The organism is Erwinia rhapontici (assembly GCF_012271765.1).
GTDB lineage: Bacteria > Pseudomonadota > Gammaproteobacteria > Enterobacterales > Enterobacteriaceae > Erwinia > Erwinia rhapontici.
The window spans coordinates 172,808-285,516 of record NZ_VRKO01000018.1 but is presented as its reverse complement, the minus strand read 5'-3'; the positions used below and the strand labels follow the sequence as shown (position 1 = coordinate 285,516).

General features: G+C 56.5%; 110 protein-coding genes, 2 pseudogenes and 1 riboswitch (1 of these 113 cut by a window edge). Of the genes and pseudogenes, 51 read left to right on the top strand and 61 right to left on the bottom strand.

Features of this window, described 5'->3' with window-relative positions; translation table 11 throughout:
- Positions 1–27: 27 nt before the first annotated feature.
- The 3 genes from FVB43_RS24220 to FVB43_RS24210 are packed head-to-tail and all read right to left on the bottom strand — an operon-like array spanning position 28 to position 1,304.
- Complete coding sequence (locus FVB43_RS24220; protein WP_159336634.1) at positions 28–636, bottom strand: flavin reductase family protein; 609 nt, start codon at positions 634–636, stop codon at positions 28–30.
- 22 nt (positions 637–658) lie between these two features.
- A complete protein-coding gene (locus FVB43_RS24215; RefSeq protein WP_159336633.1) occupies positions 659–898 on the bottom strand; it encodes a hypothetical protein in 240 nt (79 codons plus the stop codon).
- Between the two features lie 22 nt (positions 899–920).
- Positions 921–1,304 carry a nuclear transport factor 2 family protein gene (locus FVB43_RS24210; RefSeq protein WP_167864918.1) on the bottom strand — a complete coding sequence of 128 codons (384 nt, stop codon included), beginning with the start codon at positions 1,302–1,304 and terminating at the stop codon, positions 921–923.
- Between the two features lie 204 nt (positions 1,305–1,508).
- On the opposite strand from FVB43_RS24210, the gene FVB43_RS24205 reads away from it, so the two are divergent.
- The 4 genes from FVB43_RS24205 to FVB43_RS24190 are packed head-to-tail and all read left to right on the top strand — an operon-like array spanning position 1,509 to position 4,745.
- Complete coding sequence (locus FVB43_RS24205) at positions 1,509–2,171, top strand: TetR/AcrR family transcriptional regulator (protein ID WP_197931321.1); 663 nt, start codon at positions 1,509–1,511, stop codon at positions 2,169–2,171.
- 36 nt (positions 2,172–2,207) lie between these two features.
- Positions 2,208–2,789 carry a TetR/AcrR family transcriptional regulator gene (locus tag FVB43_RS24200; protein ID WP_166653696.1) on the top strand — a complete coding sequence of 194 codons (582 nt, stop codon included), beginning with the start codon at positions 2,208–2,210 and terminating at the stop codon, positions 2,787–2,789.
- A gap of 54 nt (positions 2,790–2,843) precedes the next feature.
- Positions 2,844–3,947, top strand: a complete 1,104-nt coding sequence (locus FVB43_RS24195; RefSeq protein ID WP_159336630.1) for an alkene reductase — start codon at positions 2,844–2,846, stop codon at positions 3,945–3,947.
- A 54-nt stretch (positions 3,948–4,001) separates the two neighbouring features.
- The gene (locus tag FVB43_RS24190; RefSeq protein WP_159336629.1) at positions 4,002–4,745 is read left to right on the top strand and encodes an SDR family oxidoreductase; all 744 of its coding nucleotides are present in this window, start codon (positions 4,002–4,004) and stop codon (positions 4,743–4,745) included.
- Positions 4,746–4,899: 154 nt separating this feature from the next.
- Here FVB43_RS24190 and FVB43_RS24185 read toward each other — a convergent pair whose 3' ends face one another.
- Complete coding sequence (locus tag FVB43_RS24185) at positions 4,900–5,487, bottom strand: TetR/AcrR family transcriptional regulator (RefSeq protein ID WP_167864917.1); 588 nt, start codon at positions 5,485–5,487, stop codon at positions 4,900–4,902.
- 135 nt (positions 5,488–5,622) lie between these two features.
- Here FVB43_RS24185 and FVB43_RS24180 point away from each other — a divergent pair, with 135 nt between their 5' ends.
- Positions 5,623–6,819: an MFS transporter gene (locus tag FVB43_RS24180; protein WP_167864916.1), complete on the top strand. Its 1,197-nt coding sequence runs from the start codon at positions 5,623–5,625 to the stop codon at positions 6,817–6,819.
- A 28-nt stretch (positions 6,820–6,847) separates the two neighbouring features.
- A complete protein-coding gene (locus tag FVB43_RS24175) occupies positions 6,848–8,029 on the top strand; it encodes an MFS transporter (RefSeq protein WP_159336726.1) in 1,182 nt (393 codons plus the stop codon).
- A 25-nt stretch (positions 8,030–8,054) separates the two neighbouring features.
- On the opposite strand, the gene FVB43_RS24170 is transcribed toward FVB43_RS24175, so the two are convergent.
- The gene (locus FVB43_RS24170; protein ID WP_167864915.1) at positions 8,055–8,885 is read right to left on the bottom strand and encodes an MBL fold metallo-hydrolase; all 831 of its coding nucleotides are present in this window, start codon (positions 8,883–8,885) and stop codon (positions 8,055–8,057) included.
- 161 nt (positions 8,886–9,046) lie between these two features.
- On the opposite strand from FVB43_RS24170, the gene FVB43_RS24165 reads away from it, so the two are divergent.
- Positions 9,047–9,958 carry a LysR substrate-binding domain-containing protein gene (locus tag FVB43_RS24165; RefSeq protein WP_167864914.1) on the top strand — a complete coding sequence of 304 codons (912 nt, stop codon included), beginning with the start codon at positions 9,047–9,049 and terminating at the stop codon, positions 9,956–9,958.
- 44 nt (positions 9,959–10,002) lie between these two features.
- Here FVB43_RS24165 and FVB43_RS24160 read toward each other — a convergent pair.
- Positions 10,003–10,215: pseudogene (locus FVB43_RS24160) on the bottom strand (putative quinol monooxygenase); the annotation flags it as partial.
- Between the two features lie 574 nt (positions 10,216–10,789).
- On the opposite strand from FVB43_RS24160, the gene FVB43_RS24155 reads away from it, so the two are divergent.
- Complete coding sequence (locus FVB43_RS24155) at positions 10,790–10,969, top strand: hypothetical protein (protein ID WP_159336625.1); 180 nt, start codon at positions 10,790–10,792, stop codon at positions 10,967–10,969.
- Here FVB43_RS24155 and FVB43_RS24150 read toward each other — a convergent pair.
- Genes FVB43_RS24150 through FVB43_RS24130 form a run of 5 tightly spaced genes read right to left on the bottom strand, consistent with a single transcriptional unit; the run spans position 10,966 to position 16,780 of the window.
- Entirely contained in the window at positions 10,966–11,754 is a 789-nt protein-coding gene (locus FVB43_RS24150; protein WP_167864912.1) for an ABC transporter ATP-binding protein, read from the bottom strand. The two genes, FVB43_RS24155 and FVB43_RS24150, sit on opposite strands and share 4 nt — an antisense overlap.
- 12 nt (positions 11,755–11,766) lie before the next feature.
- Entirely contained in the window at positions 11,767–12,798 is a 1,032-nt protein-coding gene (locus FVB43_RS24145) for a FecCD family ABC transporter permease (protein ID WP_166653695.1), read from the bottom strand.
- Entirely contained in the window at positions 12,791–13,780 is a 990-nt protein-coding gene (locus tag FVB43_RS24140; protein WP_167864911.1) for a FecCD family ABC transporter permease, read from the bottom strand. The genes FVB43_RS24145 and FVB43_RS24140 overlap by 8 nt, the downstream gene beginning before the upstream one ends.
- A complete protein-coding gene (locus FVB43_RS24135) occupies positions 13,777–14,694 on the bottom strand; it encodes an ABC transporter substrate-binding protein (RefSeq protein ID WP_242462179.1) in 918 nt (305 codons plus the stop codon). The genes FVB43_RS24140 and FVB43_RS24135 overlap by 4 nt, the downstream gene beginning before the upstream one ends.
- Positions 14,684–16,780 (bottom strand): TonB-dependent receptor, encoded by a 2,097-nt coding sequence (locus FVB43_RS24130; RefSeq protein ID WP_192933168.1) that lies wholly within the window; start codon positions 16,778–16,780, stop codon positions 14,684–14,686. Before FVB43_RS24130 ends, FVB43_RS24135 begins: the two co-directional genes overlap by 11 nt.
- 457 nt (positions 16,781–17,237) lie before the next feature.
- Between FVB43_RS24130 and FVB43_RS24125 the strand changes: the two genes are divergently transcribed.
- The 5 genes from FVB43_RS24125 (at position 17,238) to FVB43_RS24105 (ending at position 21,582) form a co-directional block, all read left to right on the top strand.
- Entirely contained in the window at positions 17,238–17,633 is a 396-nt protein-coding gene (locus tag FVB43_RS24125; protein ID WP_197931322.1) for a (R)-mandelonitrile lyase, read from the top strand.
- A 125-nt stretch (positions 17,634–17,758) separates the two neighbouring features.
- The gene (locus FVB43_RS24120; RefSeq protein ID WP_167864910.1) at positions 17,759–18,688 is read left to right on the top strand and encodes a LysR family transcriptional regulator; all 930 of its coding nucleotides are present in this window, start codon (positions 17,759–17,761) and stop codon (positions 18,686–18,688) included.
- Positions 18,689–18,891: 203 nt separating this feature from the next.
- Positions 18,892–19,962 (top strand): Gfo/Idh/MocA family protein, encoded by a 1,071-nt coding sequence (locus FVB43_RS24115; RefSeq protein ID WP_133842008.1) that lies wholly within the window; start codon positions 18,892–18,894, stop codon positions 19,960–19,962.
- The gene (locus tag FVB43_RS24110; RefSeq protein WP_167864909.1) at positions 19,962–20,804 is read left to right on the top strand and encodes a sugar phosphate isomerase/epimerase family protein; all 843 of its coding nucleotides are present in this window, start codon (positions 19,962–19,964) and stop codon (positions 20,802–20,804) included. Before FVB43_RS24115 ends, FVB43_RS24110 begins: the two co-directional genes overlap by 1 nt.
- Positions 20,797–21,582, top strand: coding sequence for an alpha/beta fold hydrolase (locus FVB43_RS24105; RefSeq protein WP_167864908.1), 786 nt, complete (start codon positions 20,797–20,799; stop codon positions 21,580–21,582). Before FVB43_RS24110 ends, FVB43_RS24105 begins: the two co-directional genes overlap by 8 nt.
- A gap of 8 nt (positions 21,583–21,590) precedes the next feature.
- On the opposite strand, the gene FVB43_RS24100 is transcribed toward FVB43_RS24105, so the two are convergent.
- Entirely contained in the window at positions 21,591–23,315 is a 1,725-nt protein-coding gene (locus FVB43_RS24100) for an SgrR family transcriptional regulator (RefSeq protein WP_159336617.1), read from the bottom strand.
- Between the two features lie 169 nt (positions 23,316–23,484).
- On the opposite strand from FVB43_RS24100, the gene FVB43_RS24095 reads away from it, so the two are divergent.
- The 4 genes and pseudogenes from FVB43_RS24095 to FVB43_RS24965 all read left to right on the top strand — a co-directional run bounded on the left by FVB43_RS24095 (position 23,485) and on the right by FVB43_RS24965 (position 26,878).
- Entirely contained in the window at positions 23,485–24,189 is a 705-nt protein-coding gene (locus tag FVB43_RS24095; protein ID WP_197931320.1) for a ribulose-phosphate 3-epimerase, read from the top strand.
- 52 nt (positions 24,190–24,241) lie between these two features.
- Positions 24,242–26,176 carry a PTS fructose transporter subunit IIABC gene (locus tag FVB43_RS24090; RefSeq protein WP_167864907.1) on the top strand — a complete coding sequence of 645 codons (1,935 nt, stop codon included), beginning with the start codon at positions 24,242–24,244 and terminating at the stop codon, positions 26,174–26,176.
- Between the two features lie 176 nt (positions 26,177–26,352).
- A pseudogene (locus FVB43_RS24970) lies at positions 26,353–26,499 on the top strand (helix-turn-helix domain-containing protein); the annotation flags it as partial.
- 49 nt (positions 26,500–26,548) lie between these two features.
- Entirely contained in the window at positions 26,549–26,878 is a 330-nt protein-coding gene (locus tag FVB43_RS24965) for a LysR substrate-binding domain-containing protein (protein WP_479691062.1), read from the top strand.
- Here FVB43_RS24965 and yghX read toward each other — a convergent pair.
- From yghX to FVB43_RS24060, 5 genes are all read right to left on the bottom strand, one after another.
- On the bottom strand, positions 26,859–27,746 hold the full coding sequence (yghX, locus tag FVB43_RS24080; RefSeq protein ID WP_133842001.1) for a YghX family hydrolase: 888 nt from the start codon (positions 27,744–27,746) through the stop codon (positions 26,859–26,861). The genes FVB43_RS24965 and yghX overlap by 20 nt on opposite strands.
- Before the next feature lie 77 nt (positions 27,747–27,823).
- Positions 27,824–28,768 (bottom strand): aliphatic sulfonate ABC transporter substrate-binding protein, encoded by a 945-nt coding sequence (locus tag FVB43_RS24075; protein WP_133842000.1) that lies wholly within the window; start codon positions 28,766–28,768, stop codon positions 27,824–27,826.
- Positions 28,765–29,637 carry an ABC transporter substrate-binding protein gene (locus FVB43_RS24070; protein ID WP_167864906.1) on the bottom strand — a complete coding sequence of 291 codons (873 nt, stop codon included), beginning with the start codon at positions 29,635–29,637 and terminating at the stop codon, positions 28,765–28,767. The genes FVB43_RS24075 and FVB43_RS24070 overlap by 4 nt, the downstream gene beginning before the upstream one ends.
- Positions 29,634–30,782 (bottom strand): LLM class flavin-dependent oxidoreductase, encoded by a 1,149-nt coding sequence (locus tag FVB43_RS24065; protein WP_159336612.1) that lies wholly within the window; start codon positions 30,780–30,782, stop codon positions 29,634–29,636. Before FVB43_RS24065 ends, FVB43_RS24070 begins: the two co-directional genes overlap by 4 nt.
- A gap of 166 nt (positions 30,783–30,948) precedes the next feature.
- Entirely contained in the window at positions 30,949–31,611 is a 663-nt protein-coding gene (locus FVB43_RS24060) for a DUF3313 domain-containing protein (protein ID WP_133841997.1), read from the bottom strand.
- A 110-nt stretch (positions 31,612–31,721) separates the two neighbouring features.
- Here FVB43_RS24060 and FVB43_RS24055 point away from each other — a divergent pair, with 110 nt between their 5' ends.
- Both FVB43_RS24055 and FVB43_RS24050 read left to right on the top strand, forming a co-directional pair.
- Entirely contained in the window at positions 31,722–32,336 is a 615-nt protein-coding gene (locus FVB43_RS24055) for a TetR/AcrR family transcriptional regulator (protein ID WP_133841996.1), read from the top strand.
- Between the two features lie 30 nt (positions 32,337–32,366).
- Complete coding sequence (locus tag FVB43_RS24050) at positions 32,367–32,654, top strand: Rdx family protein (RefSeq protein WP_133841995.1); 288 nt, start codon at positions 32,367–32,369, stop codon at positions 32,652–32,654.
- Between the two features lie 97 nt (positions 32,655–32,751).
- On the opposite strand, the gene FVB43_RS24045 is transcribed toward FVB43_RS24050, so the two are convergent.
- Together FVB43_RS24045 and FVB43_RS24040 are read right to left on the bottom strand one after the other, a co-directional pair.
- Entirely contained in the window at positions 32,752–35,133 is a 2,382-nt protein-coding gene (locus FVB43_RS24045) for a TonB-dependent receptor domain-containing protein (protein ID WP_167864905.1), read from the bottom strand.
- Positions 35,134–35,904: 771 nt separating this feature from the next.
- Positions 35,905–36,813 carry a gluconeogenesis factor YvcK family protein gene (locus tag FVB43_RS24040; protein ID WP_133841178.1) on the bottom strand — a complete coding sequence of 303 codons (909 nt, stop codon included), beginning with the start codon at positions 36,811–36,813 and terminating at the stop codon, positions 35,905–35,907.
- 165 nt (positions 36,814–36,978) lie between these two features.
- Positions 36,979–37,114: riboswitch (molybdenum cofactor riboswitch) on the top strand.
- Between FVB43_RS24040 and moaA the strand changes: the two genes are divergently transcribed.
- The 6 genes from moaA to FVB43_RS24010 all read left to right on the top strand — a co-directional run bounded on the left by moaA (position 37,105) and on the right by FVB43_RS24010 (position 40,949).
- Positions 37,105–38,091, top strand: a complete 987-nt coding sequence (gene moaA / locus FVB43_RS24035) for a GTP 3',8-cyclase MoaA (protein ID WP_133841177.1) — start codon at positions 37,105–37,107, stop codon at positions 38,089–38,091. It overlaps the preceding riboswitch by 10 nt.
- Positions 38,092–38,127: 36 nt before the next feature.
- A complete protein-coding gene (gene moaB, locus FVB43_RS24030; RefSeq protein WP_167864904.1) occupies positions 38,128–38,643 on the top strand; it encodes a molybdenum cofactor biosynthesis protein B in 516 nt (171 codons plus the stop codon).
- Positions 38,644–39,129: a cyclic pyranopterin monophosphate synthase MoaC gene (gene moaC / locus FVB43_RS24025; RefSeq protein WP_133841175.1), complete on the top strand. Its 486-nt coding sequence runs from the start codon at positions 38,644–38,646 to the stop codon at positions 39,127–39,129. It abuts the gene before it with no gap.
- Entirely contained in the window at positions 39,122–39,367 is a 246-nt protein-coding gene (gene moaD / locus FVB43_RS24020; protein WP_133841174.1) for a molybdopterin synthase sulfur carrier subunit, read from the top strand. The genes moaC and moaD overlap by 8 nt, the downstream gene beginning before the upstream one ends.
- Before the next feature lies 1 nt (position 39,368).
- Positions 39,369–39,821, top strand: a complete 453-nt coding sequence (gene moaE / locus FVB43_RS24015; protein ID WP_159338070.1) for a molybdopterin synthase catalytic subunit MoaE — start codon at positions 39,369–39,371, stop codon at positions 39,819–39,821.
- A 36-nt stretch (positions 39,822–39,857) separates the two neighbouring features.
- Positions 39,858–40,949 (top strand): DUF1615 domain-containing protein, encoded by a 1,092-nt coding sequence (locus FVB43_RS24010; protein WP_133841172.1) that lies wholly within the window; start codon positions 39,858–39,860, stop codon positions 40,947–40,949.
- A gap of 33 nt (positions 40,950–40,982) precedes the next feature.
- Here the strand turns inward: FVB43_RS24010 and FVB43_RS24005 are convergent, their stop codons facing one another.
- Positions 40,983–42,929 (bottom strand): methyl-accepting chemotaxis protein, encoded by a 1,947-nt coding sequence (locus tag FVB43_RS24005; RefSeq protein WP_133841171.1) that lies wholly within the window; start codon positions 42,927–42,929, stop codon positions 40,983–40,985.
- 247 nt (positions 42,930–43,176) lie between these two features.
- On the opposite strand from FVB43_RS24005, the gene FVB43_RS24000 reads away from it, so the two are divergent.
- Positions 43,177–43,887: a Bax inhibitor-1/YccA family protein gene (locus FVB43_RS24000; protein ID WP_167864903.1), complete on the top strand. Its 711-nt coding sequence runs from the start codon at positions 43,177–43,179 to the stop codon at positions 43,885–43,887.
- Positions 43,888–44,111: 224 nt separating this feature from the next.
- On the opposite strand, the gene FVB43_RS23995 is transcribed toward FVB43_RS24000, so the two are convergent.
- Genes FVB43_RS23995 through FVB43_RS23985 form a run of 3 tightly spaced genes read right to left on the bottom strand, consistent with a single transcriptional unit; the run spans position 44,112 to position 47,067 of the window.
- Positions 44,112–45,065, bottom strand: coding sequence for a lysylphosphatidylglycerol synthase domain-containing protein (locus FVB43_RS23995; RefSeq protein ID WP_133841169.1), 954 nt, complete (start codon positions 45,063–45,065; stop codon positions 44,112–44,114).
- Entirely contained in the window at positions 45,065–46,309 is a 1,245-nt protein-coding gene (clsB, locus tag FVB43_RS23990; protein WP_133841168.1) for a cardiolipin synthase ClsB, read from the bottom strand. The genes FVB43_RS23995 and clsB overlap by 1 nt, the downstream gene beginning before the upstream one ends.
- Positions 46,306–47,067, bottom strand: a complete 762-nt coding sequence (locus FVB43_RS23985; RefSeq protein ID WP_133841167.1) for an endonuclease/exonuclease/phosphatase family protein — start codon at positions 47,065–47,067, stop codon at positions 46,306–46,308. The genes clsB and FVB43_RS23985 overlap by 4 nt, the downstream gene beginning before the upstream one ends.
- Before the next feature lie 183 nt (positions 47,068–47,250).
- Between FVB43_RS23985 and FVB43_RS23980 the strand changes: the two genes are divergently transcribed.
- The 4 genes from FVB43_RS23980 (at position 47,251) to FVB43_RS23965 (ending at position 51,841) form a co-directional block, all read left to right on the top strand.
- Positions 47,251–47,640: a YbhQ family protein gene (locus tag FVB43_RS23980; protein ID WP_133841166.1), complete on the top strand. Its 390-nt coding sequence runs from the start codon at positions 47,251–47,253 to the stop codon at positions 47,638–47,640.
- A 402-nt stretch (positions 47,641–48,042) separates the two neighbouring features.
- A complete protein-coding gene (gene rhlE / locus FVB43_RS23975; RefSeq protein ID WP_133841165.1) occupies positions 48,043–49,488 on the top strand; it encodes an ATP-dependent RNA helicase RhlE in 1,446 nt (481 codons plus the stop codon).
- Positions 49,489–49,544: 56 nt separating this feature from the next.
- Positions 49,545–50,483, top strand: a complete 939-nt coding sequence (dusC, locus tag FVB43_RS23970) for a tRNA dihydrouridine(16) synthase DusC (RefSeq protein WP_133841164.1) — start codon at positions 49,545–49,547, stop codon at positions 50,481–50,483.
- A gap of 158 nt (positions 50,484–50,641) precedes the next feature.
- Positions 50,642–51,841: an MFS transporter gene (locus FVB43_RS23965; RefSeq protein WP_133841163.1), complete on the top strand. Its 1,200-nt coding sequence runs from the start codon at positions 50,642–50,644 to the stop codon at positions 51,839–51,841.
- Here the strand turns inward: FVB43_RS23965 and ppk2 are convergent.
- Entirely contained in the window at positions 51,838–52,755 is a 918-nt protein-coding gene (ppk2, locus tag FVB43_RS23960; protein WP_133841162.1) for a polyphosphate kinase 2, read from the bottom strand. The two genes, FVB43_RS23965 and ppk2, sit on opposite strands and share 4 nt — an antisense overlap.
- A gap of 203 nt (positions 52,756–52,958) precedes the next feature.
- Here ppk2 and FVB43_RS23955 point away from each other — a divergent pair, with 203 nt between their 5' ends.
- The gene (locus tag FVB43_RS23955; protein WP_133841161.1) at positions 52,959–53,987 is read left to right on the top strand and encodes a transporter; all 1,029 of its coding nucleotides are present in this window, start codon (positions 52,959–52,961) and stop codon (positions 53,985–53,987) included.
- An 85-nt stretch (positions 53,988–54,072) separates the two neighbouring features.
- Here FVB43_RS23955 and FVB43_RS23950 read toward each other — a convergent pair whose 3' ends face one another.
- The 7 genes from FVB43_RS23950 to FVB43_RS23920 form a co-directional block, all read right to left on the bottom strand.
- The gene (locus FVB43_RS23950) at positions 54,073–55,230 is read right to left on the bottom strand and encodes a L,D-transpeptidase family protein (RefSeq protein ID WP_159338074.1); all 1,158 of its coding nucleotides are present in this window, start codon (positions 55,228–55,230) and stop codon (positions 54,073–54,075) included.
- Positions 55,231–55,432: 202 nt separating this feature from the next.
- Positions 55,433–57,247 (bottom strand): glycoside hydrolase family 15 protein, encoded by a 1,815-nt coding sequence (locus FVB43_RS23945; protein ID WP_133841159.1) that lies wholly within the window; start codon positions 57,245–57,247, stop codon positions 55,433–55,435.
- 237 nt (positions 57,248–57,484) lie between these two features.
- Positions 57,485–58,252 carry a FadR/GntR family transcriptional regulator gene (locus tag FVB43_RS23940; protein ID WP_133841158.1) on the bottom strand — a complete coding sequence of 256 codons (768 nt, stop codon included), beginning with the start codon at positions 58,250–58,252 and terminating at the stop codon, positions 57,485–57,487.
- A gap of 13 nt (positions 58,253–58,265) precedes the next feature.
- Positions 58,266–59,081 (bottom strand): ATP-binding cassette domain-containing protein, encoded by an 816-nt coding sequence (locus tag FVB43_RS23935; protein WP_167864902.1) that lies wholly within the window; start codon positions 59,079–59,081, stop codon positions 58,266–58,268.
- Positions 59,078–60,850, bottom strand: coding sequence for a dipeptide/oligopeptide/nickel ABC transporter permease/ATP-binding protein (locus FVB43_RS23930; RefSeq protein WP_167864901.1), 1,773 nt, complete (start codon positions 60,848–60,850; stop codon positions 59,078–59,080). Before FVB43_RS23930 ends, FVB43_RS23935 begins: the two co-directional genes overlap by 4 nt.
- Positions 60,847–61,794 (bottom strand): ABC transporter permease, encoded by a 948-nt coding sequence (locus tag FVB43_RS23925; protein ID WP_167864900.1) that lies wholly within the window; start codon positions 61,792–61,794, stop codon positions 60,847–60,849. The genes FVB43_RS23930 and FVB43_RS23925 overlap by 4 nt, the downstream gene beginning before the upstream one ends.
- A 15-nt stretch (positions 61,795–61,809) precedes the next feature.
- Entirely contained in the window at positions 61,810–63,381 is a 1,572-nt protein-coding gene (locus tag FVB43_RS23920; RefSeq protein WP_167864899.1) for an ABC transporter substrate-binding protein, read from the bottom strand.
- Between the two features lie 148 nt (positions 63,382–63,529).
- Between FVB43_RS23920 and FVB43_RS23915 the strand changes: the two genes are divergently transcribed.
- A complete protein-coding gene (locus FVB43_RS23915; RefSeq protein WP_159338080.1) occupies positions 63,530–64,174 on the top strand; it encodes a DUF1028 domain-containing protein in 645 nt (214 codons plus the stop codon).
- Between the two features lie 165 nt (positions 64,175–64,339).
- Here FVB43_RS23915 and FVB43_RS23910 read toward each other — a convergent pair whose 3' ends face one another.
- Entirely contained in the window at positions 64,340–64,906 is a 567-nt protein-coding gene (locus tag FVB43_RS23910) for a DedA family protein (protein ID WP_133841152.1), read from the bottom strand.
- 223 nt (positions 64,907–65,129) lie between these two features.
- On the opposite strand from FVB43_RS23910, the gene FVB43_RS23905 reads away from it, so the two are divergent.
- Together FVB43_RS23905 and pbpG are read left to right on the top strand one after the other, a co-directional pair.
- Positions 65,130–65,717: a Yip1 family protein gene (locus tag FVB43_RS23905; RefSeq protein WP_133841151.1), complete on the top strand. Its 588-nt coding sequence runs from the start codon at positions 65,130–65,132 to the stop codon at positions 65,715–65,717.
- 166 nt (positions 65,718–65,883) lie between these two features.
- Positions 65,884–66,837, top strand: a complete 954-nt coding sequence (gene pbpG / locus FVB43_RS23900; RefSeq protein WP_133841150.1) for a D-alanyl-D-alanine endopeptidase — start codon at positions 65,884–65,886, stop codon at positions 66,835–66,837.
- 40 nt (positions 66,838–66,877) lie between these two features.
- On the opposite strand, the gene FVB43_RS23895 is transcribed toward pbpG, so the two are convergent.
- Positions 66,878–67,393, bottom strand: a complete 516-nt coding sequence (locus FVB43_RS23895) for a GNAT family N-acetyltransferase (RefSeq protein ID WP_159338081.1) — start codon at positions 67,391–67,393, stop codon at positions 66,878–66,880.
- Between the two features lie 187 nt (positions 67,394–67,580).
- Here FVB43_RS23895 and FVB43_RS23890 point away from each other — a divergent pair, with 187 nt between their 5' ends.
- On the top strand, positions 67,581–70,010 hold the full coding sequence (locus FVB43_RS23890; protein WP_167864898.1) for a DUF3772 domain-containing protein: 2,430 nt from the start codon (positions 67,581–67,583) through the stop codon (positions 70,008–70,010).
- A 117-nt stretch (positions 70,011–70,127) separates the two neighbouring features.
- On the opposite strand, the gene dld is transcribed toward FVB43_RS23890, so the two are convergent.
- Entirely contained in the window at positions 70,128–71,870 is a 1,743-nt protein-coding gene (gene dld, locus FVB43_RS23885; RefSeq protein WP_167864897.1) for a D-lactate dehydrogenase, read from the bottom strand.
- Between the two features lie 190 nt (positions 71,871–72,060).
- On the opposite strand from dld, the gene bglX reads away from it, so the two are divergent.
- The 5 genes from bglX to idi all read left to right on the top strand — a co-directional run bounded on the left by bglX (position 72,061) and on the right by idi (position 77,653).
- Complete coding sequence (gene bglX, locus FVB43_RS23880; protein WP_133841146.1) at positions 72,061–74,358, top strand: beta-glucosidase BglX; 2,298 nt, start codon at positions 72,061–72,063, stop codon at positions 74,356–74,358.
- A gap of 78 nt (positions 74,359–74,436) precedes the next feature.
- Positions 74,437–75,303 carry an oxygenase MpaB family protein gene (locus FVB43_RS23875; RefSeq protein WP_159338084.1) on the top strand — a complete coding sequence of 289 codons (867 nt, stop codon included), beginning with the start codon at positions 74,437–74,439 and terminating at the stop codon, positions 75,301–75,303.
- Positions 75,304–75,331: 28 nt separating this feature from the next.
- The gene (locus tag FVB43_RS23870) at positions 75,332–75,742 is read left to right on the top strand and encodes a lysozyme inhibitor LprI family protein (protein ID WP_133841144.1); all 411 of its coding nucleotides are present in this window, start codon (positions 75,332–75,334) and stop codon (positions 75,740–75,742) included.
- Positions 75,743–75,859: 117 nt separating this feature from the next.
- Positions 75,860–76,969: a suppressor of fused domain protein gene (locus FVB43_RS23865; RefSeq protein WP_133841143.1), complete on the top strand. Its 1,110-nt coding sequence runs from the start codon at positions 75,860–75,862 to the stop codon at positions 76,967–76,969.
- 132 nt (positions 76,970–77,101) lie between these two features.
- Positions 77,102–77,653, top strand: coding sequence for an isopentenyl-diphosphate Delta-isomerase (idi, locus tag FVB43_RS23860; RefSeq protein ID WP_167864896.1), 552 nt, complete (start codon positions 77,102–77,104; stop codon positions 77,651–77,653).
- Here the strand turns inward: idi and FVB43_RS23855 are convergent.
- From FVB43_RS23855 to FVB43_RS23795, 13 genes are all read right to left on the bottom strand, one after another.
- Positions 77,638–78,198: an RES family NAD+ phosphorylase gene (locus FVB43_RS23855; protein ID WP_166653673.1), complete on the bottom strand. Its 561-nt coding sequence runs from the start codon at positions 78,196–78,198 to the stop codon at positions 77,638–77,640. The genes idi and FVB43_RS23855 overlap by 16 nt on opposite strands.
- Before the next feature lie 91 nt (positions 78,199–78,289).
- On the bottom strand, positions 78,290–79,021 hold the full coding sequence (locus FVB43_RS24700) for a DUF2384 domain-containing protein (RefSeq protein WP_242462178.1): 732 nt from the start codon (positions 79,019–79,021) through the stop codon (positions 78,290–78,292).
- A gap of 131 nt (positions 79,022–79,152) precedes the next feature.
- Complete coding sequence (locus FVB43_RS23845) at positions 79,153–80,631, bottom strand: MFS transporter (protein ID WP_133841140.1); 1,479 nt, start codon at positions 80,629–80,631, stop codon at positions 79,153–79,155.
- Between the two features lie 132 nt (positions 80,632–80,763).
- Positions 80,764–80,868 (bottom strand): protein YohO, encoded by a 105-nt coding sequence (locus FVB43_RS23840; RefSeq protein WP_133841139.1) that lies wholly within the window; start codon positions 80,866–80,868, stop codon positions 80,764–80,766.
- A gap of 74 nt (positions 80,869–80,942) precedes the next feature.
- On the bottom strand, positions 80,943–81,476 hold the full coding sequence (locus tag FVB43_RS23835; RefSeq protein WP_167864895.1) for a DUF3833 domain-containing protein: 534 nt from the start codon (positions 81,474–81,476) through the stop codon (positions 80,943–80,945).
- A 2-nt stretch (positions 81,477–81,478) separates the two neighbouring features.
- Positions 81,479–81,988, bottom strand: coding sequence for a hypothetical protein (locus tag FVB43_RS23830; protein ID WP_133841137.1), 510 nt, complete (start codon positions 81,986–81,988; stop codon positions 81,479–81,481).
- A complete protein-coding gene (locus FVB43_RS23825) occupies positions 81,985–82,467 on the bottom strand; it encodes a DUF2878 domain-containing protein (protein ID WP_167864894.1) in 483 nt (160 codons plus the stop codon). The genes FVB43_RS23830 and FVB43_RS23825 overlap by 4 nt, the downstream gene beginning before the upstream one ends.
- Positions 82,464–83,693 carry an SAM-dependent methyltransferase gene (locus tag FVB43_RS23820; protein WP_167864893.1) on the bottom strand — a complete coding sequence of 410 codons (1,230 nt, stop codon included), beginning with the start codon at positions 83,691–83,693 and terminating at the stop codon, positions 82,464–82,466. Before FVB43_RS23820 ends, FVB43_RS23825 begins: the two co-directional genes overlap by 4 nt.
- Positions 83,694–83,696: 3 nt before the next feature.
- The gene (locus FVB43_RS23815) at positions 83,697–84,413 is read right to left on the bottom strand and encodes a DUF1365 domain-containing protein (protein ID WP_167864892.1); all 717 of its coding nucleotides are present in this window, start codon (positions 84,411–84,413) and stop codon (positions 83,697–83,699) included.
- The gene (locus FVB43_RS23810; protein WP_167864891.1) at positions 84,410–85,675 is read right to left on the bottom strand and encodes an NAD(P)/FAD-dependent oxidoreductase; all 1,266 of its coding nucleotides are present in this window, start codon (positions 85,673–85,675) and stop codon (positions 84,410–84,412) included. Before FVB43_RS23810 ends, FVB43_RS23815 begins: the two co-directional genes overlap by 4 nt.
- A 3-nt stretch (positions 85,676–85,678) precedes the next feature.
- Positions 85,679–86,395, bottom strand: coding sequence for an SDR family NAD(P)-dependent oxidoreductase (locus FVB43_RS23805; protein ID WP_133841132.1), 717 nt, complete (start codon positions 86,393–86,395; stop codon positions 85,679–85,681).
- Entirely contained in the window at positions 86,392–86,823 is a 432-nt protein-coding gene (locus FVB43_RS23800; RefSeq protein ID WP_133841131.1) for a nuclear transport factor 2 family protein, read from the bottom strand. Before FVB43_RS23800 ends, FVB43_RS23805 begins: the two co-directional genes overlap by 4 nt.
- Before the next feature lie 10 nt (positions 86,824–86,833).
- The gene (locus tag FVB43_RS23795; protein WP_159338090.1) at positions 86,834–87,565 is read right to left on the bottom strand and encodes a MerR family transcriptional regulator; all 732 of its coding nucleotides are present in this window, start codon (positions 87,563–87,565) and stop codon (positions 86,834–86,836) included.
- Positions 87,566–87,716: 151 nt separating this feature from the next.
- Between FVB43_RS23795 and FVB43_RS23790 the strand changes: the two genes are divergently transcribed.
- On the top strand, positions 87,717–88,280 hold the full coding sequence (locus tag FVB43_RS23790; protein WP_133841129.1) for a helix-turn-helix domain-containing protein: 564 nt from the start codon (positions 87,717–87,719) through the stop codon (positions 88,278–88,280).
- Positions 88,277–88,807, top strand: coding sequence for a GNAT family N-acetyltransferase (locus FVB43_RS23785; RefSeq protein WP_133841128.1), 531 nt, complete (start codon positions 88,277–88,279; stop codon positions 88,805–88,807). Before FVB43_RS23790 ends, FVB43_RS23785 begins: the two co-directional genes overlap by 4 nt.
- A gap of 45 nt (positions 88,808–88,852) precedes the next feature.
- On the opposite strand, the gene FVB43_RS23780 is transcribed toward FVB43_RS23785, so the two are convergent.
- Positions 88,853–89,938, bottom strand: a complete 1,086-nt coding sequence (locus FVB43_RS23780; protein ID WP_159338091.1) for an iron-containing alcohol dehydrogenase family protein — start codon at positions 89,936–89,938, stop codon at positions 88,853–88,855.
- A 132-nt stretch (positions 89,939–90,070) separates the two neighbouring features.
- Between FVB43_RS23780 and FVB43_RS23775 the strand changes: the two genes are divergently transcribed.
- The 3 genes from FVB43_RS23775 to ybiB all read left to right on the top strand — a co-directional run bounded on the left by FVB43_RS23775 (position 90,071) and on the right by ybiB (position 94,194).
- Positions 90,071–90,964, top strand: a complete 894-nt coding sequence (locus tag FVB43_RS23775) for a LysR family transcriptional regulator (protein WP_192933208.1) — start codon at positions 90,071–90,073, stop codon at positions 90,962–90,964.
- Between the two features lie 68 nt (positions 90,965–91,032).
- Complete coding sequence (gene dinG, locus FVB43_RS23770; RefSeq protein WP_133841125.1) at positions 91,033–93,195, top strand: ATP-dependent DNA helicase DinG; 2,163 nt, start codon at positions 91,033–91,035, stop codon at positions 93,193–93,195.
- A 27-nt stretch (positions 93,196–93,222) separates the two neighbouring features.
- The gene (ybiB, locus tag FVB43_RS23765; RefSeq protein ID WP_167864931.1) at positions 93,223–94,194 is read left to right on the top strand and encodes a DNA-binding protein YbiB; all 972 of its coding nucleotides are present in this window, start codon (positions 93,223–93,225) and stop codon (positions 94,192–94,194) included.
- Positions 94,195–94,433: 239 nt separating this feature from the next.
- On the opposite strand, the gene FVB43_RS23760 is transcribed toward ybiB, so the two are convergent.
- The 3 genes from FVB43_RS23760 to hutH form a co-directional block, all read right to left on the bottom strand.
- Positions 94,434–95,588 (bottom strand): M20 aminoacylase family protein, encoded by a 1,155-nt coding sequence (locus tag FVB43_RS23760; protein WP_167864890.1) that lies wholly within the window; start codon positions 95,586–95,588, stop codon positions 94,434–94,436.
- Between the two features lie 123 nt (positions 95,589–95,711).
- A complete protein-coding gene (gene hutU / locus FVB43_RS23755; RefSeq protein WP_133841123.1) occupies positions 95,712–97,397 on the bottom strand; it encodes a urocanate hydratase in 1,686 nt (561 codons plus the stop codon).
- 24 nt (positions 97,398–97,421) lie between these two features.
- Positions 97,422–98,966, bottom strand: a complete 1,545-nt coding sequence (gene hutH / locus FVB43_RS23750) for a histidine ammonia-lyase (protein ID WP_133841122.1) — start codon at positions 98,964–98,966, stop codon at positions 97,422–97,424.
- A 300-nt stretch (positions 98,967–99,266) separates the two neighbouring features.
- Between hutH and hutC the strand changes: the two genes are divergently transcribed.
- Positions 99,267–100,013 carry a histidine utilization repressor gene (hutC, locus tag FVB43_RS23745; protein ID WP_167864889.1) on the top strand — a complete coding sequence of 249 codons (747 nt, stop codon included), beginning with the start codon at positions 99,267–99,269 and terminating at the stop codon, positions 100,011–100,013.
- Here hutC and FVB43_RS23740 read toward each other — a convergent pair.
- Positions 99,989–100,546, bottom strand: a complete 558-nt coding sequence (locus tag FVB43_RS23740; protein WP_133841120.1) for a HutD/Ves family protein — start codon at positions 100,544–100,546, stop codon at positions 99,989–99,991. The genes hutC and FVB43_RS23740 overlap by 25 nt on opposite strands.
- Positions 100,543–101,898, bottom strand: a complete 1,356-nt coding sequence (locus tag FVB43_RS23735) for a formimidoylglutamate deiminase (RefSeq protein WP_167864888.1) — start codon at positions 101,896–101,898, stop codon at positions 100,543–100,545. Before FVB43_RS23735 ends, FVB43_RS23740 begins: the two co-directional genes overlap by 4 nt.
- A gap of 81 nt (positions 101,899–101,979) precedes the next feature.
- Between FVB43_RS23735 and hutI the strand changes: the two genes are divergently transcribed.
- Both hutI and hutG read left to right on the top strand, forming a co-directional pair.
- The gene (hutI, locus tag FVB43_RS23730) at positions 101,980–103,197 is read left to right on the top strand and encodes an imidazolonepropionase (RefSeq protein ID WP_167864887.1); all 1,218 of its coding nucleotides are present in this window, start codon (positions 101,980–101,982) and stop codon (positions 103,195–103,197) included.
- Entirely contained in the window at positions 103,194–103,985 is a 792-nt protein-coding gene (gene hutG / locus FVB43_RS23725; RefSeq protein WP_167864886.1) for an N-formylglutamate deformylase, read from the top strand. The genes hutI and hutG overlap by 4 nt, the downstream gene beginning before the upstream one ends.
- Before the next feature lie 79 nt (positions 103,986–104,064).
- Here the strand turns inward: hutG and FVB43_RS23720 are convergent, their stop codons facing one another.
- Both FVB43_RS23720 and FVB43_RS23715 read right to left on the bottom strand, forming a co-directional pair.
- Complete coding sequence (locus FVB43_RS23720; RefSeq protein ID WP_133841116.1) at positions 104,065–104,586, bottom strand: 5' nucleotidase, NT5C type; 522 nt, start codon at positions 104,584–104,586, stop codon at positions 104,065–104,067.
- Positions 104,587–104,734: 148 nt separating this feature from the next.
- Positions 104,735–105,361, bottom strand: a complete 627-nt coding sequence (locus FVB43_RS23715) for a flavin reductase family protein (RefSeq protein WP_159338096.1) — start codon at positions 105,359–105,361, stop codon at positions 104,735–104,737.
- A 153-nt stretch (positions 105,362–105,514) separates the two neighbouring features.
- Here FVB43_RS23715 and FVB43_RS23710 point away from each other — a divergent pair, with 153 nt between their 5' ends.
- Positions 105,515–106,051, top strand: coding sequence for a hypothetical protein (locus FVB43_RS23710; protein ID WP_133841114.1), 537 nt, complete (start codon positions 105,515–105,517; stop codon positions 106,049–106,051).
- Positions 106,052–106,196: 145 nt separating this feature from the next.
- Positions 106,197–107,126 carry a 23S rRNA (adenine(1618)-N(6))-methyltransferase RlmF gene (gene rlmF / locus FVB43_RS23705; RefSeq protein WP_167864885.1) on the top strand — a complete coding sequence of 310 codons (930 nt, stop codon included), beginning with the start codon at positions 106,197–106,199 and terminating at the stop codon, positions 107,124–107,126.
- 193 nt (positions 107,127–107,319) lie between these two features.
- Here the strand turns inward: rlmF and glnQ are convergent, their stop codons facing one another.
- The 5 genes from glnQ to rhtA all read right to left on the bottom strand — a co-directional run bounded on the left by glnQ (position 107,320) and on the right by rhtA (position 111,653).
- Positions 107,320–108,042: a glutamine ABC transporter ATP-binding protein GlnQ gene (glnQ, locus tag FVB43_RS23700; RefSeq protein ID WP_133841112.1), complete on the bottom strand. Its 723-nt coding sequence runs from the start codon at positions 108,040–108,042 to the stop codon at positions 107,320–107,322.
- The gene (glnP, locus tag FVB43_RS23695) at positions 108,039–108,698 is read right to left on the bottom strand and encodes a glutamine ABC transporter permease GlnP (RefSeq protein WP_062746608.1); all 660 of its coding nucleotides are present in this window, start codon (positions 108,696–108,698) and stop codon (positions 108,039–108,041) included. Before glnP ends, glnQ begins: the two co-directional genes overlap by 4 nt.
- A gap of 92 nt (positions 108,699–108,790) precedes the next feature.
- Positions 108,791–109,537 carry a glutamine ABC transporter substrate-binding protein GlnH gene (gene glnH / locus FVB43_RS23690; protein ID WP_133842094.1) on the bottom strand — a complete coding sequence of 249 codons (747 nt, stop codon included), beginning with the start codon at positions 109,535–109,537 and terminating at the stop codon, positions 108,791–108,793.
- A gap of 350 nt (positions 109,538–109,887) precedes the next feature.
- On the bottom strand, positions 109,888–110,391 hold the full coding sequence (gene dps / locus FVB43_RS23685; protein ID WP_133842093.1) for a DNA starvation/stationary phase protection protein Dps: 504 nt from the start codon (positions 110,389–110,391) through the stop codon (positions 109,888–109,890).
- 368 nt (positions 110,392–110,759) lie between these two features.
- Entirely contained in the window at positions 110,760–111,653 is an 894-nt protein-coding gene (rhtA, locus tag FVB43_RS23680; protein ID WP_167864884.1) for a threonine/homoserine exporter RhtA, read from the bottom strand.
- A gap of 375 nt (positions 111,654–112,028) precedes the next feature.
- Between rhtA and ompX the strand changes: the two genes are divergently transcribed.
- On the top strand, positions 112,029–112,538 hold the full coding sequence (gene ompX / locus FVB43_RS23675; RefSeq protein ID WP_133841110.1) for an outer membrane protein OmpX: 510 nt from the start codon (positions 112,029–112,031) through the stop codon (positions 112,536–112,538).
- An 80-nt stretch (positions 112,539–112,618) separates the two neighbouring features.
- Here ompX and FVB43_RS23670 read toward each other — a convergent pair whose 3' ends face one another.
- On the bottom strand, positions 112,619–112,709 hold the final stretch of the coding sequence (locus FVB43_RS23670; protein WP_159338098.1) for a phosphoethanolamine transferase. It continues 1,490 nt past the right edge of the window; 91 of the gene's 1,581 nt are visible here — the last part of the coding sequence; its start codon lies beyond the right edge, outside the window — the gene reads right to left on this strand; the stop codon is at positions 112,619–112,621.

The following is a 112,709-nucleotide window of genomic DNA, read 5'->3' as shown; positions in this document are numbered from 1 at the left end:
AAGTTGTGACGGACATCACTTGCATTTTCAGCCCTGCGGAGCACCCGGCGTGTCTGAAGGGACATCCGACACCTCAAGCACCTCGCCGGTGGTGTAGAAATGTCCGCCGGCAATATAGTGCAGGCTTCGCCAGTCTGAAGACGCGTGTTCAAACTGCCAGTGTCCGTCCCTGAAAATGCGCGTGTCAGCCCACGCTGCCTTGATCTCGCCAATAAACAAATCATAGGCCTGCTGGTTATGCTCTTCGGGGATAAGCTCGCAGTAAAGCCAGGCGGCACATCCAGAAACCAGTGGTGCATCTACGTCAGGAAGGTGAAAAAGCGTCGCGCCTGAACGGGCCAGTTTGTCCTTATCGCTGAAGAAGGATTGTGAGCCCAGATGATGTACCAGCGGAGCCTGTGATGCGATCGGTACCTGAATCATAAAGTGCCCGCTCTGCTCAATCAGCGCGCGGGTGAAGGTCGCCTTATCAAGGACAACGGTCAATCGCGCTGGCCCATAATCCAGCGCACAAACCCATGACGCAGCCATGACGTTTTCCGTTCCGTCATGCTGCGCCGAAACCAGCGTTGTCGGGCCATGATTAATCAGACGATATGCCTTTGCCAGTTCAACAGGCTGGATGTAATCGTTCATTTTCAGACGGTCTCCTCAGTATTCACTGTTGCTGTAGATAATCGGACAGGCTGTTATGCCCTGACATGATGAGATGCATAACGACGTCTTCCATCTTTTGCGTTTCACCGCGCGAGCGGGCTTCAAAACTGGCCTGCCACACAATGACAGTTTCCTCTTTTCCCGTCAGCAGAATCAGGCTCACCGTACGCAAGGCTGAGCTGGCCAGCTCCAGCTCCAGCACATGGCTACCGACGAGTCCGGTAGTGCTTGCAGGCTGCATCAGTGAGCTGACCAAATGGATATCAGGATGCGACGTGGGTATGGTAAATCTTGCTGACCACGGTCCAGCTGCCGTTCACCTTCAGAAGATTGAAAAAGTCGGTGAAGCGGAAGCCTGAAATGTCATCGGTATCAATGCGTGCGCTGGCTGCGGTTCCGACGATATCCACGCGAACGATAGCGGCCTTCGCCTCAGGAGAGGGACGGAAATCGCGGTCAATAACGTCGAACAACCCCTGGATGGGGCCGCCGGTGAGGTTACCGTCGCCGTCAGTGCCAAAAATGGTGGCCTGTTCACTAAAAGCGGGCTTCATGATCTCGCTCTTAGCCTGTTTACCGCCTTCGTTGTACTGATTAAGTACAGCCACAATGGCGTTGTAATCCTGCACGTAAGTTATTTCGCTCATTTTCTTTCTCCGTAGTGATAAACCGGGTATCCGTTCAGATACCCGTCTTTTGCCTGATGCATCGCTGCAGCAGATAAAGGAGCACCAGACCCAGCACGGTGACGTTCACGTGCTGGCCCTATTTTTGTAGTGCTCACTAAGTAATGTTATTATTGTATAGTGATCACTATGTAAAGTGTCAAGCGATAGATTGAGAACCCAGAAATGAAAATGTCAGGTGTAAACACAGCCAGCGGAAAGCCCAAGGGCAGACCGAGAAGTTTTGATCGTGATAAAGCCCTGCTCCGCGCACTGGATATCTTCTGGCGAAAAGGATTTGAGCCAGCATCAGTCGCCGAGTTATGTGAAGCGATGGAGATCAATCCGCCCAGCCTCTACTCCGCCTTCGGTAACAAAGCGAAACTGTTTATGGAAGCCGTGAGCTATTACGAAAAGGTTTACTGGAAAGCGGCCTGGGAACGGCTGGAAGAGGTAGAGAATATTCACCAGGCCATTGATAATTTCTTCAGTGAATCGGCCGATATACTGCTCTCACCCTCCGCGCCGTGCGGTTGCATGGTGGTGCTTGCGGCCATCAATGTTTCGCAGGAGTCCGCCGATGTTGTTAAGGCGGTCAGCGTGCTCAGGCAGGAAGGCAAAGATCTATTCAACAGGCGACTCACCAGGGCCGTACGGGAAAAGCAGCTACCGGCAGACACTAATACCGCCGCGCTGGCGACCGTTCTCAACACCTTGCTGGAAGGGATGTCGATTGAAGCTAAAGACGGTGCGACGCTACGGAGCCTCAAAACAACCGGACAGTATGCTACCGGGCTGCTCTGCCAGCGAACAAATGATGATCGCACAAAATGTTACACACAAAACTAGACGACTGGTCAGTTTTTAATTTACAGTAACCGGACTATGAAAAAACACGCGACTAACGTGCGTCAGCACATCATCGATGTGGCCAGAACGCTGATCACTCACAAAGGCTACAGCGCCGTCGGCCTGGCTGAGATTGTTAAAGCCGCCGGGATCCCCAAAGGATCGTTTTATTACTACTTCCAGTCCAAGGAAGAGTTTGCTCAGGCGTTGTTAGAGCACTATTTCAGCAACTACCTTATTCAGGTGGATGAACAACTGCGCGGTGCCGAACCCGCCCGCGAGCGGCTGCTGCGTTATTTTTCCTTCTGGAAAACGACACAGGGTGCCGACCTGCCGGAAAGTAAGTGCCTTGTTGTTAAGCTTGGTGCGGAAGTGTGCGACCAATATGACAGCATGCGAAGTGTACTGGCGACAGGAACCCTCGACATCGTGGCGAGAATTTCGGCATGCATTCGCCAGGGCCAGCAGGATGGCTCATTATCCGGTGATGATGATGCAGGAAATCTTGCTGAGGAGCTCTACCAGCTCTGGCTGGGTGCTTCACTAATGGCAAAAATTCACGACCCGGATACGTCATTCGACAAAGCAATGAATGCGACAAAGCGGCTGCTCAGATAGCCGCATTTTTTTTCACCAATTAACTAGACGACTGGTCAACTATTTGGAGTATCTATGACTGATAACACCACCCGTACCGATTTATTTTCACCCGTTGCCATGGGGAAACTTCAGCTGTCGAATCGTATTGTCATGGCGCCGGTAACCCGCAGCCGTTATGGCGAAGAGGGTATTCCTGACGAACTGCATGCGACTTACTATGCGCAGCGTGCCAGCGCTGGCCTGATTATTTCAGAAGCGACCAATATCTCCGCTCAGGGCCGTGGCTATGCGGCTACGCCTGGGATCTGGAGTGAAGAACAGGTTGCAGGCTGGAAGAAAGTCACCGATGCCGTTCATGCTGAAGGCGGAAAAATTGTCTGCCAGCTCTGGCACGTGGGCCGTTTCTCCAGCGTTGAGCTTCAGCCTGATGGGGAACGTCCGGTGGCCCCGTCGGCCATCAAAGCTGAAGGCCAGACCTACACCGTTAACGGCTTTGTTCCGGTTTCCACGCCGCGCGCGCTCGAAACAGACGAAATTCCCGGCATTATCGAGCAGTACAAGCATGCGGCAGAAAACGCCCTGCGCGCCGGGTTTGACGGTGTTGAAGTGCACTCTGCCAATAGTTACCTGCTCGATCAGTTCCTGCGCGATTCCACTAACCAACGTACCGATGACTGGGGCGGCTCAATTGAAAACCGTGCCCGCCTGACGCTGGAAGTGACGAAAGCTATCGTCAACATCTGGGGCAATGAACGCGTTGGCATCCGCCTGTCACCGGTGACCCCTGATGCGGGTAACACGCCGCCGGACAGCAATGTGATGGCGATGTATGGCTATCTGATCCAGCAGCTGAATCGCTTTAATCTGGCGTATCTGCACTTTGTTGAGGGTGCAACGGCAACCTCGCGTGAAGTTCCTGCTGATGTGGATATGGATGCGCTGAGCGCCCAGTTCGACGGCCCGTTCATCGGTAACAACAACTATGACCTGGAGATGGCCATCAGTCGTCGTAATGCCGGGATCATTGATGCCGTCGCCTTCGGCCGCCTGTTTATTTCCAACCCGGACCTGGTGAAGCGCCTGCGTTATGGTGCCGAACTGACCATCGCGCCGAAAGAAGCCTATTACGGCGGTGGCGCGAAGGGCTACACCGACTGGCCAGAAGCGAATCATTGATAAACATTGATGGCGGGTATTCGTCCCGCCGCTGTTACAGAAAGGAAAGATAAAATGAATTACCTGCAAAACAAAACGGCGGTGATTACCGGCGCGTCATCCGGTATCGGTGCTGCTACCGCGCTGGAACTTGCACGTCACGGTGTGAATATTGTCGCGGCAGCGCTGGATCAGAGCGGCCTGGATAAGCTGGTCAGTGATATTGAAGCTGGAGGTGGCCGCGCTGCTGGACTGGTCACTGATGTCACCCGTCCGGAAGACACCCGGGCTTTGGTTAAGCACGCCACTGACACATACGGATCGGTAGATATCCTGATCAACAACGCTGGCCTGATGCTGTTTTCAAGCTGGAGCGACGTTGCCTGGGACGACTGGAACAAGATGGTCGACGTCAATATCAAAGGCTATCTGAACGCCATCGCGGCTGTACTGCCCGTTATGCTTAGCAAAAATGACGGTCAGATCCTGAATATGGCATCCGTGGCAGGACACCAGGTTGACGCCGGTGCGGGCGTTTATAGCGCCACTAAATTCTTTGTTCATGCTATGACGGAGTCCATGCGCAAGGATTTAGGTGTCAATAAAGGGATCAGAGTGAATACCATCAGTCCCGGCGTAATTAATACCGGATGGGCGGACAAGGTAGCCGATCCTGAAGGCCGTAAAGTGGCTCAGGAACTGAATAAGTTAGCCATCAGCCCGCAGGATGTGGCTAATGCGGTGGTGTATGCGCTTAATCAACCGCAGAACGTCATCGTCAATGACCTTATCGTTTCGCCTGCTAAGCAAAACTGGTAGAAATTTGAGCTATGGCATGAAGAAGAGTACCTGATTTTCTCAATGCCTTACTGTGGCGCTACAGCGTTATTCCTGAACCCTGTGCGCCATGCTTGCTTAGCGCCAGCAAAGTTTTCCCGTAGCATCCCCCCTACCCGCGCGTGCCAGCATGCTCTCAGCCCGCCCGTCGCAATCCACGAAGTAGCAGGTTCAGCGCGGTAATGCCTTGTGTCAGCCGCGTATTGCTCTCATCACCCTCGGCAATCCAGAATGCCGCTTCTGCCAGGCTACCGTAAATCAGCGAAGCCAGTCCCTCAGGATCGACGTCGTCTACGACACCTTGCTGAATCAGATTGCGAATCAGGCCGCGCATGGATTCCACGCAATGACGCTGCGATTCAGGTGAAGAACCGCCCAGCACCGCTTTAGCATCTCGCAGCACAATACGCTGAAATTCAGGTTCCAGCGCCATCTCAAGGTAAGCCCGACAGCGATTGCAAAAGCCCTCCCACGGATCATTTGCATGAGTGGAAATCGCCTGCAGACGCTGATCCATCTCGTCATCAATCTGCTCCACCACTGCCACCAGCAATCCTTTCTTGTCACCAAAGTGATGATAAAGCGCGCCACGGGTCAACCCTGCCTGCGCAGTCAGATCATCCATTGAGGTATCAGCGTAGCCATATTCACAAAAGACCTTACGGGCAGTGGCTAACAATGTGGCTCTGGTCTCTTCCATCTCGGCACGGGTGCGGCGAACCATAATTTTCTCCCTTACATACGACATGAATGATTATTTACAAACACTCCGTATGAATATAGGATTGGATTCATACGCGTTGTATGTATTGTCGCTGTGTCACCTCGTTGTGGCAAGCAAATGCTACCGGAGATGATGATGGCTAATCTGTATCGAGACCTTTTTACTGCACCTGGCACGGCACATTTTGCCGTTGCAGGCCTGTTAGCGCGCATCCCGTTGCCGATGGCCGGCATCGGAATTATCACGCTATTTTCGCAGCAATACGGAGGCTATGCGCTGGCGGGAGCCATTTCCGCGACCTTTGTTCTGACCTACGCCCTGCTGTCACCGCAGATCTCCCGATATGTGGATCGCTATGGGCAGCACCGCGTTTTGCCTGCGGCTACGGCTATCAGTGTCGCGGGTTTTGTTATCCTCATCGCCTGTTCCTTTTGGAGTGTTGCCAGCTGGGCTCTGTTTTTTGGTGCATTTCTGGCGGGGTTTATGCCCAGCATGTCGGCCATGGTACGGGCACGCTGGACGGCACTTTACCGGGGCCAGCCGCGTTTGCAGACTGCCTATTCGCTTGAAACGGTGCTCGATGAGCTGACGTTTATTGTTGGCCCGCCCCTCTCGATTGGCCTTTCCATCGCGCTGTTTCCCCAGGCGGGTCTGCTGCTCACGGCACTTTTGCTGTTTTCAGGCGTGTTTGCACTGGTGATACAGCGCGGAACGGAACCTCCGGTCATGGCCGTCTCCTGCAGCAAGACTGGCTCAGGTTCGGTCATCCGGATAACCAGCGTGCGGCTATTGGCGCTGCTGATGGTAGCGATGGGCGTTATCGTCGGCACGATTGATATCGTGAGTGTCGCCTGGGCCGAAGCGCTGGGGCACCCGGCGGCGGCCAGCCTGGTGTTATCAGCCTATGCCGTGGGTTCGTGTGTATCCGGATTGCTGTATGGCTCACTCAAGCTGAAAACCCCCCTCCATCGGCTGTTGTGGCTGGGCGGGCTGGCCACTGCAACAACCACTGTCCCACTGATACTGGTCACCCATCTTACCGCGCTGGCGGCCGCCGTCCTGGTGGCGGGCCTCTTTTTCGCCCCAACCCTGATCGTGGCCATGTCGCTCGTTGAACGTCAGGTTTCTGAAAGTCAGTTAACAGAAGGCATGACCTGGCTGCTGGCCGGGCTGAATGTGGGCGTTGCGCTGGGCGCCGCCCTCGCGGGTCAGGTGGTTGATAACAGTGGATCACCCGCTGGATTCTACGTCGCCGTAGGTGCCGGAGTCCTTGTACTGCTCATGGCACTGTTAAGTCATTTAACCCTGCACAAGCAGGATAATCGCGCCTGAGTTCGGTGCATTCTTTAGGATCTGAATGATGAATACATTTTCTACCATGGACTCTGTTCGCCACACCTGGACGGCAGTGATCGCGGTCGGTCTGGCGACGTTCTCTGTTGTCACAACAGAAATGCTGCCGGTGGGGTTGCTGACATCCATTGCCGGCACACTCAGCATTACGACAGGAAGCGCAGGTCTGATGATTTCCCTGCCAGCACTGCTGGCCGCTCTGTTCGCGCCATTCGTCGTCATCGCATCGGGTGGAATAGATCGCCGATGGATACTGTGTGGCCTGCTGGCATTGCTGGTTGTGGCAAACCTTGCCTCCGCGCTGGCCCCTGACCTGATCGTCATGCTCGCAGCCCGGATGCTGGTTGGCTTCTGCATGGGGGGAATATGGGCAATCGCCGGCGGGCTTGCCTCGCGTCTGGTCCCGGAGAAGGCGATTGGCCTGGCCACCTCCATTATCTTCGGCGGTGTTGCTGCTGCATCAGTATTGGGCGTGCCCCTGGGGGCATTTATTGGCGATATCATCGGCTGGCGCTGGGCATTTGGCATCATGGCCATTTTCAGCGCACTGGTGCTGGCATTCCATCTTGCGGTCATTCCGGCGTTGCCCGTTACGGGTTCGGCTAACCTTAGCCATTTCATCGCCCTGCTTGGCAACCGCAAAATACAAACCGGTCTGTTCCTGACGTTATTACTCGTAACAAGCCATTTCGTGGCCTTTACCTTTGTACGCCCACTACTGATCTCAGTGTCAGGATTTGATACCCAGTGGATAGGTGCCATCTTGTTGGCCTACGGTATCGCCGGTATTGGCGGTAATTTTCTGGCAGGTATCACCGCAGCGCGCTATACGGCATTCACCCTGACTGCGATTGCGACAGGGCTGGTGTTAACGCCGTTACTGTTCATTGTCGCCGGGCAATCGGTCACAGGGGGTAGCAGTGTCCTCATCTTCTGGGGGCTGGCTTACGGTGGGCTTTCGGTGGGACTAATGACCTGGATGATGAAAGCCGCACCCCGTGCCGTGGAGATCGCCGCTGCGCTTTATGTCGGGGTTTTCAATACAGGAATTGCGCTGGGGTCGTGGAGCGGGGGCCAGATCGTCGACAGATTGGCCCTGACAGATACACTCTGGCTGGCCTGTGGCTTAGCGACTGTCGCCTTAATTTTGGCAGTCGCTGCTGGCATGAATAGAGGGGAGACACGATGAGAGTGACCCCCCATTCATTTTCCGGTCAGGCAATACGGTATCCCTCACCCGCCTTAAACACCCTGGCAAATCCCGTACTGTCTAAGTGCATTCCGGCGATAAGCAGATTTTCTCTTACCGCCTGAGCCATGATTTTTTCCCGTGTTTCTCTGGCCTGAAGGGGGTCACAGTCAAAGACAATTGAAACGTCGGGGCGTGCTGACTGGATATGGGGGAAATGGACGATGTCTCCCCAAATCAATAAGCATTCATCGCCTGAAGTGATGCGAAAACCCGTATGCCCTGGCGTGTGACCCGGCAACCATTCCGGAAGAATGCCCTCAGCCACCTCGCCCTTACCAATCAGGCGCACTTTACGGGCATAGGCGTCTAACGTTCGGCGGGCCAGATCAAAATTGCGCTGCCCACGTTCATTCGCCATTTTTCGTTTTTCATCATCCTGCCAGTATCTCGCTTCAAGCGGATGGAGATGAAGTTCTGCCTGATTAAATACCGGTTGCCCTTCAGCATCCAACAGACCCCCAATATGGTCAGGATGACCGTGCGTCAGTAATACGGTATCCACGTCATCGGGGCTGACGCCAGCAGTAGCAAGCGTCTCTTTAAGCTGCCCGCCGACGTTGTTCAGACCTCCCGCACCAGCATCGACCAGGAGGGTCCGCCCCCTGCCCTGAATAAGGTACCCGTTGATATGGATATTGCCGGGTTCAGCGATCCGGGCGTTATGCTGAATAGCCGCCGCTTCTGCGGTCTCAATACCTGACAGTAACTCCAGGCTCGCTGACATCGTGCCATCGCTGAGGGCTGTCACCCAAAAATCCCCAATCTGACGGCATGGTAATGACGGATTGCTCATAGTGACCTCGGCATGAATAAATAATAGGTGCTCATTAGCCTGCTTAGTGACTTTTACTCATCCTACAAGCCGCCAGTTCGGTAATAAATCGATATTTACTCAACCATTAGTGACATTATATCACTGACAGTTCATCACCCTTTTTGGAGAAGGTCATATTCATGCGCAGAAAAATTCCCAGCAGTGCTTCACTTCAGGCATTTGAGGCCGCCGCCAGGCACGGTAATTTTGCGCGGGCCGCAGAGGAATTGTCATTAACGGAAGGCGCCATCAGCCGTCAGATTGCCCGCCTGGAGTCTCTGCTCGATTGCAGACTGTTTGACCGTACGGGAACCCGGGTAAAGCTCAATCCAGTGGGGGCTCGCTATGCCCATCACGTGCGGCAAATACTGGAACGGCTCGAACGCGATACTCAGTACGTTATGGGAATGCCCGAAGGCAGCAGAACGCTGGAAATTGCCGTCCTGCCGACGTTTTGCAGCCGCTGGCTTATCCCCCGCCTCAGTGGCTTCCAGTCTTTATACCCGGACATCACCTTGAATATCGCGGCCAGAACCGATCCCTTCATTCTCACCGGGAGTGGCTTTGACGCAGCCATTCATTTTGAGCATCCGGCATGGGCAGGCATGCGTATGAACGTTCTCTTTGAGGAGAAACTGGTGCCGGCGTGCCATCCCGACCTGTTAACAGACGAGGATATCTTTAGTCAGTTGAATACTCTGCCCCGGATTCACCGACGGCAGAATCCGGAAGCGTGGCCTCATTATGCCGGGCAAAGCGGGATCGTCCTTGATAACCCGGCTCAGGGTGTCCGCTATGACCTTCATGAAATGGCGATAGCGGCTGTATTAGCAGGACAAGGGGTCGCCATGGTGCCTCGCATCTATATCGAAAAAGAGCTTAACAGCGGGTCGCTTGTTGCACCCTGGCCGCAATCAGAACAACTGAGCAAGACATTTTGTTTAGTCAAATCGGTTGAAACCGCAGTCAATGAATCTGCATTGCACGATTTTGAGCACTGGTTGCAGGCAGAATCATTGCTGATGACATCAGAATCATTGCTGATGACATAATGGTGGGCAGCTTTGTGCCGGGAGCAGACATAATCTCACATCAAAAAGAGAGGGGCGGCACAGGACAATTCAAGCGCTGCACGATCCGGCCATTCCTCTATAAAAATAAAATGCCCCGGATCCTTTTCATCGATATACAGATCATAAGCGATGCAAAGAGGTTCCTTTTTTGTGGCCGATATTAGCTCACGGTACAAAGGCATAACTTTTTCAATCCCATCAGGTTTTATAAAATCTTCGGCAATGACTTTTAGCATTACAGCCTCTAAAGATAAAAAGAATATACATAAAATGGCGAAAAAAAATGTTTTGGAAAAATGGCTCAGAGCTGCGCCTGAGAAATATCAAAAATCATTATCCAACATAACTGTTTCTATCCATCCTTGTGTTCGCTTGTCGCTGATAGCCGCCAGTTCCATCCTACCACTATATCAGGCGTTTTCTTAACACCGACCCACCAGAAAAAATGTCATCTCCACAGGAGATCGCCGTCGTGGTTTTAAAACCCACCGCGAGCACCCTGTCGGCGGGGATGAGGCCAGCTTGAGGTAAGCCGGACGTCACGCGCCAGGGATGGCGCGTGCCGAGGCACGCAGGGATGCGGATTTTGCCGTTCCGGCGTGCTCAAGCTGGCCTTAGCCCGGTTGCCAATGATGTCAGCAACACCTGCCGTTGACCTGAGTCAGTGTGCAGACCATCACGCACAGATTGGCCCATTGCGTTATGGTTCCGACGAGCAAACATGCGTGGTATCGGCCTTTATGCATAGCCCTCTTTCCGTAATGGCATACGTGGATTACGCTGAGAGTAAAACCCCAACGGAGTCACATCATGCCACTCTTTATTGCGTTACTGGTTGCCCTGCTCACTCCCGGCACCAACGCCATTGCCGCCAGTGACAATAGCGCCTGCCAGCAAAGCTGCTATGTGCAGAACAGCCGCTGCGATCGGGATAAAAACAGCGGCTGTAGCGGCGCATTGCAACGCTGCGTGCAGGCGTGCCCCCGCTAGCCGTGTTCTTTACTGAGCGGGATCACCAGCGGTGTACCGTAGAATGGGTCATCGATAATGCGGCAGTTCAGGTCAAACACGGTTTTTACCAACGCTTCACTGAGGATCGCCTGCGGCGCCCCTGCCGCCACCACGCCGCGCTGATGCACAGCGACCAGATGGTCGGCATAACGACAGGCCAGATTGAGGTCGTGGAGTACCATCACAATGGTTTTATTCTGCTGGCGATTCAGGTCACGCAGCAGATCCAGCACCTCAATCTGGTGGGCAACATCAAGAAAGGTCGTCGGCTCATCCAGCAGCAGAATATCGGTGCCCTGCGCCAGCGTCATGGCAATCCACACCCGCTGACGCTGCCCACCCGACAGCGCCTCAACCGGACGATCGGCAAGCCCTGCAACATGGGTAGCGTGCAGAGCAGCATTAACCTCGTCTTCATCCCGGGCTGACCACTGCTGCAACCAGTTCTGCCAGGGGTAACGCCCCAGGCTCACCAGCTGGCGCACGTTAATGCCTTCCGGGGCTACCGGGTTCTGCGGCAGGATCGCCAGCTCACGGGCCACCGCAACGGTCGACTGCTGCTGAATATCCTGACCGTTGACGCGGACCGATCCGGACTGCGGCTTCAGAAGGCGCGCGAATGATCGCAGCAACGTGCTTTTTCCGCTGCCGTTGCTGCCGATCAGCACCGTGATTTTCCCCTGCGGCAGGTCAATATCCAGACCGTCAATAATGGTCTGATTCTGGTAACTCAGGGTCAGATCGCGGGCGGCAATGGCCGTCATAGTTCAGCTTCCTTAGTGACGTTGGGTGATCAGCAGAGTTAAAAAGAACGGTGTGCCGAGTACCGCGACAAAAATCCCGGCAGGCAGATCGGCGGGCAGAAACAGCACGCGGCCGATCAGATCGGCCAGTATCAGCACCATGGCACCGACCATCGCACTCATCAGCGCCTGCCCGGCAAATCCGGCGGCAACCAGACGCTTGCCGATATGCGGGGCAATCAGCCCGACAAACGCCATCGCCCCGCCCCAGGCAATCGCCACGCCCGCCAGCGCCACGCTCACCAGTAACAGCCCGCCGCGCTGCCACTGCACGCGCACGCCAATGCCGCCTGCCAGCCCCTCATCCAGCTGTTGCACCATTACCTGACGGGCCAGCCAGATCAATAAGGGCAGGATCGCCAGCAGCCACTGCGCCAGGGCAACGGCCTGCGACCAGGTGGCACCGTATACGCTGCCGGTCAGCCAGACGTAGGCCGATAGCGTGGTGGTCAGCGGGCTGAACACCAGGATCAGCGTGGTCACCGCCCCGAGCAGCGCCGACACACCCACGCCGATCAGCACCAGTCGCAGCGGTGATGCCCCCTGCTTCCAGGCCAGCAGCCAGACGCTGGCGGTGGCCAGCCCGGCACCCGCAATAACCGCCAGCGGCAACAGACTGTCGCCCAGCGTCATACTGAAGAAGGCCAGGTAGATCACGGCGGCCGTCCCGGCACCGCTGGTGATCCCCAGGAGATCGGGCGAGGCTAACGGATTGCGAATAATGTTTTGCAGGATCAGACCCGATACCGCCAGCGCCCCACCCACCAGCCCCGCCAGTACGATGCGCGGCAGACGGAGCTGCTGCACAATAAACGTCAGCCCGCCGGAGTCATCGCTAAACAGCAGCCGCAACACGGTTATGGGTGACATTGTCACTTTCCCCTGCGCCAGCGACAGCAGCATCACCAGCAGCAGAATACCCAACGCCAGCAACAGCCGTAACACGGTGTTCAGATTGATCTGGCGTGAAAAAGCGCCCCAGCGTAGCGCGATAATTTTATCCATAGCGCCCTCCACGCCTCGCCAGCCAGATAAAGAAAGGCGCACCAAACAGCGCGGTCATCACCCCCACCGGCACCTCCTGGGGCAGGATCACCACGCGGGCCAGGATATCGGCCAACAGCAACAGTAATCCGCCTCCCAGCGCGCAGCCTGGCAACAGCCAGCGATGATCGATGGAGAGGCCTTTGCGTACCATATGCGGCACCACCAGGCCGATAAAACCAATGCTGCCGGCCAGCGCCACGGCGCTCCCTGCCAGCAGCACAATCAGCCCCGCCAGCAGCAGGCGAACAGGCCCGGCACGCTGGCCCAGCGCGGTGGCTATATCGTCCCCGGCATTCAGCACGTTCACCTGCCCGGCAAACAGGAGCGTCACCGCCAGCCCAACAGCGCTGAGCGTCAGGATCGGCCATGCAGCAGCCAGTTCACGCTCACTGAGCGATCCGGCCAGCCAGAACAGCAGCGTATCCAGCCCCTGCTGGTCGATCACCAGCATCGCCTGGCTAAAGGCGGTAAACAACGCGGTGATCGATGCCCCGGCCAGCACAATGCGCAGCGGATTAAGACGTCCACGCCCGGCCGTACCGATCAGCCACACCAGCGTTCCCGCCACGGCGGCGCCGGCAAAGGCGCACCAGACCAACGCGTTGAGGGAAGCCAGTGAGAATACGGCGCTGCACAGGATAATACAGAAGGTGGCTCCGGCATTGATGCCGAACAGGCCAGGTGACGCCAGCGGGTTGCGCGTCAGCGCCTGCATCAGCGCGCCCGCAACGGCCAGACTGGCCCCCACGGCCAGCGCCATCAGCGTACGCGGCAATCGGGAGGTGGTCACCAGAATATGCTGGAGGTTCATACTATCGTGCCGGGTCAGCGCCGCCAGCACCTGCGGCAGTGATATCCAGTTGGCCCCGGCCATCAGGCTGAGCAACACGGCCATCAGGAGCAGCAGCGCCAGGATGCACAGTTTCATCGCTGGCGTCATGCTGGCTGCCCCGTAATCAGCAGGCGTTCGATATCTTCCAGCACCGCATTCGCGGCGATAATCCCGCCGGAGAGTACCCAGGTCACGCTGTCCACCTGCCACACCTGGTGGTGTTGCGGCGCCTGCATCTGTTTCCAGAGTGGATGACTGACCAGCGTGCGGTAATTATCCCGCACCACCGATTTTTCCGCGTGCAGCATGACAAAAAACAGATCGGCATTGACCACCGGCAGACTTTCGCGGCCGCTGAGTTTGATCGACACACCTGTTGCCTGGCGTGCGGCCTCATTCCAGTGAAAGCCGAGTTCGCTGAGGATCATGCCGGGAAAACTCTGCGGCAGATAGCTACGCAGATGGTCCGCACGGATATCCAGCACGGAGACCGTCAGCGGCCAGCGTGCTGCATAGTGCTGTTCCAGTAACTGACGCAGGCGATTAACGCGCTGTTGCCAGCGGAGTAGCAACGCGGCAGCTATCTGCTGACGATTGACCGCCCGGCCCACCGCCTCAACGGTCTGCTTAAATTCGTAGACGTTATCGAGCATCACCAGCGGCGCGATCTGCTTCAGCAGCGGCGCGATCGCCTGGTGGCGAAAGCGCGAGGCAATAATCACATCTGGCCGCAGCAGCACGATATCTTCAAGGCTGGGCTGGGTTTCCAGCCCGACGTGCGGCACACCGTTTAATGCCGTGCGCAGATAGCGGTAGGTGGGCTTTTCACTCCAGGAATCCACCACGGCGCAGGGGGTGATCCCCAGCGCCACGATGGCATCGGTCGCCCCCTGAAACAGGGTGATCACGCGCAAGGATGCGGTGCCCTGCGCCCTGAGCGGCAACAGCGCACCGGCGGCCAATATGCCAAGGCCTAGTCGCAGCACCCTGCGGCGGTCATTATGGGTGACATCAGAAATCAACGTTGTAACCCAGCGTCACCGTACGGCCACGGCCGGAGAAGTAGCGGTCCGGCTCCACCAGGGCACTCTGCGAATAATAGGTGATGTACTGCTTATCAAACAGGTTAGAGATTGCCAGGTTGACCCGTCCACGCGGCAGTTTATAGCCTACGGCGGCATCCACCAGCGCGTAACCGCTGAAGTCTTTATCCTCTTCATCAAACTCGCGGCTTAACGCCCAGTTGGCCTGAATAAAGGAGCTCCACTGCGGCGTCCAGTTCGCCGACCAGCTGGCAATAATGCGGTCCGGCGAAACATTCAGACCATCGAGTTTGGCATCCAGGCTACCGTTTTCATCACTGTCATAGCGGCCGCGCATATGCGAATAGCTAAGTTTCAGGCGGTGATCATCATTGACCGCATAACCCAGGGTGCCTTCGAAGCCGTCGATTTCGGTTTTCTCACGGCGCGTTACGTAGACATCCCCCACGCGGTCAACACGGCTACCCAGCTTTGAGCGGGACTGGTAGTAGCTCAGTTCAAAATCAAACGGCTGCTGATCGATACGGAAACCGTATTCGGTATTCTCGGTCACAATCGGTTGCAGGTTCAGGAAGGTCCCTGCACTCATCCCCGGCTGGTTAATGCCGCGCAGCACACGGCCGACATCCGGCATGGCAAAGCCCTGAGAGTAGTTGGCAAACAGGCTGAGTGGCTCAACGGGCGTCCATACCGCGCCAACGTTATACAGCGTTTTATCGAAACTCGGTTTCCCGCCGCCGACCGTCACACTGTTGGCGCTGGCGATGGTCTGGTAGCTGTCGATATCCAGGCGTGCATATTCATAGCGCACGCCACCGGACAGTTTGAGTGAGTCCACGGGGGCGACTTCAAGCTGCACAAACGGCGACAGATCGGTGTATTTAATTTCCGGTACATAGGTGCGATGTGTGCCCCACAGATCCTGCTTAGACTGGTCGAACAGCGTATCGAAGCCCAGGGTGACTTTCAGGTAGTCGTCCCAGATATCGTCTTTGGTCAGCGCCATTTTGGTGCCGTACTTGGTGGTGACCGCGCGCGACTGATCGTACAGCGTCCCCACCGGGGCAATGTTGGCATCCTGGAAGGAGCCGGACAGCGTTGATCCGAACAGGGCTTCATACTGCTGGTAATACGCCAGCGCCGACAGTTTCATGCCGGCCAGATTGTAGTTGTCGTAGGTTATCGCCGTGCTCCAGACCTCATTATGTGGCGCTTCGCCTTCCGGCGTGCCCTTGATCGAGGTGGTCGGGATGCCGCGTTCGCGGTCGCCGGTGACGCTGAGATAATCATTTTTGCCTTTGAGCTGGTAGTAGCTGGCGCTGAGCTGAATGCGCTGATCGTCATCCAGCCAGTAACCGACTTTGCCTAACAGATCATAAGCGCGGGAGTTCATCAGATCGCCCTGGGTGTTATCCACTCCCACCGGGCGGTTATTGCCATCCAGATACAGCCCCTGATCTTCATAGCTTACCGAGAACAGGTAATCGAGATACTCTTCGCGCCCGTCAACGCCATAGGTGGTTTTGTACCCCATGGTGTCGCCTTTGAGCTGCGAGGTCGGAGATGAGGCTTCCACGCCAAAATGCTGATTAAAGGCACCCGGTTCCGGCCGTTTGGTGATCAGGTTAATCACCCCGCCCGCGGCACCAATGCCGTTGCTGGCGTTGGCACCGTGGATCACCTCAATACGTTCGATCATTGAGGCATCAATGGTGTGCATTTCGCGCCCGGTAGGACGCAGCGGGTTCGACTGGGGAATACCATCAATCATCACCAGCGGGATGCGGCCGCGCAGGGTTTCGCCGCTGCCGCTCATTTTCTGACGGCTGGGGGAAAACGACGGTAACAGGTTGCTTAAAATCTGTGAGGTATCAGAGGTGATCTGCCGCTGCTGTTCAATCTGCTGTTGGGTAATGATGGTGATGACCTGCGGGGAATCTTTCTTCTCACTGGCGGTACGGCTGGCGCTGACCACCATATCTCCCCCGCTATCGGCTGTTTCTTCAGCATAAAGTGGCCCTGCCATTAATAACGGCATCAGCGAACATAGCGCCCTGACTTTCATCTCACGATCCTTTTTACCTGGAGGAAAACCCGCTTTGGTGCAGGTTAAATGTGCCAAAGGGCACCAGTAGGAATGCGAATGCGATTATTATCATTATCATTTACGGTAACAATAGGAATAATTAGACATTCTTCCTTACATATTCCTTACACCAAAAGTGAAAAGCTGCTTTAATTTGACTTAACAGACTGATGAAAAACAGAAAATATCGGTTTTCGCCTCTGCTGATGCGTCTCTGAACGAACGCTGTTTTTTGCCGATAAATGTGACGCAGATCACCTTCACCCGTCTCAAAAAAACAGAACTGGCGCGTAAACAGGACCAAAAAATGCCCGTATTACCGTCTTAAAAGACGATTTATGAATTTTTTTCATCACTTCTATACACCAGACGTTCTCAATCGTATGGCGCTAATCCCCTATGATGGACAGATATCAATGTAGAGGAAAATAAGATGATCGAGATTATTAAACACGGCAGTAAACCTGCGGCAGCTGGCCCGGCAGACTATTTCACCGGTAAGGTGGAAATCAACGCACCGTTCAGCGCTACTGAACCGGCCCGCGTGGGCGGTGCGACCGTGACGTTTTCCGCCGGGGCGCGCACGGCGTGGCACACTCACCCGCTGGGGCAAACGCTGATTGTCACTGCAGGCCAGGGCTGGGTGCAGGAGTGGGATAAGGAAGCACAGGCGATTACCACCGGGGATATCGTCTGGATCCACCCGGGTGTGAAGCACTGGCACGGTGCAGGAGCGGATACCACCATGACGCATATTGCGATTGCTGAGGCGCAGGACGGTAAAGCGGTCGACTGGCTGGAGCATGTGAGTGAGGCGCAGTATCAGCGCTAATGGCTGACTTTGATGGCTGACCTTCTCCGGTCAGCCCCGCCCGACCTGAACACAAGCCCCCTACCCGTGAATGCCGTCAGGCGCTACACTGCCTGCCTTCCCCCTGAGATGTGCCGAGGTCTCGCGTGTTAAAAGATAATTTCAACGATCTTATTTCCCTGATGGTGGTGGCGCGCGAACGCAGTTTCACCAAAGCGGCCGCGAAACTCGGGGTCTCTCAGTCGGCGCTCAGCCACTCGATTCGGGCGCTGGAAGAGCGGCTTGCCCTGCGCTTGCTCACGCGCACCACTCGCAGTGTGGCCCCCACCGAAGCCGGTGAGCGCTTGATTAATTCCATTGGCCCGCGTTTGACAGAAATAGAGTCTGAGCTGATCGCCATTACAGAAATGCGCGACAAACCCGCCGGTAATATTCGACTGACGGCCGGAGAGCACGCGGCGCAATCCACCATCTGGCCTGCCCTGCAACCGTTTCTGCACCAGTACCCCGATGTGAATGTGGAAATCACCGTCGATAATACCCTGACGGATATTGTCAGCGGCCGCTACGATGCCGGATTGCGTTTAGGTGAGCAGGTGGCGAAAGATATGATCGCAGTGCGTATCGGGCCTGACTGGAGTATGGCGGTGGTCGGTTCACCGGATTATTTCGCCCGCTATGGTCGCCCGCAAATACCGCAGGATTTGCAGCAGCACAACTGTATTAATATGCGCCTGCCGACCATGGGCGGGTTATATGCGTGGGAATTTAAGAAGGATCAGCGGGAAATACGCGTGCGGGTTGAAGGGCAGCTGATTGTGAATTCGCTGGTGCCACGCATTGATGCCGCCCTCTCCGGCCTGGGACTGGCCTGCTTACCGGAAGATACCGTCGCCGATCACCTTGCCAGCGGCACACTTGAGCGTGTGCTGCTCGACTGGAGCGAACCCTTTGCGGGCTATTATCTCTATTATCCCAGCCGTAAGCAGCATACAGCGGCTTTTTCGCGCATGATTGAGGCACTGCGCTATCCGCGCCAGCACGCGTTTGCCGCCCCCGCTGCACCCTCCCTTTAAACACGCAGTTTCCGCTTTTACTGCCTCTTACAGCAGTAAACTGTGACCTCCCCCGCGATAAATGACCGGTTTTGGCTAAAACCGGAAAAAATCCCCGCGTTGATGTTCAGTTTTCCGGTTTTCTTTCCCTGACGATAATCACTCCATCAGGCTGCGGCTGCCGCCGTAGCTCAACTATCCCTGTAGGGGTAAAGGAGAGCGTGATGGAAACTTCGGGTAAAATTAACGTCGGTGTACTGGGCTGCGGGCCGATCTCGCAGGCGGGTCATTTTGAATCCTGTATCAAAGCCAGTAACGCCCGGTTGTATGCCATTTGCGACAGCGCCGATGACCTGCGCCAGCGCATGGCCGCGATGTGGGCGCCGGAAGTGGCGTATGCCGATTATCAGCAGATGCTGGATGATGAAAAGGTCGATGCGATTATTATCGCCACCGCCGATGCGTTCCACGTGCCCCTGGCGATTAAAGCGTTAAAAGCAGGCAAACACGTGCTGTGTGAAAAACCCCTCGGGATCACGGTAGAAGAGAGCGAAGAGCTGGTACACATTGCGCAGACCAGCGGCAAATTATTGCAGGTCGGCCATATGAAACGCTTCGATGGCGGCATTCAGGCGGCGCGTGATTTCGTTCAGCAGGAGATGGGCCAGGCGGTGGCGTATAAAGGCTGGTATGGCGATAACAGCCACCGTTACACTGTCACCGATGCAGTGCAGCCAAAAATGATTACCAGCGCGGCAAAACGCAAACCCAGCGTCGATCCGAAAGCGGACCTGCAGCAATACTATCTGCTGGCACACGGCAGCCATCTGGTGGATACCGCCTTTTACATTAATGGCACCATCACCGATGTGGAAGCGCGTTTCCTGCATCGCGGCGGGGTCCACTGCTGGTTTATTGATATCGGTTTTGCCAACGGCGCGCTTGGCCAGCTTGATCTGAGCGTTGGTGTACGCATGGACTGGCATGAAGGTTTCCAGCTTTATGGCGAAAACGGCAGCGTGCTGGCAAAAACCTATAACCCGTGGCTGTTCAAATCCAGCGATGTCGATATTTTCCATGAAAAAACGGCATGCTGGCAGCGCCCGTTAGCCGCCGATGGTCATTTTTATCGCCGCCAGCTGGAGGCCTTTGCCCACGCTATCCTCACTGAACAACCGGTGACCGGTACCAGCGTGGAGGAAGGTCTGCATGTGGTTCAGGTGCTGGCCGCTATCCAGCAGTCGGTACGGGAAGGTCGCAGTGTATCGGTCACCAGCGCGCGGGGGTCTGTCTGATGTATAGCGGCATATTCTCGAAAACGTTCGCCACCGCCAGCGTGGATGAAAACTTCGCCCTGATAAAACAGTGTGGCTTTCAGGCCACCCAGTTTAACTACGCCAGCGCCGGGCTGCCCTCCCTGCCCACGGCCGTCCCGGAAAACATCCTCGACGAGATCAACGCCGCACGCGTTAAACATCAGATAAAAATGGAAGCCATCTCAGCGACCTTTAATCTGACGCATCCCGACGCGGCGGTGATTGCACGGGGGATGGCATCACTGGAGACCATTGCGGCATCGGCCGCCCGTCTGCACTGCCCGCTGTTAACACTGTGCAGCGGCACGCTGGATGCCGATGACCAGTGGCGCGCGCACCCGGAGAACAACAGCCCCGCCGCCTGGCGCACACTGTTACGCTCGATGGAACAGGCGCTGGCGATAGCCGACCAGTACCAGGTCAACCTCGGTATTGAGCCGGAGCTGGCCAATATTGTGAATTCCGCTGCCCGGGCGCGTCAGCTGATCGATGAACTTCAGCACCCGCGCCTGAAAATTATTTTTGACCCGGCAAACCTGTTTGAACAGGCAGATGCGGCCCAGCAGCAGCGCGTGATGGGTGAGGCCCTGGATCTGCTCGCCCCGGCCATTGCCATTGCCCATGCTAAAGACCGTGATGCCCGCGGTGAGTTTGTTACCGCCGGGCACGGGGTACTCGATTATCCGTGGTATATCAACGCGCTGCATACCGCCGGGTTTGACGGCTGTGTGGTCACGCACGGCCTGCCAGCGGACGATGCCGCTGGCGTCAGTGCTCTGCTGGCGCGCCTGATACCGCAGACGGGAGGGGTTCATGCTTAGTACCTTTACGCATCAGGGGCTGGCGCTAACTTACAGCGATAATCGTGCGGCGGGCCCGGTGCTGGTGTTCCAGCACGGTCTGACCGGGGACCACCAGCAGACACGTCAAAGTTATACAGCCGAAGACTGCCGCCTGATCACTCTCGAATGCCGCAGTCATGGCGGTTCTGCGCAGGGGGATGAAGCGCAACTGGGCATTATCCCGTTCGCCAGCGATCTGAGCGCGTTGCTCGATCACCTGGAGATTGAACAGGCGCATTTTGCCGGTATTTCAATGGGGGCGGCCATCGTTGCCCGGTTGGCCGCACAGCAGCCGCAGCGCGTGAGCAGCCTGACGCTGGTGCGCCCGGCCTGGCATCAGCGGCGCAGCCCCGCCAATATGGTGCCGTTTGCCCTCGCGGCCGATTATTTGCACTATTTCCCGGTGCACACCGGCCTTGAGGCCTTCCGTCAGTGCGGCCTGTTCACCACCCTGGCTGCCCTGTCCCCTGATAATGCCAGCGCGCTGGAGGCGCTGTTCAGCAAGGAAGTGGACCCGCAGTTACTGCGGCGTCTGGTGTTGTGCGATCCGGGTTTCGACAGCGAAGCACTGCGTGCCCTGCCGGTTTCACGTCGAGTGGTAGGCTGCGCGGAGGATGAGATCCACCCGCTGGCACTGGCGCAGGCGGTGGCTGCCGATCTGCGCGTTCCATGTGATGAAATCACGGCCAAATCCCGCGATAAAGCAGCCTATTTCGCCGAACTGACCGCCATCCTTCAGCAGCAGATACACGCATAACCCTCAGATTACTCAATCCACAGCTGGCTGAAGTCTGGCCAGCCTAACGTACTGAGATCGCGCCAGGTAAAGGCAGAGTCCGATTCGTAATCCAGCCAGTGATGGAACAGCGGCAACAGCCAGCGCTGCTGGGTGATGCGCATAAACCAGCGGGCGATGGCGGGCATAAAGCGCTCGTTCTCGTGCTGGCTGTATTGCTGGATCAGCAGATGCAGGCTCTGCGTCATCTCCTGCGGCAGATGTTTTAACACCGGGTCCGGGATCATCCAGCTCAGGGCCGAATAAATATCGTCGAAGTCGATCATAAAGTTGCTCAGCCACAGATCGGCCCCTTCCACTTTCCCGCTCATAAACTCCAGCCAGCTGACCTGTTTGATCTGGCAGCTGATGCCATGCTGCTGAAGGATAGCGACAATGCCACGCGCCAGCTCACTCAGCTCCGGTTGTTCAAAAGTGGCCAGCACCAGCGGGCGATTATTGCCAAAGGAGGGGTTCGGCTGGCCGTAATCGATAATACGGTGGTTCCAGTCCGGCAGCATCCCGGTGGCATAAGCCAGCGCCGTTGAGTAGTTTGGCGTCAGCTGGCTGCGGCGCAGAATATCCAACGGTTGGAGCACCTCATTGAGAAAACGCCGCCAGTGCATATCCGCGCAGTGACCTTCACTGTCAATCAGCAGGAAACAGCCGCCCTGCTCCAGCTTGCGTTCGGTGGGCTTATTGATCGACTCGGCCTGATGCGTATGCAGCAGCGTGATAAAGCTCATGTTCAGCTCCTGCGTATCGAAGCGATAGACATTCACCTCGTCGATCATCGGCCTGCTCTGGTGGTAGTGACTGTTGCGCCGCAGACAGAGAACGGTATCGCTATGCTCGCTGATGCAAAACGGGCCGCTGCACAACCACTGACCATTACGCGTTTTGAATAGCCGCGCGGCCAGTACCGAAAGCAGACCGGGGAAGTTTTCCAGTGGCCGCTGTAGCAGAAAGCTTAGTTTTAATTCACCATCGAGTGAAATCTCGCTGATATCGCTAAACAGAGCGCGAAATTGCGCCGAATGGCGGGCATGTTCAAGGCAGCGGCGTACCTCATCCGCATTGATTTTACTGCCGTCTGAAAAGTGCAGGTTTTTACGCAGAAAAAACTGCCACTGAGTAAAGCTGTCGTTGTGCAACCAGTAGTGCGCCAGGTCCGGCACCACCGCACGCTGAAAGGGATCGTAACGCGTCAGGCCGCTAAAGCACTGGCGGATCAGGTGGCGCTCGGTGCGACGCTGCGGCAGCAGCGGATTCAGCCCGTCAATCGCCCGGTAATACGGGATTTTAAGCTGCACTTCATCGTTGGTGATAAAAGTGCCGAAATTATCGCGGATCAGATCTTTGATCTTCGGACTGCTGCCGCCGACCATTTTCAGCGCTTTATCGAACTGGCTGTGCTCCAGTAAGTCGCTGAGATTGTGCTGTTGCAGCGCCTGCGGGGTGATCAAAAAGCGTAACGAAGAGCGTTTTCCCCGACCGCGCTGGGGCTGCCAGTCTATCCACCCTGATTCCCGCATCCGGCTTAACAGAATGCGCGCATTACGCGGCGTACTGCTCAGGGCATGTGCCACTTCATCCACCTGCAAATGCGCAACATCATGCGCGGCGTAAAGCATATAGAGTCGCTGAAAATGCTCACCCAGTGCGGCCATCATCTTACCTGTTTTGCTGTTTTTTCCTATTTTAGGGCAAGACATGTTGCCTGACTGTGATCGTATTCATATTCATTTCCGGTTTTAACGAAAACCGGAAATGAATTTATCCGTGGCGCTGTGTTTTTAAGCGACAGCAAAAAATCAATGATGAAGATAAGGCGGGTCAGCCTGTTGGCCCGAATTAATCGACTCTGTGAACAAGGACATGATGATGACCACAACCCCACGTACCCACTGCCTGCAACAGCTGCCTACTGACCGCCTCCTGGCTGAAATGTCGGTATGGTCAGCCGACCTCGCCCATCTGGCCGATGACATCACTCGCGTCGATGAACTGGCGGATATCTACCATGTTGACGTTGCTGACGGCCACTTTACCCCCTCAATGCTGTTTTTCCCGGACCTGGTGGCGGCGCTGCGCAAGGTCACCACCAAACCGCTGCATGTTCACCTGATGGTATCCGACGCGATCCTGCTGGAGCAGATCGACCAGTTTGCCGAGGCCGGTGCCGATATCATCTCGATTCAGGGGGAAAATCAGCCCATCGAACAGGCGCTGGCGCGGATTGAGCACCACGGCTGTGCCGCCGGGATGGTGTTGCAACTGCATACCCCGGTCAGCGATTTAACGCCGTATCTCTCCCGCCTGGCGTTTGTCACCCTGCTCGGCACGCGCATGGGAGTCAAAGGTCAGGGACTGGCCGATGAGGCTTACGACCGGCTGCAACAGGCACGCCGTCTGATCCAGGATTCCCCTGCGCAGCAACACATCTTCCTCGCGGCCGATGGTGCCATCCGTGAACATACCGTGCCGGAACTGCGTCGCAGCGGAGCGGATACCGTGGTCATGGGATCGCTGGCGTTTAATGCCCCCGACTACCCGGCCACTATGAACTGGATACGCACCCTGCCGTAAGTCACCCGATCTTATTGCTGTACCCCCTACTGACCGACCGAGAGGCTGCATAATGATTAACACACTTATAAATGAAACATTAATCTGCCTTGATTTACACGCCACCCGCAAAGAGCAGGTGTTCAGCGAGATGGCTGAACTGCTGTTCCGTGCCGGCAATATTACGGATAAAGCGCAGTTTATTGCCGATGTGCAGGCGCGCGAAGCCATTGCGAACACCGGGTTTGAAGATGGGATTGCCATTCCTCATGCAAAAAGTGCCGCGGTGAAACATCCCGCCGTCGCTATCGGCATCAGCCGTCAGGGCATCGATTATGGTGCTGAAGACGGTCAGCCCAGCCGCCTGTTCTTTATGATCGCCTCGCCTGAGCAGGGTGCCGACCACCATATCGAAGTGCTGGCGGCATTCTCCGGGAAGTTTATTGAGGACGGTTTCAGTGAACGTCTGCTGGCCGCCGACAGCCCGGCGGCCGTCATGGCGCTGCTGACCGCCCCCACCCAGACGTCTGCGTCCACGGTTACCGCAACCAAAGGCTTGCTGATCGGCGTTACCGGCTGCCCGACCGGGATCGCGCACACTTACCTGGCGGCGGAGGCGCTGGAACAGGGAGCACGTGAACTGGGTTACCAGATTATTGTCGAAACCAACGGCTCCATCGGCGTGCGTAACAGCCCGACGGCACAGCAAATTGCCGAGGCCGACGCCATTCTGGTGTGCAGTGATAAACAGGTGGAGATGGCGCGTTTTGCCGGGAAGAAGCTGATTCAAACCCCGGTCAAAGCCCCGATTAAAGCTGCGCAGCAGGTGATCCGCCAGGGGCTGGAAGCCCCGTTGTATCAGGCTGATAAATCTTCCGGCAGCAGCAGCGCGGCTGCGCAGCCTTCAGGACGCAGCGATATCTACCGTTTTCTGATGAACGGCGTGTCGCATATGATCCCCTTTGTGGTCACCGGTGGGCTGATGATCGCTCTGTCGCTGGCCATTGGCGGCCAGCCCGGCCCTTCCGGCATGAGTATTCCCGAAGGCAGTATCTGGCAGTCGGTGCTGGATGTCGGTGTGGTGGCCTTCAAACTGATGATCCCGATCCTTTCCGCCTATATCGCTTACGCTATCGGCGACCGCTCCGCGCTGGCCCCCGGTTTTATCGGCGGCTGGATTGCCAATACTGGCAGTTTCTACGGCGCAGAAGCGGGAACCGGGTTTATCGGTGCGATCCTCGCCGGGCTGATTGTGGGCTATGTGGTGCGCTGGCTGGCTACACGCCGTTACCCCAAAATGGTACAACCGCTCGTACCGATCCTGATCGTTCCCCTTACGGGTACGCTGTTTATTGCCGGGCTGTTTATTTTTGTGATTGGCGCACCGATTTCCAGCGCCATGACCGGAATGAATCATCTGCTGGTGTCGCTGAATGGCAGTAGCCTGGTGCTGCTGGGTATTGTGATAGGCGGCATGGCCGGGTTTGATATGGGCGGGCCGGTGAATAAAGTCGCCTTCCTGTTCTGCCTGAGCATGCTGACGGCAGGCCATGCGGAGTATATGGGCGCAATTACCTGCGCCATTCCGGTAGCCCCGCTGGGGATGGGTCTGGCCACGTTCCTGTCCCGTAAGCTGTCGCTGTTTGCTGGTGAAGAGAATGAAGCCGGTAAAGCCTCGTTTGCGATGGGTCTGGTGGGTATTTCTGAAGGGGCCATTCCGTTTGCGGCACGCGACCCGCTTAGCGTGATCCCGGCTAACGTGATCGGCAGTATGGCGGCAGCGGTGATGGCGTTCCAGTTGGGCATCACCAATCAGGTTGCGCACGGCGGGCCAATTGTGGTCCTGCTGGGCGCGATGAACAAACCGTCACTGGCCCTGCTGACCATGTTTACCGGTGCTCTGCTGACGGCGGTGATTGCCATTGCGGTGAAATATATGCGCGTGAAGGCGGCACAGAATAAGCGCGCCGTCACCACCGCCTCCATGCAAAAATCCGCCACCCACTAACCCCCCGACAGAGCGAGCCGGACGGCTCGCTCTGCACTTCAGCCCTGTTTATCAACGCTGAATGCAATGTCTTTCGTTGCGTCAAGCACCTGCAAACGCGAGGTCAGCGCTTCACGAATAGAGTGGTACGCCTTGCTGCCCAGCGCCAGACGAAACAATTGGCATGAAGAGGTGAAATGAAATCACCAATACGAACCCCCTCGATCTCTGACCTGAAAGCCTTTATCGCCGTGGCAGAGCAACGTAGTTTTCGCCGGGCGGCAGAATTATCAGGCGTGACCCGCTCAACCCTGAGCCATGCTATTCGCGGGCTGGAAGAGCGCCTTGGCGTGCGCCTGCTGCACCGCACCACGCGCAGTGTGGCATTGACCGATGCCGGAGAAAAGCTGCTGCGGCGCATTACACCGCACCTCAACGGGCTGGAGCAGGCGCTGGAAGAGGTGGCGGATGCACAGGGACAATTACTGCTCAGCCCTGATGGCCGGGGCCGCTCTCCAGGGGCTGGGGATCGCCTATGTGCCAGAAAGCCATGTGCGGGAAGCGCTCAATCAGGGCACGCTGGTCAGGGTACTGGAGGCATGGTGCCCGCCAGTCCCTGGTTTATGCCTCTATTTCCCGGCGAATCGCCATATGCCCGTCAGCCTGAGGGCGCTGGTAGATATGATCAAACGCCAGAGTCCGGTTACACCAGATACTGTTTAAACCAGGCGATGGTTCTCTCCCACGCCAGATCTGCCGCCGCTTTGTCATAACGCGGCGTCGAATCATTATGAAAACCGTGGTTCACGCCTTTATACACATAGCCTTCGTAGACTTTATGATGCTCTTTCAGCGCAGCTTCATAGGCCGGCCAGCCCTCGGTAATCCGTGTATCCAGCTCCGCATAATGCAGTAGCAGCGGCGCTTTGATTTTGGCCACATCTTCCGCTTTCGGCTGGCGACCATAAAACGGCACGGCAGCGCCCAGTTCGGGATAGGCCACGGCCGCCGCATTCGCCACCCCGCCGCCATAACAGAAGCCGGTTATGCCCACTTTGCCGCTGGCACCATCGTGCTGCATCAGAAACTCAATCGCCGCAAAAAAGTCGTTCATCAGCTTTGTCGGGTCAATCTGCTGTTGCAGCTCGCGCCCTTTCTCATCATTGCCCGGATAGCCGCCAACCGAACTCAATCCGTCCGGGGCCAGCGCAATAAAGCCGGCTTTCGCCACCCGCCGCGCCACATCCTCGATATACGGGTTCAGCCCGCGATTTTCATGCACCACCACCACTGCAGGCACCTTCCCCGTGACTTTCGCCGGACGGACGAGGTAACCCTTCACGCTCCCGTGTCCCTGCGGGGACGGGTAGTGAATATACTCCGCGAGAATATCGGGATCGGTAAACTCAACCTGCTGCGCATAGGCATAATTCGGCGTCAGTAAGGTGCCGAGTGCCGCCGCCGACAGGCCACCGACAACAAACTTCGCCGCGATATCCAGAAACTCACGTTTCGTGATTTTACCGTGTACATAGAAGTCAAAATATTCGAGCAGTTCAGGAGGGAAATCTTTTGCCGTCATACGTGTCATTAGCCAGGCTCCGTACGGTGCATAAAACGTGGGGCCGACGTTGCTGGTCGGCCCGGTTTGGCAGGATAGCGCGTGAGTTACAGTTCCACGCTGTGACCCTGAATATCAGGAATAGCCTTAATCAGCCCCTGTTGCAAGTACCACTCAGCAACATGCTGAATATGCTGGCGCTGCTCTGCCCCTACTGACGACAGCGGAACAGTATTGACCTCGCCCAGCCGATCGCCCAGCCCTTCGCCCAGACGGCCCATCTGTTGTGCCCAGATTTTCCCGGCTTCATGCGGGTGCGCTTTGGCCCAGACATTCTGCTCTTTCATCACCTGCCAGACGATCTTCACCACGTCCGGATGCTGGCGGTTAAACTGCTCAGTGACAAAGTAACCCACGGCGTTCTCCGATCCCAGCTGTTTGCCATTGGTCAGCAGACGCCCTTCGTAGCTCTGACGCGCCAGCGACAGGAACGGGTCCCACACCGCCCAGGCATCCACATGACCGCCGACAAAGGCACTGCCGCTGTCCGTCGGCGTCAGGTACTCTTTCTGTACTTCGCTCTCTTTGATCCCGGCCGTCTGCAACGCGCGTGACAGCAGATACTCTCCCGTGCCACCCTTGTTCACCGCCACTTTTTTACCGCGCAGGTCCGCCAGCGTTTTCAGCGTGGAATCGTTGCGCACCACAATGCCTTCTCCATCAGGCGACATCGCCTGATAACCAAAGAACACCAGCGGCAGCCCGGCGGCAATGGCGGTGACAAAGGCCGTGGAGCTGCCGGTGGTCATATCAATGGCATTGGCATTCATTGCTTCATAGGCGGGTGCCGCTGATGAGAACGGCCCTGCCCATTCCAGTTTTACGTTGTGCGCAGCCAGCGCTTTTTCCAGGCTGCCATTCTCTTTCGCCAGCGCCAGGTCGGTCGGTGCCCGTAAAAAGCCTATTCTCAGTGTGATCTCGTCTGCGGCCTGCGCCGTCATTGTTACGCCTAACGCCGCAGCGACCAGCCAGCGCAGCACTCCCTTATTCATGCCTGTACTCCATTGTCGAGCGCAACGTTAATCCGCAGCGCCTGGGTGATAAATCGGGCGGCCAACAGATCGTCGGCCTGCTGTTGCTGCTCTGCCAGCAGTTCCGGGGTCACCCGGTGAATGCCCCACGGGCGGGATCGAATAGTCGAGAGCCAGCTGGTGACGCTGAGTGAGCCGGGAAGATGCCGATGGATCAGCTCCGCGGCCTGCTGACTGTTGCTGGCGATCCAGCGGTCATTCTCGGCCAGTACCGTCAGCAGGATTTCCGCCTGCTGCGCAGACTGATGCAGCCAGCGTTCACGGCACCAGAACAGGGAACGGTTGCGGATCACCTCGCCCACCTGAACAAGGCAGCGCACCTTTTTAGCATCCTGTGCCGCGGTTAGCCAGGGATCGATAGCCGCCCACAAATCCACCCGTCCCTCGCGCAGCGCACGGGCAGACTCACTGCCGTTAAGGTCAACCAGCTGGGTATCGTCCAGTGTCAGCCCGTTCTGCAACAGCAGCCGGGCGAGGAAATGGTCGGTAAACGATCCTTTCATGCAGGCGATGCGCGCGCCTTTGAGATCGCTGGCGCTCTGACGCGGCCCGTCTTTCATCCCGAGCAGCGCGCAGTTTGCCGTCCGGTCGGGTGAGGCCGCCAGATAGGCCACGTCCAGACCGTTGCCCTGTGCCAGCAGCGGCGGCGTGGACCCGGTGCCGACGACATCCAGCCGTTGTTCTGCCAGAAAAGTGGCACTGTCGCCCCCATGCAGATAATCCGTCCAGACCACGCCGCCCTGCGCTGCCAGTGCCGTTTCCAGCACGCCGCGATGGCGCAGAATAAACAGTGAAAGATTGTTCGGGTGACTGCCAATACGTAACGTCATCCACGATCCTCCTGCTGCCCCACCGGGCTGTCCCACAGATTGCTCCAGGTGAAAGTATTACCGGAATCATCGGCCACGTGCGTCACCGTGGGCGCGTCCAGCGACAGACGCGGTAACACCAGCTGGCTGAAGCGTTGTGCTTCCTCCACCAGCGGGAAACCGGACAGGATAAACACCTCTACGCCGGCCTGCTGATAGTCACGCAGTACGCGTTCAACGGTTTCCGGGCTGCCGACAATCGCGGTACCCGGCCCCGGACGGACCAGGCCGATGCCAGCCCACAGATTCGGGTAAATCTCCAGCTCACGCGGGTTTTCCGGGCGGGCGTTATTGTGCAGTGCGCTCATGCGTGCCTGACCGACAGAATCCGATCCGGCGGCCAGCGCCTGGCAGGCAGCAATCGCTTTATCGTCCATTGAACGGTACAGCTCCTCCACCGCCTGCCACGCGGCTTCATCCGTTTCCCGCAGGATCACATACAGACGAATGCCAAAGCGCAGCGTGCGCTGATGCTGAAGCGCTTTCTGTTTCACGGCGGCAATTTTCTCTGCGGCCTGCGGCGGCGTTTCACCCCAGGAGAGATAGGTATCAATATGTTTTGCCGCAACGTCCTGCGCTGCCTCCGATGAACCGCCGAACCATAGCGCAGGCGGTGGGTAGCCACCGTTGCCCAGCGCCAGACGGGCGTTGCTGATATGCAGGTGTTCACCTTCGAAATCCACCGTCTGTTCTGCCAGCAACGGCTTCAGCACGGTAAGAAACTCATCGCTTAACTGGTAGCGCTGGTCGTGTTCAAGATGCAGACCATACGCACCCAGGGTATTTTTATCGCCGCTCACCACATTGAGCAGCACGCGTCCCTGGGAGAACTGGTTGAACGTCACCGCCATTTTGGCCAGCAGCGTGGGGGAAACCAGCCCAGGTTGGATCGCGATCAGGAACTTCATCCGTTGCGTCAGCGGGATCAACGAAGCCCCGACAATCCAGGGGTCGTGCGCGCCGGTGGCCAGCAGCGCGCCGGTAAACCCCAGATTATCCACCGCCTGCGCCACTTCCTGAAACCAGGCATAGTCGATTTTGCGACTGCCGGAGGCGGTCCAGGGCTGCGGCCCGTCGGGGGCGGTGAGATACCAGTAGATTTCCATTAAGGCTTCCTTCTTTTTTTTGCCTGAAGTAAACGACAGCAATAACAAAGCCGCACAGACAGAACAAAGAAGAAATCGGGGAAAGTTCAGCGTTAAAAAGCATTTAGAAAAAAAGCGGCTCTGCGGCCGCTTCTGTTTCCGGGTATTTCCTGGTGTTGACGTCAGACTATTTCAGCACAGCCAGCAGCTGGTCAGCCCCTTTATCAATGCCCACTTTAGCGGCCGACAGGGAACCAAAGCTGGCCCCGACATTCATTGCATTGGGATACTGTTTCGTCACCCAGGCCTGTAATAACTGGTTATTGTCGGCCTGATAGATCTCAACGGCATAACTGACTGAACCGTTCATCAGCCCTTCCCGCCCACGCACCGCCTGCACAATATTGTACGGCCCACCCGCCAGATCGAACTTGGTGAACGTTCCCAGCACCGGCGTGGTGGTCTCGGCTCCGGTAAGCGTCAGCTTAATGCGCAGCGCCTGTGGCGAGGGATGCTGGCTGGGTGAAAACCGGGTTTTCAGCACCTCGTTGCAGCGCTGGTACAGATAATCGGCCAGCTCCTGACGATCGGCCTGGCTGAGATCGCCAAACTGATTATCCGCGCCCTGATAGACGATGACCGGATCCACCGTCACTGTGGTGTATTTTTTCCAGTCGACCTGGCCTGCGGTGCGCCACGGCTGGCGATAGGCATCCTCACCGCTGTTAGGCCGCAGCTGTTCAGCAGACGATAACCCGGCATAACGTGGCGGCTGCGTGCCCGCACAGCCTGCCAGTATTAGTGAGAGGAGTAATAAAGACGATGTAAAAACCTGGCGTTGAGTGAACATAAGAATATCCTTTTTTATAAGTGAACCGTACTGTACGGTATAGTTATGCCCTGGCAGGATTTTTCTGTCAATAAAATGTACACTCGGGTTTATTTTTCGCGGGAGAGCCGATGAAAGTCCGAACTGAAGCACGCCGTGAGGCAATCGTGGAAGCTGCCGCACAGCTTTTCCAGGAGATGGGTTACGAGCGCGCGTCCATGAATGAGCTGTCAAAGCGCCTTGGCGGCTCCAAAGCCACGCTGTATAACTATTTTCCCTCGAAAGAGGAGCTGTTCAGCGCGGTGATCCGCACCTATGCCACTCAACATTTGACAGACGCCGCCAATGTACTTAACGATGCGGTGGCGAAAAGCGTCACGCTGGAAGAGAAACTACAGCGCTTTGGCGAGCAGATGTTGCAGGTGATGACCACGGATAATACCGCCCTGTCGGTTTATCGTATGGTGGTGGGAGAAGCCGGGCATTCCGATATGGGCATGCTGTTTTATGAATCCGGCCCGCGTGAGAGCGTGGAAAAACTGGCGCGGTTGTTCTCGTCAGCGATGGATAACGGCGCGCTGCGCCTCGGCGATCCGCAGGTACGCGCCTTGCAGTTTCTGGCACTGCTGACCGCTGAAATTGAAATCCGTATTTATCAGCGCACCGCTCCGCCAATGAGCGAGAAGCGGGTACGTGAAATGACAGCCTGCGCGGTCCGGATGTTTATGGCCGGGGCTGGAAAATAATCTTCTCAATACGATGGTGAGGTTACTTGCATGAGCCAATTACCGGTTGTCACGATCCAATATTGTTCCCAGTGCAACTGGATGCTGCGCGCCAGTTGGATGGCGCAGGAACTGCTGCATACCTTCAGTACCGATCTCGGTGCGGTTACCCTCATCCCCGGTACCGGCGGCGTGTATGAGATCACGGTAAATCAGCAGGTGATCTGGAACCGTAAAACCGATGACGGCTTCCCGGATGCCGCCGAGATCAAACGCCGCCTGCGCGCCGTCTGCTTCCCGGAGCGGGATTTGGGGCATATTGATCAGCACGCAAAATAAAGGGCTGACCAAAAAAGAAGGTCAGCCCCTACGCAATCCTGTACGGGGCGACCCTTTTTTCTGGTCGCCCGTGCTGGTGTTCAGCGTTTGCTTTACATCAGAAATCGACGTTCACACCTAACTGGAAGTTACGTCCTGGCTGGACGGCCAGTGAGCGATCGTTGATATCCACCTGAGTTTCCCCGGTCATATTACGGCTGCTGAGATAATCCCAATATTTACGATCGGTCAGGTTATATACTCCACCGCTTAGCTTCACGTTCTTCGTCACTTTCACCCAGGCCGTCATATCCACCATGCCGTAACCCGGCACGCGCGTATATTCCGTGGTGGCGTCCGTCAGCGCACCTCCGCTGTTCAGGTAGCTGTTGCGGTTGGTGCTCTGCGCCTGCTTCCCTTTAACAAAAGTCGCGGTGATCGCCGTACCAAAGCGCTGCGCCGGATCGTCAAACGCCACGCCAACCACGGCTTTCATCGGGGCCACGCTGTCGAGGTCAACATACTTGTCGCCATCATAGCGGGATTTGGCCTGGCCCTTGCTGTAGCCCAACGCAAAGGTGGTACTCAGGCCGTTAACCTGATCAAACCAGGTGCCATAGTTGATTTTGGTGCTGACTTCTCCGCCCCAGATATAGGCTTTATCACGGTTTTCTGCCTGATAGATAGTGGCTATATTCGCAGGAACGTTAACGAACTTATCCGGTGCCGTAGCGCGAGAATAACGGGTCGACGCAATAAAGTTTTTGTACGTGTTATAGAACATCGCACCGTGCAGCGTTACGCCTTCCGTTGCCTGGCCCTTCACGCCCCATTCAACGTTGTTACTGGTTTCCGTTTCCAGATCGGTATTGCCCAGCAAGGCATACTGACGGTTTCCGGCGTAGCTGGAACCGAGGTTCCATGAACCATACAGCTGGCTGGCGTTCGGGAACTGCGCGCCGCGCTTGTACTGCACGTAGGTCATCAGCTGCGGGGTAATATCATAGTTAAAGCTGATGGACGGCAGCAGCTGCGTATCGCTGTTGGTTTTTCCGTACAGCTTCTCTGCATCGGCAGGCGTCAGCACATCCGTGCCCGCGGCCATATTGGCGAGGTTCTGCGGTTTGGTTTCCTGATGCGCCACACGCACGCCCGGCACCACAGAGAACGCATGACCATCAAGGTCAAACAGGATACTGTCCTGCACAAACGCGCCCAGCACCAGGGTACGGCTGTCACCCTCAGGTTTGGTGGTCATGCTGGTGCCGCTCTGTGCCGGAGACTGGCTGAACGGGCGTTCGGTTTCTGAAAGTCGCCCGTTGATCCCGGCCAGCAGATCGTGGCGACCCAGCGTCTTCGCCAGTTGGGCTTCGTAGCCGTACGTTTCCACGTTGTAATCAGAGTACACGCGCTGCATGGCACCCGCAGTGCCTAATGGCATCAGCGTATTGTCGTGTGCTTCAGTGTGCTGGTAATAAATTTTATTACTCAGGCTGTCGACCCAGTCGTTACCCGGTGTCCACTCATCTTTCAGGCTGACACCCCAGCGGCGGGTGTTGCTTTGCTGGTTCGCATCGCCCAGTAAGGTATTGCCGTCAGTGGCCCAGCTGTCATAGCGGCTGTGATTCACTTTGCTGTAAAAATCGACCGTTCCGGTCAGCTTGTGTTCATCGTTCGGCTGCCAGATACCGGACGTCAGCAATGCGTCGGAGTGCCAGTTTTCCGGGTAAGCGTCAAGTTCATCGCTGTTATTACGGGTCTGCTGACCATCACGGCGGCTGTACACCATCAGACCACGCAGGGTTTCATCCCCGGCGGCAGCGGTGATGCCGTTATGCCAGCTGCGGCTGGAGGAGTCGTAATCGCTCTGGAAGCCAAACGCAGTGTGTTTGCCCGGCGTCAGATAATCATCGGCTGATTTCGGCAGGAAGGAGACGGTACCGCCCAGTGCGGTATTCGCACGTGACGTTATCGTTGCGCCGGATTCAATCTCGACGCGACCGTAGAGATAAGGGTCAATGTAGTCACGGCCGATGCCGAAGGTGTTCACCCCGGCACGGCTGGCGTAGCTGCGCCCGGTGGCTTCTGGCTGCGGGATGCCATCGACGTCAAGCGCCACGCGGTTACCTTCCAGGCCACGGATGTTATAGCCGGTGTAGCCGCCCCGGTCGAAGCCGCTTTTGCCCGTGGAAGAACCGCTGCTGCTGCCTACCGCGCCGATCAGCGGCTGGTAACGCATGATGGTGCCGAAGTTATTGCCACCACGCTGCTGCATATCGGCAGCATTAAGGGTGACTGAACTTCCTGCCACTTTCTTCACTTCTGGCGACAAGACGGTCATCACCGCATCATCCTGCGGCGTGTTTTGTTGGCGGGCTTTGGCGGACGATTCATCGGTCTGCTCAGCCGCGGTAAGCGGCGTGGAGACGGCGGCGGTGAACAGTGTCCCCACGACGAGAGACGTGTGCAGTAATCCCTGGCGGGATGAAAACTTAATCATGCGAAATACCTGCGATGTTATTATGGGTATTCGCTCAACAACGGCTTCAGGAATAGCAATTAACAAAGCCCTGTGGCAGGGCAAACAACGTTTATAATTTGCGACATAATATATGAATGATAATCATTATCAACATTAATGTTGCATTAGATTACCGTTTCCTGCGTCATTATTTCTTTTGTCTTACAAATGTAGGGGATGACCTTTTTTTTTGGTCGACCCGAAAAACAACGTCAACGTCAACGTCAACGTCAAGGTCAACGTCAAGGGCGTTTCGCTTTCCCGCTGCGCGGGCTGAGCGACCCAGGGCGGCCAGTCGCCGCCGCCCTGGGGGCCCGGGCTTTGCGGCAGGCGCTGCGTCCACTGCGTGGATACCTTCGCAAGCATCGTTCACCGACGGAGCAGTCGTGACGGCACATCCCTGTGCCGGCTCTCACTCTCACCGCCGTCCTGGCGGTTCGTCCTGGTTCACTGCGCTTCCTCAGTGCTGCTGAATGCCGCCTCAACGTCAAAATCCAGGTCAAAACCAAGATCCAAAATCCTGATTCAAATCAATCCGCAGAGACTGTCACATGGTGGGGGTTGTAATACCTACAGCGAGCAGACGTTCTGCGGGGATGGGGCCAGTTTGAGGTAAGCCGGACGTCACGCGGCAGGGACGCCGCGTGCCGAGGCCCGCATGGATGCGGCAGTTGCCGATCCGGCGTGCTCAAACTGGCCTCAGACCTGAAGCCGAATGATCAGACATTAATTTTTCCGGTCGCCCCGTCTTTACACCATTGCCTGCACTGCGTGCTCCAGCGCCATACGTAGCAACTGGCGATCGTGGCGATACGGAATATCTCCGGCCTCCAGCGGTTCCTGAATGATCAGTCGCCCGTCGAGTTGGCTGCTGTCGACCTTTGGCCCCAGCACCAGCGCATCAATCACACGTTTGCCTATCGCCTTCTCCATCATGGCCAGCTTATCGGTGACCGTCAGCTTCGCGGCCGCCGGGCTGAGTTCTTTCCCGAGATTACCAATAAACACCATCGTGGCCGGCGTGCGGCGCAGGGCCTGAGCAATCTCAGGCAGCAGCAGAACGGGCATCAGGCTGGTGTAAAAACTGCCCGGACCAATCAGGATCAGGTCAGCTTCGCCAATGGCCTCCACCGCTTCACGCGTGGCGCTGACTTTGGGCGCGAGCATCAGCTCCTGCGGCGGTTGTATCATCTGATCAATTTCAGTTTCGCCGTATATCAGATGGCCTTCTTCATCCAGCGCCACCAGGTCAACCGGCTGCTCGGACATCGGGATCAGGAATGCATCCACCTTCAGCAAATTGCGGATCAGATTGATAGCTTCAAACGGCCTGACGCTGAGGTGATCGAGGGCTTTCAGCATCAGGTTACCGAGGTTATGCCCTGCCAGCTCACCGTTACCGGCAAAACGGTACTCAAACATGGCGGAAGCAACGCTCGGTTCGGCGATCAGCTGATTCAGGCAATTACGCATATCGCCCCAGGCGATACCGCCTTCAGAGCGGCGTATACGCCCGGTGGAACCCCCGTTATCGGTGGTGGTGACAATGCCGGTCAGGCGGGAACCCAAAGGTGAAAGGGCGGACATCACACGGCCCAGACCGTGTCCTCCCCCTAATGCTACCACGCGGTCGAGGTCAGCTAACGTGCGATTTCGCATAATATCCATTCGTCATGTGATGAAACTGTTATGAGCCTTATTTTACGCTAAACGTCCGCTAAAATGCGGGGAAAATGCGTTATATATAATAATACATAGCGAAATACTGCGCTGGTAACCCTGCTGTATTAGCGCTAACATTTGCGCTATCACGGTTTACCGATGTTCGGTGAATCACACTTAAGCCCTGATACCTGTGTCCTGCTGGATATGGTGTCCTGGCCGCAACCGTTGAGTTGCCAGGGTGCAGAAAGAAATGACTGCATCTCCCTATCTGGAAAGGTGTCACAGGTGCCACAATTTACTGATAACTTCGCGCGCAGGTTTTATTACCTGCGCCTGTCGATCACCGACGTGTGCAATTTCCGTTGCACTTACTGTCTGCCCGACGGTTACAAGCCGCAGGGCGCGCAGAACAAAAGCTTCCTGTCGCTGGATGAAATCCGCCGCGTCACACGTGCCTTCGCCGCAGCAGGTACGGAAAAAGTGCGCCTGACGGGCGGTGAACCTTCCATGCGCCGTGATTTTACCGAGATCATCGCGGCCGTGCGTGAAAATCCTTCCATTCGTCAGATAGCCCTCACCACCAATGGTTATCGCCTGAAGCGCGATGTCGCGCAGTGGCGTGCTGCCGGGCTGACCGCGCTGAATGTCAGTATCGACAGCCTGGATGCGCGCCAGTTTCATGCCATCACCGGGCAGGATAAATTTGATGACGTGATGCGCGGGATTGATGCGGCCTTCGACGCCGGATTCAGCAAGGTAAAAGTCAACACCGTACTGATGCGTGACGTCAATCATCAAAGCCTCGATACCTTCCTCGACTGGATACGCACCCGTCCCATTCAGCTGCGTTTTATCGAACTGATGGAAACCGGTGACGGTGGTGCACTGTTCCGCAAACACCATGTATCCGGGCAGGTGATCCGCGACCAGTTAGTGCAACAGGGCTGGGTGCAGCAACTACGCGCCCGCAGTGACGGCCCGGCGCAGGTGTTCAGTCATGCGGATTATCAGGGTGAAATTGGCCTGATCATGCCGTATGAAAAAGACTTTTGCGCCAGCTGTAACCGTCTGCGCGTCTCTGCGACGGGAAATCTTCATCTCTGCCTGTTTGGCGATGGCGGTGTGCCACTGCGCGATTTGCTGGCCGATGACAGCCAGCAGGCCGAATTACAGGCGCGTATTGCCGGTAGCCTGACGACGAAGAAAGAGACGCATTTTCTCCATCAGGGAAATACCGGTATTACACAAAATCTCTCGTTTATCGGCGGCTAACAGCCGACGATACAGGCGTTAATCTAAGGAGTATATATGGGCAAAGGATCAACGGATTTTATCCCCCTTAACGTGGCGGTACTCACCGTCTCCGATCGCCATACGACTGAAACTGACAGCTCCGGCGACTATCTGCGCGAAGCGCTGGCAGAGGCCGGGCACCACACGGTGGAGAGCGGTATCGTGGCGGATAACCGCTACGGTATTCGTGCCGAAGTCTCGCGCTGGATCGCCAGCGATAATGTGCAGGTGGTGCTGATTAACGGCGGCACGGGGTTTAACGAGAAAAACGCCACGCCAGAGGCGTTACTGCCGCTGTTCGATCGCGAGATTGAAGGCTTTGGCGAACTGTTCCGCATGATCTCCTATGAGGATATTGGCACATCTACCCTGCAATCGCGCGCGGTGGCCGGTTTAGCCAATAACACGCTGATTTTCGCCATACCGGGATCAACCGGGGCCTGCCAGCTTGCCTGGGAGCGCATCATTCAGGATCAGCTCGATGCCCGCACCCGTCCCTGTCACTTTGTTTCGCATGTGAAGAAGCCGTAAATGTCTCAGTTAACGCATATTAATGCCGCCGGAGAGGCGCATATGGTGGATGTGTCCACCAAACAGGAAACCGTGCGTGAAGCACGGGCAGAAGCCTATGTCGTCATGCGTCCTGAAACGCTGCAAATGATTATCGATGGCAGCCACCACAAAGGGGATGTGTTCGCCACGGCGCGCATCGCCGGTATTCAGGCGGCCAAACGGACCTGGGAGTTGATCCCGCTGTGCCATCCGCTGCTGCTGAGCAAGGTCGAAGTGTCGTTAAGCGCCGAACCTGAACATCACCGGGTTCGCATTGAATCGATGTGCCGCCTGACGGGGAAAACCGGGGTTGAGATGGAAGCGCTGACGGCTGCATCGGTCGCTGCGTTAACGATTTACGATATGTGCAAAGCCGTGCAGAAAGATATCACCATTGAGCAGTGTCGCCTGTTAAGTAAGAGCGGCGGGAAATCCGGTGATTTCCAGGCGGTGGCCCATGATTAACGTGCTGTTTTTCGCCCAGGTGCGCGAACTGGTCGGTATTGATCGCCTTGAACTGCCCGCGGAATATCAGAATGTCGAAGCCCTGCGCAGTCAGCTGGCGCAGCAAAGCGAGCGCTGGGCGCTGGCGCTGGAATCCGGCAAGCTACTGGCCGCGGTTAATCAGACGCTGGTGTCAATGCAGCATCCTGTTCGTGCCGGGGATGAAGTTGCCTTCTTCCCGCCGGTCACCGGGGGCTGAAATGGATACCCGCATTCGCGTGGGCAGTGCGCCCTTCAGCATGAGTGATGAGTACCAGTGGCTGGCGGCATCCGATCTTGACGGTGCCGTGGTGACGTTCACGGGCAAGGTGCGCAACCACAATCTGGGGGATAATGTCAGCGCGCTGAGGCTGGAACACTATCCCGGTATGACCGAAAAAGCGCTGGCAGAGATTGTCGAAGAGGCGCGCGCCCGCTGGCCGATGCAGCGTGTGACGGTGATCCATCGTATTGGCGAGCTGTTCCCTGGCGATGAAATCGTGCTGGTGGGGGTTAGCGGTGCGCATCGGGGAGCGGCGTTTGCCGCCGCAGAATTTATCATGGATCAGCTTAAGACCCGTGCCCCGTTCTGGAAACAGGAAGCCACCGCTGAAGGTGACCGCTGGGTTGCCGCGCGTGACAGCGACCATCAAGCCGCAGACCGCTGGAAATAGCGTATTTATCATTTTGACTCTGCCTTGAGGATTTTCATGCGCCGGATTGAACTGCATCATCTTTTGCCGCTGGCCCTGCTGGTGCTGGCGGGTTGTAGCCATCAGCCGTCGGACACAGCATCTCAGCCGCGCCCGACCGATGTAAAAGCCGATATTGCCCGTCTGTTACCTGCGGGCGTCAGCGATCGTCAGGGATGGACGCAGGATATTTTCGTGGCATTTAACAGCCAGAATATCGTGCCCGACGTCAGCAATATCTGCGCCGTCATTGCGGTGACCGGACAGGAATCTAACTTCAGCGCCGATGCCACCGTGCCGGGTCTGCCAAAAATTGCCTGGGCGGAGATAGATCGCCGTGCCGGGCAAATGCATATTCCGTCCTTCCTGGTGCGCACCGCACTGATGATCAACTCACCGACCGGCAAAAGTTATGCCTGGCGTCTGGATCACGTCAAAAGTGAGAAAGAGCTGAGCGCGGTATTTGATGATTTTATCGATATGGTGCCAATGGGACAGAAGCTGTTTGGCAACCTGAATCCAATCCACACGGGCGGGCCGATGCAGGTCAGTATTGCCTTCGCGGAAGCCAATGCTAAAGGGTATCCGTATCAGGTGGACAGTTCTGTTCGCCGCGAAGTCTTTTCCCGCCGGGGAGGCATGTGGTTTGGCACCCGGCACCTGCTTGGCTATCCGGCTAATTATCCGTCGCCGCTGTATCGCTTTGCCGACTTTAATGCAGGCTGGTACGCCAGCCGTAATGCGGCATTCCAGGCGGCAGTGTCGCGGTTAAGTGGCATTAAGCTGGCGCTGGATGGTGACCTGATCAACTACGGTTCCGACAGTGCAGGATCGACCGAGAAGGCGGTACGTACTCTGGGTAAGCGGCTGGATTACAGTGACCGGGCGATTCGCCGTGCACTGGAGAAAGGCGACAGCATCGATTTCGAGAAAACCGATCTGTGGAAGTCGGTATTTGCTCTGGCTGAGAAAGATGCCGGGAAAAAGCTGCCGCGCGAAGTGTTACCGGGGATCAAGCTGGAGAGTCCGAAGATTACCCGTAATCTCACCACCGCGTGGTTTGCCCAGCGGGTGAACAGCCGATATCAGAGCTGTATCGGTCGTCATTAACAGGGACGGGCATGCCCGTCCCCTACCGCTGTCTTAAACTGATTGCAGTTTGAAAATCTGCACCGTCTGCGCCAGCGTCTTCGCCTGATCTTCCAGCGAAGCCGCAGCCGCGGACATCTCCTGAACCAGCGCGGAGTTTTGCTGCGTTGCGCCATCCATCTGGTTCACGGCGACCGTTACCTGACCAATACCCTGTGATTGCTCATCCGAGGCATGCACAATTTCCCCGATAATGGTTTTCACCGAGTTCACCGCCTGGGTCATCTCCTGCATGGTTTTTCCGGCGCTCTGCACCAGCGTCACCCCCTGATCAACACGTTGAGTCGATTCGCTGATCAGGGCAGAAATGTCTTTCACTGCGTTGGCACTGCGCTGCGCCAGATTGCGCACCTCTGCCGCCACAACGGCAAAACCACGCCCCTGTTCCCCGGCTCGTGCAGCTTCAACCGCCGCGTTCAGCGCCAGGATGTTGGTCTGGAAAGCGATACTGTTGATAATGCTGGTGATAGCACCGATTTTCTGTGAACTTTCATCGATCTGTTGCATGATCTTCACCACCTGCGACACCAGATGCTCACCGCGTTGGGCAATATCCGTGGCATTTTCGGTCAGTGCCGTGGCCTGATGCGCGTTATCGGCGTTATGTTTTACCGTCGCTGTTAACTGCTCCATGCTGGCTGCTGTCTCTTCCAGCGCTGCCGCCTGCTGCTCGGTACGGGAAGCGAGGTCAAGGTTGCCGCTGGCAATCTCTTCTGCACCCTGGCGCACGGAATCACTGGCCGAAATAATCTCACCGACCATATTGCGCAACTGATGCTGCATGGTCTGCATGGCGAAGAAAATACTCTGCTGATCGTTCTTTTTCACCGGAATATTGGCGCTGAGATCGCCTTCCGACACGGCCATGGCGATATCTGCCGCCTGACGCGGTTCGCCACCAATAGGCGTTGCCACTTTACGGCTGAAGATCACGCCCAGCACGCCGCACACCACGATGATACTGATCAGCATCATTGCCACTGCGTACATTAACTGGCGGTTAGCGGCGGCCATCACCAAATCAACCGGAGCGACAACGCTGAGATACCATGAAGCTTTGCTGTTACCGACGGTCACCGGACGCCAGGTTTGCAGCACCTCTTCGCCCAGTACCGGATCAAAGCGTTCGACCATTTTGGTGGTGAAGCCGTCAGTTTCGCCTTTGTACTGCTTACCGGCATCCGCTTTATTCGGACTGGAAACCACTTTACCGGCGGTGGAAATCAGCATGGCATAGCCGCTGCCTTCCCAGGGTTTGATTTTACTGACACGCTCTTGCAGCGAGGCGAGGGAGATATCAGAGGTGGTGACCGCTTTCAATTTACCGTCATCGACAATGACCGCAGAAACCGACGTCAGCAGGGTAGGGATGCCGTTATAAGCGTAGCTATAGGGTTCGGTCAGGGTGTCGCGCTCAAGTTTGCGCGGCACCAGGTAGTAGTCACCCTGGCCTGGTGTCAGGAACGATCCCATAAAGTGCGCTTTATAGTTTCCGGCCTGGTCACGGTCAACAAAACGGGCAAAACGCCCGGCGGGCGGCGATCCTGGCTGGCTGGCGAACTCGGCATCGCGGCCATCAAAGGCATCAGGTTCGAACACGACCGACATCGACAGATAGCTTGGGTTAAGTTTCAGGGAGTAGATCATCTGCTGTTCTGCAATAGCACGATCGCTGATGCCAGAGGCACGCAGAGCGACCAGGCTCTGTCCCATCGATGTGGCGACAGTACGGGCATAATCCAGCTCATTCTGTACGGCCAGTGCCTGGCTCTGGGCGATCTGACCGAGATATTCTTCTGCCAGTTTCCTTTGCTGTTGGCTGGACTGCCAACTGAGCAGTCCAATCGTCACGCTGAAACCGAGGGTGATAGTCAGCACCCCGGTCAGCAGCATCAGTGTACGGGTACTCATTTTCTTTTTTGGAACCGACTGACTCTGCATCTGACTTCCCCCGATGTGGCAATAATGTGATCGCTATGTGTCTTCTTGTAACTAAAATTCCCTGTAAGCGATCTATCGGCAGAAGCTGCACAATCTTTATCCGCTTATTGTCTCACTCCGTAATAACTTCAACAGGTAATCAATCTGGCAAAAAGAGCACGGTTGCAGGGTGGCGGAGCGGGTGGAGTTTGTGCCAAGCTAATAGCGGATCTAACCGTAATTTCATTCACCTTTTAAGGGGAGCATCATGGACCGATATCCACGTTCCAGTGATTCAATCGTACAGCGCGCCAGCACCGGCCTGTCTGTTTATATGGCGCAGGTCTACGGCTGGATGACCTGTGGACTGCTGTTAACCGCCTTTATCTCCTGGTATGCGGCCAATACGCCGCAGGTGATGGAACTGGTGTTTGCCAATCGTATTACCTTCTTTGGCCTGATTATCGTCCAGTTGGGACTGGTGTTTGTGCTGTCGGGGATGGTGCATAAACTCAGCGGCACCGTTGCCACCGTGCTGTTTATGCTCTATTCGGCGCTGACCGGACTGACGATGGCGAGTATTTTCCTCGTGTATACCTACTCTTCCATTGCCAGCACTTTCCTGGTGACGGGCGGGATGTTTGGTGCCATGAGTCTGTGGGGCTACACCACGAAACGCGATCTGAGCGGAATGGGCAGTATGCTGTTTATGGCGCTGATCGGCATCGTACTGGCATCACTGGTGAACATCTGGCTGAAGAGCACGGCACTGATGTGGGCGGTAACCTACATTGGGGTAGTGGTGTTTGTTGGTCTGACGGCGTATGACACTCAGAAGCTGAAAAATATCGGTGAAGGGATCGACGTTAATGATAAAGAGAACCTGCGTCGCTTCTCCATTATGGGGGCGCTGACGCTGTATCTCGACTTTATCAACCTGTTCCTGATGCTGCTGCGGATTTTCGGCAACCGCCGTTAAAACCAGAGTGGGCGAGGCGTGCCTCGCCCCTCCGTGTCTGCATGTCCCGCAGGTGTCAGGCGCGTATCTGAATTCACGTAGGTGTCAGGCGCGTATCTGAATTCACGTAGGTGTCAGGCGCGTATCTGAATTCACGCAGGTGTCAGGCGCGTATCTGAATTCACGCAGGTGTCAGGCGCGTATCTGAATTCACGTAGGGGTCAGGCATGCCTGACCCGCTATCACTACGTTGACAAATTCTTTGCCCGTAACGATTTCGCCCGGCCTTCCAGCCATAAATACAGCACCAGCGCCAGCAGCAGCGGGGCAATAAAATAGAGCACTCGATAGGCCAGCAGCGCGGCGATAATCGCACCATGCGAAATCGGTTCACCACGCAATAACGCCAGGAACACCGCCTCCAACACGCCAATTCCGGCCGGAATATGAATGATTACCCCGGCAATACTGCTGATCAGCAATACGCCCAGCACCTGCGGGAAATCCACTTTCTGCATTAACAGCAGCCAGATAATGGCGCCCATCACCAGCCAGTTGGCGCTGGATACCGCAAACTGAATCAGCGCCATTCGCAGTGACGGGAGCGCCAGCTTCTGTCCTTTGATCGTCCAGCGCCGTTTTTTTGAGAATGCACACAGCGCCAGATACGCCACCACAAAAGCCAGCAGTGCGAAGCCCGTGATACGCAGGGTGCCGGCACCGATAAACCAGCCGCCTGGCACGCTGACCATGCCGGCGCTGAACACCACGCCGGCCACCAGTACATAACCCAGCCAGTTAGTCGCGATACTCAGTGAGAAGATGCGCGTAATGGTGCTGCCGTCCAGGCCCAGCCGTGAGTAAAGGCGATAGCGCATCGCTACCCCTCCGACCCAGGTACTGAGCGTCAGGTTAAAGGCGTAACAGATAAACGACACCAGCATGACCTGGCGTTTTTCCAGCTTATGTCCGCAGTAGGCGCGGCCGATCAGGTCATACAGACCGTAAGTCAGGTAACTGACCACCACCAGCGCCACTGAGCCTAAAATGGCCAGCCGGTTATAATTGACCACCACATTCCAGACATCGGCCCAGTTCACCTGGCGGGCGTAGACCACCAACAGGACAATAACCGCGATAAAAAACAGCCAGGTGAGGACTTTTCGCGTACGTTTCCAGAGTAACGAGGAGGTTGCCATCAGGGTTTTGCCCCTTCGTTTTCCGGTTCAACGCGATCCTGAGTTTCCATCTCCGGCTGAACCGGTGGAGGTACCTGGGCCAGTTTCGGCGTATGGGCCGGCAGCCAGCCTGCAATTGCCGGGAAGTGGCGCAGAAAGTGGAACACCACCACATTTTTAGTGAGCTGCCACCAGCTGCGTGACGGTAGCTGACTTTCCTGCACCCGCTGACAGTCGGCTGACAGCAAGCCCTCCAGGTTATCACGCACCTGCTGATTAAATGCACGATCGTGGATCATTAAATTAGCTTCCAGATTTAGCGACAGACTCAACGGATCAAGGTTACTGGAGCCCACCGTTGCCCACTGGCTGTCCTGCACCGCGATTTTGGCATGCAGCGGGCGACGGCAATACTCATAGACTTCCACGCCGCCCTCCACCAGGTAGTTGTACAGCAGCTCGGCACCCACTTTGACAATCGGCATATCCGGTTTGCCCTGCACGATAAGGCGCACGCGCACTCCGCGCCGCGCCGCCTGACGCATCTCACGCAGCAGGCGATAGCCGGGAAAGAAATAGGCATTGGCGATGATCACATCCTGTCTGGCATTTTTCAGCATTTCGATATAATGCTGTTCAATATCATCGCGGTGCTGATGGTTATCACGATAAACCAGCAATGCCTGGGCATCCCCTGGCGTGGCATTGTGCGCCGGACGGTGAGAACGGTGTCCCCACCAGCGGTAATGTTTTTGTTCGCTGCCGATCTCCTGCTGCACATAGTGTGCAATATCGTCAACAATCGGGCCTTTCACCTCAACGGCATAATCCTGTTTGGCCTGCGGGCCAAAGCTGGCGTTATGCTCTGCGGAATAGTTGATGCCCCCGACGAAAGCGATCGTACCATCGACGACCACGATTTTACGGTGCAGGCGGCGGAACAGATTGGTGCGCATCCCCAGCACCAGCGGACGCGGATCATAATAGAGAAAACGTACCCCCAGCGACGTCAGGCTGTGAACGAATGTGTCCGACAGATCCGGTGAACCATAACCATCCACCATCATCTCGATTTTCACCCCGCGCTGCGCGGCCGCCAGCAGTTCCTCATGGAGGGCGTTACCCACGTCATCCTCAAACAGGATAAACGTCTCCAGCAGCAGGCTGTGCTGTGCGCGGCGGATCGCCCCAAATACCCGGGGGAAAAATTCTTCACCGTTTTCCAGCAGCGTAATCTGGTTGCCCTCACGCCAGTTCAGATTCATAGGTGGATCTCCACGGCGAGCGGGGCATGATCGGAGAGATGTGCCCACGGGCGTAACGGGATGGTTTGCGGATGGCTAATGCCCGCATTGCGCACATAGATACGGTCAAGCCGCAGCAGAGGAAAGCGGGCAGGGAAGGTGCGAGCCGGACGGCCATTTTTGCGGCTGAATACCTCTTCCATCCCCGCCTCACGCTTCAGAATGGCATTCGCCCGCTGGCGCCAGTCATTGAAATCGCCGGCGATCACCACCGGCGCTTCCGGCGGCAATTCATTGACCAGCTGACACATCATGCGCAACTGGGCCGAACGGTGCGCCTCGCGCAGACCAAGATGTACGCAGAGAATATGCAGCGTAACGGGGGAGTCCGGCACCTGAATCTGGCAATGCAAAATGCCGCGTTTTTCCGTGCCCGCAACAGAGATATCCCGGTTTTGATAATCGACGATCGGCAGACGTGATAACACGGCGTTGCCGTGATGCCCCTCCGGATAGACCGCGTTGCGCCCATAGGCAAAGTCTTTCCACATGGTATCCGCCAGAAATTCGTAATGAGGGGTTTCAGGCCAGTCAGCAACGCGTAACTGATGCAACGCATGGCTGCCCATCACTTCCTGTAACAGCACAATATCCGCCCCGGTGTTGCGAACGGCATCACGCAGTTCAGGCAAAATAAAGCGACGGTTAAAGGCGTTAAAACCCATATGTGTATTGATCGTCAGGACTTTAAATGAAAATCCTTGCGCTTTTTGTGACATACTGATGACGCTACCTTCATAACTAATGAAGGATAAAGTGTAGTCTTTGTCACAAAAGTGTGGCGGGATATGCGTTAATTTGCAGCATAATCCGAAAACTACGTTAGTCTGAGGAAATATGTTACTGGCCTGTGTCAGTAACCCGCTTGGGTAACCTTTAACGGAGGTTGCCAGGAGAAGAGCATGAAATGGTCTAATCGTATTCAGATTGTCACCGGACAAAACTGCGTACATATCGCACTGCACCTGCTGCTGATTGCTGCGCTGGTGTGGGGGTGGAAACATCAGGCCTTGTTACAGGTCAGCACGATTTTACTGGCGATGTATGTCAGCGTGTTTGCCGCGATGTTATTGACCCAGCGTTTGCCGCGTCTGCGGCGTATTGGCGATTTTCTGGAAGACGTGACCACCACTTACTATTTTGGTGCCGCAATGCTGGTGCTGTTGGTGCTGTCACGAGTCATCCATAATAACCTGCTGCTGTGTGCCGCAGGGGTCGTTATGTTAGCTGGCCCTGCGCTGGTCTCCCTGCTGGTGAAAGAGCGGGTGCAGCCGAGTCAGCGCCCACGCTAAACCCCAACGGGCCACTTCGGTGGCCCGTCTGTTTTATGGCCTTTCTCTCCGTCGTTTCAATCACTCTGCCAGCGTTAGCAATACCACCACGACCACCACGTGCTGCAGTGTCACCAAGGCCGTCATCACTTCATAAACCTCCTGCATGACAAAAGTGTTGTTACGTTAATGCGTTGTATGCAACAGCAAGCGATCGTTTGTGCACTGTTACAGGCTGTAGCGCATTTTCGGATAACACGATAAGAATAACTCCCTGTGCAGCGTAGGGATCTGTTATAATGCCCGGCTTACGCACCGTGGTTTGTGCTCTCATTCAAGCGTCAGGAATGATCCTGGCGTCAACTCTCCCCCTGGAAACTACACCGCTATGCGGTCAGGGCGGATCCGGAGTCAGTCAACTTTATGTCATTTGATTCTCTCGGCCTTAACGCCGATATTTTGCGCGCTGTTGCAGAACAGGGCTATAACGAGCCGACGCCTATTCAGCGCCAGGCTATCCCGGTAGTCCTTGCTGGCCGCGACCTGATGGCCAGCGCACAGACCGGTACCGGTAAAACCGCAGGTTTCACCCTGCCACTGCTGCAGTTGTTAAGCAGCAACAACCCGCACCCTAAAGGCCGTCGCCCGGTGCGCGCACTGATTTTGACCCCGACCCGCGAACTGGCGGCTCAGGTGGGCGAAAACGTGCAGGAATACAGTAAATATCTGGATATGCGTTCGCTGGTGGTCTTCGGCGGCGTGAGCATCAACCCGCAGATGATGAAACTGCGCGGTGGTGTGGATGTGCTGGTCGCGACCCCGGGTCGCCTGCTGGATCTTGAGCACCAGAACGCTCTTGATCTGTCTCAGGTGGAAATCCTGGTTCTGGACGAAGCGGACCGTATGCTGGATATGGGCTTCATCCACGACATCCGTCGCGTGCTGGCAAAACTGCCTGCAAAACGTCAGAACCTGCTGTTCTCTGCCACTTTCTCTGATGAGATTAAAACCCTGGCGGAAAAACTGCTGCACAACCCGGAACAAGTGTCCGTGGCGCGCCGCAACACGGCTTCTGAGCAGGTGACGCAGCATGTGCATATGGTTGATAAGAAACGTAAGCGCGAGCTGTTATCGTTCCTGATTGGTCGTGACAACTGGCAGCAGGTGCTGGTGTTTACCCGTACCAAGCACGGTGCTAACCATCTGGCTGAACAGTTAAATAAAGACGGCATCACGTCTGCTGCTATTCACGGTAACAAGAGCCAGGGCGCACGTACCCGTGCACTGAGCGACTTTAAAGACGGCAAAATTCGTGTGCTGGTGGCAACGGATATCGCTGCCCGTGGTATCGATATCGAAGAGCTGCCACACGTAGTGAACTACGAACTGCCAAACGTGCCGGAAGACTATGTACACCGTATTGGTCGTACCGGTCGTGCGGCCGCAGTGGGTGAAGCGTTGTCACTGGTGTGTGTGGATGAGCTGAAGCTGCTGCGTGATATCGAACGCGTACTGAAGCGTGAAATCCCGCGTATGGCGATTGACGGCTACGAGCCAGACCCAAGCATCAAAGCAGAACCGATCATCAACGGTCGCCAGCAGCAGCGTGGCGGAGCCGGTGGCGGCGGTGGACGTGGTCGTGGCGGCCCGGGCCAGGGTCAACGCAGTAACAGCGGTGGCGATCGCAGTGCCAGCGGCAGTCGTACCGGTAACGGCGGCGGCGGCAATGGCGGCGAACGTCGTCAGGGTAATGCGAATGGCAGCAGTGCAGGAGCCCCACGCGGCGCTCGCCCTGAAGGCGGTAACGCTGGCGCACCACGCGTCAACAAAACCCGCCCACGTCGTTCTAACCCGGCGAACAACGGCTAATTAATCAGGGGGAAGCGCCCGCTTCCCCCTTTGCTCACCCATCCCACAGGTTTACCATGCGCGTATTACTTGCCCCGATGGAAGGCGTTCTCGATTCGCTGGTGCGTGAACTGCTGACCGACGTCAACGACTACGATCTCTGTATTACCGAATTTCTGCGGGTAGTGGATGCACTGCTGCCGGTGAAATGTTTCCAACGCCTCAGCCCCGAACTCGATCATGACAGCCGCACGCCGTCAGGCACCCGTGTGCGTATTCAGCTGCTTGGGCAGTATCCGCAATGGCTGGCAGAGAATGCCGCGCGTGCCGTCGAGCTGGGCTCCTGGGGCGTGGATCTCAACTGTGGTTGCCCGTCAAAAACGGTGAACGGCAGCGGCGGTGGGGCAACGTTATTAAAAGATCCCGAGCTGATTTATCAGGGCGCGAAGGCGATGCGTGCCGCCGTGCCTGCCCATCTCCCCGTCACGGTGAAAATCCGGCTGGGCTGGGATTCCGGTGCGCGGCAGTTTGAAATTGCCGATGCGGTGCAGCAGGCTGGCGCCACGGAGCTGGCGGTACATGGCCGAACCAAAGAGGATGGCTATCGCGCTGAGGCGATAAACTGGGCGGCGATAGGCGAGATTCGTCAGCGGCTGTCGATTCCGGTGATTGCCAACGGTGAAATCTGGGACTGGCAGAGTGCGCAGGATTGTATGCAGGCCACGGGATGTGATGCCGTTATGATCGGGCGCGGTGCGCTGAATGTGCCCAATCTCAGCCGGGTGATCAAATACAACGAACCGCGGATGCCGTGGCCGCAGGTTGTTCAACTGCTGAAAAAGTATGTGCTCCTGGAGAAGCAGGGCGATACCGGACTGTATCATGTGGCGCGTATCAAACAGTGGCTGGGGTATCTGCGTAAAGAGTATGAAGAAGCCTCACCGTTGTTTATGCAGGTGCGCGTGTTGCAAACCTCCGCGGATATTGCGCGGGTGATTGGTTCCGTGAATGGCTAACCCTCTGTTAATGGCTGGCCCACAGGCCAGCCTCTGCCTGCTCATCTGCATCAACCCTCTTTCCTCTCACGGACATAACTTGTCTCTAAACTGATCGGGATCTGTTAGCAAGCTAAGCGTATAATGTGACACATATCGTATCTTTTTCTGGCTCCGCTATGTCCGCAATCCCGGCGTTAACCAATGCCCAACTGAACAAACGTATTATCTCTGTCGTGATCTTCACCTTCTTTTGCTACCTGTCTATCGGCCTGCCGCTGGCGGTATTGCCGGGCTACGTGCATAACCAGCTGGGCTACAGCTCGTTTATTGCCGGGCTGATTATCAGCCTGCAATATTTCGCCACGTTGATCAGCCGACCGCAGGCCGGGCGTTATGCCGATCTGCTGGGGCCGAAAAAAGTGGTGCTGGTGGGGCTGATCCTCTGTGGTGCCAGCGGGCTGTTTACCCTGCTAGCGGTGCTGATGGATGCCTCACCGCTCACCAGTCTGCTGCTGCTGGCCGTGGGGCGCGTGGTATTAGGCTTTGGTGAAAGCCTCACTGCCACCGGATCGATCCTCTGGGGCATCAATGTGGTGGGCACCGTGCAGAGTGCTCGGGTAATCTCGTGGAATGGCGTGGCGACCTATCTGGCAATGGCAATGGGGGCACCGCTGGGCGTGATGCTCAATGCGCTGTTCGGCATCCCCGGTTTTGCCGTGTTGATCATGCTGATGGCCGCCTTTGGCTACTGGCTGGCGACCCAACGCCCGGCGATTCAGGTACAAGTGGGGCAGCGCATTCCCTTCAACCAGGTGTTTGGAAAAATCTGGCTGTATGGTCTTTGCCTGGGATTAGGCACGGTCGGGTTTGGGACTATCGCCACCTTTATTACGCTCTACTTCTCCCATCATGGCTGGAACGGTGCGGCGTTCTCCCTGACCCTGTTCAGCATCGGTTTTATTCTCATGCGCCTGCTGTTTAACAACAGCATTGCGCGCTACGGGGCCATTCGTGTTTCGCTGGTCTCCTTTGCCATTGAATGCGTAGGATTGCTGCTAATCTGGCAGGCCGGTTCGATCTGGCTGGTGGATCTGGGGGCATTTCTTACCGGCAGCGGTTTCTCGCTGATCTTCCCGGCGCTGGGCGTGGAAGCGATCCGTCGGGTTCAGCCACAAAATCAGGGATCGGCGCTGGGGCTTTACTCCGCGTTTCTCGACTGTGGATTAGGCATTACCGGGCCGATTGCCGGATTGCTGATTGGGCACTGGGGCGTGGACAGTATCTATCTGGCGGCGGCAGGGGTGGTGTTGCTGGCCCTGTTAATCATGGTCAGTGTGCTAATCCGGGGCAATAACACATTGCCCCGACAGGCTTAGTACACTTCCGGCACAATCATATCGTCCGGCACCGGGGTGCGGTGATAATCCTCGTTGCGCTCACGGCTGGGCAGGGTGATGGGTTTTAAGGCGCTGTCCTCATACGGCACCTGGCGCAGCAGGTGGCTGATGCAGTTCAGGCGCGCCTTCTTTTTATCCACGCCCTGGACCACCCACCACGGCGCTTCGTCAATGTGGGTGCGCGACAGCATAATCTCTTTGGCTTCGGTGTAGTCTTCCCAGCGGCGGCGGCTTTCCAGGTCCATCGGGCTGAGCTTCCACTGCTTCAGCGGATCGTGAATGCGGCTGAGAAAACGCAGTTCCTGCTCTTCATCGGTGATAGAGAACCAGTATTTAACGATCTGGATCCCGCTGCGCGTCAGCATCTTCTCGAACTCCGGTACGCTGCGGAAAAACTCTTCCACTTCCTGTTCATTACAAAAACCCATGACCCGCTCAACGCCTGCGCGGTTGTACCAGCTGCGGTCGAACAGCACCATTTCGCCCGCCGCAGGCAGGTGTGCAATGTAGCGCTGGAAGTACCACTGTGTACGTTCACGGTCGTTGGGGGCGGGCAGGGCAGCCACACGACAGGTACGGGGGTTCAGACGCTGGGTAATACGTTTGATCACGCCACCTTTGCCCGCGGCATCGCGGCCTTCAAAGATAATCACCATGCGGTGCCCGGTGCGCATCACCCAGTCCTGCATCTTCACCAGTTCGCCCTGTAGCCTTAGCAGCTCGCGGAAATAGTGTTTACGCCAGGCTTTCTCGCCTTCTTCCATCTTGCTGTCATCGCCAAAACGCAGATCGTCCAGCTCCATTTCCAGCTCTTCGTCGTAGCTGTCGTAAAATTCCTGTAGCAGACGATGGTGAATATTCTCAGCTGAGAAATCATTACCTTGCATCGCCATACGTCGTTCTCCCGGTCATGTGGTGAAAATAGCCATTCAGGCAGGTTCATCAATTTATCCTCTGGTAATACGCACTCTGTGTGACAGGAAAATGACATCCGTGAGGGATTTCTGCGCGAACAGTCGCTCCGGTAACAAAACTGTCATCGGCATACGGCAGGATAAGACTATCGCCATAACGCGCCCGAACCGGAAAAAAACGAATGACGCAACACCTGCCGTTACTGCGGCAAAAACCGGACTTCAGTGATGATGTTTCCGGCCTGATTTATGGCTACCGCTTTGTTCAGGATCACGCACCCGAAAGCCTGACCGTTCAGCAATCCTGTGAGGCCTGGGCCAGCGGAGCCGTTGAGGGCAGCTTTCTCTGGCTGCACGTTAATCTTAACCATGCCGCCGCCGCCCGCTGGCTGAAAACCCACTTTGGTGTTGATGAAGACTTCTTTGACGAAATCCAGCAGGGGTCGCACAGCACCCGTATAGAACGACAGAATGATGCGCTGATGGCGGTACTGAACGATGTTACTTTCAACGCACGGGAAACCAGCGACGAAAGCGCTACGCTGTGGATCTGGTGTCGCGATGGGCTGGTGGTCAGCGCCCGCTTTAAACCGCTGCGGCTGGTGGAACGGTTAGTCAGTAAGCTGGACCAGCTGGAGCTGCGTTCGTCGACCGGGCTGCTGGCTCAGTTGCTGGCGGAACAGGAAGAGGTGCTGGCGCTGATTGTGCGCCAGTCGAATCAGTATGTGGATCAGATAGAAGAGCGCCTGCTCGGGCAGCATATAAAAAGTAATCGTGGTGAACTGGGGCGCCTGCGCCGCACATTGCTGCGTTTCCAGCGCCTGCTGGCGCCGGAACCGGCGGCACTGTTTCGCCTGATCAATCGCCCGCCGGGCTGGCTGCACCATCATGTGGTGCAGGATCTGCGTCAGTTTACCGAAGAGTTCACCGTGGTGCTGAACGACCTGAATGGACTGACCGAGCGCATCCGGCTGTTGCAGGAAGAGATCGCTGCGCAGCAACTGGAACAGAGTAACCGGACCCTGTTTACCCTGACGCTGATCACCGTGCTGGCCCTGCCAATTAATCTTGTGGCCGGGTTCTTTGGCATGAATGTGGGCGGTGTGCCGCTGGCCAATAATCCGCACGGTTTTTTCCTGCTGGTGATGCTGGTAACGCTTTTCACCTGCGTCGCGGCCTGGCTGGTGTTGCGGCGGCGTGATAAGCCCTGACGGCTATCTCGCGCCAGTAAAAACGCCCCAATAAAAAACCCCCGAACCTTAACGGCACGGGGGTTTTTATATCTACTGCGCGGAATTAAGGCTTCGGCGTGCTGTAGATCGGGCCAGGCTGAGTCAGCGCGGGAACCGCCTGTACTGACGCATCGGTCGCTGCCTGTGCTTCAGTCGTCGCTGGCGCTTCCGTAGCGGCAGGGGCTTCAGTGGTGACAGGAGCTTCTGCGCCCTGAGTGGCAACGGCGGCGGCTGGCTCTTCCTGCGGAGCGGCTGCCTGCTGAGGCACTACAACCGGAGCAGAAGGCTGGCTATTCGCATCGCCGTTCACTTTGGTTGGCATGCCAGAACGTGCTTTCAGCGCGTCTTCCATGGCGGTGGTATTAACGCTGGCGTCTGAAACCACCTTGTTCACCGCATTGGTCAGTGTCAACGGAACCGGCTCGCGTGAAGCAAACTGCTCTTCGGTCTGCGACAGTGGGTTATGGATTTCCACGTAGCGCGAACCGTCCGGCTCAACCGATGCTTTGATCGGCTGGTCGATAAACTGCACGCGTGTACCCACTGGCACATTCTTGAACAGCCATTTGATATCGTCAGCACGCAGACGCACACAGCCGTGACTCACGCGCAGGCCGATACCGAAGTTGGCATTGGTGCCGTGGATGGCATACAGACGGCCGATGTACAGCGCATACAGACCCATTGGGTTATCCGGGCCAGCCGGGAAGACCGCAGGCATAGATTCACCGCGCGCGGCGTACTCTTCATGCATCTTCTTGGTTGGGGTCCAGGTCGGGCCATCTTTTTTGCGCTGAACGGTAGTCGTCCAGTTTACCGGTGTATCACGGCCCAGTTCGCCGATACCAATAGGCAGCACAACCACGGTTTTACTGCCTTTCGGGTAGTAGTACAGACGCATTTCCGCACTGTTGATCACGATGCCTTCACGCGGAGCGTCAGGCAGGAGCAACTGCTGAGGAATGATCAGTTTGCTGCCTGCTTTCGGCAGATAAACGTCCACGCCTGGGTTCGCTTCCATAACGTTGCTCAGACCCATCTGGTACTGAGCAGCGAAAGCTTCCAGCGGAAGTTTGCTGTCTTCCGGGATGGTAATTTCCAGATTTTCCCCGGTCAGGCGGCTGTTGGCGGCCGGAAGAGGGTAAACCACAGCGAAGGCAGAGTGGCTGAAAGCCGCAGCGGCCAGAATCAAGGTGACTAACGCACGGATGTTCTTTTTCATAGTAATTTCAGGTGTAGCGCCATGTAGACTGTTGATAAACGACCTAATACTGGCCAACTGTGACCGGCTGCACATTATATGTGCATTATGGCCCCGGATGAAACCAGGATTTTCCCTGTTGAACTATCTTTACGATAAATTGTCTGCAATACGACCATTTTTGCGATGCATCATTCTGTTTCTGCGATGCATCGTCCTGATTTCAGGGTTGCCAGAGCGGATCTTTCCCACTCAGTTTCCGGTCAAGGAAAAAGGCAGCACTGATCAGGGCCAGATGGGTGAGCGCCTGAGGCGTATTGCCTAACGCGTGACCGCGACTGTCAAACTCCTCCGCATACAAGCCGAGGGGGTTGGCGTAATTTAGCAGCTTCTCAAATTCAAAGTGTGCTTCATCAAGCCGCCCGGCACGCGCAAGGCACTCAACGTACCAGAAAGAGCAGGCGGCAAAGGCGCCTTCTTCACCCTGCAGGCCATCGGCCGGGGTTTCGCTGACGTTGTAGCGGCGCACCATTCCATCACTGACCAGCTTCTCTTTAATCACATCCAGCGTTGCCAGCCAGTCCGGGTCGGTCGCCCCGACAAAGCGCACCAGCGGCATCAATAGCATTGAGGCATCAACAAACTCGCCGTGACGGGTGGCGACAAAGTGACCCGCCTCTTTATGCCAGAAATTCTCCCAGATATCGCTGCGGATCGCATCCCGGGCAGCGGTCCAGCGTTCGGCAGGCATTGACAGCGATCGCTTTTCACCCAGACGTATTGCACGGTCGAGTGCTACCCAGCACATCAGGCGTGAATGCAGGAAGTGCTGCGGTTCCCCGCGCATTTCCCAGATGCCGGCATCACGCTGCTCCCAGTGGTCGGCCACATAGTCAATCATCCGGCTGACGTGGCTCCAGCCGCGCTGGGAAATCGCTTCGCCGTATTTGTTGGCGAGATAAATGGCGTCCATCAACTCACCGTAGATATCCAGCTGCGACTGGCGCCAGGCATCATTACCAATGCGCACCGGGGTGGAACCGGCATAGCCGGACAGGTTCAGCAGTTCGCTTTCGTGTAGCTCGGTGCCGCTGTCGATGCGGTACATCACCTGTAATTTTTCAACGTCGTTGTGACTGTTCTCAACGCAGCGGCTGACCCAGTGCGTGAAGTGTTTTGCTTCATCGACATAGCCGAGGCGCATCAGGGCATACATGCTGAAGGAGGCATCACGGATCCAGGCGGCGCGGTAGTCCCAGTTCCGTTCACCACCCAGCTCTTCCGGCAGGCCAAACGTGGCAGCAGCGGCAATCGAACCGTGTTGCCAGGAGGTCAGCAGCTTCAGCGTCAGCGCCGAGCGGTTCACCATTTCCCGCCAGCGTCCCTGGTAGCTACTCTGCGCGCTCCATTGCCGCCAGAACGCCAGCGTGGCATCAAAGCAGCTTTCGGTACCTTCTTCTTCACGCTGCGGATCCTCATCGCCCCCGAAAATAAACTCGCGCGATTCCCCTTCCTGTAGGGTGAAGCGGGCGACCGCCGCGGCACCTTCCAGGGCAAAGTCCACTTCGCCCGTCAGGCGTAACGTGGGCTGACCTTCTGCGTGGAATATCACGCCTCCTGATTGCAGAGTGGCGCGGGTTTCTGCCCGGGCATAATCATGGACAGGCGCACAGCGCAGGTTGATGGTGGCGCTGCCGTGCACCACATTAATCCGACGAATTATGCGCGGCTGGCGGTCTTCCCGCTGGCATACCGGCATATAGTCGGTCACTTCCACGACACCCAGATCGTCCAGCCAGCGGGTTTGTAGCAGGGTGGTATCGGGCAGGTAGAGCTGCATACGACGCGCATCGGGCCAGTCGGGGCTGAGGCTGAATAAGCCCGCCTTATCGCTGTCGAGCAGGGCGCTGAATACCGAGGGGCTATCGAGGTTGGGCCAGCAGAAGTAGTCGAGGGTTCCGTCATTGGCGATCAGTGCGCAGGTGCGCAGATCGCCAATGACGCCGTGGTCTTCAATCTTTCGTTTGATTTTATTCATCGTTTAACTATAGCGGTTGTTTTGGCTGATGGGCGCGGCATGCCACGCCCCTACGACAACCGCACTATCTTTTCGCCGGGGTCAGGCATGCCACTCGTCTACTACAACCGTAATCTTTCGTAGGGGTCAGGCATGCCACTCGTCTACTACAACCGTAATCTTTCGCCGGGGTCAGGCATGCCACTCGTCTACTACAACCGTAATCTTTCGTAGGGGTCAGGCATGCCTGACCCTCACTCAACTATCATCCCGTAAAAAACGCTCTTCCAGCGTCGCCTGCAGCAACAGCATCGCCTGCTCAGCATGCTGCATATGATCGCGCATGATGCGTTCCACCGCGGTGACATCCTCACGGCGCAGCGCATCAATCAACTGATACTGATATTCGATGCCCTGGCGACGATCGACGGGCTGCGGCTGCTGATAAATATCTTTGCACACCGCCAGATCTTTCAGCAGACGTTGCAGAAAGCGACAGAAAAAGGCCAGCAGCGGATTAGTCGAATAACTCGCCACCACACTGTGAAAATCCAGCTCGGCCATACGTTGCTCCCAGCGCTCTTCCTCACTGGCGGGCGGGTGATCATAGATACGAATCAACTGATGCAACTGCTGAAAACCCGCCTCATCAATCTGGCCGATGGCGCTGACCGCAACCTGCGGTTCCAGCGTTTTACGCAGCGCATAGATATGGCTGATGCTCAGCTCACGGGTAAACAGATAATTCGACAGCAGGCTCATGGCACGGTTTTCCGGCATGCTGTCGATAAACGCACCACCGCCAGGTCCGGTACGTGTGCGGATCAGCCCCTGCGCTTCCAGCGCCTTCAGCGCCTCGCGCACCGTACTTTTTCCGGCGGAAAACCGCACCATCAGATCTTTTTCCTGCGGCAGGCGATCGCCGGGCAGCAGGTTGTCATCCACAATGCTCTGCTTGATGGCATCAATGATGGTGTCGGTGCGTTTACGCTTTACTGCCTCGGGGGGCGTTGATACTGAAGACATGGTCACCTGTATGTCAGAGAGTGGGCTGAACGCTGGGCGGCGTGGCCTGCCAGGCTGGCGCGGCTGCCAGCAGTTGACGACTGTATTCGTGCTCAGGCGCACTGAACAGCGTCTGCGTGGCGGCGCATTCGACGATAGTACCAGAATTCATCACTGCAACGCGGTCGGCAATCGACTCCACCACGGCCAGGTCATGGCTGATAAACAGATAAGACAGACCCAGTTCCTGTTTAAGATCCTCCAGCAATAGCAGAACCTGTGCCTGTACTGAGACGTCAAGCGCAGAGACAGGTTCATCCAGCACCAGAATCTGTGCCTCTGCCGCCAGCGCACGGGCAATCGCCAGCCGCTGCGCCTGACCGCCAGAAAACTCATGAGGATAACAGTTCAGGGCATCGGCAGGCATATTGACCGCCGCCAGCAGCTGTTGCATACGCGGCAGACACTCACGCGCAGAGTAACCACACAGCCGCCGCAGCGGCACGCTCAGGATCTGGCGAATGGTTTTACGCGGATTGAGCGATGCCACCGGGTCCTGAAACACATACTGAATGGTTTTGCCAAAGGCCTGCACGCCACGCTGTGCCAGCAGGCTGGCCTCTTCACCCTGTAGGGTCAGGCTGCCAGACGTGGGGGATTCCAGCCCGACCAGCATACGGGCGAGGGTGCTTTTTCCACTGCCACTTTCACCGACCACGGCAAGGGTTTCCCCCTGGCAGAGATCAAAACTGATGCCTTTTACCGCCTCAACGGCGTTACTGCGTCGCCACCATCCTCCCTGACCCGGGTAGGTTTTTATCAGATTTTTCACTTCAATCACGTTCTTCATGAAGAGGTCTCCTGCTGGTGTAGCTGGCGGATTTGTTGCAGGAAGGCGCGGCCCTGACCGCGCTGCGGCACGCTGGCAATCAGTCGTCGGGTATAGTCGTGTTGAGGAGCCTGTAATACCGTGGCGGTGAGACCGCTTTCCACAATCTCACCCTGACGCATTACCGCTACCCGGTCACACATCTCACTGACCACGGCAAAATCATGCGTGATAAACAGCAGGGCCAGCCCGCGTTTGTGACGCAGTTCGTTCAACAGGGCGAGGATACGCGCCTGCACCGTGACATCCAGCGCCGTGGTGGGTTCATCGGCAATAATCACCTGCGGATCGTTGGCGAGGGCGATTGCAATGCCCACGCGCTGACGCTGGCCGCCGGAAAGCTGATGAGGCCAGGCATCAAAGCGTTCTGCCGCCTGCTGAATGCCGGTATCTTCCAGCAGCGTAATGGCTTTGGCGCGTGCTGCCGCGGCGTTTAGCGGCTGGTGGCACTGAATCGCTTCGACCAGCTGCTGACCAATGCGCATCTGGGGATGCAGTGACGTCAGCGGGTCCTGGAAGATATAAGCCACGCGTACACCACGGCGTTGCTGCATCTGGGTGGCAGAGAGAGACAGCAACTCCTCATTCTCCAGCCAGACGCTACCGCCGGTGATCACACCGGGTGGCGAAGCCACCAGACCCATAATCGCCAGCGCGCTGACGCTTTTACCGGAGCCGCTTTCGCCAATCAGCCCGAGGCATTCACCCGCCTGCACATGGAAGCTGACGCCTTTTACCGTGGGCACCCGATGGCTGCCACGGCTGAACGCCACCTGTAAATCCACCACTTCCAGCAGCGCATCAGGATGAGCACGCGGGGCGACCGCTGCACGATCAACGGTGGTCATTGCCTGTGAGCGTAGCAGGGCGCCGGACTTCAGACGCGGATCCAGCAGGTCACGCACGCCATCTCCCAGCAGGTTAAAACCGATCACCAGCAGGAAGATCATCACGCCCGGCACCAGGGCAACATGGGGGGCGATAAACAGCTGGTTGCGCCCCTGGCCCAGCATCGAGCCGAGATCGGCATCCGGTGGCTGCGTGCCCAGACCGAGGAAGGAGAGCCCGGCCGTTTCAAGGATCATCCAGCCGATGGTGGTGGAGAGCGTCACCACGATCAGCGGCAGTACGTTTGGCAGGACTTCGCTTAACAGGATCTGCGTATGATTTTTCCCCGACAGTTTGGCTGCCTGAATAAAATCACGGCTGCGCAGGCCAAGGGTCAGACCACGTACATTACGGGCAAAGAACGGAATATTGACCAGCGCGATGGCATAGAGCGCATTCAGTAGCCCTGGCCCGAGCACCGCGACAATCGCCAGCGCCAGCAGGATATAGGGAAAGGCCATGATCATATCGATCAGGCGCATCAGGATACTGTCGGTGCGCCCGGCGGCGTAGCCGGCAATCAGGCCGATCAACGTGCCGAATACGGCGGCCAGCAGGGTGGCGCTCAGGCCCACGGCAACGGAAACCCGGGTGCCCCACAGCAGGCGCGATAACATATCGCGGCCCAGCGCATCGGTGCCCAGCAGGTGGCCCGGCGTCAGCGGTGGAGCAAGACGTTGCAGCAGGTCGGTGGCATCCGGGTCCGGCAACGGCAGCAGCGGGGCGATAAAGGCCGCGGTTAAGGTGATTGCCAGCAGCAGCAATCCCAGCGCGGCGAGGCGGTTGTGCAGTAACAGCGACCAGCTGGAGCGGCGCGTGGGCAGGGTAGTGGAAGTCGTCATGATTTTACCCTCGGGTCGAGGCAGGCCTGAACGATGTCGGTCAGCAGATTAATCAGCACGTAAGCAATGGCAGCGACCAGCACGCCGCCCTGAACCAGGAGCAGGTCGCGGGTCGAGACGGCTTTCACCAGCATCGCGCCCAGGCCCGGCCACTGGAACACGGTTTCGATATACACCGCACCGCCCAGCACAAAGCCAGCCTGAATACCGATCGCCGGGATCACCGACACCAGCGCCACGCGAAAGGCGTGACGCCATATCACCCGGCGCTCGCTGACGCCTTTCGCGCGTGCCGTACGGATGTAATCCTGGCGCAGCACTTCCAGCATCGCGGTGCGCGTCAGGCGGGCAATCACCCCGGTGGCAACAATTGCCAGCGTGATGACGGGCAGCGTCAGATGATGCAGCAGGTCCCATGCATCGCCGCCACCATAAATCGCGAACATGCCGGAGGCCGGGAACCAGCGCAGGCTGACGGCAAACAGCATGATCATCAGCAGGCCGATCAGGAACGAGGGCAGGGAAATGCCGATCAACACCAGCAGGGTGATCAGTTTGTCGCCCCAGCCGAACTGGCGTACCGCCGAGGTGACACCCGCCAGCAGGCCGAGGATCACGCTCAGCAACAGCGCGCAGCCGCCCAGCAACAGGGTGGCGCTCAGGCGTTCCAGCACTTCATCGATCACCGGGCGGTTCAGCACATAGGAGCGACCAAAATCGCCGTGCAGCAGGTTGTTGACCCAGATGAAATACTGCTGCCACAGCGGTTTATTCAGCCCCAGTTCGGCGCTGACGCGCGCCACATTTTCCGGTGTGGCAAATGCGCCGAGCAATGCCTGTGCCGGGTTGCCGGGGATCATCGCCATCAGCAGAAAGACAATCAGCGACAGGCCGATAATCACCGGGATGATGCCAATCAATCGCCGCAGTAAATAGTTCCACATGGCAGGCGGCCTCCGTCAGGGTTTGCTGACCTGATGCAGGATCAGGTTGAAGTTAGGTTGCAGCGCAAAATTCTGCACCTGGCGCGTGGTCACAGCGTTTTGCTTCCAGTTGGCGACGAACAGCCAGGGCGCATCATCGTGAACGAGGGCCTGGACCTGGCGATACAGTGCACCGCGCGTCTGCTGGTCGCTGCTGCTACGGGCTTCATCCAGCAGCTTATCGACCTCGGGATTGCTGTAATAACCGGAATTAAAGCCGCCTTTATCCGGCCACGCATCGCGCCGCAGGGTGAGGAACGGCAGGGTATCCGGGTCATTGGTCATCCATGCCATCTCTGCCATCTGGGTTTGCGGGGTCAGCCCGGCATTCACTTTGGCCAGATAGGTGTTCCACTCCCAGGTCTGAATAGTGACGTTGAGGCCCACGGCTTTCAGATCGGCCTGAATCGCGGTGGCCATTGGGATCGGATCAAGCATCCCTGATCCCCCTTCTGTGACGTAGAAATTCAGCGTAGCTCCTTCTGCCCCGGCTTCTTTCAGCAGCGCACGGGCCTTTTCTGGATCGTAAGGATACGGGCTGACCTCTTTATTCGCCGCCCAGGTAAATGCTGAAGGGATCGGGCCATCGGCAACCTGTGCCGATCCCTGCAAGACTTTATCGACCAGTGCCTGCTTATTCACGGCGTAGTTCACCGCCTGGCGGACGCGCTTATCGTTAAACGGTTTCTCTTTGGTGTTCAGCAGCAGGAACCAGACGTGCGGGCCGACCGCCTGGTGCATCTTGAACTGCGGGTTATCGGCGAAGGTTTTTACCGTGTCAGGTGGCACTTCCACCATCGCATCAATGCCGCCGGAGAGCATCTCCGCGGTACGGGTGTTGCCATCGGTAATCGGACGGAACACGGCGGCTTCCAGCTTCGGTGCGCCGTCCCAGTAGTCTTTATTGGCGGTCAGCACCACGCGCTGGTTGGCCTGCCACTCGCCAAAACGAAAGGCCCCGGTGCCGACCGGATGGCGACCAACGTCTTTGTCATATTTCTTCACCGCTGCCGGAGACACAATCAGCCCGGCAGGGGTCGCCAGATTGGAGAGCAGGGGGGCGAAGGGTTGTTTCAGCGTAAACACCACCGTTTGTGCATCCGGGGTGGTGATGGTATCGATGGAAGAGAAGAAGAAACTCAGCGGGAAGGGGCCGGTGTGATAGTACGGATGTTGCTTGTTAAGCATGCGTTCAAAGGTAAATTTCACCGCATCGGCATTGAACGGCGTACCGTCGTGGAACGTGACGCCTTCACGCAGATGGAAGGTATAGCGCAAGCCGTCCGGGCTGATTTCCCAACGGCTGGCGAGTGCCGGTTCAATCGAGAGTGAACCCGGCGCATTGCGCACCAGACCATCGTAAATATTGACCAGAATACGCGAATCGTTAGCGGCCGTAGCGACCTGAGGATCGAGCGACTGTGGCTCTGCCACCTGGCCGATAATTAGCACGCCGGGGGGAGATTCTGCCCCGGCCTGGGGTGCCAGGGCCAGCAGGCCCAGGCAGAGGGAAAGACAGTGCAACCCGGTGCGTAGCGATGTGAACATGGTGGTCCCCGTTAAGCAGAGTGGTCAGCGCACGGTGTGACGTGCGGATGAACAAAGTTTGTCCTGTTTGTTATTTATGCGTATAAATAGCGTTAAGTGCAATAATTTATCCATATAAATTTGATCTGCCTGGCAGAAGGAGGGTGCAATGACCTTTTCTATTGTGGCACGCGATCCACAGAGTGGCGCACTGGCGGCGGCCACGGCCACGGGCGGCCCGGCCGTGGGTGCGCTGGTGATCCATGGCCGCGCCCGTACGGGTGCTATTGCCACGCAGGCGCTGACCAATCCACTGTACGGCAGTCGCGGGCTGGCATTGCTGGCTGAGGGGCTGACGGCAGAACAGACGCTGCATCTGTTGCTGAAGGAAGATGATGCGCGTGAGCGGCGGCAGTTGCTGATTATCGATAATGCCGGAGCGACCGCGCACTGGAGCGGCAACCTGTGCGGGCGCTGCTTCAGCAGCATGGCGGGCCCGCAGCTGGCCGTGGCGGGCAATATGCTGGTCAGTGAACAGGTCCTGACGGCGATGCAGACTGCGTTTGCAGCGGCGCACCGTCTGCCGCTGGCCGATCGGATGCTGGCGGCGCTCAATGCTGCGCATCAGGCCGGAGGGGATGAGCGTGGCATTCGTTCTGCGGCGCTAAAGGTCTGGGATCGTCGTGCTTATGCCGACATTGATGTGCGTGTTGACTGGTCGGATGCCCCCCTGGCGCAATTAGCCGCGGTGCTGGAGCAGGTGCGCGCGCCCACCTATGCGGATTTTTTCCGGCAGTTGCCGGGGGGGGAATAGGGACCGCAACTGGTCAGGTATTCACATTTCGTCGGGGATGACCTTTTTCCGGTCATCCCGCGCCGGGGGCTGCCCGAAGAGTCTGGTCAGTGTTGCCGGCCGACCAAAATGGAGCCGACTGCGCTGGCCGACTGGAAACGAAGGTCGACCACTGAAGGTCGACCACTACTGATGCTTTTTATGGCGGTGTTTCACCGCCAGGCGTATGCCCCACACCAGCACCACCGCCAGCAGCAGCCAGAAAAGGTGCTTGAGATGATGGTCAAGCTGATGCAGCCACGGCGCAATCACCTGGCCGCCGAGATAACCGAGCGAAACAAAAATCAGCGCCCACAGTGCGGCGCCAATCGCGTTAAAGAGCAGGAACTTGCGCGGCGAGAGCTGACTGGCCCCGATAATAATCGGCCCGACAATGCGCAGTCCGTACATAAAGCGCACGCCAATCACAAACAGCACCGGACGTTTGCGTATCAGGCGGTTAGCACGCTCAATTTGCTGCTGATGTTTTTTGAAACGCTGGAGGATCGGCTCACCGTAGCGGCGGCCAATGAAAAACAGCGCAGTATCACCCAGAACACCCCCACACATCGCCACCAGCACCACCCAGCCGAAATGCAGCAGGCCTTCATGTGCGGCGACACCGCCCAACAGCGTAAATGTCTCACCCTCAGCCAGACAACCAATAAACAGTGCCCAGTAGCCATACTGGGAAATCAGCGTATTCACATCCATCTGTTAAACCCGTTCCTCATGTTGCTTTTAGGGTTAAGTCTAACCCTTTTGATAAAAGTTGCAGCGAAAAGGGCCGTCTCCGTGTTTATTTTTAACGGAAAATGAAGCGCTTAACGCGTTCATCTGCTGGATGAAAAACAAACAGGCCAGGGCCGCTTATACTTGAAGAGATGCCGCCCGAGACTGTGCCTGCTGGCGGTCCGTTGTACAGAGGAGTGAAGATATGAATCATGTCTGGGGACTTCTTGCGCACCCGGGTCGGGAGATGCGCGACATTAAGCAAGAGAATGAAACGCTCTCGCATCATTACACTCATCATGTGCTGCTGATGGCGTTGATCCCGGTGATCTGCGCCTTCATTGGTACCACTCAAATCGGTTGGGATATCGGCATTGAACGGACTATTCCGCTGTCGTTATTCAGTGCGTTCTCACTGGCCATCCTGTTCTATGCGCTGATCCTGCTGGGTGTGGCCGTCATGGGAAGGGTGATCTGGTGGATGGCGCGTGACTACCCGCAGCGGCCCTCACTCTCAAACTGTCGTGTCTTTGCCGGTTACGTGGCAACGCCGCTGTTTCTCAGCGGGCTGGTCGCTCTCTATCCTCTGGTGTGGCTTTGTGTCCTTGTCGGCGCGCTGGCGCTGGTTTATACCGGCTATCTGCTGTATGTCGGTATCCCGCTGCTCCTCAACATTGACCGCGAAGAGAGCTTACGTTTCTCCGGCTCCACACTGGCCATCGGTATCCTGGTGTTTGAAGTGTTACTGGCGATAACCGTGCTGATGTGGGGTTACGGCTATCAGCTATTTTGAGCGTGGATACCGCCGGGAAACCGGCGGTGTTTTGGTAACGCTCAGAAACGAATATCCTGTAGGATAATCCTTAACTTCCGGCGTATTATGCCTGCGCCAGCCCCCGCAACAGTGCGGGACGCGGTGTGTGGTCTCCACACCCTCATTATCAGCCGCTAAGTTTACAATGCCTGCAAAAATCCGTTTGTCTCTATTAAGTGTGGTTATGCTGTTTTCTGGTCAGGCCATCCTGAATCAGGCCGTTGCCCGTACTCACCAGCCTGCCGTAGAAACTGCATCGGCCCAGCCTGAAATTGCATCAGGCAGTGCGATGATTGTCGACCTGACCACCCAGAATGTGATCTACGCCAGTCACCCGGATTTGGTCCGTCCGATTGCCTCGATCACCAAGCTGATGACGGTGATGGTGACGCTGGATGCCCATCTGCCGATGGATGAAATGCTCAAGGTTGATATCAGCCGTACGCCAGAAATGCGTGGAATCTATTCGCGCGTGCGTCTTAACAGCGAAATCAGCCGTAAGAACATGATGTTGCTGGCATTGATGTCCTCAGAAAACCGCGCGGCGGCCAGCCTGGCGCACCACTATCCGGGCGGATATGATGCCTTTATTCGCGCCATGAACGCCAAAGCCCGTGCACTGGGTATGAGTAACACGCATTACGTAGAGCCGACCGGACTGTCGATTAAGAACGTCTCAACGGCGCGTGATTTGAGCAAACTGCTGATCGCGACCAAACGTTATCCGCTATTGGGCGAACTCAGCACCACCCATGAAGATATGGCCACGTTCCGTAACCCGAATTACACCCTGCCGTTCCGTAACACCAACCATCTGGTGTATCGCCCGGACTGGAATATACAGCTGACGAAAACAGGGTATACCGATGAGGCAGGACACTGCCTGGTGATGCGTACGGTGATCAATAAGCGCCCGGTTTCACTGGTGGTGCTGGATGCCTTTGGCAAATACACCCATTTTGCTGACGCTAACCGTCTGCGTAAGTGGATGGAAACCGGCAAAATCTCTCCGGTTCCTCCGGCAGCGCTGAGTTACAAGAAGCAGAAAGCCTCGCAGGTGGTCACTAACCGGGCGGTCGATGACAGCGCGGTAGAATAACCTGCGCTCACGGGGCGACCTTTTTTTGCGGTCGCCCTGGTTATAACGCTCGCTGCATCAGTAATGTATCGCGCCATTCGCCATGTTTAAAACCAACGGCGCGAAAATTACCGACAATCTCAAACCCCATTTTTTTATGCAGATTAAGCGAGCCGGCATTGCGCTCGCCATTGCCGATAATCGCCAGCATCTGGCGGTATGGACCTTGCTGACAGCGGACGATCAGCGCGGCCAGCAGGGCGCTGCCGATGCCCCGCCCCCCCATTTCCGCATCAATATAGACCGAATCTTCAACGGTAAAACGGTAGGCGGGGCGTGGCCGATATTGTGTGGCATAGCAGTAACCCACGACCTGCCCGTCGATCTCGGCGACCAGCCACGGCAGTTCGAACGAACAGACTTTTTGATGTCGGGCAGCCATCTCTGTTGCATCGGGGGGCGTTTCCTCAAAGGAACCGCAACCGTGCAGCACATGCCAGCTATAAATACGGGTCACCGCGTCGATATCGCCAGGCGTCGCGTCACGGACGATTGGTTCAGAAGAGGGAAGGGACATTTTTTGCTCCATGCATTTTTGGATAATTTGCCATAACACCAGGAAGGTGGGGTCATAGAATATTCTTATGACAACGACCTCATTTTTCCATCACGAATCCTATAGTCCCGGCCAGATCAAAAGCTTAAACTAGCCGGAAAATTGACTGGCGCCGCCCGGCGCTGCCCTTAGTCTCAGGAACCTGCACATGTCTGGCTTGTTAACTTTTCTTCGTGTTTGTCTGCTGGCGCTGGTGGCGCTGTCGCCCCAGTTTGTGCTGGCGGCGGATAACGACAACACTCAGCAAAATGATGCTCCCCCTAAAATCAACGCCTCCGTTGAACTGCCGAAAATGCAGAAGGTGCTGGACAAGATCAAACAGCAGGTTTCCGGTGAAACAAACGACAGTAAACTCAATGCGCTCAACGATCTGGCGCTGGAGTTGTCCGGCGATGCCGATACGCTGATGCAAAGTATCATCCCACAGCGTGCGCAGTTACAGGCGCAGCTGGCGGTGCTGGGCCCGGCCCCGGAAGCCAGCAGCGGTGTGAAAGAAACGGCTGAGGTCACCAGCAAACGCAACAAGCTGGAAAACCAGAAAGGCAAAATGGATGACCAGATAAAACAGGCCGAGGCGATCAAAAGCGGGGCGATTAACCTGTCAGCGCAGATCGTCAACCTGCGTCGTGACGCGCTGAAAACCCAGCTTGCGCTCAACGCAGGCAGTATTTTCGGCCCGCGCTTCTGGGCACCGCTGTTTAACACCCAAAGCGATGACAGCGAAAAGATCAACGGTTTTGTCGATGAGCTGACCGGCGCCGCTGCGCTCTCCTGGGAACCCGGCTGGCGCTTTGGCACGTTGGCATGGCTGTTGGCCGCCGGCCTGGTGGCCACGCTGGGGCGCCGCTATCTGGAAGAGTTTCTTGCCTGGGTGGGGATTCACCATTTGCCGGAAGGGCGCCTGCGCCGCAGTTTCCTGGCGGCAGCGACCGCTATCACCACCCTTGCCGCAGTAGTGCTGGCCTTTAACTTCCTCGACCTTGCCTTCACCCGCCACGATGACGTTGTCGACGAGGTCCGGGATTTCGCTGACAAGCTGGTCGGACTCAGTGTGCTCTGTGGTCTGATTGCCGGCCTCGGGCGGGCTTTCCTCTCCACCCGTCGCCCGTCATGGCGTTTGCCGAATATCTCTAATGAAGTGGCGATGGCGTTAAAACCCTTCCCACCGCTCACCGCTGCGCTGGTGTTTATCTTCCAGACAGTTGAAAGCTTCAACAGCAGCGCCAGCACCAGCGTTGGCACCACTATCTTTGCTAACGGCCTGACTGCACTGCTGATTGGTGCCACGGCGCTGTCAATCAGTATGCGCACCAACCGCGTACGTCGCCGTATGATGCAGGAAGGTAATCAGCCGGAGGCGAAATCTACGCTGGTCGGGCTGATCCAGATGGCGCTGACGCTGATTGGCGTGGCGATTATGATTGCGCTGGTCATTGGCTATATCACGCTGGCGCGCTTCCTGAGCTACGAGCTGATCTGGATGGGGATTGTTTTTGGCTCTTTCTATATCCTCAGCCAGCTGGTGGCCGATGGGTGTGAAAGTCTGTTTTCCACTAACAATGCCTCCGGTAAACGCATTCAGGCTTCGCTGAATATCGATGAGCGTCATCTGGGGCAGGTTGCAGCAGTGCTGGGCGCCATAGGCAAAACTGTGCTGGTGCTGGCTGCTGCGATGGCGTTGCTTAACGGTACTTTCGGCAGTTCGACACCGATTGAGCTGGTGCAGAAAGCCATTGAGTTCTGGGGCGGTAAAGGCCTTGAATCCCTGAATATCGTCCCGGCGCATCTGGTGAATGCGCTGATCTGCATGGTGGTGGGCATCTGGGTTCTGCGTTCGGTCAAGCGCTGGCTGGAGCATGATTTTCTGCCGAAAACGACGATGGACAAAGGGATGCGCCTGTCGCTGATCACCCTGTTCAGTAATATCGGTTTTGTGCTGGTGATCCTGATGACCCTGTCGATTATGGGCCTGCAATGGAACAAGCTGGCCTGGATCGTCAGCGCCCTGTCAGTCGGTATTGGTTTTGGCTTACAGGAAATTGTGAAGAACTTTATTTCCGGCCTGATCCTGCTGACGGAACGTCCTGTTAAGGTCGGTGATCTGGTGAGTATCAGCGGCATTGAAGGCGATATTCGCCGTATCAATGTGCGTGCCACGGAAATCCAGCTGAGTGATAAATCGACGGTGATTGTGCCTAACTCGCAGCTGATTTCGCAGAACGTACGTAATGCCACAATGGGCAATGCCCAGGGGGTGGCGACCATTACGCTGACCTTCCCGCTGGATATTGACCCGCAGCAGGTTCGTCAACTGCTGCTTGAGGTGTATAACGAGAACGAACGCATTCTGGAGACCCCGGAGCCGTCAGTCACCTTTAAGGATCTGACCTCCACGGGGATTGTGCTGTCTGTAACCGGTAACGTTGCCAGCCCGCGTCAGGTGGGTGGGGCGAAAAGTGATCTGCTGTTTGATATCCTCACCCGCTTACGCAAAGAAGGGGTGATGTTATCCACACCGCAGACCATGATCATTGAACGTAAAAACGGTCAGATGGTATTGCAGGAGCCTAAAACGTAGGGGCGAGGCATGCCCCGACCAGGGCACATTGAACGTAACAATAATGTAGGGTCGAGGCATGCCCCGACCAGGGCCGTAACAATGTAGGGTCGAGGCATGCCTCGACCGTCTCAAGGGTCAGGCGTGCCGGTCCCCCTGTGATTTATCGCATTCGCATTCGCCCCAGTGCTTCGCCCGCGTGGTTTTACCAATCCCCGGATTAAAGCTGTTGGTCGGGTCGAGCTGCTGATAGAACGCCTTCAGCTGCGGTTTGGCTTTGTACAGATGCCCGACGTTATGCTCTGCCGGGTACTCCGCGCCACGCGCGTGCAGGATGTCCAGCATCTTCTCCTTGAGCGCGTGCACATCCACCCCTTTTTTCACGATGTAATCCTGATGGAACACATGACAGAGGAAATGGCCGTAATAAAGACGGTGGGTCAGCGCATCGTCGAGCTCCGGCGGGAGTTGCTCAAACCAGTCACGATCGTTACGGCGCAGGGCAATATCCAGCGCCAGGATATCCTCCACTTCCTCATGGTGTACCGCGTGATAACGCACGGCCGCGCCCGCCGCGGCAAAGCGATGCAGGAAAGCGTGTGCTCCCTCTTTTCCTTCGCACGCGAAGAACTCCCCTTCGGCGCTGCTGAAAAAGTCGTTTAAATAAGCGCGCGCTTCCGCCACCCCGTCGCCGGACATCTTCAGCATCAGATGGTGTTCAAAACGATCGCGATACTGCTTCATGCGCGGTGGCAGATGTGACGGCAGCAACGCGGCTATTTTCTGCAACAGACGGTCGCTGAAGTGGGGCTTCAGCCATTTGATCCGGGCGAGCAGGGCATCTGCGCGTCCCTTGAGCGTGAAGAACAGCGGCATTTTGTCGGTGCCGAGCTTATCGATCATCACAAAGGTGTCTTTGCCGTAGGTTTCCGCCATATCAAAAATATCGCGGTGCATATATTCCCCGGCCACGGGCAGATTATCGAAGCTGGCCAGCATATGGCGGCGCAGCTGGTCGAGAACCGCCGTGTCATTGGTGCCGATGTAAAACACCTGCTGGGCGCTTTCGCTGGCAAAGGTGTCCAGGCGGACGGCAAACAGGGCCAGTTTGCCGGCACAGCCGGAGGCCTCAAACAGCCGGCGTTCATCGGCATTAAAACGCGATGGCGTGTCAGCATCGACGTCGCGCACCCGTTCGGCGTAATCCGGGTCAGAGGCGTGACGCTGGTCGTGCAGCACATCACTCTGCTGCCAGCTGTCGTCATCCAGCTTGCCTAAAATCTGCTCCGGTGTGACGCCGAGGTTGATCCCAAGATGATTCACCAGCTGCAATTTTCCGCTGGCATCAATCTGCGCATACAGCGCCATCTCGGTATAGGCCGGGCCGCGTTTCACCAGCGATCCACCCGAGTTATTGCAGATACCGCCCAATACCGAGGCGCCGATACAGGAGGAACCAATCACCGAGTGCGGTTCACGTCCCAGCGGTTTCAGGGCTTTTTCTAACTGATAGAGCGTGCTGCCGGGAAACGCCAGCACCTGCTTCCCCTCATCCAGCAACTGGATTTTATCCATCCGCAGGGTGCTGATAATCACGATATCACGCGGATAATCTTTGCCGTTCGGCGTTGAGCCTTCGGTCAGCCCGGTGTTGGCTGCCTGCATCAGAATAATCACGTCGGCGGCAACACAGGCCTGCAAAATACGCCACTGCTCCAGTAAATTGCCGGGGAAGACCACCGCCAGCGCATCGCCTTCGCCCGATCGGAAGCCTTTACGATAGCGTTCCGTTTTTTCCGGTTCCGTTAACAGATGGTTGCGGCCCACAATGCGGCCCAGTTCAGCGATCAGTTTTTGTTCTGCGTGTTGGGAAGTGTGCATGTCATATCCTTGTCAGTATCACCGTCCTACTGTAGCACTCGCAGCGTGGCAATAAAGTCCGGCCTGTGGCGTCTGTGATTCATCACCTGAAAACTAGCTGCTATTCTCAAGGTATGACACACTGCACCCGCTTGTTACTTGCACTAAAATAATATAGATACGCCACAGTCACTTGAGAGAAAATCATCTGATGAAATGGATTTGTTCTGTCAGCCTTGCCGTTACTCTGGCGATCCAGCCAGCTTTTGCCGACGATTTGATCGGCCCACATCAACTGACTCCGCAGGCGCGTGACGCATTCGTTACCGACCTGCTGACAAAAATGACCCTGGATGAAAAGATCGGCCAGCTCCGGTTGATCAGCGTGGGGCCGGAAAATCCGAAATCCGCCATACGCGATATGATCCAGCAGGGGCAGGTGGGGGCGATCTTTAATACCGTCACCCGGCATGACATTCGTCAGATGCAGGATCAGGTGATGCAACTCAGCCGCCTGAAGATCCCGCTGTTCTTTGCTTATGATGTGATCCATGGGCAACGCACCCAGTTCCCGATCCCGCTGGCGCTGGCCGCGAGCTGGGACACCGAGGCCGTAGCGAATGTTGGCCGCATTGCGGCGTATGAAGCCGCTGATGACGGGCTGAATATGACCTGGGCGCCCATGGTGGATGTGACCCGTGAACCCCGCTGGGGACGTGGCTCAGAGGGCTTTGGTGAAGATACTTATCTGACGTCGGTGATGGGCCGCACGATGGTGCAGGCGATGCAGGGCAAAAGCCCGGCGGATCGCTATTCTGTCATGACCAGCGTCAAACACTTTGCCGCCTATGGTGCGGTGGAAGGCGGGCGTGATTACAACACCGTAGACATGAGTTCGCAGCGTCTGTTCCAGGACTATCTGCCGCCGTACAAAGCGGCGTTAGATGCGGGCAGCGGCGGCGTTATGGTGGCGCTTAACTCGCTGAACGGCGTACCGGCCAGCGCCGACAGCTGGCTGTTGAAAGAGGTGCTGCGTGATGACTGGAAGTTTAAAGGCATCACCATCAGCGATCACGGTGCCATTAAAGAGCTGATCAAACACGGCGTGGCACGTGATCCGGAAGACGCGGTGCGTATTGCGCTGAAGTCCGGCATTGATATGAGTATGAGCGATGAGTATTACAGCAAGTACCTGCCGGGCCTGGTAAAACGCGGTGAAGTGAGCGAGAAAGAGATCGACGATGCGGCACGCCATGTGCTGAATGTGAAATACGATATGGGGCTGTTTAACGACCCGTACAGCCATCTTGGTCCGGTGGGGAGCGACCCGGAAGACACCAATGCGGAAAGCCGTCTGCATCGCACCGAAGCCCGCGATGTGGCGCGCAAAAGCATGGTGCTGTTGAAAAACCGTCTGGAGACGCTGCCGCTGAAAAAATCCGGCACAGTGGCTTTAATTGGCCCGCTGGCGGACAGCCAGATCGACATCATGGGTAGCTGGTCTGCCGCCGGTGTGGCAGCGCAGTCCGTCACGCTGTTGCAGGGGATGAAAAACGCCACGGCCGGTAAAGCCACGCTGCTGTACGCCAAAGGCGCGAACGTCACCGACGATAAAGGCATTCAGGACTTTATCAACCTGTATGAAAAAGCGATGACCGTCGATACGCGTTCACCGCAGCAGATGCTGGATGAAGCCGTTGCCACCGCTAAAAAAGCGGATGTGGTGGTGCTGGCGATAGGTGAGGCGCGTGGTATGGCGCATGAAGCCTCCAGCCGGAGTGACCTGACGCTGCCACAAAGTCAGCTGAAACTGATTGATGCGCTAAAAGCGACCGGAAAACCGCTGGTGCTGGTGCTGATGAATGCCCGTGCGCTCACGCTGGTGCATGAAACGCAGCAGGCCGATGCGATGCTGGAAAGCTGGTACAGTGGCACCGAAGGCGGTAACGCCATCGCCGATGTGCTGTTTGGCGACTACAACCCGTCTGGCAAATTGCCGATGTCCTTCCCGCGCTCCGTGGGCCAGATCCCGATCTATTACAACCATCTCAACAGTGGCCGTCCGTATAACTTCGAAAAACCGAACAAATACACCTCACACTATTTTGATGAAGCGAATGGCCCGCTGTTCCCGTTTGGCTACGGTTTGAGCTATACCTCGTTCACGCTGTCGCCTGTGAAGATGTCTGCGACGACCATGCCACGTAACGGCACGGTCAACGCCAGCGTCACGGTGACCAACAGCGGTAAGCGCGATGGTGCAACCGTGGTCCAGCTTTATCTGCGCGATCAGGTGGCCAGCATTAGCCGCCCGGTGAAAGAGCTGAAAGGCTTTAAGCGCATCATGCTCAAGGCCGGTGAATCACAAACCGTCACCTTCCCGATTGACGTCAGCGCGTTGCAATTCTGGAATGCCAGAATGCAGCAGGTGGCCGAGCCGGGTAAATTCAGCGTGATGATCGGGCTGGATTCCGCGCGCACCGTCGATGCGGAGTTTGATTACCTGTAAAGCGGGTCGGGCAGGGCATGCCCACCTCATTTTCCATTGGGGTGAGGCATGCCTCGCCCGGTTTCACTGGACGCTGTAATGGTCAATTTTCGCGATAAAATTCAGCAGCAGGTGTTCCGCTTAAATGGCCTGTCATTAAATGAGTTTGACCTGTCAAAACCACCTGGTGACCCCGGTCTGTACGGCCCGGACAGTGTGATATGGCGGGTGCACGGTGATTTTTCTTCCATGCTGTGTGGCGGGATCGCCGCGCTGTTGTTACAGATGCAACATCCGCTGGCGCTGGCTGGCGTGTGGGATCACTCCACTTTCCGCGACGACATGATGGGGCGGTTACGCCGCACCAGTCAGTTCATCGCCGTCACCACTTTTGGTAACACCATCGATGCACACACCCTGATTGAACGGGTGAAGCGCATTCATCTGCGCGTCAGCGGTGTGGATGCGCACGGGCAACCTTATGCCGCCAGCGATCCGGCGCTGCTCACCTGGGTTCATGTCGCGGAAACCCGCAGTTTCCTGGCGGCGCATTTGCGCTATAAAAACCCGCAGCTCAGTCTGGCTGAACAGGATCGTTATTATGCAGAGGCAGCGTTAGTGGCCGAAGCGCTGGGCGCGCAGGATGTACCGAAAAGTGTTGCCTGCGTTGCTGCGTATCTTGAGGCGATGCGGCCGCAGTTACGCTGTGATGAACGCACACAGGAAGTGTTATCCCTGCTGCTGAATGCGCCCGCGCCATCATGGCAGGCGCGTCCGGCGATGAATGCCATGCTGCTGGCGGGCATTGAACTGCTGCCGGAGTGGGCACAACAGGCGTTCGGACTGCATTTTTCTCCGCTACGGCGGCGCATTATTCGCCTGCGTATTGAGGTGATTGCCAGGCTGCTGCGCTGGGCGATCTCGCGCGGGGCGTATCAACGGGCCATGACGCGGGTCGGACGTTAATTCTCTTTCACGGTTCAAGGATCTCATCATGAAAAATATTCTCATCAGCGTGCTGCTGCTCAGCGGCACGGCCAGTGCAGCAGAAACATTACGTCAGGATCTGGATACGCGCCTGGCAAACTGCCAGCAGCAGGCGGTCAGCACGCTGGAGAATCTTCAGTGTTATGAGGTGGCGAATAAAGCCTGGGATAGTGAGCTGAATAAACAGTACCGGCTATTGCTGGCAGGGCAGTCACCTGAGGCGCAGGCCGCGCTGAAAAATGCCCAGCGGGCGTGGATCAGCTACCGTGACAGTTATTTGCAGGCAATGAACCGCTTTTATCAGCAGCAGCAGGGAACAATCTGGGGGCTGGTGGCGTCAGAAGCGAAGCTGAATGTGATTAAAGAGAAGGCCCGCGATCTCTATCGATTGCGTGAAAGCACCCATATGGGGGAGTAACAAAAGGCATTTTGAGACTTTTACCCTTGCCCCAACGTGATGTAACGCGCCATTCTCTTCTTATTGCCCAGGCCTATTCTCAAGGGAATGGAACCCGCCACACACCGTCGAGGCGTTATGACACAGCCCTATCAGATTGCTGAAGTCACCAATCAGCAACAGACGCTCATCGCAATTGTCGAACAGGATGAGCGCACCGCGTATTTTTATATCTGGCCGACAGACGCATTTCGTCAACAGTTTGCCGTGCGCGGCTGCTGGTTGCGTAACCTGTTGCCTGCCCCCTTGCAGGATGATGTTGCCGCGATGGAGCAGGGCACACCGCCGCTGCTCAGTGCCGAGTATTGCCGTACGCTGGCCGCCGAGCCGATGCTTGACCCGGCCGGGCTACAGATCATTTGGGAGCCGTCAGATGACGGTGCTGCTCTGTGGTACCAGGGGCAGCTTCTGGCCGTGATCCCGGGCTGGAGCCTGTACCAGGATCAGCAGGTGAGCTTTTCGGCGGGCTGCATTAAAGCGAACCGTCTGACCGCGCCGCTGGGTTCTGCGTCGACCAACAAAAACTACGCCGCCGCACAACAGCACCGGCAGTTTTTTCGCGAGTGGCAGGATGGCCAGCAGTGGGAGCCCTTCCAGCAGGAGATGCTGCAATGTTATGAAGCGCAGTACGGTGAATCACTGAAATATTACTCTATTGATCAGGGCAACTGGCCGCCGATGGCGATCTCCCAGCATTACCATGAGGGCTGCTGGTACTTTCTGACGCTTGGCATGTGCATCCGCCCGATGCCGTGGGTGGATTTCCTGTTTGATGACCTCGCCCCGGAATATCGTCGGACGGAGCTGGCGCTGGCCATCGATGCCGAGGTGATGACGGAAGAAAATGCCGTGCAAATGGCCAGTGCGTTAGCCGGATTTGCGCATATGCCATGGTCTCGCCTCAGCTGGCTGGGGGAAGGGCATACGCTCGAATCCTCAGTGGCCCCGATGGGGTTTGAAGGGTTTATTCTCTCATCTGCCCTGGGGCGTGAAAGCGGCCAGTTCCCGCTACCAAAACGTGACGGCGAAAAGGTCAATCTGCTCTGGGCGGCCCCGATCACGCAGCTTGAGCGCGAATTCGCGCAGGCCGAAGAGAACGGTGGCCTGGATCTGGTGGCGCGTCTGTTGCAGTACGGCGGCGGGCATATTTTTCGCGCCCGTCAGCAGGTGGTGAATGTAGAAGAGTAATTTCTCGCGATCCCGGCCTGCCAACGCCGGGAAACTTTCGGTTTACGCCCGCCTCGCATAAAGCACGATTTTATGCAGACCATGAGATGCCTCTTATGCCAGAATAGTCAGTATCATTTCTGAGGAGTCGGCATGTCTGCAATTGAAGTTATTCTGGTCGACAGCCAGGATCGTCCTACCGGTAAGATGGAAAAAATGGAAGTTCATGAAAAAGGTCTGCTGCATCGTGCGGTCACCGTTTACGTGTTCAACACCGACCATCAGCTGCTGTTACAGCGTCGTGCCAGTGGTAAATACCACTGTGGCGGGCTGTGGAGCAACACCACCTGTGGGCACCCTTATCCGCAGGAGTCGACTCAGGATGCCGCTGAACGCCGCTTGCGCGAGGAGATGGGGCTGCGCCTGACGCTGCAACCGGTGTTTGAACTCAGTTATTATCTGCCGCTCAGTAATGGCCTGACCGAACATGAATATGGCCACGTCTATTTTGCCATCAGCGATGTGCAGCCTGATATTAATCCGGAAGAGGCCGACGACTGGCATTATTGTTCCCTGGCCGATATCCAGCGAGAAATGCACGCTCACCCGGAACGCTTCACTCCGTGGTTTTTGCTGACGTTTTCCCGCATCCCTTCTGAATTTGCGCGTTTTACCGCGCAGCAGTCAGATCACTCTTCCAGATAGATCCCCATTCGGTCAGCCAGCGCCAGTAACTCGCCAACCACCGGCGGGGTAGTGAGAAGCTGAGTTCCCTGGTGGTGCATCTGTAATTCTCCGTTAATACGGTCGCCAAAAAACAACCATGCCTGGCCTTCGTGTTGACGTGAAGGCCAGGTCAGACCCTGAATGTGCGGATATTGATGATGGACTGCTTCAGCCCACTGGCGTGTAATGTTGTATTCACTGGCATCGGAGTGAATGAGCTTTTTGTTGGCGCGCATTTTTACCAATGAAGCCAGGTCGAGGCTGGCTAACTGCATGGGGACTGTGGTGACCAGTTGGCTATGACGAAATGCAGCCAACGCTTTAACCTGATAGACGATAGCCGACTGCGAAATATCGATATCATGAAATATCACTTCGCACAGCGCCACCCTGGTGACGTCTCCGGCATAGAGTGTCGGAATGAGTCTGCCCTGCTGGTCGAAAATCGGGCTGAAGCGCGCGTTACCCTGCAATGTATTGTTAAAACTGTCGCCAGCAAACTGCTGACGATGAACGCGAAACAATAAATGACCTGCAGGTAGTAACACAGGGTTAATCGCAACCGAACCTACAGGACATAAAAACGGCGAAAGTCCTTTTCCGTTACTGCTCTCCTTAGCCATGCTGTGCTCCGGATTTTGCCTGAAGCGCAGCATCGGTGACTGCCTGAGGATCGCTGGTGAGCAGGTCTTTTGGCCTGCGTCCCCCCAGCCAACTGTTTCCAGTAGCAAACCAGGCGGCCAGCGACCAGGGCGTGCGTGTGCCATCGAAGATGTCCAGCACCTGTTTGATCACGGGCAGAGGTTGCCAGGCTTCATCAAACGCGTAATCCGGGTAGCGGTCCTGGCCTTCAACGTTGATGGCAAAGGTTTTACCCCGACGTTTCCAGGCATTGGGCCCGGCACTGCGGTTAGCATTGGTAAAATGGGCTTTGTCAGACAGTTCGCCGGATCTGATCCATCGGTCTTCGCTCAGTACGAATTCACGGATATCGTGCTGACGCTGTTGATTACGTGCATGGTACTGCTCATAGCCATCAAAAATACTTTCTGATTTATTTCCCCCGGCGTGAGCGGTTTTTTTTTTGCGCGCAGGTTTAAGCAGTGTCTGGGCAATTTCAAAAAAAGCCAGCGCCAGGGAGGGATCAAGAAGGGGATTACTGACCATCTTCTCCAGTTTTTTGCGCAATGCGACACCATTGCCTGCAGGCGAAGGGGCGGCATCTTTTAGCTGATTAACATTGATGACCAGATATTCAGCACTCTCTTCAGCAGCCATATTGCGTAGCTGCTGACCATTAAACAGGCTGATGGTTTCTGATATGGCTGGTGTAGATTTTGCTGACATAGAACACCCCCGACTGGATATATTGCATATTTTGAATATATCGAATATTTGTCGGTATGTCTAAAATTTCATCGAAATTTGCGTGCAATGCGGGAGCGTGTGACGAATCATTTCGCCACACGCTTTCTCCTCTACTGATGACTGAAAGCAAAATCCTCGGAATCCACATCATAACCTGAGGGTTCCCAGCGGATAGCCAGCAGGGCGATCAGGCCGATAATCGGTGCCATCCCAATCACCCAGAACACATTAGTGCCCAGCAGGGCGGCCAGCACCGGGAACAGGAACAGCGAAGCCGTCGAACTGGCGCGCACCATTGTCTGATTGAAGCCCACGCCCACGCCGCGCAGCGACGTCGGGTAGCTGAGTGAGGCGTAAGTCATGGTATGTGCGCCCGGTCCGAAGCCCTGGCCCAGCAGGAACAGGGCCAGCATGCCAATCGAGATCGCCGCCTGTTGCCCGTCTTCCGGGCGTCCAACCAGTGCCAGACCGACCAGCGCCGCAATCTGGAACGTATAACCGAGTGTCATCATTTTCCAGGCACCAAAACGTGGCACCAGCCGTACGGCCAGCGTACCCCCGACAAAGGCAAACAACAGATTCAGCGCCAGCGACAGCAGAATGGTGTTCAGCATCGATTGTGCCAGGAAGCTGGAGATAATCACCGGCAGGCCAAACGCCACCGCGTTATAGGCGAAGGGGGAGACAATCGAGGTAACGGTCGCCAGCACGGTACGCTTCAGGTAAACCCCTTTGAACAGCGAGCCGTAGTTGCTCCAGCTGGCACGGCGTACCGCTTTGACTGGCGCGAGATCCGCATCTGCGGCGACATGTGCATTAATGCCCCAGGAGCTGCGCAGGATGGCCGCTGCCCCTTTCAGGTCACCCTGATTGGCGGCCCAGACCGGAGACTCGCTCATATAGCGACTGCGAATGGCGATAATAATCAGTGCCGGAACGGCCCCGAAGCCAAGAATAATGCGCCACATCAGGTCGCTGTGGCTTTCCGGCAGCACTGACCAGAAGAACAACACCAGCAGATAAGAGATAGAGATCGCGGCGTACCAGGTGGGGCACCACATGGCAATACTGGCGGCTTTATTGCCGCGCCCCCGCAGTTTGGAAAACTCGGCAAGAAAAGCCATCGCTACCGGTAAATCAATACCGATGCCCATGCCCATCACGAAACGCGCACCGGCCAGAACGTACTCATTGGGGGCAAAGGCACAGGCGAGGGCTGCAAAAACAAAGAAGAACATATCCGCCATAAAGACGCGGTAGCGGCCAATTTTATCGGTAAGGTAGCCACCAATCAGCGCGCCGACGATGGCACCCAGCGTAATCGATGAGGCGATCATACCTGCCCCAGCCGGGGAGAGGCCAAATTCGCGGGTGACATCTTTCATGCCAAAGGCCAGTGCACCCAAATCATAGGCGTCAAGAAAGACACCGCCGAGGGCGATACCGATAACAATACGTGCATTGTTGCCAGAGTGACTGCTGGTGTTGACCAGCTGAGAGACATCCGATGCCTGACGGAGGGTGACGACTTCGCCTGTCGGCGTGTTCCCTGCCAGCGCGACGTGCGCCGAAGAAGTGATTTCAGTCATGATGTTGAGTTTTATTGTGATGAGTAAACTCAGAGCATAACTGTCTGACCTGTCGTGTTAAATTCCGTCTGGTTATAAGTTACAACCAACGGTGCGAGCGGGGCGGCAACAGGCTGCCGCCGGGCCGCACGATCAGGAACGCACGATGAAGGTATATCCGGCCAGCATCACGCCGCCAATCCCGCCGAGCGCCATCAGCAGGAAGATAAATATCACACCAATCTTTTGTAAGTTCATCACTTCATCCATTTTCTTAACCAGGGGCGAAGTATAGCGCTTTCGCCCGTGGGAATTAAGCCAAAGCCGGCGTTTTATTGTGCCGAATCGGGCTGTTTTGAGAAGAACAGCGTGACGCGTGCCACTTCAATACCAAATTTTTTCATCGAGGTGACGTTCATCAGATGCTGCGCATCCTGCTGATAAATCCAGTCGTCAAAGTTCAGTTTATAACTGCTGTCGTCGGTTTTGACCGTCATGGTGTAACGCCAGTTAAACGCGTTACCGCTGGCATGGCCGGTTGCCGTGCCGATAATATCCCCGGCCGTTCCGGTGTAGCTGCCGTCGGCCAGGCGGCGGATATGCCAGACCCGCGTCTGCTTCTCGCCGTCGTCATAAACGAACTGCTCGTTTAACGTCAGGGTTTCGCCCACCACCTGGCCGCGGATAACCACTTCAAAACGGCGGATCTGCTTCCCTCTGTAATCCTGCACCATGCCCCAGGCGCGGGACTCACCGTTGAACCAGCTGAAAATATCAATCTTCGGTTGCGCCTGCTGATAGTCTTCCAGCGTGGCACCACAGCCTGCCAGCAGCAGGCTGAACGTCAGTAACAGGGATTTCCACATGATTAACCTCCGGTCAGTTCCCGACGGATATCGGGGTAAGTCGACGATGGCGATAGCCAGATATTGAGGAAAGCGTCGCGAAAGGCAGCGTCAAAGCGCGGGCCGATCGGGCTAATAGCCGCCTGCGTTCCGGCGGCCTGCCAGTAAAACTGTCCGCCGCGGGCATCCGCCTGAAATGCCAGGCGGGTGCCATCGCTGACGTCCGGCCAGACGGTGGCCAGCTGTTGTAGCCACTGCTGACGCTGATCGCTGCTGCCGGTATTCTGTGCCTGCCACTGTTCCAGCGTGGCATCCAGCAGTTCCTGGCGGCTGATGTCGCGGCGGTAGGTGATCACCAGTGCCAGCGGCCACTGCTCGGGTTGCCAGCGTCCGCCGGGCGTCAGGAGCTGGGAATCGTACAGTGTAAATGGCCCCCAGGTCAGCGTCGCTTTGCCCACGTTCTTCCAGCGTAGCCAGTCAGCGGCCTGGCTCAGCGATGAAAACAACAACAGCAATAACAGCCATTTTTTCATGAATTTCTCCGCAGGAGTCTGCTGGCTAACGGTAGCCAGATCGCCCAGCCAATCGCCAGCGCACCCAGCGCCATGGCGGGTGACTGATGCCATTGCAGGCCACCGAGCCGCTCACCAATGAAATAGGAAAAGGGTCCGCCGAATGCGCCAGCCACGATCAGCCAGCGCCAGTCAGGTGCAAAGCGATGGAGGATCAGCCCCCACCAGCAGGCGAACGTCAGCCACAGTGCAAGCATCCAGACGGGAAACGCGTGGCTGCCGCTAAAACTGAACAGATCGACGCCCAGCCACAGACTGTCGAGCGCGATACCTGCCAGCGCGACCAGCAGCAGGCGCAGCTTCATCACGCGCGGGCTCAGCAGCCAGGCCAGCAGCGCCCCGGCGCACAGCAGCAGCCCGATGCGCTCGCGCAGCGCCACGGCCAGCCCCCAGTAGAGATCAAAACCGAGGGTGAGCAACCAGAAGCGCAGGCGGCTCATGCGCGTTGCAGTGTGAGCTGGACGGTGCCAATGGTCTGCGCGCGGAAACCCGCCTCGCAATAGCAGAGATAAAACAGCCACATACGGCGGAAGCGCTCATCAAAGCGTCCTTTTGACAGCTGTGGCCAGGCGTTGTCAAACCGCCGCCGCCACAGTTGCAAGGTCTGCGCGTAGTCCGGGCCGATTTCCAGCTGGTCAATTTCGCTGAAATCGCTGATTTCTTGCAGCGTGTTCTGCAACAGGCTGACGGAGGGTAAAAAGCCGCCGGGGAAGATATAACGCTGGATAAAATCGACGCCGCGCGCATAGCTGTCAAAACGTTCTTCACTGATGGTGATCGCCTGCAATGCCAGACGGCCGCCCGGCTTCAGCAACTGCTGGCAGCGCTGAATAAACAGCGGAATATAGGCTTTACCCACCGCTTCTATCATCTCTATCGAGACAATTTTGTCGTACTGGCCGCTAAGATCACGGTAATCTTCACACAGCACGGTTACCTGGTCGCTCAGCCCGGCGGCGGCGATGCGCTGACAGCAATAGACATACTGTTCGCGCGAGATGGTGGTGGTGGTCACCCGGCAGCCGTACTCGCGAGCGGCAAATTCAGCCATGGCGCCCCAGCCGCTGCCAATCTCCAGCAGATGATCATTCGGCGTCAGCCCCAGCTTCACGCACAGGCGTTTCATTTTGGCCTGCTGCGCCTGCTCCAGCGTCATCTCCGGCTGCTGGAACCAGGCGCTGGAATAGAGCATCGCCTCATCAAGAAACGTGGTGTAGAAGTCGTTGCCGAGGTCGTAATGGGCGGCGATATTGCGCTTTGCCTGGCGCACATTGTTGCGGCGCAACGCATGACGCAGCTGATTAAACGGTGCGGTCAGCCAGCTGAGGCGGGCCTCCAGTTTATCAGCGACACGGGTATTTTGTGCCAGCGTCAGGATCACGGCGGTTAAGTCCGGGGTTTCCCATTCGCCATCCATATAGGTTTCTGCAGCGGCAATGCTGCCGCCCAGCAGGATACGGCGATACGCTCGTGAGTGATGCACCATCACTTCGGCCTGAAGCGCAGCCTGCGCATCGCCGAAGAAGCAGGTGCCGAGATGCGGGTCATGCAGGGTTAATCCCGCCCCTTTGATGCCCTGCAACAGGGATAAAATCACCCGGCGTGATGCGGAGAAGCGTTTACCCGTTTTTGCACGGCGTGCCAGGCTGAAATCAGTGCCAGTCATGGGTTATTTCTCCGACTTGCTGTGGTCATACACCGGCGCACCTTTGCGCCAAAGTTTCCACGCCTGCCAGTAAATCGCCAGCGCGGTACGAACGGTCATCATTGGAAAACGCCAGAGAAAATGGCGCAGCGTCTGCCGGGTCAGCGGCTGACGTCGTAAATGCAGGGTGGCGTCAAACTCGCGCCCCTCACGGTGATTCTCAATATGCACCAGCAGTGATTTACCCGGCGGGGACAGCCGCCAGTGGTAAACCATCTCCATGGGATTAAACGGAGAAACATGAAACGCTTTCTGCGTGGTTTCGCTGCCGTCAGGTTTCACCGCATACGTATGACGCTCATTCCACGGCGTATTACGCACTTCGGCCAGCATCCAGCGCAGGCTGTCGGCGGCATCGTACAGGTAGTAAAGGTTGACAGGATTGAATGAGCAGCCAAAGTAACGCAGCTGCGTCAGCAGCATCACACGTCCGGTAAGATGTTCCCCAGTCAGGGCGGCAATGCGCGCCTGAGCACGCTCTTTGATGCCGCTGCCGCCACCAAGATAATCGTCCTCACTGAAGCTGGCAGCGCGCAGATTGTGGTGGCCGATGCCGACGCTTTTCAGTAACGGCAGTTCATCAAGATCAATCAGCGGCATAAAAATGCGGTAGCTGAACTGATGATCCACCGGGGTGAAGCGACGATGGCGCACATGGCCGCTGTACAGCACGCTGTTCACAGTAAACCTGCCTGGTCCATGGCCGTCGTCACATCTAACGCGCTGCGAATGCCATCTTCATGAAAACCGTTGTAGCTCCAGGCACCGCAGAACCAGGTGCGGTTGTTCCCGTTCAGCAGCAGCCGCTGCTCTTGTGTGCACAGAGCATGTGGTCCGAACTGCGGATGATGGTATTCAAAGCGGCGTAACACGCGGGCCGGATCGATCGGTTGTGTCGGGTTGAGGCTGACGCAGAACGTATGCGGTGACTGAATGCCCTGCAGGATATTCATATTGTATGTCACGCTGGCACCCTGCTGTTCGCTGTCGTTTGCTTCATCATCCAGACGGTAGTTCCAGCTCGCCCAGGCTGCGCGGTTCTGTGGTAGCAAACGGGTATCGGTATGCAGCACCACTTCATTGGCGCGATAGGGCACCCCGGCCAACATCTCACTTTCCTGCGGCGACGCATCGCCCAGCAGCTGCAATGCCTGATCGCTGTGACAGGCGAAAATCACCTGGTCATAGCGCTCAACGCCTCGCGGGCTTTCCAGCGTGACGCCATCGGGGTCACGCGTTATCCGGGTGACCGGGGTATCGAGATACACCTGCATCTGCTGCCCGATAAGCTGCATCATGCGGCGGATATATTCCCGTGAACCGCCGGGCACCACGTACCATTGTGGTCGCTGGGTTAAATCCAGCAGGCCGTGATGATGGAAGAAGTTCAGAAACTGGGTCAGCGGCATACGGCGCATCTCACTCAGTGAGACTGACCAGATGGCGGCACCCATCGGCAAAATATAGTGCCGGGCAAAAAATTCACTAAAGCCCTGCGCGGTCAGAAACTCATCCAGTGAACCCTGGTCCTGCTGCTGCGCCAGCCACTGCTTTCCACAGCGATTAAACCGCACGATCTCTGCGAGGAAGCGATAAAACGAGGGCTTTAACAGGTTGCTACGCTGGGCGAAAAGGCTGCTGAGCGTGTGGCCGTTATACTCCAGCCCGGTGCGGGAATTGCGCACCGAAAAACTCATTTCCGTGGGCCTGCCTTCCAGCCCCAGTTCGGCCAGGAATCCCTGAAAACGCGGATAAGTGCGATCGTTAAAAACAATGAATCCGGTATCAATCGCCCAGTGCTGACCGTCCAGCTCAACGTCCACCGTGGCGGTATGGCCACCGAGTGTACTGCCGGTTTCATAAAGATGAACCTCGGTGCGTGGGGCTAATTTCCACGCACAGCTCAGGCCAGCAATTCCACTGCCAATAATCGCAATGCGCACGCATTACCTCGCTATTTTTTGCGTTAACAGACGCTGAAGGGCCTGGGGCAACCGTGAGGTCACCCGCAGAATAAAAGCAAACAGCGCCGGGAAAGCGATTTCGGCCTTTCCTTTTGCCAGCCCGCGCCGGATAAAGCGCGAAGCCTGAACCACGTCGACAATCATCGGCATGGCAAAATCGTTGCGCTGTGTCAGCGGCGTGTCGACAAAGCCGGGCAGCACCAGCGTGATGCCAATCTGCTGACGCTTGACATCCTGCGCCAGGCTGCGGGCGAAATAGGCCAGCGCGGCTTTCGAGGCACCGTACGCTTCGGCGCGCGGCAGGGGAACCATGCTGGCGGTAGAGCCGACCAGCGCCACGCGGCTGCCAGGCTGCATCTGTGGGAGCAGGCTGTCCAGGCAGTTCACCGGACCACTGAAGTTCGTCAGCATCACGCGGTGGACTTTTTCGGCATCGACAATGCCATGGTCAAGATATTCACAGGTGCCTGCACAGAGGATCGCCAGATCTGCCCGCTTGCCGTCCAGAGCGGCGCGCGTTTCAGCCAGGTCAGTGATATCAAACAGGCAGATGTCAATCAGCGGGAACTGCTGGCGCAGTGCGTCCAGTCGCTCCGGATTACGCCCGCAGGCGGTGACATGCCAGCCTTCCGTTGCATAATCCTGCGCTAATTGCAGGCCGATGCCGGAGCTGGCGCCAGTGATCAGGACACGTTTCATGGTTGCAACCTCTTTTTGACCAGGCCGATGATCGTGCCCAGCAACGGTAGCTTTTCGTAGAGCATGGCGCCCATATCGTAGTAATCGCGCTGAAAGACCACTTTATTGTCGCGAAATTGCAGGTAGCTGCTGCCCTCCAGCGTCTGGTCAGCTCCCCGTTGCAGGGCAGGGTGGGCATACTCCATGCGCCACAGCAGCAGCGCGTCGGTATCAAACTCGCGCACCTGCGTCACCACAAAGCGGCAGTAACGCATGTTTTTCAGCAGGCTGGCAAAGTACTGCTCCACCACCGCAATGCCCTGGTGTTCACCTACCGGATCGCTCAGGCAGATCTCCGGATGGTAAATCTGCGCCAGCATTGTCAGCCTGTCGCTGTCCAGCGTCTGGTAAAATGTCACTAACTGCTGTAGTGCGGCCTGCTGAGTCATACCTGATTCCTTAGTGACCGTATGCGGTAATCGAGAACCCCTGCGCCTGCCAGTGGCTCATCTGTTCCTGCTGGCGTTTGGTTAACGCTTTTCCGGTATAAACAAAAATATGCTGACCGGGGAAAAGCTCGGGGCGGGGAGACTCCAGCGGCTCGGCCAGGATGTCAATGCGCCAGCCCTGCTGCGAGAGTCGCCAGGCTTCCAGCCACAGGCGGGGTCGGTCCGTCAGGCCCCAGCCAATCAGCAGTGCATCTTTGCCTGCTTTCTTGCGTGAACCCGTTAAACAGAAGCTTATGTAATCAATTAAAGCACCATCTAATAAACTACACATGGCCCGGGCGGTATTTTGATCTAAACCAAGGCGCTGGCGGATGGGGATGAAAACATGGTCGATAAGCATTTCTGCCGGGTTTTCTTTACCCATTGAGGCGATTTTTACGCGTAGCTTTGACGGACGCACGAGGCGAATAACCGCCAGCATCTCTTCCTGAAGGGCAAGCCACCCATCATCAATATTAACGTTTTCGCCTTCGAGCAGCGCTTTGACCTTACCGACCGGCACGCCGCTCTCAATCCAGCGTTTAATCTCTTCAATGCGCGCAATATCGTCTTCATCAAACAGACGATGACCCCCTTCGGTGCGCTGTGGTTTCAGCAGACCATAACGACGTTGCCAGGCGCGCAGCGTGACCGGATTAATGCCGCAGCGTTCTGCGACGTCACCGATGCTGTACAGTGCCATGTATTACCTCTTGACTTGCTGTCAGACTTTTTATCAGCCTAACCAATATTATCAGGTTGTACAAAGTATTATTTGTTGTACAAGTTGAAATGATGAAAATAAACGGCTATATCTCATATTAGAGATTAATTCCCAAATATGAGAAACCAAGATGGAACAAACCCCAACGGAACAGCGGCTGGCACAACGTCTGGCCGACCTGCGTGTGGAAAAGGGCTGGTCGCTGGAGACACTTGCCGAGCTTACCGGGATTAGCCGCGCTTCGCTATCCCGTATCGAGCGGGCTGAGACCAGCCCGACAGCCTCTTTGCTTAACCGACTGTGTAATGCCTACGGATTAACGATGTCACGTTTGTTAAGCGAAGTGGAACAGGAAGCTGTACAACTTTTACGGCCTGAGCAGCAAAGCGTCTGGCACGATGTAGAAAATGGCTACCAGCGCCGATCGCTCTCCCCGCCTGCGCAGGCGTTTCATGCGGAGCTTGTGGAAGCCCGGCTGGCGGGAGGGGCACGTATTGACTACGACATTCCGCCGATTGCCGGGCTTGAGCAACATATCTGGATCCTGGATGGCGTACTGGAATTTCAAATGGATGAGCGTTTCTGGCGGCTGGAGCAGGGGGACTGCCTGCGTTTTCATCTGTTTGGCCGCACCCGCTTTCATGCACCTGAAGCGGGCGGTGCACGCTATGCACTGGTGGTGGCCCGTCCATGAACAATATTGATTATCAATGGCTGGATGCCGGTCAGGCGCAGCAGGCGCTGCCTGCATTGTGTGAGGTGCTGGATGGCTGCGTGGCGCAGGGTGCCAGTATTGGCTTTATCGATCGTGATGCGCAGAGGCTGCACCATTTCTGGCAGGATGCCGTTCTCAGCCTGGCCTGCGGGGATAAACAGCTGCTGGTGGCGAAGCGCGACGGGCGAATTGTCGGGACGGTAATGCTGGTGCTGGCTATGCCCGCGAACGGCGTGCATCGTGCCGAAGTGATCAAACTGTTGGTGCATCCGGATGCACGCCGCTGCGGGATTGCCCGTGAACTGATGCAGCAGGCAGAAGCCCGGGGACGTGAACTCGGGCGCAGTCTGCTGGTGCTGGACACGCGCAGCGGGGATGCGGCTGAACCGCTTTACCTCTCGCTGGGCTGGAAGGTGGCCGGGCAGATCCCGGGCTATGCCCGATCGACCGCTGGCGTGATAGATGCCACCACGATCATGTATAAGGCGATCGATCCGATTGGGTAAGCGGTCGGGCGCGCTCCCCCGGATCACTTTCCGGGGGAGACGGGGCTAAACGCGGGCGGCCAGCGCGTCCACGCGCGCCATCGCCTGATACAGCGCACTTTCTGTCACCGTCTCGCGCATATTTTCCATATCCGGTGCATGCACCGATTCACGCACAATCACCGCCAGTTCGTCCGCATTCAGTTCGGCAATCTCTGCCAGACTAAGCGGTACACCACAGTCTCGCGCCAGGCGCATTTCTGCCAGCAGCTCTGCATCATCGCGCTGCTCCAGCGCCAGCAGGCAGAGATTGCCGTAGCCGACCAGCAGGCCGTGGCCGAATTCGCGGGTTTTGTCGACGAAAGTGAACCCTTCGTAAATGGCATGGGAAGCCGCCGCATGGGCGCCGTTGCTCATCAGTGAAGTCAGCCCGGCAAAGGTGAAGATGGCATCCAGCGCCTGATCGAGAGCGTGATCAGGCTGCCGCTGGCGCACGGCTTCACAGGCTGCCGGGCCGTGTTTTGCTATCACGTCATAGCAGAGACGGCTGTGTGCCAGCGAGGAGAGCGCATTCGCATCCACGGCCGGGTGGCGTTCGCTCACCGCACGAAACTCATACCATTTTGCCAGCGTATCGCCCAGCCCTGCGGCCAGCCAGCGCAGCGGTGCCTCGGTCAGCAGTTGGCTGTCGATGATCACCGCCGCCGGAGCCTGCGGCAGCGGGAAGATATCAAAAAAGTTGCCGTTATCGTCATAGCGAATGGTTAACGGCGTCACCGCCGAACAGGTCGCGGCGATGGTGGGCAGGGTGATCACCGGGATATTCTGCTCGGCACCGACCGCCTTGCAGGTATCCAGCGATTTACCTCCCCCCGCTGCAATAATCACGTCGGCCTGATATTCCTGCGCCAGCGCGCCCAGGCGGGCAATCTGGCGTAATGAGGTTTCGCCGCCAAACCATTCGCTGCCCACCAGCAGACAACCTGCTGCCGTCAGCTGTTGCGCCACCCGGTCTTTGACCGCCGCCAGCGCCTGGTGGCCGCCAATCAGCAGCACACGCTGGCCCAGTTCACGGCTGAGGGTGCCGATCTGGTTGATGACTCCCGCGCCACGCAGTACGCGCGCCGGGAAAATCAGATGTTGGTGTGACATGGTTATCCTTCAGAAAAAAAGGGGGAAAGTTATGGCTATCATCTGACGGAACCCTCCGCAGGAAAATCACTCGTATCCACTATTCACTTCATGATTTACTTAACTATCGATCGTTTAATCAGTGGAACGAAAGTGAGCCTCAACCGTTTACCCAATCTGAAACTATTGAGTGTGTTTGTCTGTGTGGCGCGCTGCCAGGGCTACTCCCGCGCCCAGCAGGAGCTGAATATGACCACGCCTGCGATCAGCGCCTATATGAGTGAGCTGGAGCAACAGCTGGGTTTCGTGCTGTGCCGACGCGGGCGGGCAGGATTTTCACTGACAGAAAAAGGCGAACAGTATCTGCAATACAGCCTGCAATTGCTGGATACCTTGCAGGACTTTGACCGCCAGGTGGACGGGCTGAAGAATGAGCAGGGTGGCGTGTTTTCACTTGGCGTCGTGGACTCCATCGCCACGGATGACCGACTGCATCTGGCCGATACCCTGCGTCAGTTCAGTGACCGCTTTCCGGCGATCTACCTCAGCCTGGCGGTACGTGACCCGAATGAGTTGCAGCAGCAGGTGCTGGATAACCGCCTTGACCTGGCCATCGGGCATTTCCCGGTGAACGTGAATAATCTGGTGACAGTGCCGCTGCACCATGAACAGCACTGGCTTTACTGTAGCGACAGCCATTCGCTGTTTGCCCGCCACACCCTGGATGACCTGCAAAATGTGGGCTTCGTGACTCGCAGCTACTGGAATCAGAGCGAGCTGGCGCGGCGCGGCTTTAAAGACAGTAGCGCCTCTGTGGAAAGCATCGAAGCGCAGCTGATTCTTATCCTTTCTGGTAAGTATATTGGTTACCTGCCGGAGCACTGCGCGCGGTCATGGGTGGCTGAGGGCCGGTTGCGGCGTCTGTCACCGGAACAGTTCAACTATCGTGCAGCATTTTCCCTGATTTTTCGTCGTGGCCGCAGCCGGGAAGTTCCGATCCGTGCCCTGCGTGACCTGCTGAAACTGCAAGCCGCCGCAGGAGATTAACGTTTGCAGGCTGACGCCGCCGCAATACTGTGTAAAAATACAGCCTTGTTTAGCTGGAAGTGATTGTCATGGCGTTAACTGTCGCGTTAAAAACGCAAATTGCCGGGTGGTATAAAGCCCTGCAACAGCAAGTTCCCGATTTTATTCCGCGTGCGCCGCAGCGGCAGATGATTGCCGAGGTCGCGAAAACGCTGGCGGGGGACGACGGTCGTCATCTGGCAATTGAAGCGCCGACCGGGGTGGGGAAAACCCTCTCCTACCTGATCCCCGGTATTGCTGTCAGCCGCGCTGAGGAAAAACCGCTGGTGGTCAGCACCGCTAACGTGGCCTTACAGGATCAGATTTTCAGTAAGGATCTGCCCCTGCTGAAGAAAATTATTCCCGATCTGAAGTTCACTGCGGCGTTTGGTCGTGGTCGTTACGTGTGTCCGCGCAATCTGTCGGCGCTGGCAACAGATGAAGAAAATCAGGGCGATCTGCTGCTGTTCCTCGATGACGATATGACCGCCAGCAAAGATGAGCGGGTCATCTGCACTGAACTGGAAAAATCCCTCAAGCGCTATCAGTGGGATGGACTGCGCGATCACTGTGCGGAAAATATTGAAGACTCCCTCTGGCAACGCCTGAGCACCGATAAAGCCAACTGCCTCGGCAGTAACTGCAACTGGTTCCGTGAATGCCCGTTTTATGTGGCGCGGCGTGAAATCGAAGATGCGGACGTGGTGGTGGCGAATCACGCCCTGGTGATGGCCGCACTGGAAACAGAATCCGTGCTGCCACCGCCGAAAAACCTGCTTCTGGTGCTGGATGAAGGCCACCATTTACCGGATGTGGCACGCGATGCGCTGGAGATGAGCGGCGAAATCACCCCAGGCTGGACCGTGTTACAACTGGATCTGTTCTGCCGCCTGGTGGAGCAGTGCCTGGCGCAGTTTCGTCCGAAACGCCCGCCGTCCCTTAGCCACCCGGACAAGCTCAAAGCCCACTGCGAAGAGGTGCGTGAGCAGTTACAGATGCTGTCGCAAATCTTAGGCCTGTATCTGCCGCCGGAAGGGCAGGAGGGCGAATATCGCTTTGAGATGGGGCTGCTGCCCGAAGAGATCCTGACAATCTGCGCCCGCCTTTTCAAACTCAGCGATGCGCTGCGTGGGTTGGCGGAAGGGATGATGAATGACCTCAGCGAGAAAACCGGCCAGTTTGACGTAGTGCGCCTGCACCGTACGCTGATCCAGATGAACCGTGCGCTGGGCTGGTTTGAAGCCAGCAGCAAGCTGTGGCGACTGGCGGCAATGGAGCAGGCATCCGGCGCCCCGGTGTCGAAATGGGTCACACGGGAAATCCGCGACGGTAGCGCGCATCTGATGTTTCACTGCGCCGGGATACGCGTCAGTGAACAGCTGGAAAAGTTGCTGTGGCGCAAGATCCCGCATGTGGTGGTGACCTCGGCGACGCTGCGCTCGTTAAACAGTTTCCAGCGTCTGCAGGAGATGTCCGGCTTGAGTGAGAAAGTCGGAGACCGCTTTGTCGCCCTCGATTCGCCGTTTAATCATGTGGCTCAGGGGCAGCTGATTATCCCGCAGATGAAGTACGAGCCGATGCTGGCGAACGAAGTGATGCATCTGGCGGAAATGGCGCACTTCTTTCGTCATCAAATTAAGCTGGCGGCCCATAAAGGTATCCTGGTGCTGTTCGCCAGTGGTCGCGCCATGCATCAATTCCTCGCTTACCTGCCCGAGTTGCGCCTGATGATGCTGGTGCAGGGCGATAAGCCACGCCCGGCGCTGGTGGCGCTGCACCGTAAACGCGTAGAGCAGGGGGAAACCAGCGTTCTGGTGGGATTACAGTCCTTTGCGGAGGGGCTGGATCTGAAAGGTGACCTGCTTTCTCAGGTCCATATTCATAAAATCGCTTTCCCCCCGATAGACAGTCCGGTTATTTTGACAGAGGGAGAGTGGCTAAAAAGCCTCAAGCGCTATCCGTTTGAAGTGCAAAGCCTGCCCAGCGCCTCGTTTAACCTCATCCAGCAGGTCGGGAGGTTGATCCGCAGCCATGATTGCTTTGGCGAGATTGTGATTTACGATCGGCGCTTGATCAGCAAAAGCTATGGTGCACGCCTGCTGGGGGCGCTGCCGGTGTTCCCCATCGCGCAGCCTCCGATGCCGGAAGGTGAACTGCCAAAAGCCGTAACCCCGGCCGCGAAGAAGAAACCCGCGCCGCGCCGTCGTCGTTAACCCTTTTTACTGAGCAAAAACATGAGCATGGACTATAAAAAAATCATCAAAGAGGTCGGACGCGGTAAGAATCATGCCCGCGATATTGATGCGGATACCGCGTGCGAGCTTTATCGCCGGATACTGAACGGCGAGGTACCGGATCTTGAACTGGGTGCTCTGCTGATTGCCCTGCGTATTAAAGGCGAAGGCGAAGGGGAGATGCTGGGCTTCTACCAGGCGATGCAGCAGCAGATGCCGCGCCTGATACCGCCTGCACAGCGACCGATGCCCATCGTGATCCCGAGTTACAACGGGGCACGCCGTCAGGGAAACCTGACGCCGCTGCTGGCGCTGCTGCTGTCGCGTCTGGGCTTCCCGGTGCTGGTTCACGGCGTTAGCGACGATCCGACCCGCATCACCAGCGAGGCGGTCTTTGCAGCGCTGGATATACCCGCTGTTTCCACCCTGGAAGAAGCACAGGCGAAGCTGGATGCCGGTGAGCTGGTGTTTATCACTATTGGCACGCTTTGCCAGCCCATGGAGCAGCAGCTGGCGTTGCGCTGGCGTATGGGGGTGCGTAACAGTGCGCATACGCTGGCCAAGCTGGCAACGCCGTTTGCCGCCGATGCGGCGCTGCGGTTGGCCAGCGTTTCGCATCCGGAGTATATCCCGCGCGTGGCAACATTTTTCAGCGCCGTTGGCGGGCGGGGTTTGTTGCTGAACGGTACGGAAGGGGAAGTGTACGCCAGCCCGCAGCGGTGCCCGTCGATAACGCTGATTGCTGGAGAAGACACGCGTGCGCTGTTGTCCCGGCAGGAAGAAGTTGTGCTGAGCGCTGACCATCTGCCTTCAGCTAAAGATGCGGCCACCACGGCCGCATGGATCCGTCGTTGCCTGGATCGCCAAGTGCCGGTGCCCCAGTCGCTGCGTTTGCAGATTGCCTGTTGTTACCTCGCTACCGGGCGGGCGATTGATCTGGATGGCGCGTTAGCGCAGATCGATTCGGCGGGCTATTAACACCCGCGCCGCATTCGGGTCGGGCATGCCCGACCCCTACCAATCCCTCATCATCGTTAACCGCTGTAGGGGCGAGGCATGCCTCGCCCGGTGTTGAATGCCGGATTTAACGAGGCAATAACGGCCCGACCCCGACGAGATCCCCCTTATCTGGAACGGATGGACCGGATCCGAAAGCCCTTTTATCTGGAATCGCTGTAGGGGCGAGGCATGCCTCGCCCGGTGTTGAATACGCGGTTCTAACGGGGCAATAACTGCCCGACCAGGGCGGTCCACAGCGCAATACCTGGGCCGATCAGCGTATCGTTAAAATCATAGCGAGCATTATGCAGCGGTGCAGAAGGGGTTTCACCGTCGGCCCCCAGCCAGAAATAGGCACCGGGACAGGCTTCCAGCATGCAGGCAAAATCTTCCGATGCCATCGATGGGTTAACATTCCAGTGCACCTGCTCTGCGGGAAGTAACGTCAGCGCACAGTCACGCACCTTCGCGGCTTCCTGTGGATTATTCGCCGTGACCGGATAATCCGTCTGATAAACAATGCTGCCTTCGATGCCCAGCGGGCGAGTGAAGGTGGTGACAAACTCATCAATCATCTGGCGTACCCGTACACGGACATCCGCCTGCAGGCAGCGCAGCGTGCCGCGCAGCACCACCGTCTCCGGGATGACGTTGATCGCTTCGCCACCGTTAATCTGCGTAATGCTGACGACCGCCGAGGCCAGCGGCGACAGGCGACGTGCAGGGATGGTTTGCAGCGCCAGAATCAGTTGGGCAGCAGCGACAATCGGGTCTGCGCCGTTTTCCGGCATGGCGGCATGACAGCTGCGTCCGTTCAGCGTGATTTCGAACGAATCCAGCGAGGCCATCATCGCTCCTTCATTGACCGCCACATGGCCCGCAGGCAGGCCCGGCCAGTTGTGCATACCGTAAATGGCATCCATCGGGAACAGGGTAAACAAGCCGTCTTCAACCATGCGGCGTGCACCGCCGAGGTTTTCTTCCGCAGGCTGAAAGACAAAGTGAACGGTGCCGCTAAAACATCGGGTGGTGCTGAGGTGTCTGGCCGTTGCCAGCAGTATTGCCGTGTGGCCATCGTGGCCACAGGCATGCATCACGCCCGGCTGCGTGGAGCGGTGCGGCGGGTTTCCCAGTTCGGTCATCGGCAGTGCGTCCATATCAGCGCGCAGACCAATGGTCGGGCCGGGGCCGTTTTCCAACGTCCCGACGACGCCCGTCCCCGCCAGGCCACGATGCACCTGAAGCCCCATCGCTGTAAGCTGTTCCGCCACCGCTTGCGACGTATGATGCTCCTGATAGCCAAGCTCCGGGCGGGCATGAAATGCCCTGCGCCAGCCAGTGGCTTCATCAATCAGCGAAACGGGAATGACCATAGATTACTTCTCCTGTCAGGGGCTTTGCTATCCAGTAGCGGGCACAAAATAAGTTAGCATAAAACGGATAAGGAAAGGGGCAGGTGCAGAGAAAAACGGGCCTGAGAGCAGGCCCGTGTGGGGTTATTTGATCATGGGAAGATTTAGCTCGTGCTTGCGGGCACAGGCTTTGGCTGTTTCGTAACCCGCATCCGCATGGCGCATCACGCCGGTAGCCGGGTCGTTCCACAGTACGCGCCCGAGGCGCACATCAGCTTCCGGGGTGCCGTCTGCAACAATCACCACGCCAGCATGCTGTGAGAAGCCCATCCCGACGCCACCGCCATGATGCAGACTGACCCAGGTGGCCCCGCCAGCGGTGTTCAGCAGGGCGTTCAGCAGCGGCCAGTCCGACACGGCATCCGATCCATCCATCATCGCTTCGGTTTCACGGTTAGGGGAAGCCACCGAACCGCAGTCAAGGTGGTCACGACCGATAACCACCGGTGCTTTTAGCTCACCGTTGCGCACCATTTCGTTGAAGGCCAGCCCGGCAAGATGACGCTCACCCAACCCCAGCCAGCAGATGCGGGCAGGCAGACCCTGGAAAGCGATGCGCTCCTGCGCCATATCCAGCCAGCGATGCAGGTTGCTGTGATCCGGGAACAGCTCTTTCAGTTTGGCATCGGTCTTGTAGATATCTTCCGGGTCACCGGACAGGGCGACCCAGCGGAAGGGACCTTTGCCTTCACAGAACAGGGGGCGAATATAAGCAGGAACAAAGCCTGGGAAATCAAAGGCATTTTTCACCCCTTCGTCCAGGGCAACCTGTCGAATATTATTGCCGTAATCCACCGTCGGAATGCCCATATGGCAGAAGTCGAGCATCGCCTGAACATGGACTGCCATTGAGGCACGGGCGGCTTTTTCTACGGCTTTTGCATCGGTCTTGCGGGTGGATTCCCAACGCGCCAGATCCCAGCCCGCAGGCAGGTAGCCGTTGATCGGGTCGTGGGCAGAGGTTTGATCGGTGACGATATCCGGCTTCATGCCGCCGGCTTTCGCACGTTTCACCAGCTCTGGCAGGATTTCGGCCGCGTTACCCAGCAGGCCGACAGAAATCGCGCGTTTCTCTTTGTTTGCCCGGTCGATAATTTCCAGGGCTTCATTGATGCTAAAGGCTTTGTAATCCAGATAACGGGTGCGCAGACGGAAATCAATACGGGACTCCTGGCACTCTATCGCCAGCACGGAGGCACCGGCCAGCACGCCCGCCAGAGGCTGTGCGCCGCCCATCCCGCCTAGCCCGGCGGTCAGGATCCATTTACCGGCAAGATCGCCCTGATAATGCTGGCGCCCGGCCTCCACGAAGGTTTCAAACGTCCCCTGCACAATGCCCTGCGCACCGATGTAGATCCAGGAGCCGGCAGTCATCTGGCCGTACATCATCAGCCCGGCTTTATCCAGCTCATGGAAGTGGTCCCAGGTGGCCCAGTGCGGCACAAGGTTAGAGTTGGCAATCAGCACGCGTGGCGCATCGGCATGGGTGCGGAATACGCCCACCGGTTTGCCGGACTGCACCAGCAGCGTCTCTTCCGGTTTCAGCGCTTTCAGCGATCGCAGGATCTGCTCAAAGCACTCCCAGTTCCGTGCTGCTTTGCCAATGCCGCCATAAACCACCAGGTCTTCCGGGCGCTCAGCAACATCCGGGTCAAGGTTGTTCTGGATCATGCGATAAGCAGCTTCAATCAGCCAGTTAGCACAGTGCAGTTCACTGCCGTGCGGGGCGCGTATGGTACGGGCGACGGCATTTTTTACAGATTCAGTCATGGTGTATTCCTTCTCAATATGGGCTTAGCGCGCGCGTGAGGGTTGCAGGGCGGCGATCATATCCGGCCAGCGATCCGCGCCAGCCCACAGACGCATCTGCTCGATATCCGGTGCCATCAGGCGGTCTTTTTCCAGGTAAGGCACGCGTTCGCGGATGGCGGCGAGCACGTTTTCCAGCTGAGGGGAGCTGTGCAGCGGGCGGATAAAATCAATACCCTGCGCAGCGGCCATCGCTTCGATGCCGACCACGGCAGCGGTGTTAAAACACATCGCGCCCAGACGACGGGCGGCGTAGGTTGCCATGGAAACGTGATCTTCCTGGTTTGCGGAGGTGGGCAGGCTGTCGACGCTGCCCGGATGGGCCAGCGATTTGTTTTCAGAGGCCAGCGCAGCGGCGGTCACCTGAGCGATCATAAAGCCGGAGTTCACCCCACCATCGTTCACCAGGAACGGCGGCAGACCGGAAAGGCCGGTATCCAGCAGCAGCGCCAGGCGACGCTCAGAGATGGCACCGATTTCGGCAACGGCCAGTGCGATGATATCGGCGGCAAACGCCACCGGCTCGGCGTGGAAGTTACCGCCGGAAATCACTTCGCCGGTGTCGGTAAACACCAGCGGGTTATCGGAGGCGGCATTAGCTTCAATCTGTAACACTTTCGCCGCATGATTGAGGTTATCGAGGCAGGCGCCCATCACCTGTGGGACACAGCGAATGGAGTAGGGGTCCTGCACGCGGCCACAGTTGGCATGCGAAGTGAGGATTTCACTGCCTTCCAGAAGCGCTGACACCGCAGCGGCCACGTCAATCTGACCCTGCTGACCACGCGCTTCATGAATACGGTGATCGAAAGGTTTGATCGAGCCTTTAATGGCTTCCAGCGACAGAGCGCCCGCCACCAACCCGGCGGCAAACACATTCTCCCCCTCGAACAGTCCGCGCAGTGCCAGCGCCGTCGACACCTGGGTACCGTTGAGTAGCGCCAGGCCCTCTTTGGGTCCCAGCACAAAGGGCTTCAGCCCGGCGATCGCCAGCCCTTCAGTGGCAGGTATCAGTTTGCCCTGTACGCGGACGTCACCTTCACCCAGCAGCATCAGCGACAGATGTGCCAGCGGGGCCAAATCGCCGGAGGCGCCAACGGAGCCTTTCTCCGGGATGCAAGGCATGATGCCTGCGTTAAACAGGGCGAGCAGTGCGTCGACAAGTTCAATGCGTATTCCTGAATGACCGCGTGCCAGACTGATGACTTTGGTCGCCATAATCACGCGCACAACATCATCTGGCAGCAGATCACCCAGCCCGACGCTGTGTGACAGAACAAGGTTACGTTGCAGCTCGGCCAGGCGCTCCGTTGGAATGGTGGTTTGCGCCAGTTTGCCAAAACCGGTGTTGATGCCGTAGGTCACTTTGCCTTCTTTGACGATCGCGGCCACCGTGGCACTCGCCTGCTGAATACGGCTGCGTGACGTTTCGTCCAGCGCCAGTGTGACACCCCCGCGATAGATCCTTTTAAGGGTGGCCAGGTCCACCTTGCCCGGCGTCAGCAGGCAATGATGCGTAGTCAGTGACATGGTATACTCCTGTATAGACAACTAAGGTTGCTGTGTTTTGTTAGGAAGACGTTAATGAGTGAAACACATGTGTATAGTCTTGTCTATACAACCAGCAAGAGTTGTGCCAGCTGCGTCACAAAAACGATTTCGGAGAAAATGTGTGTTTAACCGGGGATTTTTCCAGCAGCCCGCGCACAGCAGGCTTTCGGGTTTGCACTGCATCAGGGCATCATGCTTTATTCAGGTGCGGTCCGGATGTCTATACATATCAGGTTTTAGCCCGTAAACTTCCGTTATCAGATAATTAAGGAATCCGCTATGGTCGTGCAGACTGCCATTTCACAACTCTCCGCAGCCATGAGCGATCAGCCTGCTCCGATTTACCTGCGTGTTAAGCAGGCGATTATCAGCCAGATCCGTGAAGGGGTGTGGAAAGCCAACCAGCGCGTGCCGTCAGAAAGCGAGCTGGTCAATGAACTCGGCGTCAGCCGTATGACCATCAACCGCGCGCTGCGCGAACTCACCAGCGAAGGGTATCTGATCCGTATGCAGGGGGTGGGCACCTTTGTGGCCGAAGTAAAGGGCTATACGGCAATGCTGGAAGTGCACAATATCGCAGAAGAGATCGCCCAGCGTGGTCATCGGCACAGCAGCAAAATCCTCACGCTGCGCGAATGTAAAGCCGACCCGGAACAAGCGGCTGTTCTGGGATTAGCCACCGGTCAGTCACTGTTCCACTCGCTGATGGTGCATTACGAAAACGAGCAACCCGTACAGCTGGAAGATCGCCTGGTGAATCCGCAAATGGCACCGGATTATCTGCAACAGGACTATGAGCATCAGACGCCTTATACCTATCTGATGCATGTGGCACCGCTGACAGCAGGTGAGCATATTGTGGAAGCGGTATTGCCGGATGCACAGCAGTGCCGTCATCTGGCAATCGAGGCTACGGAACCCTGCCTGTTGATCCGCCGCCAGACCTGGAGCGAGGGCAAGATTGTGACTTACGCGCGCCTGCTCTATCCTGGTTCACGCTATCAGTTATTCGGACGTTTTAAGTGAAGTGTGCCCCAGAGCAACTGCGCATCTTCTGACACCGGGATAAACGCCCCGGCATTGTTCTCCCACCATGCGCCCTGGCCCGCTTTTAGCAGCGTTTGCTGATGCTGCCACTGACCTGAAATCACATACACCACGCCCGCCTCAATCGCCGCAGGTGCAAAGCGCGTGGTGGCAATCCCCGCCTCCGGCAGAAAAGCACTGCGCCGTGCCATGATATTAAAGTCTGTACTGATTTTGCCGGAGAGCCGGGCGCTGATGGCTTCTTCGCCACGAAAGGCGAACGGCTGATGCAGGCTCAACGGCTGATAAAGCTGGTCATGACGATAGAGCGCCACATCCCCGCTGAGCAGCGTAATAATGCGATCGATGCCGGGGAACAGTGAAAAATCACCGTCAGCGGCAATGGTGGCAATGCTAATGCGCCAGTCAAAATCCGCTGCACCGGGTGGATAGCTGACAATTTCCCGCGTTTCACCACCGCCATTACGCCAGCGGCTGGCGGGCAGGCGGTTGCTCTCATACAGATGGATCACTGTAATGCCTCCAGGGCATCACGCAGATCGGCATTAATTGCGGTCTGTTGTGCATGCTGTCCGTCACGGATGCGCTGCTGTCCGGCGACAAACACATCCTGAATCTGGCTACGGTGGCCGGCAAACAGCCAGCGGTTCAGCAGTGAGGTATCCGGGGTGCTGTCCAGCAGGGCATCCCCGGCCAGCACCAGCCAGTCAGCGCGGTAGCCGGGCTGCAGGCTGCCGATCTTCACGCCGCATGCCTGAGCACCACCTGCCAGCGCTTGCTGATACAGCACGTCACCCACTGACGGTTCCTGCGCGGTCACAATACGGTTGCGGCGGCGGTCGCGCAGTCGCTGGGCATATTCCAGCCAGCGCAACTCTTCCACCACATCCAGCGAAACATGGCTGTCAGAGCCAATCCCCCAGCGACCGCCCTGAGCCACGTAGTCGGTGGCCGGGAAAATCCCGTCCCCCAGATTAGCCTCGGTGGTCGGGCACAGACCGGCAACGGCCTGGCTGGCGGCAAGGCGGCGGATCTCCTGTTCGTCCAGATGCGTGGCGTGAATCAGACACCAGCGTGAATCCACGGCAAAGCGATCCAGCAGCCAGCTCACCGGGCGTTCACCGCTCCAGGCCAGCGAGTCGTTGACTTCTTTTTCCTGCTCCGCAATATGAATATGCACCGGAAGATCGGCGGGACTGCTTTCCAACACCTCGCGCATCTGCTGTTCGTTCACCGCACGCAGAGAATGGAAGCACAGCCCCTGGTTGTACAACGGCTGCCCGGCAATCAGCTGGTGCAGGCGCTGCTGCTGAGCCAGATAGGTGTTGGTATCCTGAATAAACCGTTTCTGCCCCGGCTGTGCGGGCTGGCTGCCAAATCCGGCATAACTGTACAACACGGGTAACAGTGTCTGACCAATGCCGCTGCGGTCGGCGGCGTGCATCAACTGGCGCAGCATCGCATCGTCAGGATAGGGCTGGCCATCGGGCTGATGGTGCAGATAGTGGAACTCGGCCACCTGGGTATAGCCGCCTTTCAGCATATCAACATACAGATGTGTGGCGATGGCACCGACCTGCTGCGGCGACAGACGCTGCACCATGCGATACATCAGGTCGCGCCAGGTCCAGAAGCTGTCCTGCGGGTCACCCGCCACTTCGGCCAGCCCGGCCATCGCCCGCTGGAAAGCGTGTGAGTGCAGGTTGGCCATCGCAGGCAGCACGACGCCATTAAGCCGCTGTGCTCCCTCGGGCGTGCTGTTGGCAGCAGTGGCGGTGATCATGCCCTGTGCATCGACATCAATCAGGACATTGCGCTGCCAGCCATCGGCCAGCAGGGCGCGGGGCGCAAAAAAGCGTGTCATGGTTGCTTCCTGTGCAATGAGGTTGTATATACATATACATACTTATGATTCAACAGTAAAGTGCATAACATGGGAGAGCGGATGAACCAGCAACTCAGCTGCGACCATCTTTGGTATGGGGCCGATATTGTCACCATGCAGGATGGGCGTTACAGCATCATTGAGCAAGGCGCCATTGCCGTCAGCGGGGAAGAGATTGTCTGGCTGGGGCCTTATACACACAGTGCGCATATTGCGGCCAGTCAGCGCACCGATCTCGGCGGGGGGATCATCACGCCCGGTCTGGTGGACTGTCATACGCATCTGGTGTTTGGGGGCGATCGCAGCCATGAGTTTGAACAACGTCTGAACGGGGTCAGTTACAGCGAGATTGCGGCCCAGGGCGGGGGCATTTTGTCTACCGTGCGCGCAACCCGCAGCGCTTCCCAGGCGCAGTTAGTGGCCAGTGCCCGCAAGCGCCTCGATCATTTGCTGGCCGAGGGTGTCACCACCGTTGAGATTAAATCCGGTTACGGGCTGGAAATTGCCAGCGAGCTGCGGATGCTGCAGGCCATTCGTCAACTGGCGCAGCAGGTACCTGCACAGATCCAGGCAACCTGCCTGGCGGCACATGCGGTGCCGCCGGAGTATCAGCAGCAGCCCGATGCCTGGGTTGACGTCATTTGTGATCGGCTGTTGCCTCAGGTGGCGGCAGAAGGTCTGGCCGATGCGGTGGATGCCTTCTGCGAGCACCTGGCCTTTTCCCCCGATCAGGTACGGCGGGTCTTTACCGCGGCGCAGCGGCTCGGATTGCCAGTGAAGCTGCACGCAGAACAGCTGTCACCGCTGGGTGGCAGTGCGCTTGCGGCAGAATTTAATGCGCTGTCGGCGGACCATGTGGAATATGCCACTGAAACTGACGTTGCTGCGATGGCGCAACATGGCACCGTTGCCGTACTGCTGCCCGGTGCTTTTTATCTGTTGCGTGAAACACAGCGCCCGCCTGTTGAGTTGTTCCGCCGTTATCAGGTGCCGATGGCGCTGGCCAGCGACGCCAATCCGGGAACGTCCCCGGCTTTGTCACTGCGTCTGATGCTGAATATGGGCTGCACGCTGTTTGGTATGACGCCGGAAGAGGCGCTGGCAGGAGTGACGCTGAACGGTGCGCGTGCATTGGGTCTGGCCGATCGACTGGGTTCGCTGGAGGTGGGTAAGTTGGCCGATTTCGTCCACTGGCCGCTGGCGCGCCCGGCTGAACTGGTTTACTGGCTTGGCGGGCAGTTACCCTGCCGGGTCATCTTTCGTGGAGAAGAACGATGAACGCTTATCAATTCAGCGCCGGTACGCTTCCGCTGCTGCTCAGTATTCCCCATGCGGGCACGCAGCTCACGCCTGAAGTGGAATCCGGCTTAAGTGATGCCGCACGCGGGCTGCCCGATACCGACTGGCATATCCCTCAACTGTACGACTTTGCCCGGGCAATGGGCGTCAGCGTGCTGGTGGGCAACTATTCACGCTTTGTTATCGACCTCAATCGTCCGCCGGATAACCAGGCACTGTACACCACGGCGACCACCGGGCTTTATCCGGAAACCCTGTTTGACGGCTCTCCAACGTTTGCCCCGGGAAAAACACCGATACCGGCACAGCGTGAAGGTTATCTGCAGCATATCTGGCAGCCATATCATGACAAAATCGAGCAGGAGCTGGCGCGGATCAGGCATCAATTTGGTTATGCGCTGTTATTTGACGCCCATTCGATAGCGTCAGTTATCCCACGTTTATTTGATGGCAAATTACCGGATTTGAATCTGGGAACCAACGATGGTGCCAGTTGCCACCCGGAACTGGCGCAACAGCTCGCTGCCTGCTGTGATGCCCAGTCTCAATTTAGCTGGGTGCTGAATGGGCGCTTTAAAGGCGGCTATATTACCCGCGCTTACGGTAAACCGCAGGAGAACCAGCATGCGGTGCAGCTGGAACTGGCGCAGTGTCATTATATGGATGAGCAGCCGCCCTTTGGCTGGAGAGAAGATAAAGCCAGCAGGCTTCAGCCGCTGCTTAAGCAGCTGATCGAGACGCTGCTGCACTACGGAAAATCGCGTTGATCTTTCGGGCGCAACGGTGTTGCGCCCTGATTTTATCTGCCTTACAACAATTTTTATGTCTTACAACAACGTTTCTGTCTTACAACAACAGGGTTTCAATGTCCTGCCAGTTTTCCACGCGTCGGTAGCCCGTCACATGACGGTTATGCGGCGCCGAATAGAGAATGCCTTCCCCGCAGAAATTCGCGAAGTTAATCACGTTATCATCGATCATATAGTCGGCATTGATAATGCTTTTGTTGCCGCAGAACACGATATTGCTGGGTTTGATGGCCGGGAAGTGTTGTTTCAGCCACTGGAATTTAGCGTTGAACGATGTCGGCACTTCCATCGCAGCGGTGGTAATAAAAATCTCGTAATGCTCGCTCAGCCGGGCGATCACCCGCTGACTGTCGGCGATCACGCCCAGGTCGGCAAAGAAGGTGGGGTCGCCGACCAGCTCAAAGATTTCCACCAGTTTATCTTGATCGTCCTGATGCAGATTAAACAGGTTCAGCTCATCCGGCATCAGCTGCTGTGAAAAATGGGCGTTCCAGGTGGCTAATATCTTAGTATGAAAATCAGCGATGACTTCATCCATATCGATGGCGATGCGTTTCATAATCACTCCATGACTAATGTTTTTAGAATTCGCATCATAGCAAAAAAGCCTGCGGACGGCATGTCGGCGTTTGTCATGCCTGCCTCACTGAATGGTCTGCTATCTGACGTTTATTCCATTGCACCTGCCGGGCATGCCCGACTTGTATTTAACCCCGGGCATCCGGCCTGACCATATCAAACTTAAGCGCTTCACTGATGCCGTAATAGGCGGAGGGGCCGCCTGCACGCAGGATCGGTTCTGCTTTTGCCGTCTGATAGATCCCGTCAACCAGCAGATCCTGATCAATATGGATCGCCACCACTTCGCCCAATACCAGCCAGGTCGGGATCTGCTCGCCATCGGCGGTTTGCAACTGAATGCACTGTGAGAGTCGGCACTCAAAATTGACCGGGCTTTCGGCCACCATACTGACGTTTACCAGGCTGGCCGGCAGGGCAGTCAGCCCCGCATAAGCAAACTCATCCTCGCCGTGGGCAAGAGAGGCCGAGCTTTCATTCATCGGAACGGCCAGCGAACGTGTCGCCAGGTTCCAGACAAATTCTCCGGTTTCAACGATGTTCGCCACGCTGTCTTTCCAGCCGCTGCTGGCGAACCCAATCACTGGAGGGCGGTAATTAAAGCAGTTAAAGAAGCTATAGGGTGCGAGATTACGCTGCCCGGCCACATTCTGTGAACTGATCCAGCCAATCGGGCGCGGACCAATGATCGCATTGAGTGGATCGTGCGGCAGGCCGTGGCCTTGTTTAGGTTGATACGAATGACGCGTACGCAAAGGGAACTCCTATAATAATAAAGATAAATATTAATGACTTAAGTCAAATGCATTCAGTTGGGAAATCATTTGAAACATGCAATATATTAGGGGCGCTATCTAAGAAGATATGCCCTTATATTTTTTAAGGAACTTAATTTTAAGGAGCTTTACATGTATTCAAATGCCTCGCGTTTTACTGCAACCCCTCTTCTGATTGCTGCCGCGGTACTGTTTTCGGCTACAGCGGCTACAGCGGCGGATAATAGCGCATTTTTTGATGCCGCATTATGCAAACCAGCCTACACCACCAAGGCTGCCAGCGCGCTCTACAATGAAGCAGAAAAAGTGTCCAAATATCAGCTGGTGGGTGCAATGGCGGTTTACCCGCTGACTGAAGCTGTGGTCAAAGATGGTTACAGCACCAAAGCCTTTGTGCTGGCAGGTACCACCTACGGCGTGCTGGTCGAAGGCAATAAAGCCGATGAGCTGGCGAAAACTTATCAGTTAACGCCTGAGCCCAAAAACCCGATGATCGTGGCGACCAAAAGCTACATTCGCGTATTAGCCGATGCCGACCAGCCTTCACCGGAGATGGGACGCGTGGCGATCACGGCACGTGAAGCGCAGGGGATCCCGGGTAAGACACTGCTAAGCTGCGAATTTACGTCATTAGCCGATCTCGAAGCGATGAAAGCGATGGCGAAATAGTCAGCACAAAAATCAGGGCCGTCAGGCCCTTTTTCTCTCAGCAGGCGCTCCCCACCCGCAGGCACAACGCGTGAATTATCTGCCAGTGGTTTACCATTAATAGCGCAGCAGGTATCTTACGCGTCTGCTGATAAGAGAATGACTGATGAAAACCCCTGTTGAAAAAAATGTGCTTCACCCCCGTAACCGTCATCGCGGTCGCTACGATTTTGCCGCGCTGATTGCCAGCCATCCCTCCCTGGCACCTTTTGTCGCGGTCAATAACTGGGGCAGCGAGTCCGTGGACTTCGGCAATCCCGATGCAGTTAAGGCGCTGAATCAGGCCCTGCTGAGCCATTTTTATCAGATCGCTCACTGGGATATCCCGGAAGGTTTCCTTTGCCCGCCAGTGCCGGGACGTGCCGATTATATTCATCATCTGGCTGACCTGTTGGCGGAAGATAACCGCCGCGTGGTGCCGCGTGACATTAACGTGCTGGACGTCGGCTGCGGTGCAAACCTGATTTATCCGTTGATTGGCCACAGCGAATACCAGTGGCGCTTTACCGGCAGTGAAGTCAACGAGCAGGCGATGGCCTCCGCCAATGCGATTATCGCGGCGAATCCGGGCCTGAACCGTGCCGTTCGTCTGCGCCGTCAGAAAGACACTAACGCGATTTTTAAAGGTGTGATTCACAAAAGTGAGCTGTATCAGGCCGTACTGTGTAACCCACCGTTCCACGCATCCGCAGCCGATGCCCACCAGGGCAGCCAGCGCAAGCTGCGCAACCTGGGGCTGGATCGCCACTCTCCGTTGAACTTCGGCGGGCAGCAGGACGAACTCTGGTGTGAAGGCGGCGAAGTGGCGTTTATCAAGCGCATGATTGAAGAGAGCGCCAGCTTCGGCCGTCAGTGCGTGTGGTTCACCACGCTGGTATCACGCAAAGAGCATCTGCCGGAGCTGTGGCGTACGCTGGAAGAGGCGGATGTTGCTGCCATGCGTACCGTTGAAATGGCGCAGGGACAGAAGCAGAGCCGCTTTATTGCGTGGAGTTTTATGGAACAGCCGCAGAGAACGCGCAACCTTAATCTTTAACCTTGCCGCTGTGTGAGTCGGCCCGTTTCGTTTAAGCGGGCGTCAAACACCCTGTTCGTGTGCGCGAATCCTCTTCTCCTGTAGTGGCGATCGGCAGAAAAGTATAGACCGTCAAGACGGTGTGAAAGAGAAAGGAGAGGTTTTGAGACAAAGACGAAAAGCAGGGGCGAACGCAGGTTCGCCCCTGAAGGGATTACGACACGTGCTGTAAGAACTCACGCAGACGGGCGCTTGGCGGGTTGGAGATCAACTCGTCAGGGTTACCGTCTTCCGCAATACGGCCTTTATCGATAAAGATCAGGCGCGATGCCACTTTCTGCGCAAAGCCCACTTCGTGGGTCACGATGACCATGGTCATGCCTTCTTCAGCCAGGTCCTGCATTACTTTTAACACTTCGTGACGCAGTTCCGGGTCAAGCGCAGAGGTGGGTTCATCGAACAGCATCATTTTCGGCTTCACGGCTAGCGCACGGGCAATCGCCACGCGCTGCTGCTGGCCACCGGACAGCTCGGAAGGGAAGTGGTTAGCACGTTCAGCCAGGCCGACTTTACCCAGCAGTTCCTTCGCCAGACGCTGAGCATCGGCTTTCTTCGCACCGCGTACGCGGATAGGACCGAAGGCAACGTTGTCCAGCGCACTCATCTGTGGGAACAGATGGAACTGCTGGAATACCATGCCCGCTTCCTGGCGGATCAGACGATCGTCCACTTTCGGGTCGTTGACCTTTTTGCCATCAACAATCAAATCACCGCTGGTGATCTCTTCCAGTTTGTTGATGCAGCGCAGCAGTGTGGATTTACCGGAACCCGATGGGCCGATAATCACCACCACTTCGCCCTGGTTTATTTTCAGATCGATGTCATGCAGGACCTGAGTAGCACCGAAGTGCTTGGAAACATTTTTAAATTCAATCACAGGATTTTCATCCTTCTCTCAAGGCGACGCAGAACGAAACTCAGCACCAGCGTAATAATCAGATAGATAACCGCAACGGCGCTCCAGATTTCCAGTGCGCGGAAGTTACCTGCAATAATTTCCTGTCCCTGGCGGGTCAGTTCTGCCACACCAATCACGATAAACAGTGAGGTGTCTTTGATGCTGACGATCCACTGGTTACCCAGCGGTGGCAGCATACGGCGCAGCGCCAGCGGCATAATCACGTAGCGCAGCGTTTCACGGCTGGAGAGGCCCAGCGCCAGGCCGGCTTCACGGAAGCCACGGTTAATCGACAGCACAGCACCACGCGTAATCTCAGCGATGTAGGCACCTGAGTTGATCATGATGGTCACCACCGCAGCAGTGAACGGGTCGATTCTGAAATCGGGCAGTGCCATTGGCAGTGCGAAATAGATAAACATCACCTGCACCACGATAGGGGTGCCACGGATCAGTTCAATGAAAACCAGCGCGATGTTGCGTGAAAGCCAGCCACCGTAGGCGCGGGCGAAACCTGCGGCCAGACCGATGATCACACCGCCAAGCAGACCGAGGACCGAAATCCACAGGGTCATTTTGGCACCTTCAAGCAGGATTGGAATAGCAGGCCAGATGGCGCTCCAGTCAAACTGCATGTTTATTCTCCGGATCTAAAACAGTGTGTTGATGTGGAAAAAACGCAGGAGCAACACGCTCCTGCATTTAAGGCGTTACCGATATTTTCTTATTATTTAGGTTCGCTGCCGAACCATTTTTTGTACAACGTATTGTAGGTGCCGTTCTCACGCAGTGTTTTCAGTGCGCCGTTCACTTTCCCACGCAGCTCATCACTGCCTTTCGGGAAGGCGATACCGTACTGCTGTGCTTCAATTGACTCACCTACAGCTTTGAACTGGCCTTTGCCTGCGGTGTGGATGAAGTAAAGAATGTTTGGTGTGTCGTGCAGGACCGCGTCAGCACGGTTGGTACCCAGTTCCATATAGGCATTGTCGATGTTCGGGAACTGACGCAGATCTTTAAATTTGATGTGCTGTTTAGCGTAGTCAACCGATCCGGTGCCGCTCTTCACTGCAACCACTTTGCCATTCAGGTCATTGATGCCTTTGATGGCATCGTTACCCGCTTTCACCATCACTAACAGGCCGCTTTTGTAATAGCCGTCAGAGAAGTCGATCGCTTTTTGGCGCTCTTCAGTAATGGTGATACCGGCCAGAGCCAGGTCAACGTTACGGGTTTGCAGCGCAGGAATGATGCCGCTGAAGTCCATTGGCTTCAGGGTGTATTCCATGTTCAGTTGTTTGGCAATCGCATCCCACAGGTCGATGTCGAAACCGACATATTTATCACCCTGTTTGAATTCAAAAGGCACGAAAGCGGTATCGGTAGCAACAACCAGTTTTTTGTCAGCAGCCGTGGAAGACATCGCAAACGCCAGCGTCAGCGCTGCAAGAGAAACCTTAAAAATTGACTTCATCATTTTATCCTTATCGCTTCTCGGGAAAGGTCTTTCCCGATTAAATGCCCGCAGCCCTATGAAAGAATCGTGCCAGTTTTGCAAAAACAATGAAAAACAGCAAGTTAAATGCGATTTTTCTTAAGCTCATTGACAGGGTTCAGGGTGGTGCACAATTTTGGTGCCCCATTATGGTGCGCTGTGTCTATGGTGGTGCATCAGCAGTTTTAGCAAATTACGGGATAAAAACAACAGATAGTGTCGGGGGGGATTAATTTAATGTCACAGAGTTCTTACTTTAGCAACATTTTGGCAAAAAAAAGGCAGATGGATCACCATCTGCCAGGAGCTGAGCGGAATCGTCAGTGCGATTATTCGATGTTAGATTCGATAAACCACAGGAATTTATCCAGATCGCGTGATGCGGCGGTGAAGATGTCGGCAGAGTCTTCATCCGAGACTTCACTGATAGCTTTACGCACGTCATTAGCAACGATGCCATAACGATCGGCCAGCGCTTTCAGGTGATCCTGCACGCTGTGAATATTCAGCGGGTAGCTTTTCAACGGTGTTTTGTCGGCAACGATCTGCGTGGTGCCCAGTGCCACGCCACCCAGCTGCACAACGCGTTCTGCAATGGTATCCTGGTGGTCGGTGATCGCAGTGCGGAAGCCATCAAGCATCTCGTGGACGCCAATAAAGTTTGCTCCGCGCATGTTCCAGTGCGCCTGCTTGGTGATCAGCGACAGATCGATAAATTCAATAACCAGACGATTAAGCACCTCAATGGTGGCTTTTTTCTCGTCATCGGCCACGTCGTTACGGGTGTAAATCAGATCAGAAGATTTTGCTTTAACCAGTTTAGCGGTACTCATCATTAATATCCTCTTGATAGTCAGGTTGTCCTAATTGAATACGGGATTAAGTATAGCACTGGTTTTTAATTTTGTTGGAAAGTTAGTGCCTATTGATTGAATAGTGCCGGCCTGTTGACAGAATAAAGACAGAGAAGGGTGAGGTTAAATAATGATGCGAATGATTTTTGTTTATTTTATTATTCTATCTTTCTGTTTTTAAAGGATAATTTTTTTAATTTTGCATTAAGTGATTCATTTTTATTAAAATTATAACTGGATGTTTCTGATGAGGTAATTAACCAATTTGTCACAATTCGCGCTGTGGAATTAAGCATGGAGGATGTCATCACCTGCGGGAGATACATTTCCCGCAGGCAGGGTGCCGTTTATTCTCTTAATTCTCCCACCGGGTCAATGTCCTGCTTTGCCGGGCGCATCGTCAGGGTTGAACCCGCCGAGGCGGTAATAATCGCCAGCAGTGCCAGCCACTGCACCAGCGTCAGTACTTCACCCAGGAACAGCATGCCAGAGATAGCCGCCATTGCCGGTTCCAGGCTCATTAACGTACCAAAAGTCCGTGCAGGCAGACGTGTCAGTGCGACCATTTCCAGTGAGTAGGGCAGAGCACTGGAGAGCACCGCAATCGCCAGGCCAATGGGGATCAGTGATAAGGTCCAGATCCCGGGGTTGGCATACGCCAGGCCCAGAGGTACAAACACCAACGCGCCAATCAGGGAGCCTGCCGCGACGGTGGCCGGGCCGTGCTGGCTACCCGCACGTTTGCCCGCCAGAATATACACTGCCCATAGGGCGCCAGCGGTCAGCGCATATATCGCACCAAGCGGGTCTATGCTATCAATGCTATGCCCGATCGGCAGCAGGAAGAACAGCCCCAGTACGGCCAGCCCGACCCAGAGAAAATCCAGGGGTCGTCGTGATCCTGCGAGCGCCAGCACCAGTGGGCCGGTAAACTCCAGTGCCACGGCAATACCCAGCGGTACAGTGCGTATCGATAAATAGAAGGAATAGTTCATTCCGCCCAGCGCCAGACCGTAGATCACCAGTGGCAAGATCTGCTGACGGTTGAAACGCAACCGCCAGGGTTTGAAGATCACGCAGAGAATAACCGTACCCAGGCCAAGACGCAGGGCGGTAATGCCTGGTGCACCGACGGTAGGAAACAGTGTTTTGGCCAGCGCAGCACCACCCTGAATTGACGTCATGGCAATCAGCAGCACCAGCACGGGTAACCAGACAGCATTTTTTACGTGTGAAGACATCCTGTATTCCAGCCTTAATTGATCCGTTTCGAAGATAAACGCGCTGTGACAGTGTACTGGAAGGCGCTGTTAAACCCAGTGAGGGGAAAAAAATAAGTGAAAAAAACAGAAATTTTGTCAGAAAACAGGGCCAGTTCAGTAAAGAACTGTCAGATTTGATTAGGATTTATCTCAATGAAGCTTTTTTTACAGTCGATAAAAATAGAATGAAAATGGCAATAATCATAAGAAAAAAGAATGACATAGAAAGCATCATTAACTTTCTGTTACACCAAACATTCTGTTAGACAACAAAATCAGGGCAGAGTTTCTCGCTGATTTTTGTTATATTTCCAGCGTTGTCAGGAGAGAAGTACTTTCACATTTGAGGTGGTTATGAAAAAAATTGCATGTCTTTCAGCATTAGCTTGCGTACTGGCAGTATCTGCTGGTTCAGCAATGGCGCAGAGCACCGTTTCCGCTGGTTACGCTCAGAGTGATTACCAGGGCGTAGCTAACAAAGCTAACGGCTTCAACCTGAAATACCGCTACGAGAACGGCAGCGATGCACTGGGTTGGATTGGCTCTTTCACTTACACTGAGAAAGACCGTACCGATGCAGGCGACTACATCAAGGGCCAGTACTATGGCATCACTGGTGGTCCAGCTTACCGTCTGAACGATTGGGCAAGCATCTACGGTGTTGTGGGTATCGGCTACGGCAAATACCAGTACAACGAACCAAACCGTGAAAAATATGATTCAAGCGACGTAGGCTTCTCCTACGGTGCTGGCCTGCAGTTCAACCCAATCCAGGACATCGCTCTGGACGTGGGTTACGAGCAGAGCCGTATCCGCAGCGTTGACGTTGGCACCTGGACTGCTGGCGTAGGTTACAGCTTCTAAGTTGCTAACCGCAAGTCCGGATTACCGGACTGACGTTGAAGAATCCGCCCCTCGGGGCGGATTTTTTTTATGTGAATGTCCTATTTAGCAAAATGATCCTGCGGCAGTTGATTAAACGGCAGGCGCTTCAGTGCAAAGTTAGTCACTTCAATCGGTGGCGCTTTCTCTGCG

What these genes read in the sequence shown, in the direction of transcription:
- FVB43_RS24220 (WP_159336634.1), bottom strand. Translation starts at nt 636, where the DNA reads ATGAACGATTACATCCAGCCTGTTGAACTGGCAAAGGCATATCGTCTG.
- FVB43_RS24215 (WP_159336633.1), bottom strand. Translation starts at nt 898, where the DNA reads ATGCAGCCTGCAAGCACTACCGGACTCGTCGGTAGCCATGTGCTGGAG.
- FVB43_RS24210 (WP_167864918.1), bottom strand. Translation starts at nt 1,304, where the DNA reads ATGAGCGAAATAACTTACGTGCAGGATTACAACGCCATTGTGGCTGTA.
- FVB43_RS24205 (WP_197931321.1), top strand. Translation starts at nt 1,509, where the DNA reads ATGAAAATGTCAGGTGTAAACACAGCCAGCGGAAAGCCCAAGGGCAGA.
- FVB43_RS24200 (WP_166653696.1), top strand. Translation starts at nt 2,208, where the DNA reads ATGAAAAAACACGCGACTAACGTGCGTCAGCACATCATCGATGTGGCC.
- FVB43_RS24195 (WP_159336630.1), top strand. Translation starts at nt 2,844, where the DNA reads ATGACTGATAACACCACCCGTACCGATTTATTTTCACCCGTTGCCATG.
- FVB43_RS24190 (WP_159336629.1), top strand. Translation starts at nt 4,002, where the DNA reads ATGAATTACCTGCAAAACAAAACGGCGGTGATTACCGGCGCGTCATCC.
- FVB43_RS24185 (WP_167864917.1), bottom strand. Translation starts at nt 5,487, where the DNA reads ATGGTTCGCCGCACCCGTGCCGAGATGGAAGAGACCAGAGCCACATTG.
- FVB43_RS24180 (WP_167864916.1), top strand. Translation starts at nt 5,623, where the DNA reads ATGGCTAATCTGTATCGAGACCTTTTTACTGCACCTGGCACGGCACAT.
- FVB43_RS24175 (WP_159336726.1), top strand. Translation starts at nt 6,848, where the DNA reads ATGAATACATTTTCTACCATGGACTCTGTTCGCCACACCTGGACGGCA.
- FVB43_RS24170 (WP_167864915.1), bottom strand. Translation starts at nt 8,885, where the DNA reads ATGAGCAATCCGTCATTACCATGCCGTCAGATTGGGGATTTTTGGGTG.
- FVB43_RS24165 (WP_167864914.1), top strand. Translation starts at nt 9,047, where the DNA reads ATGCGCAGAAAAATTCCCAGCAGTGCTTCACTTCAGGCATTTGAGGCC.
- FVB43_RS24155 (WP_159336625.1), top strand. Translation starts at nt 10,790, where the DNA reads ATGCCACTCTTTATTGCGTTACTGGTTGCCCTGCTCACTCCCGGCACC.
- FVB43_RS24150 (WP_167864912.1), bottom strand. Translation starts at nt 11,754, where the DNA reads ATGACGGCCATTGCCGCCCGCGATCTGACCCTGAGTTACCAGAATCAG.
- FVB43_RS24145 (WP_166653695.1), bottom strand. Translation starts at nt 12,798, where the DNA reads ATGGATAAAATTATCGCGCTACGCTGGGGCGCTTTTTCACGCCAGATC.
- FVB43_RS24140 (WP_167864911.1), bottom strand. Translation starts at nt 13,780, where the DNA reads ATGACGCCAGCGATGAAACTGTGCATCCTGGCGCTGCTGCTCCTGATG.
- FVB43_RS24130 (WP_192933168.1), bottom strand. Translation starts at nt 16,780, where the DNA reads ATGAAAGTCAGGGCGCTATGTTCGCTGATGCCGTTATTAATGGCAGGG.
- FVB43_RS24115 (WP_133842008.1), top strand. Translation starts at nt 18,892, where the DNA reads ATGGAAACTTCGGGTAAAATTAACGTCGGTGTACTGGGCTGCGGGCCG.
- FVB43_RS24110 (WP_167864909.1), top strand. Translation starts at nt 19,962, where the DNA reads ATGTATAGCGGCATATTCTCGAAAACGTTCGCCACCGCCAGCGTGGAT.
- FVB43_RS24105 (WP_167864908.1), top strand. Translation starts at nt 20,797, where the DNA reads ATGCTTAGTACCTTTACGCATCAGGGGCTGGCGCTAACTTACAGCGAT.
- FVB43_RS24100 (WP_159336617.1), bottom strand. Translation starts at nt 23,315, where the DNA reads ATGTCTTGCCCTAAAATAGGAAAAAACAGCAAAACAGGTAAGATGATG.
- FVB43_RS24095 (WP_197931320.1), top strand. Translation starts at nt 23,485, where the DNA reads ATGACCACAACCCCACGTACCCACTGCCTGCAACAGCTGCCTACTGAC.
- FVB43_RS24090 (WP_167864907.1), top strand. Translation starts at nt 24,242, where the DNA reads ATGATTAACACACTTATAAATGAAACATTAATCTGCCTTGATTTACAC.
- FVB43_RS24965 (WP_479691062.1), top strand. Translation starts at nt 26,549, where the DNA reads ATGCCGGAGAAAAGCTGCTGCGGCGCATTACACCGCACCTCAACGGGC.
- yghX (WP_133842001.1), bottom strand. Translation starts at nt 27,746, where the DNA reads ATGACACGTATGACGGCAAAAGATTTCCCTCCTGAACTGCTCGAATAT.
- FVB43_RS24075 (WP_133842000.1), bottom strand. Translation starts at nt 28,768, where the DNA reads ATGAATAAGGGAGTGCTGCGCTGGCTGGTCGCTGCGGCGTTAGGCGTA.
- FVB43_RS24070 (WP_167864906.1), bottom strand. Translation starts at nt 29,637, where the DNA reads ATGACGTTACGTATTGGCAGTCACCCGAACAATCTTTCACTGTTTATT.
- FVB43_RS24065 (WP_159336612.1), bottom strand. Translation starts at nt 30,782, where the DNA reads ATGGAAATCTACTGGTATCTCACCGCCCCCGACGGGCCGCAGCCCTGG.
- FVB43_RS24060 (WP_133841997.1), bottom strand. Translation starts at nt 31,611, where the DNA reads ATGTTCACTCAACGCCAGGTTTTTACATCGTCTTTATTACTCCTCTCA.
- FVB43_RS24055 (WP_133841996.1), top strand. Translation starts at nt 31,722, where the DNA reads ATGAAAGTCCGAACTGAAGCACGCCGTGAGGCAATCGTGGAAGCTGCC.
- FVB43_RS24050 (WP_133841995.1), top strand. Translation starts at nt 32,367, where the DNA reads ATGAGCCAATTACCGGTTGTCACGATCCAATATTGTTCCCAGTGCAAC.
- FVB43_RS24045 (WP_167864905.1), bottom strand. Translation starts at nt 35,133, where the DNA reads ATGATTAAGTTTTCATCCCGCCAGGGATTACTGCACACGTCTCTCGTC.
- FVB43_RS24040 (WP_133841178.1), bottom strand. Translation starts at nt 36,813, where the DNA reads ATGCGAAATCGCACGTTAGCTGACCTCGACCGCGTGGTAGCATTAGGG.
- moaB (WP_167864904.1), top strand. Translation starts at nt 38,128, where the DNA reads ATGGGCAAAGGATCAACGGATTTTATCCCCCTTAACGTGGCGGTACTC.
- moaC (WP_133841175.1), top strand. Translation starts at nt 38,644, where the DNA reads ATGTCTCAGTTAACGCATATTAATGCCGCCGGAGAGGCGCATATGGTG.
- moaD (WP_133841174.1), top strand. Translation starts at nt 39,122, where the DNA reads ATGATTAACGTGCTGTTTTTCGCCCAGGTGCGCGAACTGGTCGGTATT.
- moaE (WP_159338070.1), top strand. Translation starts at nt 39,369, where the DNA reads ATGGATACCCGCATTCGCGTGGGCAGTGCGCCCTTCAGCATGAGTGAT.
- FVB43_RS24010 (WP_133841172.1), top strand. Translation starts at nt 39,858, where the DNA reads ATGCGCCGGATTGAACTGCATCATCTTTTGCCGCTGGCCCTGCTGGTG.
- FVB43_RS24005 (WP_133841171.1), bottom strand. Translation starts at nt 42,929, where the DNA reads ATGCAGAGTCAGTCGGTTCCAAAAAAGAAAATGAGTACCCGTACACTG.
- FVB43_RS24000 (WP_167864903.1), top strand. Translation starts at nt 43,177, where the DNA reads ATGGACCGATATCCACGTTCCAGTGATTCAATCGTACAGCGCGCCAGC.
- FVB43_RS23995 (WP_133841169.1), bottom strand. Translation starts at nt 45,065, where the DNA reads ATGGCAACCTCCTCGTTACTCTGGAAACGTACGCGAAAAGTCCTCACC.
- clsB (WP_133841168.1), bottom strand. Translation starts at nt 46,309, where the DNA reads ATGAATCTGAACTGGCGTGAGGGCAACCAGATTACGCTGCTGGAAAAC.
- FVB43_RS23985 (WP_133841167.1), bottom strand. Translation starts at nt 47,067, where the DNA reads ATGTCACAAAAAGCGCAAGGATTTTCATTTAAAGTCCTGACGATCAAT.
- FVB43_RS23980 (WP_133841166.1), top strand. Translation starts at nt 47,251, where the DNA reads ATGAAATGGTCTAATCGTATTCAGATTGTCACCGGACAAAACTGCGTA.
- rhlE (WP_133841165.1), top strand. Translation starts at nt 48,043, where the DNA reads ATGTCATTTGATTCTCTCGGCCTTAACGCCGATATTTTGCGCGCTGTT.
- dusC (WP_133841164.1), top strand. Translation starts at nt 49,545, where the DNA reads ATGCGCGTATTACTTGCCCCGATGGAAGGCGTTCTCGATTCGCTGGTG.
- FVB43_RS23965 (WP_133841163.1), top strand. Translation starts at nt 50,642, where the DNA reads ATGTCCGCAATCCCGGCGTTAACCAATGCCCAACTGAACAAACGTATT.
- ppk2 (WP_133841162.1), bottom strand. Translation starts at nt 52,755, where the DNA reads ATGGCGATGCAAGGTAATGATTTCTCAGCTGAGAATATTCACCATCGT.
- FVB43_RS23955 (WP_133841161.1), top strand. Translation starts at nt 52,959, where the DNA reads ATGACGCAACACCTGCCGTTACTGCGGCAAAAACCGGACTTCAGTGAT.
- FVB43_RS23950 (WP_159338074.1), bottom strand. Translation starts at nt 55,230, where the DNA reads ATGAAAAAGAACATCCGTGCGTTAGTCACCTTGATTCTGGCCGCTGCG.
- FVB43_RS23945 (WP_133841159.1), bottom strand. Translation starts at nt 57,247, where the DNA reads ATGAATAAAATCAAACGAAAGATTGAAGACCACGGCGTCATTGGCGAT.
- FVB43_RS23940 (WP_133841158.1), bottom strand. Translation starts at nt 58,252, where the DNA reads ATGTCTTCAGTATCAACGCCCCCCGAGGCAGTAAAGCGTAAACGCACC.
- FVB43_RS23935 (WP_167864902.1), bottom strand. Translation starts at nt 59,081, where the DNA reads ATGAAGAACGTGATTGAAGTGAAAAATCTGATAAAAACCTACCCGGGT.
- FVB43_RS23930 (WP_167864901.1), bottom strand. Translation starts at nt 60,850, where the DNA reads ATGACGACTTCCACTACCCTGCCCACGCGCCGCTCCAGCTGGTCGCTG.
- FVB43_RS23925 (WP_167864900.1), bottom strand. Translation starts at nt 61,794, where the DNA reads ATGTGGAACTATTTACTGCGGCGATTGATTGGCATCATCCCGGTGATT.
- FVB43_RS23920 (WP_167864899.1), bottom strand. Translation starts at nt 63,381, where the DNA reads ATGTTCACATCGCTACGCACCGGGTTGCACTGTCTTTCCCTCTGCCTG.
- FVB43_RS23915 (WP_159338080.1), top strand. Translation starts at nt 63,530, where the DNA reads ATGACCTTTTCTATTGTGGCACGCGATCCACAGAGTGGCGCACTGGCG.
- FVB43_RS23910 (WP_133841152.1), bottom strand. Translation starts at nt 64,906, where the DNA reads ATGGATGTGAATACGCTGATTTCCCAGTATGGCTACTGGGCACTGTTT.
- FVB43_RS23905 (WP_133841151.1), top strand. Translation starts at nt 65,130, where the DNA reads ATGAATCATGTCTGGGGACTTCTTGCGCACCCGGGTCGGGAGATGCGC.
- pbpG (WP_133841150.1), top strand. Translation starts at nt 65,884, where the DNA reads ATGCCTGCAAAAATCCGTTTGTCTCTATTAAGTGTGGTTATGCTGTTT.
- FVB43_RS23895 (WP_159338081.1), bottom strand. Translation starts at nt 67,393, where the DNA reads ATGTCCCTTCCCTCTTCTGAACCAATCGTCCGTGACGCGACGCCTGGC.
- FVB43_RS23890 (WP_167864898.1), top strand. Translation starts at nt 67,581, where the DNA reads ATGTCTGGCTTGTTAACTTTTCTTCGTGTTTGTCTGCTGGCGCTGGTG.
- dld (WP_167864897.1), bottom strand. Translation starts at nt 71,870, where the DNA reads ATGCACACTTCCCAACACGCAGAACAAAAACTGATCGCTGAACTGGGC.
- bglX (WP_133841146.1), top strand. Translation starts at nt 72,061, where the DNA reads ATGAAATGGATTTGTTCTGTCAGCCTTGCCGTTACTCTGGCGATCCAG.
- FVB43_RS23875 (WP_159338084.1), top strand. Translation starts at nt 74,437, where the DNA reads ATGGTCAATTTTCGCGATAAAATTCAGCAGCAGGTGTTCCGCTTAAAT.
- FVB43_RS23870 (WP_133841144.1), top strand. Translation starts at nt 75,332, where the DNA reads ATGAAAAATATTCTCATCAGCGTGCTGCTGCTCAGCGGCACGGCCAGT.
- FVB43_RS23865 (WP_133841143.1), top strand. Translation starts at nt 75,860, where the DNA reads ATGACACAGCCCTATCAGATTGCTGAAGTCACCAATCAGCAACAGACG.
- idi (WP_167864896.1), top strand. Translation starts at nt 77,102, where the DNA reads ATGTCTGCAATTGAAGTTATTCTGGTCGACAGCCAGGATCGTCCTACC.
- FVB43_RS24700 (WP_242462178.1), bottom strand. Translation starts at nt 79,021, where the DNA reads ATGTCAGCAAAATCTACACCAGCCATATCAGAAACCATCAGCCTGTTT.
- FVB43_RS23845 (WP_133841140.1), bottom strand. Translation starts at nt 80,631, where the DNA reads ATGACTGAAATCACTTCTTCGGCGCACGTCGCGCTGGCAGGGAACACG.
- FVB43_RS23840 (WP_133841139.1), bottom strand. Translation starts at nt 80,868, where the DNA reads ATGAACTTACAAAAGATTGGTGTGATATTTATCTTCCTGCTGATGGCG.
- FVB43_RS23835 (WP_167864895.1), bottom strand. Translation starts at nt 81,476, where the DNA reads ATGTGGAAATCCCTGTTACTGACGTTCAGCCTGCTGCTGGCAGGCTGT.
- FVB43_RS23830 (WP_133841137.1), bottom strand. Translation starts at nt 81,988, where the DNA reads ATGAAAAAATGGCTGTTATTGCTGTTGTTGTTTTCATCGCTGAGCCAG.
- FVB43_RS23825 (WP_167864894.1), bottom strand. Translation starts at nt 82,467, where the DNA reads ATGAGCCGCCTGCGCTTCTGGTTGCTCACCCTCGGTTTTGATCTCTAC.
- FVB43_RS23820 (WP_167864893.1), bottom strand. Translation starts at nt 83,693, where the DNA reads ATGACTGGCACTGATTTCAGCCTGGCACGCCGTGCAAAAACGGGTAAA.
- FVB43_RS23805 (WP_133841132.1), bottom strand. Translation starts at nt 86,395, where the DNA reads ATGAAACGTGTCCTGATCACTGGCGCCAGCTCCGGCATCGGCCTGCAA.
- FVB43_RS23800 (WP_133841131.1), bottom strand. Translation starts at nt 86,823, where the DNA reads ATGACTCAGCAGGCCGCACTACAGCAGTTAGTGACATTTTACCAGACG.
- FVB43_RS23795 (WP_159338090.1), bottom strand. Translation starts at nt 87,565, where the DNA reads ATGGCACTGTACAGCATCGGTGACGTCGCAGAACGCTGCGGCATTAAT.
- FVB43_RS23790 (WP_133841129.1), top strand. Translation starts at nt 87,717, where the DNA reads ATGGAACAAACCCCAACGGAACAGCGGCTGGCACAACGTCTGGCCGAC.
- FVB43_RS23785 (WP_133841128.1), top strand. Translation starts at nt 88,277, where the DNA reads ATGAACAATATTGATTATCAATGGCTGGATGCCGGTCAGGCGCAGCAG.
- FVB43_RS23780 (WP_159338091.1), bottom strand. Translation starts at nt 89,938, where the DNA reads ATGTCACACCAACATCTGATTTTCCCGGCGCGCGTACTGCGTGGCGCG.
- dinG (WP_133841125.1), top strand. Translation starts at nt 91,033, where the DNA reads ATGGCGTTAACTGTCGCGTTAAAAACGCAAATTGCCGGGTGGTATAAA.
- ybiB (WP_167864931.1), top strand. Translation starts at nt 93,223, where the DNA reads ATGGACTATAAAAAAATCATCAAAGAGGTCGGACGCGGTAAGAATCAT.
- FVB43_RS23760 (WP_167864890.1), bottom strand. Translation starts at nt 95,588, where the DNA reads ATGGTCATTCCCGTTTCGCTGATTGATGAAGCCACTGGCTGGCGCAGG.
- hutU (WP_133841123.1), bottom strand. Translation starts at nt 97,397, where the DNA reads ATGACTGAATCTGTAAAAAATGCCGTCGCCCGTACCATACGCGCCCCG.
- hutH (WP_133841122.1), bottom strand. Translation starts at nt 98,966, where the DNA reads ATGTCACTGACTACGCATCATTGCCTGCTGACGCCGGGCAAGGTGGAC.
- hutC (WP_167864889.1), top strand. Translation starts at nt 99,267, where the DNA reads ATGGTCGTGCAGACTGCCATTTCACAACTCTCCGCAGCCATGAGCGAT.
- FVB43_RS23735 (WP_167864888.1), bottom strand. Translation starts at nt 101,898, where the DNA reads ATGACACGCTTTTTTGCGCCCCGCGCCCTGCTGGCCGATGGCTGGCAG.
- hutI (WP_167864887.1), top strand. Translation starts at nt 101,980, where the DNA reads ATGAACCAGCAACTCAGCTGCGACCATCTTTGGTATGGGGCCGATATT.
- hutG (WP_167864886.1), top strand. Translation starts at nt 103,194, where the DNA reads ATGAACGCTTATCAATTCAGCGCCGGTACGCTTCCGCTGCTGCTCAGT.
- FVB43_RS23720 (WP_133841116.1), bottom strand. Translation starts at nt 104,586, where the DNA reads ATGAAACGCATCGCCATCGATATGGATGAAGTCATCGCTGATTTTCAT.
- FVB43_RS23710 (WP_133841114.1), top strand. Translation starts at nt 105,515, where the DNA reads ATGTATTCAAATGCCTCGCGTTTTACTGCAACCCCTCTTCTGATTGCT.
- rlmF (WP_167864885.1), top strand. Translation starts at nt 106,197, where the DNA reads ATGAAAACCCCTGTTGAAAAAAATGTGCTTCACCCCCGTAACCGTCAT.
- glnP (WP_062746608.1), bottom strand. Translation starts at nt 108,698, where the DNA reads ATGCAGTTTGACTGGAGCGCCATCTGGCCTGCTATTCCAATCCTGCTT.
- glnH (WP_133842094.1), bottom strand. Translation starts at nt 109,537, where the DNA reads ATGAAGTCAATTTTTAAGGTTTCTCTTGCAGCGCTGACGCTGGCGTTT.
- dps (WP_133842093.1), bottom strand. Translation starts at nt 110,391, where the DNA reads ATGAGTACCGCTAAACTGGTTAAAGCAAAATCTTCTGATCTGATTTAC.
- rhtA (WP_167864884.1), bottom strand. Translation starts at nt 111,653, where the DNA reads ATGTCTTCACACGTAAAAAATGCTGTCTGGTTACCCGTGCTGGTGCTG.
- ompX (WP_133841110.1), top strand. Translation starts at nt 112,029, where the DNA reads ATGAAAAAAATTGCATGTCTTTCAGCATTAGCTTGCGTACTGGCAGTA.